Genomic DNA, 113156 nt, shown 5'->3' on the forward strand with positions numbered 1-113156 from the left:
CTGAGGGTCTTTGCGCTGGCTGTGCTGGCTCGTGGCGGCGATCAAGCGGCGAGCGGGGACCGGGTCCTTGGCGCCCTTGACGTACACCATCTCCGGATCTGAAAGGGTCGCGGCGTCGTCGACCAGCCGCGCGGTCGACTCGCTGAGCATCACCCCGCCCGGCGGCGCCACCGACTCCATGCGCTGCGCCATGCCCACCTGCTCGCCGATGGCCGTGTAACCCAGGGCGCCGGATCCGATCTCGCCGGCGATCACCTGACCCGAATTCAGGCCCACCCGTAGCTGCAGCTCGACCTTGTCCCTGCGCGCGACTTCGCCAGCCACCAGCGCGGCCTCAGCCTGGATCCCCAGGGCTGCCAGACAGGCGCGAAAAGCGTGGTCCTCCAAGGCGATCGGCGCACCGAACACCGCCATGATGCCGTCGCCGGTGAACTTGTCCACCCTGCCGCCGAACCTCTGTACCACCGTCGCCGCGCGCTCGACGAGTTCGCCCATGATCTCGCGGAGCCGTTCCGGACCCACCGCGGCGGCGATATCCATCGAGTGCACGACGTCGGCGAACAGCACGGTCACCTGCTTGTACTCCGCAGCCGCCGGACTGGCCGTGAGCTGCGATCCGCACTCGTCGCAGAACTTGGCGGTGGCGCGCAGTTGAGCGCTGCATGACGGGCAAGCCAGGTTCGACGTCGTCACCGAGCACCACCCATCCAGGTCGTACCACCCCGGCTGTTAACAATAGGGGGCTTGGCGGTGCGAAACCCGGCTATCGGCGCTTTGCTGTAAGCGCCGCGCTACGCCGCGACTAGGGGTCTGGCACCGGATGGTGCGGGTGACCGCTGTGCCGGATGGCCGTGCCGACGAACGGCGCCTTGATGGTGGCGGCCAGGTGATGGCGATAGCGGATCAGCGCGGCGACCGCCACCACGGTGTAGACGGCACAGAGCAGCAGCCGGCCGTGCGTCGAGGCGATCGGGAACTGCACGACGAACAGGCCCAGTAGCGTGCACGCCGCGGCGCGCTGGAAGCGCAGCGCCAACAGCAGCGCGACGCCCATCATGGTTTGGGTGGCGGTCAGCAGCACTTCCTCCACCTGACGCGGGTCGAGCTGCAGCGAGAACCCACCGCCGCCCAGCAGGTGGGCGATCGGTAGCGACCCGATCAGCAGCGTCCACTGGTTGACCTTGGAGGAGATCAGGGTGGCGATGGCCGCGGTGCCCTTGCCCCGGGCGGCGAAGATGGTGGCCACGATGAACTCCGGGGCCTCGGACGCGAGCGGGGCGAGCCACTGGACCAGCAGGAAACGGTCGACGCCCAGCTCGGTGCCCGCGGCGACCAAGTTGTCGGCGAACGGCTTGGCGCATAGCAGGATCACCGCGCCGGACGCCAGGAAGAGGCCGACGACGACGATGCGCCGCCCGCGATCGGGCAGCTCGCCGAGGGCGGCGGCCGTCCCGATCAGATCGGGCTCCTCCACGTCGCCGTGGCTGACCTTGTACAGGTAGAAACCGAACCAGGCCAGCAGCGCCAGCCCCAGGCCGAAATGGATCTGGCCGCTCGCCGGAATCGCGAAGGCGATGACCCCGGCGATCAGCAGGAAGCCGAGTTCGACGCGATTGGTCGGTTGCAGCGCCAGACCTTTGCTGTCCTTGGCACCGGCCTTGCGGGCCACCATGATGCTGACCAACACCACCACCGGCCAACCCAGCCCCATCAGCAACCGGTTCGAGCCCGTCATGTTGGCCGCGGCGTATTGCGTGTACTCGGCGTTGTGGCCGGAGACGTACGCGTAGTACAGGTCGACGGCGTATTCGGGCAGCACCGCGATCAACGCCAGGATCGCGGTCGCCAGCCCACCCGAGACGTCGATCTGCGCGGTCTCCGCCGCCCAGGCCAGCAGGAAGCTCGCCGACACGACGGCGGCCCCATAGATCAACAGGGCAACGACCGGGTCCGGGTGCAGTCCGACGATGCGGATGATCAGCGCGGGGGCGACAAACGCGGCGGTGATCAGCCCCGACCGGGTCAGGGTGCGATGCCGCGACCGCGCTGCCGTCGCGGTGGCGACCGCGGCCCTGTCGCTGGCGAGCATCGTCATCCTTCGATCGGGAGGGGTGGCGAATTGGAACGGCTACTCCGGCTGGATTAGCCGTGCCTAACGCCTTCCCAAACTACCCGCCGAGCGCGTGGCCAGCAACGCCGTCGATCAGGCGGGCGTGGACGCAACCGGACGCATCTTTGCTGGCCAGAAGCGCAGCATTGGAAAGTTAGGCGGTCCTGATTTCGAAGTTTGGCAAACCTTTCGGACCGAAAACCGCCCCTACCCAGTGCGACGCGCCGCGAGCGAGCAGCTTCGCCCTACTTGTCCGGGCCCATCGCCGCCGCCGCGGCCTGTGCGAACAGTTCGACCGCTTGGTTGCGGGTGAGCGACGCCAGCATCTGTTCGGCGGCGCGCATCATGTCGCCGACCATCAGGGTCGGCCCGTTGCCCAGGTTCTCGAACGCTTCCGCGATGACGTCCGGCACGGCCGCCGCGCCCGGCGGCACCTCGTCGAGCGAAGCGATCTGGCCGCGGCTGTGCTCGAGCTGCCGCAGGGCGGGCGTATCGGTCTTGCCCAGGATCAGGCCGAGGACGTCGACGCCCTGGCCGTGCAACTCGGCCCACAGTGCCTCGGCGAAGACCATGTCGAACGCCTTCGTCGCGCCGTAGGCGACCATGTTCGCCCCACCGGCCAGGCCGGCGCCGGAGCCGAACAACACGATCCCGCCCCGCCCGCGCTCCACCATGCCGGCGGCGAAGTGGTGGCACAGCTGCATCGGCACCATGCAGTTGCGCTGAACCATCGCCTCGGCAACTTCGATCGGATTGGCCAGGAACGGTTCGAAGTTCGGGTCGGCGCCCGCGCAGTACACCAGGATGCCGATCTCCAGGTCGGCGGTCGCCGCCGCGATCTCCGCCGCCGCGCCGGGTGCGGCCAGATCGATGGCGAGGGTGCGGGTGCCCGCCGAGGTGTCTTTCTCGATCGCGGCCGCGACTTCGTCGAGTACGGCTTGCCGACGGGCGAGGAGCACCACGTTGACGCCACGCTCGGCGAGCCCGCGGGCGAAGGCCGCGCCCACCCCATCCGAGGCGCCGGCCACCAGCGCCCACGGCCCGTACTTGGTTGCGAACGCCATCTACGGGCTCCCTACTGCGCTCACGCGCACGATGGTGAAGCGTCGCCGTGCGATGCGCCAACCGTCGGCGGTGCGGACGATGTCGTCGTCGTAATAGCCGATCCCGTTGGCGCCGGATTGGTTGTCGGCGAACATGATCAAGGCATCGACGTAGGTGCGCGCCGTCGCCTTATCGCCGTTTACCGTGATGACCTGGTTGGTCAACCGGTGCAGCGTATGGCCCGCCGGGGCATGCGTCTTGTCCATGAAGTCTGTGACGGCGTCGACGCCGCTCCACGCGCCGATCTCGCCGTAGTCGAGTTCGCAGTCCTCGGTGAACACCGTTCGAAACAGCGGCCAGTCACGCCGGTCGATCCCGGTCGCGTAGCGAACGAGCAGATCCGAAATTTGTTGGCGGTCGTCGTTTTCGCTCACGAGACGTCTCCATTCGGGTGGCCGGCCGTTTCACAGCACCACCCCCGCGCAAACGGGTTACTTTCTCGAATAATCGATATAGGATCTCGAATGTTCGCCTAACTCTAAATCGTGCGGTGATGGAGTCAAGCCATTCGCGGATCGACGTCTGCCCCCACTGCCCGGGTACTCGACGTCGTCGAGCTGCTGGCCCGGTCCGGAAACGCGCGGTTGCGGTTCTCCGACATCGTGCGGGAGCTCGATCTCACGCAGGCGACGGCGCACGCCATCCTGAAGACGCTGTGCGACCGGGGGTGGGCCAGCCGCGATCCGGTCGCCAAGACGTTCACCCTCGGCCCCGCGCTGGCCGTCGTCGCGGCGCGAACCGACACCGCTCGGCCGTTGGCGCACGCGGCCCGCGCGGCGGCGCTTCGCCTGTCCCGCGAGGTCGGCTACGCGTGTTCGGTGGTCGAGCGATTCGGGGATTCGCTGGTGCTCACCGCGGTTGAGGGCGAGCCCGCGACCCAGCCCTCCGGGATCCCGGGCGATCGAATCCCGTACGCCCCGCCGTTCGGCGTCGCGCTCGCCGCCTGGGACGACGAGGAGGAACAACGCGCGTGGATCCGCCGCGGTGCGGGCACCAACCCCGACCGCGCCCGGCGACTCGAGCAGGTGTTGCAACACACGCGCGAGCGGGGCTTCGACGTCGACTGGACGACGCCCGCGCTGGCCCAGGCCGCGCAGCTGGTCGGCACGCTGGATAGCGACGAGATGCCGACGCCGGTGCGCCACATCATGGACCAGTTGCTCGTCGAGTTCACCACCATCGGTTTCCTGTCCGACGACAACCCGGGCCGCCGCAAGCAACCCGTGGTGACCATCGCCGCGCCGGTTTTCGATGAACGACACGTTGCCCTGATGGTGGCCGTGCATCCGCTGTGTCCGTTGTCCGCGCGGCAGATTCGGCTCATCGGCGAGAAGCTCACCGCCGAAACGGCGGCGATCACGCAATCGCAACAGAAGGCGGTTAATCGCGCCGGCTAGGTAGTGATACGGATACGGGTTGTCATCACCAAAACCCCTGCGGCACAGCGAGCCTCATCGACGCAGGTCTGCCGACGAGCCGATGCAATCCGGCCGGATGAGGCGCTATGCCTCCTCGCGGCTGGGGACTCCCGCGTCGAAGGCGTTGAGCGTGACGGCAACCATGGAGAAGCAGCCCACCAGAAAGACGATCTCGGCGGCGCCTTGCTCGCCGAACCGCGCGACGGCCCCTCGATAGGTGGTCTCGGGCAGGACACCGCCGCGGTTGAGCGCCGCCGCCATGTCGTACGCGACGCGTTCGTCGTCGGTCAGGTCGGCGGGGCGCTCACCGGCGGCGATGGTGGCGATCTTGTCGTCGGACAGCCCCGCGCGGCGTGCGAAATACTCATGCCCGTAGATCTCGTAGCGCGCCCCGAACTTCGCGGCGGTGACCAGAATGACCAACTGATGGACGTTGCCGGGCAGTACGGCGTGCTCCCATAACGACCTGTTGAGAGCCCAAGCCGGCGAACCAAATTGGGGAAAGTGCAGCCAACCGTTGAACGGCCCGATCAGCGCGCCGTCGCCGCGGTATGCAACGAGTTCGCCGAAGCCGCTGTCGATTACGGCACGCATGTCGGCATAGAGGTCTTGCTGCGCGGCGGTCAAACCGCTCGGCGGCAACAGCGGAAGTCGCACCGGACCTCCTCACGTGATCGCGGTTGTTTCAACCCAGCCAATCCCCCGAATGCCGGCGCGTCCACGACGGGCTTTCGACCAGTGCTAGGTCACGCTTCCTACCGCAGGTAGGGCCGCTTAAGCTCGTCTGATGGAACTGCGGCAGCTGGGCTACTTCGTGGCGGTTGCCGAGGAGTTGCACTTCGGTCGAGCCGCCAGGCGGAAACACATTTCGGGACCGGCTCTCTCCCAACAGATCATCGCCCTCGAACGCGAGTTGGGGGCCGAGCTGTTCGCGCGAGACCGGCGCAGCGTCCGGCTGACCGAAGCCGGACGCACCCTGCTGCCGGACGCGCGGAGGATATTGGCCCTGGCCGACGACGCCAAGCACCGACTGCAGCTGGCGGCGGCCGAGAGCACGCCGGTGCGGCTGGGTTACGTCAGCTGGCTGCCCGACGACATCACCAGCCTGGTTGGGCCCGAGGTGGCGCTGCGGGTCGACGAATGGGTGCTGCCGTCGCACGCGCAGGCCGACCGCGTGGCGGAGGGAACGCTCGATATCGCGCTGGCGTGGGTGACCGCCGAGCAGGTCAAGCAGCGCGGACTGACGGCATACCTGCTACGTGCCGAACCCCTGCAAGCCGTGCTTCCCGGCGTGGGATCACCGGAACCGATTGCCGCGCAACGGGTCAAGGTCCTGGTCGACGCCGACGAGTCGGCATGGTCGTCGTGGAATCGGTTCGCCGAGGAGTTCGCGGCCCACACGGGTGCGCGGATAGTCAGGATCGACGACGGCGGCGTCACCGGTGACGCCTTCTACGCCCACGTGCGCAGGATCGGCGCACCTGTGCTGGCCTCACCGAAGCGACATACCGCGGTGATTCCACCCAGCCTGGGCCAGCGACCCGTCGCCGCGCCGACACCCCTGTGGACGTGGTCGTTGTTGCACCGCCAAGACGACGACCGTTCCGGTGTGCGGGGGCTGGTGGACGCGCTGCTGACGACGGCGCGCGCCCGCGGTTGGCTCGCCCCGCCCACCGACCGGTGGTGGGCTCCTGCCGACGACCCGCACCGCGACGCCCTCGCCTCGGGCGCCGAACTGCGGTAGGAACTCCGGTCGAGCACTGGTAAGAGATCGGTCCTGGACTCCCGTGTCGTTGCCGCGCTTCAGTGGAGGCAACGACGGGAGGACCAAACCCCATGACACAGAACTACGTTGTCGACGATCTTGCCGGCTTCGTCGTCGGCGCCCGCCAAGAGGACCTGAGCGGACAACCCCGGGCCTTGCTGAAACGCAACGTGCTGGACAGCGTCGCCTGCGCCGTCGGCTCGCTGGACGGTGAGCTGATCGCCACGATCCGCGAACACACCGACCAGTTCAGCGGCGTCCCCACCGCGACGCTCGTCGGCGGCGGCCGGGCCTCGGTCGATCAGGCGGCGTTCTTCAACGCGGTCCTGGTGCGCTACCCGGACCTGCTCGACACCTATCTGACGGTGGGCGGACTGTGCCATCCGGCCGACAACTTCGGGGCGATCCTGGCGGTGGCCGAGCACGTCAACGCCACCGGGGCGGATTTCCTACTGGCCCTGGCGGTCGCCTACGAGATCCAATGCCGGTTCAGTGCCCAGGTTCCCGTGATGGCGCGCGGGCTCAATCACGCCCTGCAACTGGCGATGTCGGTCGCGGCGGGATCGGCCAAACTGATGGGGCTCGACGCGGAGCAAACCGCCAACGCGATTGCCGCCGCAACCGCCGACAACGTGTCACTCGCGGCCGTGCACGCCGAGCCGGTCTCGAACTGGAAAGGCATCTCACCGGCGATCACCGGCATGCGCGCGGTGTACACGACGATGTTGGCCGCCCGCGGCGTCACCGGGCCCAAGGCCCTGTTCGAAGGCCCGCACGGCCTGGTGCGGCTCTTCGACCAGCCCATCGACTTTCACACCGACGACCGCACGCTCGCCTGCGTGGAGCAGACCTACCTCAAGCAGTACTGCTCACTTATCCACGGGCAGGCCATCATTGACGCGGTCTTGGCGATCCGCGGCGAAAACGACCTGCGCGGAGAGGACGTCGCGCGGGTGACCGTCGAGGTCTTCCAGGGCGCCTACGACTTCGCCGGCGGGGGCGAGTACGGCGCCAAGGATCACCCGCTGACCAAGGAGCAGGCCGACTACAACCTGAAATATCTCAGCGCGGTGGCGCTGCTGGACGGGGGCGTCGGTCCCGCGCAGATCGAGTCGGATCGCCTGTTGCGCGGCGACGTTCAGGACTTGCTATCCCGGGTCGACGTCAAGCCCGCGCCCGACCTGACCGCGGCCTACCCGCAACGCACCGCGGCCCGCGTGCACGTGGTAATGCGTGACGGGCGGGAATTCAGCCGCGAGCAGAGCGATTACGAGGGGTCGCCCACCCGGCCCATGACGTGGGAGCGCGTCGTCGACAAGTTCGGTTGGCTGGCCGAGCCGTTCTGTGGCGAGACGCTGCGCGACGACATCGTCGCGGCCGTCGATCACCTGGACGAGATCCCCGTCGCGGAGTTCGCCGCGTTGCTCGGCGCGGTCAGCCCAAGCGCCGAACGTCGGCGCAGCAGGGTGCGCTTCTGACCCCGCCCCCTTGCGTGGTGCGCCACGGGCGTTGAATGATCGGCCATGCGCAAAGATCGTGGCATCAATCGGTGGGAGCTGGTCACCTGCGCGATCGCGGGGCACGCCACCTATGCGCCCGAGGAACAGGACCTCGCCGCCCGGTTGAGCGGCACCACCGGACTCGGCGAGGTGTGGCGCTGCCTGCGCTGCGGTGAATTCACCGTGGGCGAGCCGCACGGCCGGGGACGCGCCGAGGATGCGCCGATGATCATGCGCGGCAAGGCTTTACGCCAGGCCATCATCATCCGGACCCTCGCCGTGGAACGCCTGTTCCGGGCGGTGGTGATCGCGCTCGCCGCGTACGCGGTGTGGAAGTTCCGCGGCGCGCGGGGGGCCATTCAGGCGACCCTGGACCGAGACCTGCCGATCTTCCGCGCGGCCGGGTTCAAGGTCGACCAGATGACGATCGTGCACGAGCTGGAAAAGGCGCTGGCGGCAAAGCCATCCACGCTGGCCCTGCTCACCTTGATGCTGGCCGGGTACGCGCTGATCGAGGTCATCGAAGCCGTCGGCCTGTGGTTGCTGAAGCGCTGGGGCGAGTACTTCGCGGTGATCGCCACCTCGGTCTTCCTGCCTCTGGAAATCCACGACCTCGCCAAGGGCATCACGATGACCCGGGTGGTCACCTTCGCCATCAACGTGGCCGCCGTGGTCTACCTGCTGTTCTCGAAACGCCTGTTCGGCCTGCGTGGCGGCCGCGCGGCCTACGACGAGGAACGCCGGGGCGAACAGCTTCTCGACGTCGAAAAGGCCGCGGCGAGCGCCTGACGAGGAAACAACGATGGGCACTTATGCGATCACCGGATCGGCTTCCGGGATGGGCCAGGAGACCGCGCGGCGGCTGAGGGCAGACGGGCACAACGTGATCGGTGTCGACATCAAAGACGCCGACATCGTCGCCGACCTGTCGACGCCGCACGGACGTCAAGGGGCCGCCGACGGCGTTCTGGCGGCCGCGGGCGGCAAACTCGACGGCGCCGTGCTGGCCGCCGGCCTGGGGCCCAGCCCCGGCCGGGACCGGATACGCCAGATCGCCCAGGTCAATTACTTCGGCGTCGTCGAGCCGCTGCTCGCCTGGCGCCCGGCGTTGGTCGCGGCTGAACGCGCGAAAGTGGTGGTCGTGGCGAGCAACTCGTCGACGACCGTGCCCCTCGTCCCGCGCCGAGCGGTCAAGGCGTTGCTCGCACACGACGCTGACAAGGCCCTGCGGTCGGTGCGGCCGTACGGACCGGGCGCGCCGACGATGATCTACGCGGCGTCGAAAATCGCCGTCAGCCGGTGGGTGCGGCGACACGCGGTGCTGCCGGAGTGGGCGGGTTCGGGCGTCCGGCTGAACGCCCTGGCGCCCGGAGCCATCATGACGCCGTTGCTGCAGGAACAACTCGCGAATCCAAGGCAGGCCAAAGCCGTTCGGTCCTTCCCGGTCCCGATCGGGGGCTTCGGCGAGGCGCGGCACATGGCCGACTGGATGTGTTTCATGCTCTCCGATTCCGCCGAATTCCTCTGCGGGAGCGTCGTGTTCGTCGATGGCGGGACCGACGCGTATTTCCGTGCCGACGATTGGCCGAAAGCCCTACCCGTGCGCGCGTTGCCGGGCTACCTGCGCCGCTTCAGGCGTTCGTGACACCCGTCGGGTGTGGGCCTCGCCACAATGCGGCTTTTCGTGGCGTTAACCCCGGCGCGGCGCATGCGTAAAGCGACCCCGGTGGAATTCAATGGATCGGCGCACAGGCCGAACAGACGAAGGATCGAAACCGTGGCGACACTGCCGTCTTGGATCAGCCAGCACCCGCCCCGTCTCGCCGTGGTGACGCCGCTGAAGGCGCGCGCCTGTCACGCGTTGCACGCGGTGCTGCGCAGCGAATCACCCCGCCCCGGCGTGACCCTCATGCGGCGGGGCGCCGAGCGCTGCTGACGCCGCCGCCTACCGCGGCGCATCGGCTGAACCCGTCGCGCGCTCGCGTTCCCGTCGACGCGCCCGCGAGGCGCGCAGATTGGCGGCGTTGCCGCACGTCTTGACGTCGTGCCACACCCCGCTGTTGTTCTTTGAGCGGTCGTAGAACGTCGACGCGCAGCGGTGGTTGTGGCACTGCTTTAGCCGCCGCCAGGTATCGGCGTGCTGGCTGAGCAGAATCTCGGCCCACAGCGCCGAGGCGAGCCAACGCCAGCCGGTGCCGGCGGGGTCCAGCCGCACCTCGCCGGCGTCGGATATCCGCAGGGATGCGGGAACCGGGCCGCCATCGCGTCCGCTCGCGGGCTCACCCGCGACCAGTGAGCCGATCCTGGACCGCAACGCGCGCAGCCTGGCCAGGTCCGTCTCGCCCAGCACGGGCGGGGGCAGCTCCACGCCGCGCGCGGCCGACCAGGCGCGCACCGCGCCCGCCACCCAGTCGCGGGCGAGCGTGGGGTCGGCGAGCAGGTCCGGCCCGTATCCCGCGATGTCCCTCGTGTTGAGGAAGTCGTGCACCAGGGCCAGCCCGCCCGGCGCCGGGGCTATGCCGTAGCGCTGTGACGCAGACCATGAAATAGACATAACTAAAAGATACTTGCATATGTCATCGCCGGCAACTACGGTGACAGAATCAAAGTCGCTACACATACGTCAAGGAGTGCGGATCATGGTAAACATCAAGGGGTCGACGGTTGTGGTCACCGGCGGGCAGCGCGGGCTCGGCAAGGCCATCGTGGACGAGTTCTTGCGGCGCGGCGCGGCCAAGGTGTACGCGACGGCGCGGGCGCCGAAGCGCAGTGATGACCCCCGCGTGGTCAGCCTGGAGTTGGACGTGACCAGGCCGGAGTCCGTTGCGGCCCTGGCTATCTCGGCGCCGGACGCCGAGATCGTGATCAACAACGCGGGCGTGCTCAGCGGGCGCAAGCTGCTCGACAGCGACATCGAGGACGTGCGCGCGGTGTTCGAGACCAACTACTTCGGTGCGCTTCGGGTCGCCAAGGCGTTCGCGCCGATCCTGGCCCGCAACGGTGGTGGCGCCCTGGTCGACATCGCCTCGATCCTGTCCTGGATGCCCGGCTCCGGCGCCTACGGTGACTCCAAGGCGGCTCTGTGGTCGACGACGAACTCGCTGCGCATCGAACTCGAGAAGCAGGGCACCCTGGTCGTCGCCGCGCACCTCAGCTTCACCGACACCGACATGGCCGCCGGCTTCGACGCGCCCAAGAACGACCCGCGTGAGGTCGCGCGCGCCATCGTGGACGGCATCGAACGCGACGAGGCCGAGGTGCTGGCCGACGACGACACCCGCTACGTCAAGGCCGCGCTGTCCGGACCGGTCGAGGCACTGCCCCGGATGCCCTGACCTGCCGGACGCATGAAGGTCTGCCCGAAGGCAGATCCCCGTCTTAAGACGGTGGGTCAATCAGGCCCTTGCGGATGGCCTCGCCCAAAAATGGGCTTGCTGCACTTCGGGCAGACCACCGGGTTACCCGGCACCCACCACGCTCGCACCGGTCCGGCGGCGCTTCGACGGCCGAAGGTCCTCAATCCTTCGGTCGAAGGTCACAATCCATCGGGGCGCCGCGGCCGGTCGACGTGTTTGGATAGCGATATGTCCGACATGGAAGCCGAACGCATCGTGAGCGCCACCCGCGTGATCGCGGCCAACGCCGCCCGGATCTTCGAGCTGATCGCCGATCCCGCTCGCCAGCCCAGCTGGGACGGCAACGACAACCTCGCCTCGTCGGCCCCCGGACAACGCGTCCGTGGCGTAGGCGACGTGTTCAAGACGACGCTGACCAACGGCGCCGTGCGCGAGAACCACGTGGTGGAATTCGTCGAGGGCAGCAAAATCGCTTGGCGCCCCGCGGAACCCAGGAAGGAACCGCCCGGTCACCTCTGGCGTTGGGAGCTCAGCCCGGTGAACGCCGAACTCACCACGGTGACCCACACCTACGACTGGACGGCGCTGACCGATGCCACCCGCATGGAGCGCGCTCGCGCGACGACGCCGGACATGTTGCGCGAATCCATCGACCGGCTCGCGGTTGTCGCGCAAACCCCCGATGCGGGAGGGCAAGCCTGACATGGCCCTCCCCCCACCGGGCGACGACCGCGCGGCCATCATCACCGGCGCTTCGTCGGGCATCGGCGAACAGTTCGCTCAAATCCTCGCCCGGCGCGGCCACCACGTCGTGCTGGTCGCCCGCAGCGCCGACCGACTCGAGGCGCTCGCCGGGCGGCTGGGCGAGCGAGCGCACCCCCTACCGGCCGACCTGTCCGACCGAACGGAACGAGCCGCCCTGCCCGACCGCATCTCGGCCCTCGGGCTGGTGCCCGACATCCTGGTCAACAACGCCGGGTTCTCCACCCTGGGCGTCGTGGCGAAATCCGTTCCCGCACAAGAGGTCAACCTGGTCGAGGTCGACGTGGCGGCCGTCGTGGACCTGTGCAGCCGGTTCCTGCCGGGCATGGTGGACCGCCGTCGAGGCGCCGTGCTGAATGTGGCGTCGGTGGCCGGCTTCGGGCCGCTGCCCGGCCAAGCGGCGTATGGCGCCGCCAAGGCGTTCGTGCTGTCCTACACGCACAGCCTGCGCGGTGAGCTGCGCGGCACCGGAGTCGGCGCGACGGCGCTGTGCCCGGGGCCGGTGGACACCGGGTTCGGGGAGGCGGCCGGCTTCTCCAAGGAGGAAGCCGAGGCCGCCCTGCCGCGGGTGATGTGGGTGCCCGCCGACCAGGTGGCGCAGGCCGGGATCGACGGGCTGGCGGCCGGCAAGGCGGTCGTCGTTCCGGGTCGGGTGAACCGCGTGGCGGCGGCCCTGTTCCGGGTCACGCCGCCCGAACTGCTGTTGCCGCTGCTGACGCGGGGTCACCCCGCGATGAAAAAGCAATGAGGCGAGCCTGATTCAGCCCTTCTTGCCGCGCACCCATTGAACCGTGCCGTAGTTCTTCACCCGCACGCTGACGAATCCGTGGTCTTCCAAGATGTCGCCGATCTCGTCGTCGTCGAAGACGTGCGCGCCGACGTTCGGCAGCTTCTGGAACAGCCGCGCGGCCGGGCCGACGGTGGGCACCATCACGGCCAGCCTGCCGCCCGGCCGCAGCACTCGCGCCATCTCGCCGAGCGCTATCGCGGGGTGCGGGATCAGTTGCAACACGGCGGTGGAGATGACCGCGTCGACCGTGTCGTCGCGCAGCGGAAGTCGTTGCGCGTCAGCCTTGATGAAGCCGACCTGGGGCCCCGCTTCGTTGCGGACGGCGCGCGCGAGCATGGGCTCGGAGATGTCGATGCCCAGGGCCAGCCCGTCGGGGCCGGCCGCGCGTGCCAGCGACGCGGTCACGTTGCCGGGCCCGGATCCGACGTCCAGCGCGATGCCGCCCGGCGGGATGTTCAGCCACTCGAGCGGGGTCTGCCAGGCGCTGATCAGCCGCCGCGACAGGGCCTGGGCGTTGTCGTAGAGCATCGACCCGATCGGTGACGCCCACGCCGCCTGGATCGGCCCGGTGTTCCTCGCGACGCCGTCGGCCTCGGCGGATTCGGCGCCCAACAGATCGAGGTAGCCCTTGCTCACGTCGGGATCCGCCGGTGGTTCGGCGAGCAGTTCCAGCGCTCGCCGCAGGGCGGGCGGCAGCGAGATGTGCACGTCGGTCATGCGTACTCCTTCGGCGAAAAGCCAAGCTGTAGGCCGGAATCGAGGCCCACCGGCAGCCTACGCCGAGCCGCGCTTGGTCACCGCCCTGACGATCGCGTGCTCGCGCACCAGGGAGTACAGCCGCCACTGGCCGGGCACGCCCTTGAGCGCGCTCTCGCCGCGATCATCGAAGCGGTGTCGCGATCCGGTGACGATGTCGCGCAGCGTGGAGGACACCAGCACTTCGCTGGGGCCGGCGAGCGCGGCGACCCGCGCGCCGATGTGCACGGCCATGCCGGCGACGTCGTTGCCGCGCACCTCGACTTCGCCGGCGTGGATGCCCACCCGCACCTCGATGCCCAGCACTCGGACCGCGTCGACGATGGCGTCGGCGCACGCGATCGCGGCGCTCGGGCTGCTGAACGTGGCGACGAATCCGTCTCCGGCCGTGTTGACTTCGCGCCCGGCGAACCGCTGCAGCTCGTGGCGCACCAGGGTGTCGTGGTTGTCCAGCAGGTCGCGCCAGCGGTGGTCGCCGAGGATCGCGGCCCGCTCGGTGGAGCCGACGATGTCGGTGAACACGATCGTGGTGAGCAGGCGCTCGGCATCGGAACCGCCGCGCACGCCGGTGATGAACTCCTCGATCTCGTCGAGCATGGGCGCGGTGTCGCCGACCCAGTACAGGGTGTCCCCGCCGGGGCACTCGACGAGGCGCGCGCCGGGGATGTGCTCGGCGAGGTAGTGCGCGTGCTCGACCGGGCTGAAGTCGGGGTTGTCGCGATGCAGGATCAGGGTCGGCACGGCGATGCGGGGCAACCGGTCGCGGACGTCGCCCTCCCTGACCTTGTTGATGAACGCGCGGGCCATGCTGGGTGACGCGGCCCGGTTGCCGGCCATGTCCCACCACGCGCGGAACGCGTCGTCGCCCGCCACGGACGGGGCGATGATGCCCAGCATGTCGAAGCCCTGCTCGACGGCGTCGGGCTCCATCCCGACGGTCGTGAATTGATCCGCGTCCGCGAGTTCCGCACCGATCGGGTAATCGGGGCCACGCAGCGTGCGGGCCGCGCCGTTGGCGATGACCAGGCTGGTCACCCGCTCGGGATGGTCGGCCGCCAGCACGATCCCGGCCAGCGAGGTGAAGCCCGGGGCGAAGATCGTCGCCCGCTCGCATCCCACCGCGTTCATCACCGCTATCGCGTCCTGCGCCCACGACTCCGGGCCCAGCATGTCGGACGGGACCCGCGACGACAGGCCGATGCCGCGCTGGTCGAACCGGATCACCCGGCAGAACGAGGCGAGCCGGCGATGAAAGCGGTACATCGACGGCTCGAGGTCGACGCAGTCGATCGGGATCAGCGGGCCCGGCAGCACGAGCAGGTCGATCGGACCATCGCCGAAGACCTGGTAGGCGATGTCGATCTCGCCGCAAGTGGCGTACCGGGTCCGCGGAGCCGCGGAACTCCCAGCCACGCATTCAAGGCTAGTGCAGGCCACCGACAGGCCGGAACCGGTCAGCGGCGGATGACCGGCACCAGATAGCGGGCGGCGTACTCCCGGACGGCCGCGGGATCCGCCGTGTCGAGCCGGTCGGTGGGGAAGACGATGATGCCGAGCGCGACGCGCAGCAGGATGTCCGCGATGTCGGCCAGGTCGCGGTCGGGAATGGCGGACCCGCACCGGCGCAGGGTGTGGGCGATGCCGTCGGCGAACTGGCCGATGGGGAAGGCCTGCGAGCGGGAGAACATGCCGAGCAACTCGGGCTCGCTCTCGGCGATCCGCGAGTACAGCGGCGAGTCGTGGACCAGGCGGACGCCGAGCGCGAACGCCTCGACGACGGCCTGCTGCGGGTCGCAGCCGGCGGTGGCCCGGTCCAGCGTGGTGAAGAACGCCTCGGCCTCGCGCCGCACGACGTGCCCGAACAGGACGTCCTTGGTGGGGAAGCGCCGGTACACGGTGCTGCGGCTGACTCCGGCCCGGGCGGCCACGTCTTCGATGTTGGCCCGGCGCACGCCGTAGGTCTCGAAGACGGTGCGGGCGGTGTCCAAAATCGCGCGCTCGAGCTCGGAGGCTTCGGCGAGGTTGCCGTCAAGGCTGTGGCTCCGCATGGCCTGACGACCCCCATGGCAATCTCGACACCAGATTTGACACAAAGATACGCATTTGTTTCTCTGGTTCACAACTTGGGTGCGGGGGCGAGGAGTCGGGATGACAGCGCAGCGGGACTTCGACACCGGCGTGCGGGAGGCGTTGCCGATGCCGGTCGACGACACCGACGACGTTGCGCGGCTGGGGCCCGAGTCGCTGATCTGGAAGTTCTACGGGGACAACCGCACCCAGTTCTTCGGATTCCAGCGCACCGCCGGTGTGGAGAACTGCATCGAACAGCTCGCCCAAGGCGTGCTCGACCACTCGGTGGTCTTCAGTGACACGCTGGGGCGGGCCAAGCGGACCGCGCCGCCGCTGATGAAGACCGTCTACTCCGACGAACCCCGCGAGTGGGGACGCAAGGTCCGCGACTTCCACACCACGATCAAGGGGACCATCGCCGACGGCTCGAGGTACCACGCGCTCAACCCCGAACTGTTCTACTGGGCGCACGCCAGCTTCGTCGACCAGGTCATCTACAACACCGACACGTTCATCCGCCGCCTCTCGGATGCGGAGAAGGAGCGAATCTTCAACGAGGGCAAGGTGTGGTACGGCCTCTACGGGGTCAGCGACCGCGCCCAACCGCAGACTTACGACGAGTTCCTCGCCTATTGGGACGAGATGCTCGAGCGGTTCGTCCCGCACAAGACCGTCTTGTACGGCACCGGTTACATCCGGAAGGGCATCCCCGGCCCGCGCTGGCTGCCGAAGCCGGTTTGGAAGGTGTTGTCCGCCCCGCTCAACGCCTACACCCGCCTGGTCTTGGTGGGGACCATGCCGCCGCAGATGCGCGAGGTCTGCCAGCTGGAGTGGAATGCGAAGAAGGAGAAGCGGTTCCAGCGGTTCGCCGCCGCCATGCGCGCGCTCAACCCACTGATCAACCGGCTGCCCGTCGGCGCGATCTACACGCCGTGGGCCGCCGAGGCGTGGCGACGGGCGGGCGTCGACCCGCGCCGACTGCACAACCGCGCCGCCTAACCGATGCGCAGCAGCCGTTCGGCGTTGCCGTGCGCGATCTTCTCCCGATCGGCGGCCGGCAGCGTCGTCCGCTCGAACCCGTCGACCGCCTCGCGGGACGACTCGTAGGGGTAGTCGACCGAGAACATCAACGCGTCGGCCCCCACTTCCAGCACCGCTCCCAGCATGACGGCCGGCGAGAAGACCCCGCTGTTGGTGAAGACGATGTTGGTGCCGAGGTAGGCCGACGGCGCGCGCGCCAGCGTGGTGGTCGTCGCGACCGTCGCATACCGGGAGTCCAGCCGGCTGCGCTGAAACGGCAGGAACTCGCCCATGTGGCCCAGGATCAGCGTCGCGCCGGGATGCCGATCGAAGACGCCGCCGAAGAGGATGCGCAACGCGTGCCCGCTCACCTCGGCCGCCCAACTCCAGGTCGCGCCGTACAGTTCCGGACGGCCATCGATGACCCGCCAGCGATCCGCGGGCGGCGCGCCCGGGTGTAGATAGAGCGGCACGCCAAGGGATTCCACCGCCGACCACAGTTCGTCGTAGGCGGGCGCGTCCAAATAGCGCCCGCCCGGCCCGCTGATGCAGTCGTTGACCAGCGCCCCGCAGAACCCGTCCTGGGTGACGGCGCGCTCCAGCTCGGCCGCCGCGGCGGCGGGGTCCTGCAGCGGTAGGGCCGCGAACCCGCGGAACCGATCGGGATGCTGGGCAACGACTTTCGCGAGGTAGTCGTTGGCGAACCGCGCGTCCCCGCGGGCCCGCTCGGCATCGAGGTCGACCTGCAGGCCCGGCGACGTCAGGGACAACACCTGGATGTCGATGCCCGCGTCGTCCATCTCCGGCAGGCGGTATTCGGTGAAGTCGGACAGCCGGCGCTCGTACTCCTCACCGATCCCGGGGCGCAGCAACCGCATCAACTGCTCATGGGCCGGCCGCAGCTCGGCCAGCTCGGGAATGAAGAAGGCCTCTTCCAGGGCGATGTACCGCATCGGTCCCCTTGCTCTCGCGGGTGGCACCACAGTCTATTTGCGCCGGCGCACCGGGTGCGAGTGGCCGTGCGCTGAACACGGGGTGCACACGGTTGAAACTCGCTGTGAAGTAAGCGAATAGGCGCACCGGTGCTTGGCGAGCCGGTGCGGATGGGCGAGGATCGGTGGCATGGCCGCTGTCGATTTCTCGCTGCTGGACGTGCCGCGATCCCGGCCCGTCGAGGATCCCGAGGCCTACCTGCGCGCGGCGATCGCCTGGCACTTCGGTGAAGACACCGGTTCCCCGTTCTGGTTGCGGGCCGCGGCGACGCTGGACTTCGACCCGATCGCCGACGTGCGCGACTTCGCCGATCTGCGACTTTTTCCCAACCTGGTCAACGAATTGCGCGACGCGCCGGTGGAGGACCTCATCCCGCGCGGCTACGGCGACCCGCCGCCGGTGCCCCTGATCTTCGAATCCGGCGGCACCACGGGCGCCCCGAAACGGACTGCGCAGCTTCCGGATTGGGTTGAGCAGGTGGTGCGCTGGCAGACCGAGGACTTCGCCGCCGGCGGGTTCCAGCGCGGCCGCGGCTTCCTGTGCCTGATGCCGAGCGGGCCGCATGGGGTGGGCTATTTCTCGCGGTTGGTCGCCGAGCGGCTCGGCGCAATCTTTCACGCGATCGACATCGATCCGCGCTGGGTCAAGAAGATCGCCGCCCGCGGCGCGGCATCCGAAGTCGCCGCCTACATCGACCATGTCGTCGAGCAGGCCGTGTTCGTGTTGCGGACGCAGAACGTCGCGAACCTGCACACCACCCCGCCGTTGCTCGAGGCCATGGCCCGCGACGACCGCGTGGTCGACCTGCTGAACGACAAGATCCGCTACCTGTTGCTCAGCGGCGCGCACGTGGACGCCGACACTCTCGACCTGTTGCGCGGCATCTTCCCGGCCACCACGATCACCATTGCCTTCGGCAGCACGATGGTGCTCTCCCAAGCGGTGACCCGGACGGCCGACGACGACGCGTTCGTCTTCGACCCGCGGACACCGTACGTGGTGTTCTGGGTGGTCGACCCCGACACGGGGGACCGGGTGCCCTACGGTCAGACCGGCCAGGTGGTGATGAACCACATCAGCAAGGGCATGTTCATCCCCAACAACCTCGAACGCGACCTGGCGGTCCGCATGCCCGGGCCGGCGGGGGAGCTCAGCGACTCGGTCGCAGCGGTGCGGCCGGCGAGCACCTTCGAGGGCGAGCCCGTCATCGAAGGCGTGTACTGAGCATGGCGGGCGAACGGACCGGCGTCGCAGCCGATTTGGTGTCGATCGACGCGCTCGGCCCCGGCGGGGAATACCGGACCCGCCGCCGCGAGGTCATCACCAGTACCGCCGGCGCCGCCGTCGCCGAGCTGAGCCTGGTGCCCCCGCTGTACGTCGCGCGGACCCTGGCCGCCCAGCGCAAGGCGCTGCCCCTCCCGGTCGCGCGGCGCGCGGCGGCACTGTCACGCGCCGCCGCCATCTTCGCGGACGGGGTGATCGCCGGCCTGGACTTCGAGGCGTATGTCGGCCTCGCCAGCCGGATTTCGGGGCTGCCCGTCGCGGTGGCCCGCGCCGGGGCGCGCGGGGTGGCCGACGCCGTCGGCGGTGCCTTCGACGCGGTCCGCCCGGCCCGGCCGGTGGGCGCCGCGCTCGATTGGCGCGAGGAGGACGCCCGCCGCGGCGGCGCGGTATGGGCGCGACGCGGGGAGGTGTTCGCGGTGCAGGCCGCCGGAAACGGTCCCGGTGTGCACGGGCTGTGGCCGCAGGCGCTCGCCCTCGGCTACCGGGTGGCGGTGCGTCCGTCCCGCCGCGAACCGCTGACCGCGCACCGGCTGGTGCATGCGTTGCGGCGGACGGGTTTTCGGCCCGAGGACGCCGTGTACCTGCCGACCGACCATGCCGGCGCCGATGAGCTCATCCGGTCGGCCGACCTCGCGATGGTGTACGGGGGTCAGCCCGTGGTCGACAAGTACGCCGACGACCCGGCGGTGATCGTGAACGGGCCGGGACGCGCAAAGATTCTGATCACCGCCGACCGCGATTGGCGCGACCACATCGACGTCGTCGTCGACTCGATCGCCGGCCTCGGGGGCATGGCGTGTGTGAACACCACCGCCGTGCTGTACGAGGGCGATCCCACGCCGCTGGCTGCGGCCATCGCCCGGCGGCTGGCGGCGATCGAGCCGCTTCCCGCCGACGACGAGCGCGCGATCCTGCCCACCCAGCCCCTCGAACAAGCCCGGGCCCTGGCGGACTACCTGGCGGCCCGGGCCGAAGGATCGACGCCGCTCTTGGGCGCCGACCAGGTGGTCGCCGACCTCGGCGACGGCCACGCCGCGCTGCGACCGGCCGTGCACCTATTGCCCGAACCGGCGGACGCGCTCAACGTCGAGCTGCCCTTCCCGTGCGTCTGGGTGGCGCCGTGGTCGCGGGGCGCCGGGCCGGAACCGTTGCGGCACTCACTGGTGGTCACCGCGATCACCGGCGACGACAGCCTGGTCGACGAGCTGCTCGCCGAGCCGACCATCGCCAACGTGTACGTCGGGCCCCACCCCACTTGGCACGCGGCGCCCGGAATCCCGCACGACGGGTTCCTGGCGGACGCCCTGATGCGCACCAAGGGGGTCATCGGGGACTAGCCGGGGCTCAGCTTCCGAAGCCGCCCCTACCGTTGGCGACCGAAGCGGCCCCGCTGGTGCCCGCGTCGAGGTGGCTGGACGCAAAGGCGACGCCCTTGTCGATCGTGGCGCCGTCGTCGGCGTAGGTGTTGTGCGCGGAGAAGTTCATCCCGTCGGAGCAGACGGGGTCTTCGGTGGCGCAGACCTTGATCGTCTTGTCCTGGAACGTCGGTCCGATCACGACGGGGGGCTCGCCGAGGAAGTTCATCGCGCGGACGTTGGGCATGCCGAACAACACGACCGAGGAGACGTGGCTCGCGATTGACGGGTCGAGGGGCTTGGGCACGGTGTTGGGGTCGATGCCGTCGGGGACGCTGGGCGAGGTGACGAAGCCCATCACGGCCGCGCCCTGGGAGTAGCCGCCGAGCACCATCTTGGTGTTGGGGCACTCGTGGGCCATCGAAACGACATGCGCGCCCGCATCTCTGACACCGTCGATGCCGGTGTCCCACTGGTCGCTGGCGGGGTAGTTGACGGGGTAGACGTCGAAGGACTTTGACCCGACCCGCGAGTGCAGGGCGTCGACGAAGGCCTGCCCGGTGGGGCCGACGCCGGGGGCTTCACCCGTGCCGCGGGCGAATACCACCTGAACGTCCGGACATTGGGCGGCGGCGCTGGGGATGACGGAACCGGCGAGGGCCGAGGCGCCGAGGGCGGACGCCGCGGCCACCGCCGGAGAAAGGAAACGAGCTATTTGACGTGCGATCATGCCGCAATTGTGCCCATCCGATCCCACGGCTAAACAGGAGAAAGCCTGGAAATTACTGGGAATTCACACAAGCCCGTCGAACTCGGGTGACGCGGGCCGAGAAGCGTTGCGCGCGACCCTCATCCGCGGCTTCGACGGCCGCCGCTGCGGCGCCCGGGCCGAGCGGGACGCAGAACGCCGGGGCGGGGTGTGCACCGGGACGGCGATGTGGTCTGCTAATTGTGACGAGTCGAGCGCACGGTGAAGCCATCCGCCGGTCCTCGACACGAGTGAATGCGGCGGCAGAGTTGAACGCAATAGTGCAGGCCCTCAACGCGGTCACGGACCACGTGGCCAATCCGGCGCGGGTATCGGATCCCGACAGGCTGCGCCGAGCGGTCAGCGGCAAGACCGCCCTGGTGACCGGCGCCTCCTACGGAATCGGCGAGGCGACCGCCCGCAGGCTGGCCGCCGCCGGGGCCACCGTGCTGGCGGTGGCCCGCTCCGAGGACCGGCTGGGCGACCTCGCGGCGTCGATCAACGCCGCCGGCGGCCGGGCCGTCGCCTACCCGACCGACCTCACCGACGAGGCGGCCATCAACGCGCTGACCAAGGAGATCACCGAGGAGCACGGCGCGCTCGACATCGTGGTGAGCAACGCCGGCAAGTCGTTGCGCCGGTCGCTGCATCACCAGTACGACCGGCCGCACGACTTTCAGCGCACCATCGACATCAACTACCTCGGTCCCATCTGGCTGCTGCTGGGACTGCTGCCGGCCATGCGCGAAAGCGGCGGCGGGCACATCGTGAACGTCTCCAGCGTCGGCGTGCGCGTCGTGCCGGGGCCGCAGTGGGGCGCTTACCAGGCGTCGAAGGGGGCGTTCGACCGGTGGCTGCGCAGCGTGGCGCCGGAACTGCACGCCGACGGCGTGGAGGTCACCTCCGTCTACTTCGCCCTCGTCCGCACCCGGATGATCGCGCCCACACCCCTGTTGGGCCGGCTGCCCGGCCTGTCGGCCGACCAGGCCGCCGACGCGATCGCCAAGGCGGTCATCGAGCGGCCCCGCAGCAACGAACCCTCGTGGATGTTGCCCGCCGAGCTGGCCTCGGTGCTGTTGGCCGGGCCGGCCGAACGCGCGGCCCGGCTGTGGTACCGCCGCTTCTTCTCGGATTCCGGGGCCGGCGAGGCCGGGCGATGAGCGGGGAAGGCCTGGCCGGCACCGCGGCCCGCGCACTGCTGCGGTCGCGGCTGCTGACCCCGCCGTCGCCGCTGGCCACCCTGCGGCTGATCGGTGAGGCGCGCCGGGGCGGCACCAACCCCTACACGCTGCTGGCCGTGACCGCGACGCGCTGGCCCGACCGCGCCGCGATCGTCGACGACGACGGCGTCTGGGACTATCGCGAGCTGCGCTCGGCCACCGATGCGCTCGCGCGCCGGTTGACCGGCGCCGGTGTGGGACCCGGCGACGCGGTGGGCGTGATGTGCCGCAACGGACGGGGGTTCATCGCCGGGGTCTTCGCGGTCGCCCTGGCGGGCGCCGACGTGGTTCTGGTCAACACCGACTTTCGCAGCGACGCACTGGCGTCCGCGATGAGCGCCCACCGGATCACCACGATGATCGCCGACGACGAATTCGGCGAACGCGCCCGCGCCGCGGACGAATCGGTGGTCCTGATCGACCCGGCGACGGTCACCGCCGAGGAGGGTGGCCCGCGGCCCGACGTGGCCGCGCCCGGCCGGATCGTCCTGCTCACGTCGGGCACCACCGGAACACCCAAGGGGGTGCCGCGCTCCCCGCAGCTGCGTTCCGCGGTCGGCGTGTGGGTGACCATCCTCGACCGCACCGGCCTGCGCACCGGGTCGCGAATCTCGGTGGCAATGCCCATGTTCCACGGGCTCGGGCTGGGCATGCTGATGCTCACCGTGGCCCTGGGCGGCACGGTGCTCACCCAGCGCCAGTTCGACGCCGAAGCCGCGCTCGCGCAGGCGTCGCTGCATCGCGCCGACGCGTTCACGGCGGTGCCGATCGTGCTCGCCCGCATCCTCGACCTGCCCGAGCGGGTGCGGGCCCGCAACCCGGTGCCCTATCTGCGGGTGGTGATGTCGAGCGGGGACCGGCTCGACCCCACCCTGGGGCAGCGGTTCATGGACGCCTATGGCGACATCCTCTACAACGGTTACGGTTCCACCGAGGTCGGCATCGGGGCGCTGGCCACCCCGGCGGAGCTCCGCGACGCGCCCGAGACCGTCGGGAGGCCGGTGGCCGGCTGCCCGGTGCGCATCCTCGACAAGAACGGCAGGCCGGTCGGCCCGCGCGTCACCGGGCGCATCTTCGTCGGCGGCGAGCTGGCGAGCGAGGGCTACACCGGCGGCGGCGCCAAGGACGTCGTCGACGGCATGACCAGCACCGGCGACATGGGCTACCTCGACGACGCGGGCCGGCTGTACATCGTCGGACGCGAGGACGACATGATCATCTCCGGCGGCGAGAACGTCTATCCCCGCGCGGTCGAGAACGCGCTGTCCCAGCACCCCGCCATCGCCGACAACGCGGTCATCGGCGTTCCCGACGAGAAGTTCGGTCATCGGCTGGTCGCCTTCGTGGTGCTGCAGCCGGGCAGCGGCACCGACCCGGCCGAATTGCGGGAGTACCTCAAGGGCAGGGTCTCCCGCTTCGAGCAGCCCCGGGACATCACCGTCGTCGACAGCATCCCGCGCAATCCCGCGGGCAAGGTCGTGCGCAGGGAGTTGTCGGGCTAGCCGCCCCGAAAGCCTCAGTCCCGCTTGGGTTCCAGGGCCGTGACCTGCTTGGCCAGCCAATTGGGCGCCAGCACCGAGATGACGGTGGCGCCCGCGGTGGCGCCGATGACGCCGCTCCAGGCGACGGGGCCCAGCGGCGTGCAGCCGAAGAACTGGCTGACGCCCGGGGTCTGCACGATCGCGACCAGCACCCCCGCGCTGCCGAGCGCCGTGCCCAGCACGAGCGGGCTGTGGCGCCGGGTCAGCAGGGTCTGCGCGAGCTGCGTGCTCACCAGCGCGGTGAGTCCCATCGTCGACGTGCGGCGCTGCGTGCCCGGCGTCCAGCGGCCGATGGCCCAGGCGGCGGTGGCGCCGGCGGCGGTGACGGCGCCCCGGGTGACGATCTGGCGCATCAGCGGCGCGTCGAGGGAGGGCGAGGGCCCGGAGAGCGTCGCCAGCTGGAAGGCGCGATGCAGCTCCTCGGCGTCGCGGTCCACCCCGTCCTCGGTCTCCTCCGGCTCGGGGTATTGCGGGGTGACGGCGACCGCGAGCGCGGGGAACATGTCGGTGAGCAGGTTGACCAGCAGCAGCTGGCGGGTGCCCACCGGCGCGCGGCCGGTGCCCAGCGCGGTGCCGATCAGGGTGAACAGCACTTCGCCCACGTTGCCGCCGACCAGGATGCTGACCGCGTCCCGGACGCCGCCCCACATCCCGCGGCCCTCGACCAGCGCGTCGAGCAGCACGCCGAGGTCGTCGTCGGTGAGCACGATGTCGGCCGCCCCGCGCGCGGCGGAGGAGCCGCGGCCGCTGACGCCGACGCCGACGTCGGCCATCCGGATGGCGGCGGCGTCGTTGGCCCCGTCGCCCACCATCGCGACCGCCTGCCCGGAGGCCTGCAGCGCCGCAACGATCTGCACCTTCTGCTCCGGGCTGACCCGCGCGAAGACCTGCACGTCGGCGGCGACCTTCGCGCGCTCCTCCTCCCCGAAGGCGGCGAGTTCCGCGCCGGTGATTTCGCGCGCGTCCGCGGGCAGCCCCAGTTGCCGGGCGATGGCGCGCGCGGTGATCGGGTGGTCGCCGGTGATCAGCACCACCCGCCGGCCGGCCTCCACCAGCGTCTCGATCAGCGGCCGCGCGGACGGGCGGGCGGTGTCGGCCAGCCCGACGAAGCCGATCAGCTCGAGCTCACGCGCGGCGGCATCGACGGCGTCGGCGTCGGTTTCCTCCTCGCCGGTGCCCAGCTCCCAGCGGCGCCGCGCGACCGCCAGCACCCGCAGGCCCTGCTCGGCGAGCCGCATCACCAACGCCTCCGCGTGGTCGGCGTCGGCGGCCGAATCGGCGAAGCGGCAGCGCGGCAGGACTTCTTCGGGGGCGCCCTTGACCATGAGCATCGGCCCGCCGTCGCCGGTCGTCGCGCCGATCGCGGCGGAGTAACCGCGGCTGGACTCGAACGGCACCTCCGCGACCACGGTCCAATTCGAGGCCCATTGGGCGTCAACGGAATTCGCGGCCGTGAGGATCGCCTCGTCGGTGGCGTGCGCGTGGCCGCCGCCGTTGTGGGGCTGGGTGCTGCTGCGCGCGGCGGCCCGCAACACGGCCGCGGAGGCCGGGTCGTTCACGTCGGGGAACTCCGCATCGGGGTCGGTTTCGTGTGGGACCCCGTGGACGACGCGCAGGCGGTTTTCGGTCAGCGTGCCGGTCTTGTCGAAGCACACCGTCTGGACCCGGCCCAGCGCTTCGACGGCCCGCGGCGTGCGCACCAGCACCCCGTGCCGTGACAACCGCTGGGCGGCCGCCAGCTGGGCCAGGGTGGCCACCAGGGGCAGGCCCTCGGGCACGGCGGCGACGGCGATGGCGACCCCGTCGGCGACCGCCTGGCGCAGCGATCCCTGATGCAGCAGGGCCAGGCCGGTCACCGCCGCGCCACCGGCCAGGGTCAGCGGCAGCACCTTGCTGGTCAACTCGCGCAGCCGGGCCTGCACCCCGGCCGCCGACTCGACATCGGCGATCGCCGAGATCGCGCGCTGCGCGGCGGTTCCCGCTCCGGTCGCGACGACGATCGCGCGGGCGTGCCCGGCGACGATGGTGCTGCCCTCGAACAGCATGCTGGCGCGGTCGGAGTCGGCGACCGCGACGGGTTCGACCTGCTTGTCCACCGGCAGCGACTCGCCGGTGAGGAACGACTCGTCCACTTCCAGGTCCTCGGCCACCAGCAGGCGGGCATCCGCCGGCACCACCTCGGGGGCGGCCAGGTCGATGATGTCGCCGGGGCGCAGCGATTTGGCGTTCACCGAGACGGTCCGTTCGACGGTGCGGGCCGCCTCCAGCCGGCGGTGGGCCGTGGCCACCGCGGGCAGAACCACCCGCCGCGCGTACTGGTCCTGCTCGGCGAACAACTCGGCGACCGCGGCCTCGGCGCGCAGCCGTTGCACGCCGCCGGCGACCGCGTTGGCGGTCATCACGCCGGCCACCAGCAGCGCGTCGATGCTGCTGCCGACGATCGCCGAGGCCGCCGCCCCGACCGCCAGGATGGGCGTCAGCGGATCGGCGAGCTCCGCCCGCGTCGCGGTCAGCAGCCGTCCCACCCGGCTCGCCGGCCCGCGCAGCGGAGCGACCACCGGGTTGTAGGACAGGTCGTCGAGGAGCTGCCGCCACGGCGCGGTGCCGGGCTCGACGGCCAACGGCCGGGTGCGGCTGGCCAGCCGGGAGTAGACGATCTCGGGGTCCAGGGCGTGCCAGGCGGTCAGCGGCTGCGGGGTCGGGTCGGGCAGCCGGAGCACGCGCGAGGCCGCGAAGGTGCCCTGCATCAACGCGGCCGCGGCGGCGGCGTTGACCGGGTTGAGCCAGCGCTGCACCGCGAACGGGCTCAGGGTGCGCGGGTCGCCGGTGACCAGCAACAGCCCCGCCAGGGTGCTGCCGCCCTTCGCCAGGCGCACCGCCGACTCGGTCGCCTCCCGGGCCACCGGCAGCGCCGACAGGATGCGCACCGCGGCGGCCAGGTCCGTCCCGGTGATGATGTCCGCGGTCCACGGCGTCGCCGCCTGCGGATCGTCCAGCGCGACCCCGACGTCGGCGACGGCCAACGCGGCCAGCGTGTCGGTGGACGCGAAGTCGCGGTGCAGCGCGGTGATCAGCAGCACCGGCCCGCGGTCGGTGCGCAGGTCGCGCACCAACTGCAGCAGCGGCGTGCCGGGTGGGTGGCTCACGGCGACGCTGGCGGACAGGTCCTCGGTGCCGGCGACGTGCCGCAACACCACTCGTGAGCTGGTCCGGTTCGCGATCTGCAGCAGCGGGACGGCGAACGGGTCGACCTCCCAGCCGACGTCGACGCTGCCCACCCGCTCGCCGTCGACCACCAGGTCGGCGTGCTCCAGGCCCTGCGCCGGCGTCGCGGACGACCCTTGCGCGCGGACCCACCGCAGGCGGGCGCCCGTGGCCGGCAGCTCGTCGGGGTCCGGCTCGGGGGCCTCCTCGCCGTGCAGCAACGCGTCGGCGACCTCGTAGACGCGGTCCTCGTCCCACCCGGGCACGTCCCCGCGCGCCTGCAGCACGGCCCGGTTGTCACCCCGCAGCGCGGCCCCGTCGACGACGATCACCTTGACCCGGTCCAGGCGCCGCAGGGCGCCCGGGTCGAGGATCAGCTGCCCGGCGTTGGCCAGCCCGCGGCCCAGCACGGCGGCGAACGCCTGCCGGCCCACGTGCGCCGCCCTGGGCACGCCCGCCAGCAACGCGCCGGCCGCGTCCTCGGTGCCGCCGCCGGCCAGCAGCGCACCCGCCGCGGCCACCAGCGAGGCGTTGGCGGCCTGGTCGGCGTACTCCTCCACCGGCCCGGCCATCGAACCCTTCGCGGTGTCGATCGCGGCGTCGATGGCCCCGCCCACCACGACGTGCGAGGCCTCTCCCGCGGCGGCGGCCGCCCAATTATGGCGCGGCGCTTGCGATTTGGGCCCGGCCGACGAGATGACCGGCACCACCGGGGCCTGCGGCCGCTTGGGCGAGGCCAGCTCCGGTTCCCGGTCGCGCCACCGCTGGCGGTGCGCCGTGGCCTCGGAGACCTGCAGGCTGCGCTGCGCCAAATCCAGCAGCGGCGTGCCGACGGCCTGCGTCAGCCCGTTGGCCAGGGCGGTCGACGCGCTGAGCGCGATATCGGTGCCGACGCGACCCAGCCGCGACTCCAGCACGGCAACCACCCGCGGCTGGTGGTTGAGCAGCGCCGCGGCGGCGCGGGCGCTGCGCGGCGCGACGGGAAGCCGGCCCAGCCAACCGGTCACGGCGGCGCCGATGGCCGCCGCGTCCATTGCGGCGGCGCTGAACGGGACGAGGATCGCCAGCGGATTTCCCGGGTCGGCGAACGGCGCGGTCCGGGTCGCCCCTTTGGGGGCGACCAACGTCAGGTCCGCCGCCACGCCGCACACCGTTTCGCGCACCCGATCCAGGGCGGCGTCGACGTCGGCTTCGTTGCCGAACTCGACCACCAACCGGCCGAGTGCGCCCTCGACGTGCGCCGAGGCCACGCCCGGAATCCGGCGGACCGGCTCTTCCACCGCCGGCGCGTGCTCGTGCCATCCCGGGAACGGGAGCAACGGATCCAGGTCCAGATGCACCCGCCGCCCGCTCTGCCACCGAACCGGCGGAGTGACCCTGGGTCCGGATCCATTGGCGGAACCGGTCAATCCGATCGCCCGGCCCGTCGTGTGCGCCATCGACTGGGCGACCGGGACCGCCAGTTCGGCGACCGGGCTGGCCAGCGACTGCAGGGCGTCCGCGGCGCCGGCGGCGGTGGACACCCCGGCCCGCACCAGCTGCGCGGCTCCGTCGGTCACGCCGGCGACCACGCTGGCAACGCCCGGAATCCTCACTCGGTCACCCTTCGATTACGACTACCGCGCCTAATGATCCTGGGGGGCTGGGGACCTGTCCACACTTGCGCCGGTGGACCGCGGGACGGCACCGATGACTACGGAGGGTCGGGCCTTCCTTGGGTGACCGGTGGTGCAGTCGCTTGCCCCTTCGGACAGGTTACCGGCTCGGCGGAAACCCAAACTTGCCGAACAGGCTTGGGTCGAGGAAGACGGTGATCGTGGCGATCCCGTCGGCGCCGGTGGTGAGGACGTGCAGGGAATGCGCCCGCAACTGCCCGTCCGCCCCGCGGCGGTACTCGGCAACCGCGGGTTGGGTGTTCGCGGCGGTCGGGATCATCGCGACGTCACCGGCCTTGGCGAACGCACGCGCGGCAAGGAACCGCAGCACGGGGTCGCGGCCGGCGAACCAGACAGGCAGCGGCGGCATTTCGAGTTTCACATCCGCCTGCAGCAGCGCGGTGAGGGCCGCCATGTCCGCGTTCTCGAACGCCGCGCAGTAGCGGTCGAGCAACGCGCGGCGCTCGGCGTCGTCGGGCTCGGACAGGGCCTCCTCTTCCGGGGACAGCTCGGCGAGGCGGGCCCGCGCCCGCTGCAGCGAGCTGTTGACCGCGGCCGGTGTGGTCTCGAGCAGCTCGGCGACCTCGCCGGCGCTGAATTGCACGACATCGCGCAGGATGAGCACCGCCCGCTGCCGGGCGGGGAGCTCTTGCAGGGCCGTCATCACCGCCAGTCGCAGGCTTTGCCGCGCGGTGACGTCGTCCTCCGGTGTGGGGAACGTCAGCGCGTCGGGGATGGGCTCCAGCCACTCGTGCGTGCCGGCCGCGTCGAGCGCGGCGTCCGGGTCGGTCGATCCGTCGCCCAGCCCGGCAGGCAGCACCCGGCGGGCACGGTTCTGCAGGGCCCGCAGGCAGGCGGTCGTCGCGATCCGGTACAGCCACGTCCGCAGCGCCGCGCGTTCCTCGAACGCCTCGTAACCGCGCCAGCCGTTGAGATAGGTCTCCTGGACCAGGTCCTCGGCGTCGTGCACCGACCCGAGCATGCGGTAACAGTGCGCGATCAGCTCGGCGCGGAAGGGCGCCGCCTGCGCGATGAAGTCCTCTCTCGCCGGCACGGCTTCTCCTCGCCTCGGCTGCATCCGAACGCTACTCAAGTACAGAGACAGCGGGCCGCGGGAATTCATCGGTCCGCCGGCGATGAATTCGCGCGCCGCGCCGCATCTCAATTAGTGAACGCCTTACCTACCGAGAGCGAGGACGTAATGAACGAGCCCCTGACGAACCTGTCCGGCGCCCCGGCGATCGTGACCGGGGCCAGCCGCGGATTCGGCCGCGCCATCGCCGGCGCACTGGCGGCGGCCGGTGCGGCGGTGGTCGGAGTGGCGCGCGGCCGGGCCGGCCTCGACGAGGTGCGCGACGAGTTGGGCGGCGGCTTCACCCCGGTGGTCGCCGACGCCGCGGATCCCGAGACGGCGCACCGGCTCATCGACGAATACCGGCCGCGGATCCTGGTCCTGAGCGCCGGGGCGGCCCCGCACATGGCACCGCTGCAGGAGCAGAGCTGGCACACCTTCAGTCAGAATTGGAATGTGGATGTGGCACAAGCGTTTCACTGGACCCGCTACGCGCTGCGCCGCCCGCTGGCGCCGGGCAGCTCGGTGATCGTCATGTCCAGCGGTGCCGCCCTGGCCGGGTCGCCGCTCAGTGGCGGCTACGCGGGCGCCAAGGCGGCGGTCCGGTTCATTACCGGCTACGCCGCCGCCGAATCGCAGCGGGCCGGGCTGGGGATCCGTTTCGTGTCGGTCCTGCCCCGATTGACGCCCGCCACCGAACTCGGCGCCAAGGCCGTCGCGGCATACGCCGATCGGCAGGGGGTCGATGTCGAGGCGTTCGTGCGGGCCGGTGGGCCCCCGCTCACCGCCGAGCAGGTGGGCCGATCGATCCTGACGATCCTTACCGCCGACTCCGGCCGCGAGGACGCGTACCTGCTCACCTCGGCCGGCCTGTCCGCGGTGGCCTGAGAACGCCGAATTGATAAGGAGGACAACGCCAATGAACACACCCCCCGTCGTCTCGGCCCAGGATTGGGCGGCGGCGCGCGCGCAGTTGCTGGTGCGGGAGAAGGAAGTGCTGCGCGCCCACGACGCCCTGGCGGCGGCGCGTCGGCGGATGCCCTGGCTGGCCGTCGAAAACCAGTACGCGTTCGACGGGCCCGAGGGCCGGGTGGGCCTGCGGGAGCTGTTCGCGGGCCGGCGTCAGCTCGTCGTATACCGGGCCTTCTTCGAGCCGGGCGTGGACGGCTGGCCCGTCCATGCCTGCCGCGGCTGCTCGATGATCGCCGACCACGTCGGGCACCTGGCCCACCTGAACGCTCGCGACACCACGCTGGTGTTCGTGTCGCGGGCGCCCCAGCGCGAGATCGCGCGGTTGAAGGCGCGGATGGGTTGGCGGATGCCGTGGTACTCGCTCACCGACGGATTCGACGCCGACTTCGACGTCGATCAATGGCACGGCACCAACGCGTTCATCCATGACGGCGAGCGCGTCTTCCGGACCTACTTCATCAACAACCGCGGCGACGAGGCGCTGGGCAACACCTGGAGCTACCTCGACATGACCGCCCTCGGACGCCAGGAGAACTGGGAGGACTCCCCTGACGGGTACCCGCAAACCGCGCCGTACGAGTGGTGGGAATGGCACGACGCCTACGGCGAGAGCGCGCCGGCACGGTGGTTCGGCGATCCGGATCCCGACGATCCCAACGATCCGCGCCCGGCCTGCGACGGCTGAATTTCGATTCCCGATAAACACGAATGCGCGGTAGCCGTCCAACGGCTACGCGCGCAATATTCAGCTGAGTTGTTTGGGCTATAAAATGCGGTGGTTCGCCCTGTTGACGTGGTATCCCGCCGGAAACGACTTCTCGATGACCTGCAGCTGGTGGTCCACCCTGGACTCGAGTTCGAGGACCACGCAGCTGTCGCCGACGGCCTTCGATTCGAGGACTATGTACCGTTGGCCGCAATCCATGATGGGATCACCTGAGTGCAATGTTTCGACGGGCACCAATTCCGGGGTTCCGTTTGATTCCACCCGTCACACGCTAGGTCAATTTCACGAGTGAGGGAATAGTTTGCCCGCGCCGCGGGCGATTCACTGCGCGCCGGGCTGTTTGAAGAACACGCTGACACGAGAGATCAGCCCGTCGTCGCCGCGCTCGAACAGCAGGCATTCCGGCCACCGCTTGGTGGCCCCGTCCATCTCGAACGCCTCGGTCAGCTCGACGTAGGACAGGTGGCTGTCCACGTGCGAAACCCGCTGCACGTCGAGCCGGTGGCCGTCGAGGTTGGTGAGGACCTTGCGCAGGTAGGCGACGTAGTGCCGCTTGCCCTCGACGACATCGCAGAACGGGCCCTCGCGGACCAACCCGTCGTCGGTGATCGTCGCGGCGAGGCCGTCCCAGTCGTGCGCTGCCAGACACTCCAGGTAGCGCTCGACGATCCCCGGCTCGGTCACGTCGCCTCCACGCACAACACAGTAGGCGAACGGGAGGGGGAGAGGACAGGTTCGTTCAAGCACCGCACCGGGCCCGCCGGTGCGGGCCAGAATAGGGCGATGAGCGCACCCATGGCTCCGGATTCGCCGCCCGCGGTTCCCAGTTGCTATCGGCATCCGGGCCGCCCGACGTACGTCCGCTGCAACCGTTGCGAGCGCTACATCTGCGGGGACTGCATGCGCAACGCCGCCGTGGGCCATCAATGCGTCGAGTGTGTCCGGGAGGGCGCGCGCACGGTCCGTCAGCCACGAACCCGGTTCGGCGGCCGGCAGCGCTCGGCCACACCGGTGCTCACTTACGCCCTGATCGCGATCAACGTGGTCGCGTTCGTGATTCAGATGGCCTCGGGGAATCTGGAAAAGCAGCTGACGCTCTGGCCGCCGGCGGTGGCCGGCGGGGAGTTCTACCGGCTGGCGACGGCGGCGTTCCTGCACTACGGGGCGGCGCATCTGCTGCTCAACATGTGGGCGCTCTACGTGGTGGGTCCGCCGCTCGAAATGTGGCTGGGCCGACTGCGATTCGGCGCGCTGTACGCGCTCAGCGGGCTGGGCGGTTCGGTGCTGGTCTACCTGCTCTCGCCGCTGGACACCGCGACGGCGGGCGCGTCGGGCGCGATCTTCGGGCTGTTCGGCGCCATGTTCGTGGTCGGCAAGCGGGTGTCCGTCGACGTCCGTGGGGTGGTCGCGGTCATCGCGATCAACCTGCTTTTCACCTTCCTTGCGCCGCTGATCAGCTCGCAGCGCATCAGCTGGCAGGCGCACGTGGGCGGGCTGGTCACGGGCGCGCTCGTGGCCGCGGCCTACGTTTACCCGCCGAGGGAGCGCCGGACCATGATCCAGGCCGTCGTGACCGTCGCCGTGCTGGCGGTGTTCGCCGCGCTGATCTGGTGGCGCACGGCGCAACTGCTCGCGGAGTTCTCCGCATGAGCTGGTGGATCACCCACGCGGAACGCACGCTGACCGAGGACGTGCCCGCGCCGCCGCATCGGGTTCGCGACTTCTACGTGGACCTGGACAACATCAAGCTGGTCCACCCGTTGATCGTGTCGGTGGAACCGTTGTCGCGCAGCGAAACCGCGGACGGCTATCAGCAGACATATCGGGTCGTCGACCGAATCCCATTGGGGCCGTTCACCTTGCGGACCGCCTACCGGGCGCGGCTGCGGGTGCCCGCGGCGGGCGACGTGCTGACCGAGGCGGATCAGCCGCCGGGGGTTCACCTGCGGGGCGTGGTGAGTTTCGAGCCGGTCGACGGCGGCACCCGGGTCACCGAGCGAATCCGGATAGCCGCGCCGCGGCCGCTGGCCGGCGTGACCGTCCGCGAGGGCGTCAAGGCACACATCAAGATGCTGGCCGGCATCCGGAGTCACTTCGAATCGGGAACAGCGAGGAGGTCGCTATGAAATGTCGTGGCGCTGTGATCCGGGGGGTCGGACAGGACTGGGAGATTCGCGAGGTGCGGCTCGACCCGCCCCACGCCGGTGAGGTTCTGGTGCGAATGGCCGTCGCCGGCATCTGCCACTCCGACGACCACCTCGTCACCGGCGACGTGTTGCCCACCCCGGAGGTCCGCGCCTCAACCGGCATACCCGAGCCGGATTGGTACCCGATGCTCGGCGGGCACGAGGGCGCCGGTGTGGTCGAAGAGGTCGGGCCGGGCGTGACGACCCTGCGGCCGGGGGACCACGTGGCGATGTCCTTCATCCCCGCATGCGGCAGCTGCCGGTTTTGCGTGAACGGTCAGAGCTACATCTGTGACGCCGGCGCCAGCTTGTTTTCCAGGGAGATGCCCACCGACGGAACCTGCCGGCGGCACCTCGGCGACGAAAACCTCATGGCCTATGGCCAACTCGGCACCTTCGCCGAATACGCGGTGCTGACGGAGAAGTCCGTCATCAAGATCGACGACCCGATCCCCTTCCATGCCGCCTCGCTGGTGTCGTGCGGTGTCAGCACCGGCTGGGGCTCCGCGACGGTTACGGCGGGCACCGAGCCCGGCGACACCGTCGTCGTCATCGGCACCGGCGGGGTCGGGATGAACGCCGTGCAAGGCGCGCGCGCGGCCGGCGCGACCTACGTCGTCGGGGTGGATCCCGTTGAATCCAAGCGGGATTCGGCCAAAATCTTCGGGGCCACGCACACCGCCGCGTCCGCGCAGGAGGCGATCCCGCTGGTCACCGACATCACCGCGGGCGTGATGGCCGACCGCGTCATCCTGACGCCCGGCGTTTTGCACGTGGAGTTAATCCCGTTGGGAATGCGGCTGCTGCGCAAGGGCGGGACGTGCGTGGTCACCGGCATCACCCCCTACACCGAGCCGGTGGTCCCGCTCATCCTGCAGGAGATGGTGCTGTCGTCCAAACAACTCAAGGGTGCGCTCTACGGCGGGATGAATCCGCGCACCAGCGTGCCGCTGCTGTTGTCGATGTATCGGGCGGGCGCACTGAAGCTCGACGAATTGGTGACCCGGCATTACCGGCTCGATCAGATCAACGAGGCGTTCGCCGATCTGCGCGAGGGCCGCAACATTCGGGGCATCATCGATTTCGCGGGCGGGTGAGTCAACTCAGCGCTCGATCCACTGCGACGTCAACGCGAACTCCGACAGGTACTTCGTCGCGCTCCAGCCGCCGTCGACGACGATCGTCTGGCCGTTGATGAAGCTTCCGCCCGGCGAACACAAGAAGGCGACGGTGCTGGCGATGTCGTCGACGCGGCCCAACCGCTGATGCGGCGTCATCTCGGTGTTGATCCGGCGGAATCGCTCGTCCGCCAACCGTTTTTCGACCATCGGCGTCACCGTCACGCCCGGCGCGACGGCGTTGCAGCGGATGCCGGCCGCGCCGTACTGGCAGGCGATGTGGGTGGTGAGCGCGGTCAGCCCGCCCTTGGCCGCGGAGTAAGCGCCGCCGCGCAGGCCGCCGACGACCGCGAAGGTCGACGTCACGTTGATGATCGCCGACCCGGGCGCCATGTGCGGCAACACCTCGCGAGCGAGCCGAAACGGCGCCCGCAGCATCAAACCCAGGGAATAGTCCAGGGTTTCGTCGTCGGTTTCGTGCAGCGGCTTGGGCCCGCCCACCCCGGCGTTGTTGATCAGGAAGTCGATGTGACCCCAGCGGCTGACCGCGGTGTCCACGATGCGCCGCGGCGCGTCGTCGGCGGTCAGGTCGACGGCCACCGTCGCGACGCGATCCGGATCGCCGATCGCCCCCTCGAGCTCGGCCAGGCGACCGGAGTCGCGACCCGTCCCGACCACGGCCATGCCCATCTCGGCGAGCTTGATCGCACAACCCAGGCCGATGCCGCTGCTTGCTCCCGTGACGATCGCGACCTGCATCTCAGCCATCCTCAGTCTCCGCGCGCATCAGCGCGGCTCGGATCCGATGTTTGAGTATCTTCCCCGCGTCATTCTTCGGCAGGGCATCGGTGATCACGACCTGTTCCGGGGCCTTGAATTTGGCGACTCCCTTGCTCACCAACAGCTCCAGCAGGCTCGCGACGTCCGGCTGCGCCCCGTCCGCGGGCACGATCACCGCGCAAGCCCGCTCCCCGGTGCGCGCATCGGGCAGGCCGACGACCGCGATTTCCGCGATGCCGGGATGGTCGGCGAGCAGGTCCTCGACCTCCTTGGCCGAGATGTTCTCGCCGCTGCGGATGATGACGTCCTTGGCCCGGCCGGTCACGACGAGGTACGTCTCGTCGACCCAGCGCCCGAGATCGCCGGTGCGGAAAAAGCCGGCGGCGTCGAACGATTCGTCGTCGGAATGGCGGTAACCCGCCATCATCTGCGGGCCGCGCACGCAGATCTCTCCGTCCCCGGCGGGGGCGGCTTCGTGCGCGACGAGCTTGATCTCGGCGATGCCGGGCCTGCCGTCGGTGTCGGCCGCGGGTCCGCTTTCGTCCGGCAGGGGCGCGCCGACCGTCGCGACGGGAACTTCGGTGCAGCCGTACACCCGGGTGACCACCGCCCGCTCGAAATAGGCGGCGGCGCGGCGGATCAGCGACGGGGGCACGGAGGCGCCGCCGCAGATGAACACCTTCAGATCGGGCAGCCGGGTCTCGGCGCGCTCGGCCGCGGACAACAGTTGCTGCAGGAACGGCGTGGCGCCCGCCATGTGCGTGCAGCGTTCGGACTTCATCAGCGCCACCGCCTCGGCCGGATCCCATCGGTCCATCAGCACCGCGCTGGTGCCCAGCAGTAGCGGGCATTCGAACGCGTATATCGAGCCGCCGATGTGCGCCACCGGTGACGGGACCAGGAACGTGTCGCCCGGATCGATCATCCAATGGTCGCGGATCTGGCAGATCAGGGCGTGCATCGAATTGTGGCTGTGCAAAACCCCTTTGGGCCGGCCGCTAGTGCCGGAGGTGTAGAGGATCATCCGCACGTCGTCGGGATTCAGCGCCGGAAGCGCGGCGTCATCGAGGGGCTGCTCCAGCAGGGCCCGGTACGGGGTGTGCGGGCCCGCGGGCCCGGTTTCGGGGCCGCGCACCACCACCACCTCCGGCGCCGGGACCAGCTCGGCGGCCACGCGTTCGAGCATCGTCGCGTAGTCGTGGCCGCCGTATCGGTGTGGCACGAAAATCAAGGCTGCGCCGGCGTCTTCGAGGATGAAGCGCAGGTCGTGTTCGCGCAGCGAGGGCAGGATCGGGTTCACCACCATGCCGGCCAGTGTGGCGGCCAGATAGATGACGGCGGCCTCGTGCCAGTTCGGCAGCATGAACGACACCACGCTGCCCGCCGGTATGCGCGCCGACAGCGCGGTGGCCAGCGCGCCGGCCTGCGCATGTAGCATGGCGCAGTCGAGTCGAACATCCTTGTCCACCAGCGCCGTTCGCCGGGGCGATTCGATCGCGGCGGTCCGCAGCGAATCGGCCAGCGTGGTGTGCACCCACAAGCCGCGCCGATATGCCGCCGACGCGTGCGCGGCGTCCCACGAGGTCGAGGGGAGCACGTCAACCGCCCTGGCCGCTGACGCGGCGCATGGTCATCGCGTAGCGAAACCTCGACGACAGGTGGGTGTTGATCGTCACCTGGGCCACCTCGCCGTCGGAGGTGGTGTAGGTGCGCCGCATCTGCAGCGCGGCCGTTCCCGCTTCGACGCCGAGGCCGTCGGCGAGTTCGGGCGACAGCAGTACGGCCGCGATCTCTTGGTGCAACTGGGCGACGCTCACCCCGAACAGGTCCTCGATCAACGGAAAGATCGGGCCGGCATGGCGTTGCAGCAGCCTGCCGACCGCGGCGAAGCTCCGGTTGATGTAGTACTCCGTGCGGCAGACCGGCACCGACGCACCGTCGGCCCGCCGGTAGCCGCGCACCGACAGCCACTGGGTGCCCACCTCGAGCCCGGTCCGAGCGGCCAGTTCCTCGTCGATCGTGACCATCGCGTTGGATTCGATCGTCAGCTGCGCGCCGGCCGCGAAGGCGAGGAGATCGTTGATCGACATCGCGTCCTGGGCATAGGAACTGGACGCCGGGCGCGGCACCACTCGGGTGCCCGCGCGCGGCCGGGACGCGACCAGGTTGTCCTCCCGCAGCCGGCGAAGCGCTTCGCGCACGGTGTAGCGGCTCACCGCGAAGCGCTCGCACAGTTGCTGCTCGGTCGGCAGCTGCGAGCCCACCGGATAAACCCCGTCGACGATCTCCTTGCGCAGCGTCCGCGCGATCTGCAGGTAGCGGTGATCACCGGCGACGGCCTGGGGCATCAGCGGCCGCCCGTCGGGCGCAACGCCAGCACGCTGCCGTCGCCGTCGGCCGAGATGTAAAGCGTCCCGTCGGCCGCGGCCGCGATACCGGCGAACGGCCCCTGCGGCCCGGAGAACGGCGGCATCCCGCGCAGCGGCTTGGGCGTGACACCCGGCGGGGGACCGACCGGCAGGCCCGACGCGATGGTCTGGCGCGCGTGGCTGGTCAAGTCGAACTGGATCACCGCCTTGGCACCGGCGTCGACGACGTAGAGCAGGCCGTCACGCACCAGGATGCCTTGCGGCCGTTCTAGATCGGCGACGACGGTGTCGACGCTCGACCCGGTGACACGGACCACCCGCCCGGCCCCGGCCTCCGCCACCAGGCACGCCCCGTCGGCGTCGACCGCGACACCGACGGGCTCGCGCAAATCGCTCGCCAGCACCTCGATCCCACCCGACCGCAGCGACAGCACGCGCCCGGTGCCCAACTCCGCGAACACCACCCCGCCGGGAGCCGTGGCCACGCCGTAAAGCTGGTCGAAACCGTCTGCCAGTACCTCGGTTTCGCTGGCCTGCGGGCGGTAGCGGCTGACCTGGCCACCGGACGTGGTGACGACGAACTCGCCGGGGCCGCTCGCCGCCACGCCGCGCAGAAACCCCGGATACCCGGGGCTGAACAACATGCCCGCGGTGTGCAACGAGCCGTCGGGCCGGGCGACGTAGAAGTATGTGCCGTCGGCGACGTAGAGCAAGCCGTCGTCACCCACCGCCAGGTCCATCGGCCAGTTCAGCCCACCCGCCAACACGGACTGCGTTGTGCCGTCGGGCGATATCTCGGTGATCTCGCCGGTGAAGTTGGACACGAACAGCCGGTCGCCGACGAAGGTGCAGTTGTCCAGCCCCGGATTCAGCTGGGCGAGCAGCCGCCGCTCGCCGGTGCGGGGATCGATGCGCAACACTTGCCCGCTGGCCACCTGGGTCGAGACGAGGTGGCCCTGCCCGTCGAACTTGACCGAGTCCGGCACGCCGAGATCGCCCGCGACGCGCTGCGGCTCGCCGCCGTCGGGGTCGACGCGCCAGATCTCGTTGGCGCCCATCACCGGGAAGTACAGCAGGCCGTCCGGGCCCACCTCCATGGCGTTCGGCGAGGGCACGTTCTCGAGAAGGACCCGCGGCGGCCCGCCCGCCAAATCGAACTCCAGCAGCCGCCCGCCCGCACGGCACTCACCGACGAACAGGCGACCGCGGTGGAAGGTGATGCCATTGGCCGACGGAACGTCGTCGCGCAGCACCCGCGTTCGCCCGCTGGTGTCCCGCACGCTGACCCGGCCGTCCATCACCTCGGTCGCGTACATGTTGCCGCTCGCGTCGAACGCGACATCGTCGGGCGCCACGATGTCGCCGCCCTTGGGGCTGGCGGTCGTCACCTCGCCGGTGCGGTGATCCAGCGCGCTGATCTGACTGCCGGTCACCTGGGCGATGTAGATGCGCCCGTCGGGCCCCGTGCGCAAGCCGTTGGCACCGTACAGCCGGCTCGGGGCGGTGACCCGCTCGACGCCCCAGCCCTCGGCGACTTCGACCGGATCCGGCGCCGCATACCGCGAGGGCCGCGAGGAGATGGCCCGCGAAATGGTCATGCTCGCCGAGGTCCTTCCGTCCGCCGTTTGGGCTGGACGTTATCAACTCCGCTTAGTCCAGACAATAGCCGCGAAACGGCGCCGGCGCGGCCTTGACAGCAAAGTCCGCCGATCGGAATAGTGTTCTCCATCGGGCAGAATGCCATATTTTGTCCGGACAAAAATGGGCACGGAAAACCCGCTCCGCACGCTTGGCGGGAGGCGAAAGCAGGTCATGGACGATCACGGGCGCGGTCTGGGGCTCGACGGTCGCATCGTGGTGGTCTCCGGCGCCGGCGGGGGCGGCATCGGCACGACCGTCACCGCCATGACCGCCCGGGCCGGGGCCACCGTGATCGCGGTGAGCCGGTCGAAGGAAAACCTCGACGAGCACGTCGCCCCGCTCGCGCAACAGGGGCTGGCCGTGGTGCCGGTCGCGGCCGACGCGTCGACCGACGACGGCATCGCCACCGTGATCGATCAGGCCCGCCGCGCCGACGGCACCCTGTACGGATTGGTCAATGTCGCCGGCGGCGCCGAGCCGTCGACGTGGATGTCCTCGACCCGGGTGACGCGCGGCGACTGGCGCAAGATCTTCGCCGACAATCTCGAAACCGCGTTCTTCATGAGCCAGGCCGTGGCGAAAGAACTCGTCGCGCACGGGCAGCCGGGCTCGATCGTGTCGATCTCCTCGATCAGCGGCATGAACACCGCGCCGTTTCACATCGCCTACGGCACCGCCAAGGCCGCGATCGCGGCGATGACCCGCACGATGGCCCTCGAACTGGCGGCCGCGGGAATCCGGGTGAACGCCGTGGCGCCCGGCGTCACCGAGACCGCGGCCTCGCGCACGTACGTCGACGAGGACCCCGAGCGGGACCGGCGGGCGATCGCGATGGGCCGGCGCGGGCGACCCGAGGAGCAGGCCGGCGCCATCCTCTTCCTGCTCTCACAGATGTCGAGCTACATCACCGGCCAGACGCTGCTCGTCGACGGCGGGCTGGGCCTCAAGTGGAGCCATCTCGACGCCGACAACACGTCGCTGTTCTTGCACGACGAGTCCTTCCGCGCGGCGATCAGGAGGATGTGATGACCGACCCCGCCAACGGCGCGAATTCCGCGGCGGCCGAAGAACTGTCGAGGCCGATGACCATCGGGGTCGAGGCGTACATCTGTCAGGACTACGCGCGCGCCGAACGCGACAAGCTCTGGCGCAGGGTCTGGCAACAGGTCGGCCGCGTCGAGGAGCTGCCCGAGGTGGGCAGCTACCTGACCTACGACATTCTCGACGACTCGATCATCGTGGTGCGCACCGGCGAACGAGAATTTCGTGCCCACCACAACGTCTGCATGCACCGGGGCCGCCGGCTGATCGACACCCCCGAGGGCGCCAAGAACGCCTGTGGCAGAACGCGGAAATCGTTCGTGTGCGGCTTCCACGGCTGGACCTACGGGCTGGACGGCGCGTGCACTCACATTCGCGAACAACAGGACTGGCAGGGCGCGCTCACGCCCGGCGACACTCACCTTCGACCGGTCCGGGTCGATACCTGGGGCGGCTGGCTGTGGATCAACATGGACCCCGACTGTGAACCGCTGGCCGACTATCTGTTTCCCGCCGCCAAGATTCTCGACCCGTTCGGCCTGGAAAACATGCGCTACAAATGGCGCAAGTGGGTGTCGTTCGACTGCAACTGGAAAGTGGCGCTGGAGGCCTTCAACGAGACCTACCACGTCTACACCACCCATCCCGAGTTCAATAAGTTCGGCGAATTCAAGGGGTGGGCCAAAGCGCAAGGGCGGCACAGCAATATCGGCTACGACGCGCCTAAGGATCTCGAGGCCACCAAGTCCAAGATCCGCCTGGGCACCGGCGCCGACCCGCGGGTGTCGACCGCCGAGATGCAGGTGTACACCATGGAGGAGACCAACGCCACCACCACCCGGACGCTGGTGAACGCCGCCAAGCGGCTGGTCGACGAATTGCCCGAAGGCACACCGGCCGACAAGGTCCTCGAGCACTGGCTGGCCTCGGCCCGCCGCGACGACGAGGCCCGCGGGGTGATCTGGCCGACGATCCCGCCGGACATCCTCGGGCAGGCCGGCACCGCCTGGCAGATCTTCCCGAACTTCCAGATCGGGCAGGGTCTGACCAGCGCGCTGTGCTACGGCGCCCGCCCGCACCCCAGCTACAACCCCGACAAATGCATTTTCGAGGTCTCGGTGTTCGAGCTGTTCCCGAAAGGCGAAGAGCCGCAGACACAGTGGGAGTACACGCCCGTCGGCGACCCTAGGTGGCGGTCCGTGCTGCCACAGGACTTCTCCAACATGGCCGCCGTGCAGCGGGGCATGAAGTCGCTCGGCTTCGGCGGCACCAAACCGAACCCGTACCGCGAACGCAGCACCGTTAACCTGCACTACCAACTGGCTAAGTACATGGGCACCGGCGAACCTCAGGAGCTTTGAGATAGATGACCACCGCCTACACGCCGTGCGGACCCACCGACGTACCGCAGGACGTCGACATCGACGCGATGCGGGCGAAGTACGCTCAGGAGCGCGAGAAGCGCCTGCGCAAGGATGGCGGCGCGCAGTACCTCGAACTGGAAGGTGACCTGGCCGACCTCTACGAGGTAGACCCATACACGCCGGTGGCCGACCGCCCCCCGATCCGCGACGACATCGAGGTGGTAGTCCTCGGCGGCGGCTTCGCCGGATTGTTGTCGGGCGCCTACCTGAAAAAGGCTGGTGTGCAGGATGTTCGGATCATCGACATGGCCGGGGACTTCGGGGGAGTGTGGTACTGGAACCGCTTCCCGGGCATCCAGTGCGACAACGACGCCTACTGTTACATCCCGATGCTCGAGGAACTCGGCTTCGTGCCGAGCAAGAAGTTCGCCGACGGAGCCGAGATCTTCGCGCACTGCCAGGCCATGGGTAAACACTTCGACCTCTACGACGGCGCGATCTTCTCGACCCAGGTCGAGGCCATGCGCTGGGACGACAACACTAAGCGCTGGCGGCTGACCACGAACCGTGGTGACGACATTCGCGCGCGGTTCGTCGTGATGGCGCAGGGCTCCTACAACAAGCCCAAGCTGCCCGGCATCCCCGGCATCAAAGAATATTTGGCCGCCGGCGGCCACGCATTCCATTCCGCGCGCTGGGACTACGACTACACCGGCGGCGATGCCAACGGCGGCCTACACAAGCTGGCCGACAAGCGGGTCGCACTCGTCGGCACCGGGGCCACCGGCGTGCAGCTGGTACCGCATCTCGGTCGGGACGCCAAACAGCTCTTCGTGTTCCAGCGCACCCCGTCGTCGGTGGACATGCGCGCAAACACGCCCACCGACCCGGCCTGGGCCGCGGCCCTGCAGCCCGGTTGGCAGGAGGAGCGCAAGCGCAACTTCCACAACTGGTCACCGTTTGTAGGGGTGGTCTTCGGCGAACCGGATCTGGTGTGCGACTTCTGGACCGAATTGGGCCGCAACATGAGCGCCCGGATTGCCGCCAGCCCGGATCCCGCCTCGCTGGGGATCGAGGAGATCATGGCGATCCGGGAGGAAGAGGACTACAAGATCATGGAGCGGCTGCGGCGCCGCGTGGCCGCACTGGTCGACGACCCCGACACCGCCGAGGCGCTCAAGCCGTACTACCGCTTCATGTGCAAGCGGCCGTGCTCGAGCGAGACATACCTGCCGGCGTTCAACCTGCCCAACGTGACGCTGGTGGACGTGTCGGAAGCCAAGGGCGTGCAACGCCTGACGGAGAAGGGCATTGTCGCCAACGGCGTTGAGTACGAAGTCGATTGCGTCGTGTTCGCCAGCGGATTCGAGATCTCCACGGAGATCAGCCGGCGCTTCGCGGTCGACGTCATCGAGGGTCGAGACGGGCTGTCGCTGTTCGACTACTGGCACGACAAATACCGGACGCTGCACGGGATGACCGCCCGCGGATTCCCCAACCAGTTCTTTACGGGCTTCATCCAGGGCGGCGTCTCGGCCAACACCACCGCGATGTTCGAGCAGCAGGCCGAGCACATTGCCTACATCATCGCCGAGGCGCAGAAACGCGGCGCGAGGACCGTCGAGCCCAGCCAGGAGGGCCAGGATGGCTGGGTCAGGACGGTCGCCGAACTCGCGATCGACAACTCGGCATTCGAGATGTCTTGTACCCCCGGCTATTACAACAACGAGGGGCAGGGCGGCGCCAAAGACAATGGTGCGTTCCTCGGTGACTTCTACGCGCCGGGCTTCTACGCTTTCGGCGACCTGATCGCCGAGTGGCGTGCCCGGGGCGACTTGGCAGGTCTGGTCTTGGGCGCATGACGGTCGCAAGGTTTGACAATCGCGTCGCCGTGGTGACCGGCGCCGGGCGTGGGCTGGGCCGCGAGTACGCGCTACTCCTCGCCTCCCGCGGGGCCAGGGTGGTCGTCAACGACATCGGCGGCCGGGTCGACGGCGAGGGGCTCGACGCGGGCCCGGCGGAGCGGGTGGTCGAGGAGATCGCCGGGGCCGGCGGTCACGCCGTCGCATCAACGGCATCGGTGGCGACCCGCGAAGGCGGCGAGGCCGTCATCGCGACCGCGCTCGAGCGCTACGGCCGTATCGACATCCTGATCCACAACGCCGGCAACGTCCGGCGCGGCTCGCTGAAGCAGATGACCTACGAGGACTTCGACGCGGTGCTCGACGTGCATCTGCGCGGCGCGTTCAACGTGGTCCGGCCGGCGTTTCCGGTCATGTGCGCGGCGGGCTACGGCCGCATCGTGCTGACGTCGTCGATCGGCGGCCTGTACGGAAACCACAACGTGGCCAACTACGCGGCCGCCAAGGCGGGCGTGGTCGGTCTGTCCAACGTCGCGGCGCTCGAAGGCGCCGCCGAGGGGGTGCGGTGCAACGTGATCGTGCCGGCCGCGGTGACGCGCATGGCGGATGGCATCGACACCTCGTCCTACCCCCCGATGGGCCCGGAACTGGTTGCGCCCGTGGTGGGTTGGCTCGCGCACGAATCCTGCTCGGTGACCGGTGAGGTGTTCATCGCGCTGGCGGGCCGCGTCGCGCGGGCGGTCGTCGCGGAGACCCCCGGGGTCTGCCGGCCGGCGTGGACGATCGAGGATGTCGGCGGCCATCTGGATGCGATCCGATACGCCGACGCGCCATTGATCTTCCCCGTCGTCCCGGACGGACACGACCGGCACATCCGTTACAGCTTCGAGCTGGCTGGCCGCTCGACGGATCACGGAGCGCTGCATGGGTAGCCCGGCGGGCCCGTTGGCCGGGGTGCGCGTGATCGACCTCACCGCGATGGTGATGGGACCGTACTGCACGCAGATCATGGCCGACCTGGGCGCGGACGTGATCAAAGTCGAACCCCCGCAGGGGGATAACACCCGCTACATCTCCGTCGGCCCGGCGCCGGGCATGAGCGGGGTGTTCGTCAACGTCAACCGCGGCAAGCGCAGCGTCGTGCTGGACTTGCGGACCGACGCCGGAACGCGCGCGTTGCGCGGTCTCGTCGAAACCGCCGATGTGTTCATCCACTCGATGCGCGCCAAGGCGATCGCCAAGCTCGGCTTCGGCTACGACGACGTCGCCGCGCTGAATCCCGCGATCATCTACACCAATTGCTACGGGTACTCCCGCCGCGGACCCGATCGCGACCGCCCCGCGTACGACGACACGATCCAGGCCGAGTGCGGGCTGCCCGCGGTGCAGCAGCAGTTGACCGGCGAGGCCGATTACGTCGGCACCATCATGGCCGACAAGATCGCCGGGCTGACGGCGCTGTACGCGACGATGATGGCGCTGTTTCACCGCGAGCGCACCGGACAGGGACAAGAGGTCGAGGTCGCCATGTTCGAAACCATGGCCTCCTTCATGCTCGTCGAACATGCCAACGGCGCCCTGTTCGACCCCCCGCTGGGGCCGGCGGTGTATCCGCGCACCGTGGCGCCCAACCGCCGCCCGTACCGCACCAGCGACGGCTACCTCGCCGCGTTGATCTACAACGACAAACACTGGGACGCCTTCATGAAGGCCGTGCAGCCACCGTGGGCCAGCGAGCTGTACTCGACGCTGGAACAGCGCGCCCGCGAGATCGACACCGTGTACGGACTGGTGGCCGAGACGATGAAAGAACGGTCCACCGAACAGTGGTTGGCGCTCCTGCGCGAATTGGAGATACCGGCCGCGCCGCTGAACACGCCCGGCGCACTGTTCGACGATCCGCACCTCAACGCGGTCGGCATGTTCGAGACGGTGGACACCCCCCACGGGCCGGTGCGCTTCCCCGGCGTACCCACCTGGTTCTCCCAGACGCCGGGCCGCGTCGCGGGGCCGGCGCCGGAGCTCGGCGCCCACACCGAAGAAGTGCTCGCCGAGCTCGGGTCGAGACAACGCCGAAAAGCCGTGCCGGAGGGCGAATTCGCCGCGGCCCGCGACGGAAAGGAACTCTAGCCATGGGCGTGCCCGTCTACAAGCGCGTGCTCGACCTGTTCGAGGCCGAGGGGGTGAACACGCTCTTCGGAATCCCGGACCCGAACTTCGTGCACATGTTCGCCGAGGCCGACGCCCGCGGTTGGTCGGTGGTCGCTCCGCATCACGAACTGAGCGCGGGATTCATGGCCGAGGCGGCGTCGCGGATGACGGGCAGACCCGGCCTCTGCATCGGCACGCTGGGGCCGGGCATGGCCAACATGGCCGGGGCGATCCAGTGCGCGCTGGTGGAGAACTCGCCGGTGATCTTCCTCGGCGGCCAGCGCGCCCGCGTCACCGAACGCCGGGTGCGGCGCGGGCGCATCCAATTCGTCCGCCAGGAGCCACTTTTCGCGGCGTCCGTCAAGTACAGCGCGTCCATCGAATACGCCGACCAGACCGACGAGATCGTCCGCGAGGCGCTCCGCCGGGCCATGTCCGGCACGCCCGGCCCGGCCTACATCGAGTACCCGTCGCACGTCATCCTCTCCGAACTGGATGTGCCGGATCCGCTGCCGCCGCACCGCTACCGGCTCGTCAACCAGACCGCCGGTGAGCGCGAGGTGGCCGAGGCGGCGAAGCTGATCCGTGCCGCCCAGAGTCCGATCCTGTTGGTCGGGCACGCGGTGCACACCTCGCGCACCGGTGCGGCGGTCAGGCAGCTGGCCGATCTGATGGCCTGCCCGGTGATCCAAACCTCCGGCGGCACCTCGTTCATCGAGGGCCTCGAGGACCGCACCTTCGCCTACGGCTTCTCGCCGGCGGCCGTCGAGGCGGTGGTGAAGTCCGACCTGTGCGTCGCGCTGGGCACCGAGCTCGGTGAACCGAGCCACTACGGCAGGACCCGGCACTGGGCACCGAACGACGCAACGCGCAAATGGGTTCTGGTCGAGCAGGATCCGGTCGCCGTTGGCGTCAACCGGCCCATCGACGTGCCCCTGGTCGGCGACCTGCGCGGGGTGGTGCCCCAGCTGGTGGACGCGCTGCGGGGCAGCCCGCGGAAGGCATCGGTCGATCTGGACCGGTGGATCTCCGAGGACGCGGCCGAGCTGGCGCAGCTCGCCGAGAACGCCCCGACCGGCCGGACGCCCGTCCACCCGGCGCGCTTCGTCGTCGAGGCGACCAAGGCGTTCCCGAAGGACGGCATCCTGGTCCGCGATGGGGGAGCCACCGTCATCTTCCAGTGGACCTATTCGCAGGCCAAGCCGCACGACGTCATCTGGAACCAGAACTTCGGCCACCTCGGCACCGGCTTGCCCTACGCTATCGGCGCCTCGGTCGCCGAGGGTGGGAAGCGCCCGGTGATGCTGCTGACCAGCGACTCGGCCTTCCTCTTTCACATCGCCGAGCTGGAAACGGCCGCGCGCCAGCAACTTCCGCTGGTGTGCGTGGTGGGTGTCGACCACCAGTGGGGCCTCGAGGTGGGCGTCTACAAGCGCACCTTCCCGCAACCGTCGCCGCAACCCGGCGTGCACTGGAGCAAAGACGTGCGCCTCGACAAGGTGGCCGAGGGCTTCGGCTGCCACGGCGAGTACGTCGAGAAGGAGGAGGAGATCGGCCCGGCGATCGCGCGGGCCTACGCGAGCGGCAAGACGGCCGTCGTCCACGTCTGCATCGATCCGAAGGCCAATTCCGAGGAGATGCCCAAGTACGACGAGTTCCGCACCTGGTACGCCGAGGGCACCCAATAAGACAAGGAGCAGTCATGCGCGAATACCTCAAGTTCTACATCGACGGCCGGTGGGTCGATCCGGTGCGCCCCAACACATTCGATGTCGAGAACCCGGCCACCGAGCAGGTCTCGGGGAGGATCTCGCTCGGTTCGGCCGCCGACGTCGACGTGGCGGTCACCGCCGCGCGGCGCGCGTTCGCCGGCTGGTCACAAACCAGTCGCGACCAGCGCCTCGATCTGCTGGAGGCCATTCTCGCCGAATACGGCAAACGCGCGGGCGATCTCGCCGACGCGGTCACCGAGGAAATGGGCGCCCCACCCTCACTGGCCGCGGGCCCCCAGGTGCAACTCGGGCTCGGGCACCTGGTGACCGCGATCGACGTGCTGAAAAACTTCGAGTTCTCCGAGCAGCACGGCGCCACGCTGATCTCCAAGGAGCCGATCGGCGTCTGCGGGTTGATCACGCCGTGGAACTGGCCGCTCAACCAGATCGCGGTGAAGGTGTATCCGGCGCTCGCGACGGGCTGCACGATGATCCTGAAACCGTCTGAGGTCGCGCCGTATTCGGCCTACATCTTCACCGAGATTCTCGACGCGGCGGGCGTGCCGGCCGGTGTCTACAACCTGGTCAATGGCGACGGTCCCGGGGTCGGCGTGGCCCTGTCGAGCCACGAGGGAGTCGACATGGTGTCGTTCACCGGCTCCACGCGCGCCGGCGTCGAGGTGGCACGCAACGCCGCAACGACGGTCAAGCGGGTGACCCAGGAACTCGGCGGCAAGAGCCCCAACATCGTCCTCGACGACGCGGGCTTCGCCGACAGCGTCCGTGCCGGCGTGCTCAACATGATGCCCAATTCCGGGCAGAGCTGTAACGCGCCGTCGCGCATGCTGGTCCCGAACTCGCGGATGGCCGAGGCCAGCACCATCGCGCGGGAAGTTGCCGAACAGGTGAAGGTGGGCGACCCCGCCGACAAGACCGCGATCGGTCCGGTGGCGTCGCAGGCGCAGTTCGAGAAGGTCCAGCGGCTGATCCAGCAGGGCATCGACGAGGGCGCGACCGTCGTCGCCGGCGGTCCGGGACGGCCCGAGGGGCTGCAGACGGGCTACTACGTCAAGCCGACGGTCTTCGCGAACGTCACCAACGACATGACGATCGCCCGCGAGGAAATCTTCGGGCCGGTGCTCTGCATCCTGGGCTATGACGACATAGATCAGGCCGTCGAAATCGCCAACGACACCGACTACGGCCTGGCGGGCTATGTCTCGGGCGCCGACGTCGACCGGGCGCGCGAGGTGGCCCACCGGATCCGCGCCGGATGGGTGACGATCAATCACGCCTTCGACATGAACGCGGCCTTCGGCGGCTACAAGCACAGCGGCAACGGGCGCGAATGGAGCGAATTCGGCTTCCACGAGTACCTGGAAGTCAAGAGCACGCTTGGCTACGCGCCGGACAAGGCCGCCCACTGACGCCGTTGCGTGTCCTCCACTGAATCCGGCGCCCCCGCCCTTAAGCTGGCTCCGATCAAGAGGAGGGGCAGCGACGTATCGGCATCAACTGTGGCGCCGGGCGACACGAAGGTCAGGGCGCGCTAACCGCGAGCGCTGAGCCGGGCGGGACTCATCCCGCGCCGGCGCGTCGTGCTCCGCGGCCCCGGTGGGTCGCGCCCGTGCGCAGAGTCGGTCGCCTGGCGATCTGGGATAAACCCGAGCGGCGCAGCGGAATTCCCGCACTCGACGGATTACGCGCGATAGCCGTCGCGCTGGTGCTGGTCGGGCACGGCGGCATCCCCGGGGTGAGCGGCGGATTCATCGGCGTCGACGTCTTCTTCGTGCTCAGCGGCTTCCTGATCACCTCGCTGCTCCTGGACGAACTCGGGCGCACCGGCCGTATCGAGCTGACCGGCTTCTGGATTCGCCGCGCGCGCCGGCTGCTGCCCGCCCTGGTGTTGATGGTGCTCACGGTCGCCGCGGCCCGCCAGCTGCTTCCCGACCGGTCCCTCACCGGCCTGCGCGACGACGCGATCGCGGCGTTCCTGTGGATGGCGAACTGGCGGTTCGTCGCCCAGAAGACCGACTACTTCACGCAGGGCGCCCCGCCGTCACCGCTGCAGCACACCTGGTCGCTCGGGGTGGAGGAGCAGTACTACTTCGTCTGGCCGGTGCTGCTGATCGCGGTGACGCTGGCGTTGGCCGCGCGGGCCAGGCGCCGCTTCACCCGGGCCACCGTCGGCGGCGTCCGCTTCACCGCGTTCCTCATCGCCACCGTCGGCGCGCTGGCTTCGGCGGCGGTCGCCATGGTGATGGTGTCCGACAACGCCCGCGACCGCGTCTATTTCGGCACCGACACCCGAGCGCAGGCGTTGCTCACCGGCGCTGCGGCGGCGGCCCTGCTGGTGCGCGACTGGCCCTCACTCAACCGCGGCTGGTGCCTGATCCGGACCCGGTGGGCCCGGCGCGTCGCCCGCATCCTGCCGCTCGCCGGCCTGGCGGGACTCGCGGCGGCGACCCATTACGCCACCGGCAGCAGCGGCGAGTTCCGCCACGGCCTGCTCATCGGGGTCGCCATCGCGTCCGTCTTCGTGGTGGCGCCGGTGGCGTTGGAGCAGCGCGGGGCGGTCGCCCGCCTCCTGGCCGCGCCGCCGCTGGTGTGGCTGGGCACCATCTCCTACGGGGTCTACCTCTGGCACTGGCCAATCTTCTTGGTGCTCAACGGCGAACGCACCGGATGGACCGGGCTGCCACTGTTCGCCGCCCGGTGCGGCGCGACGGTGGCGCTGGCCGCGTTGTCCTACTGGCTGATCGAACAACCCATCCGGCGCTGGCGGCCCGCGCGCGTGCCGCTGTTGCCGCTGGCGGCGGCGACGGTGGCCAGCGCGGCGGCGGTGACACTGCTGGTGGTACCGGTGGGGACCGGGCCCGGCTTGCGCGAGGTCGGGCTGCCGCCCGGCGTCTCGGCGGTCGCCGCGGTGTCCCCGTCTCCGCCGGGTGCTGGCCACCCGGCCGGTCCGCGCGATCCCAACCGGCCGTTCACCGTCTCGGTGTTCGGAGATTCCATCGGGTGGACGTGGATGCATTACCTGCCGCCCACACCGGGATTCGCGTTCCTCGACCACACGGTCATCGGCTGCAGCCTGGTGCGCGGCACACCGTACCGCTACATCGGTCAAACCCTGGAGCAGCGACCGGAATGCGACGGCTGGCCGATCCGGTGGTCGACGCAGGTCGGTCAGGACCAGCCGGACGTCGCGCTGCTGATCATCGGCCGTTGGGAAACGGTGGACCGCGTCAACGAGGGCCAATGGACCCACATCGGTGATCCCACCTTCGACGCGTACCTCAACGGCGAGCTGGAGCGAGCGCTGAACATCGTGAGCTCCACCGGCGTTCGCGTGGTGGTGGCCACCGTGCCGTACAGCAGGGGCGGCGAAAAGCCGGACGGCCGGCTGTATCCGGAGGACCAGCCCGACCGGGTCAACCTGTGGAACACCATGCTGCGCAAGACAGTCAGCCACCATCCGAACGTGCAGATCCTGGATCTGAACAAAAAGCTCTGCCCGGATGGCGTTTACACCGCCAAGGTCGACGGCATCAAAGTGCGCAGCGACGGCGTCCACCTCACGCCCGAAGGGGTGAAGTGGTTGACGCCGTGGCTCGAGGAATCCCTGCGCTAAGCCCCGGTGCGGCAGCTGATTTCCATGCTGTCGCTGTCCCGCACCGCGAAGTTGAAACTCACGTAACCGTTTGCGGGATCGCGCACGCGGTCGAGATACGGCTGGGTGTCCGCGGCGCTGGTGTTGTCGGCGACCACCAGTGCGCCGGTCGACAACCGCGGCTCGAGCAGCTCGATCACCGGCAAATACAGGTCCTTCCAACCGTCCAGCAACACGAAGTCGACCGGTTGATCCAGGCCGGCCAGCGTGGCCAACGCGTCCCCTTCGAGGATGGTGATCACGTCGTCCAGACCGGTTTGCTCGAATGTCTGTCGCGCGGCGGCGATCTTGGTGTCATTGAGCTCGGTCGTCACTACCCGGCCGGCACCGTTGTCGCGCACCGCGGACGCCAGGTGGACCGCGGAGATGCCGAACGACATCCCGAATTCGACGACCGTCGCCGGCCGGGTCGCGCGCACCAGGGCGTACAGCAGCCGGCCGGCTTCGGGCGTGACCGGGATGTAGAACTCGCTCATCGCGTCGGCGCGCTCCCGCGCGGTCATCGGCCGGTCGAAGTCACCACGCCTCTCCCGCAGCAGCGACATCTGCTCCTTCGCCTCGGTGTACATGCGGTCGAGCACGGTCGCGACCTTCGAATCCTGCAAAGTATTGGGCATGTCCTCGAGGGTAGGCGTCGGCGTCCGCGCGCAGGTAGGAGCGGCCCGACCCGCCCCAACGACCTCGCGAATGGGTTTGACGGGCAACGGGACGCGGTGTACAAAGGTTTCGCAAGCACCTCGGTAGGTGAGGCGTCTGCATGGACACAGGCCACTGACCCCGAACGTCGAGAGACGCCCCGGGTCAGGACAGCTCTTCCCGGACCCAAGGGTTGAGCCCAAGTGGCTTCCGGGCCCATCGGCTCCGGATACGCCGTGCAGTGCCGAAGCTCCGACGAGAGGGGTGCGACCGGCGGCGCGCCGCCGGCATTCGCTGCCCTCCCGTTTCAGGTGACATGTGAGGACACCCGCGTGTGTCGTGGCCGTGAGGAGGTGAGGGCGAGATGAGTCCGGGCGATAGTCCACATCCGAAATCCGTTTTGTCCCGAACCGGTTCCGGCCGTCCTTCCGCCGCCTGAGCCTCGGCGTCGCCGGCGACTCACCAGGAGTTTGCGGGCTGTCGCTCATGCGCGAGCGCTTTTGGCCGGGCCGATCGGGCCTCCTCAAAAGGAGAAGATCATGGCTTTTGTTGTCACACAACGCGTTACCGGTCGCACCCGCGGGCGTGGGCGGGCGTTGCTCCGGTCGGCGCGGCTGCTGGCCACCAAGCTGCACGCGCGCAGCGCCCTGACTCCGCAGGAGCGGGCCAACCTGTACGTGTCGCGGATGCCCATCGCGGTGGTGACCGCGTCGCTGGGTGGGCACCCGTCGACCGGCACGGGTTCCACGAGAACACGATGACGGTCTCGCCCGAGGCGGTCGTCGTGGGCCCGGCCGCCTCGCTGTGAGGCGTATCTTCGAATGGGTCTGTCCGGCGGACGCGGAAGGAAAGCCCATGGAGGTCGCCAGCATCGGTGTCGCCCGCGTTGCACTCGCGACCGTCCTGGCCGGCGCGGCCCTCGCCGGGTGCGGCGGCAGCAACAACGCATCGCCGACGTCGTCCTCGCGTTCGGCCGCCCCCTTGACCAGTTCCAGCGTGGCCAGCCCGGCACCGGGACAACCCACCGATTACAGCGCTTTGCTGATCAAGGTGACCGATATCGGCGGGGACCTGACCACCCCGCAGCCCCCGGTGCTGAACCCCAACAACGCACCGGGGGTGGCGCAGTTGTTCGCGAGCGCCGACAACAGCCGGCGGATCGGTGACACCATCCTGATCGTCGCCGACCCCGCGACGGCGGCCGCCGGAATCGACAACACCAAGACCAATTACGGCGGCAAGGTCAGCGGCACGTGGCAACCGGTCGACGTCGGCTCCAACGGGACGATGATCTCGGGTACATCGCCCGACAACGCCCAAGCGGTGACGGTGCTGCTGTTCAGCGAGGGCAGGGCGCTGGTCAACCTCGAATTCGACAGCGCGGCAGGCGATCCGATCGATCCCGCGGTTGCCACCGATATCGGGCGTAAGCAGGACGCCGCCATCAGGAAGGGCCTGCCCGGCTAGCCGAACGCCGGGACGGATTTGAGTAGTTTTGCGGATTCGGTCCGCCGGTACGCCGCGCATGCTGGGTGGCATGACCATTCCAAACAGCATGTCCAAGACAACCGCCGCCTTCTTCGTGCAAGCCGCGGCCGCCTTCGGTATCAGCTTCATCGCGGCCCTGGCCGGCATCTACTTCCTTCCCCTTGATGCTTGGCAACGGCTGTTTCTCGGCATCACCTTCCTGTTCCTGGTGTCGAGCGCGTTCACCCTGGCCAAGGTGATCCGCGACCAGCACGAAGCCGCGACAGTTCGGGTGCGTCTCGACGAAGCGCGCATCGAGAAACTGCTGGCCGACTACGACCCCCTCAACACCGCGACCTGAGTAGTACTACTCACGCACTACGCGTAGAACCGCTCGGGCGCGGGCGCACCCGAGCCGTGATGCTTAGTTCATGCTCCCGCGCACCGACGAACACCGTTTGGCGCCAACAATATTTGAGAAAGGTAGGTCTGTGCTCCATGCCCGCGCTGGCAAGATTCCCCGACGTCGCCGAGGTTGCGGCCGCCACCCCGGCCGACCGCGATCGCGTCCTGGACGTCATTCGCATCACCTCGCTGATCGGTGTGGTCCTCGGCCACACCGTGATGGCCATCAGCATCATTCGCAATCACGTGTTGATCTGGGACAACCTGCTGACCACGTCGGCTTGGTTTCAGGCGGCGACCTGGATCCTGCAGATCATGCCGCTGTTCTTCTTCGCCGGCGCCGCGGCCTGCGCATCGTCGTGGTCACCCGGGACCAATTGGGGTGACTGGCTGCTGAAACGCTGCACGCGCCTGTTTCGGCCCGTGTTCTACTACCTGGCCTTCTGGGCCGTGGTGTTGACGGTGCTTTACCACCTTGTGCCGCAGCATGTTTACCAGCCGGTCGCGGGTGTGAGCACCCAGCTGTTGTGGTTCCTGGGCGCCTACGTGCTGGTGCTGGCCGCGATGCCGCTGTTGTACCGCATCACCACCGCCGGGCGCCTGGCCGCGGGGGCGGCCGCCGTCTACGTGACGATCGCGGTCATCGATGCCTGCCGGTTGCACTGGCCGGCGCTGATGCCCCTGGGCTACCTCAACCTGGCCGTGTGGCTGATCCCGGCCATGTTCGGCATCGCCTACCGCCGTGGCCTGCTCACCGGCCGCGCCGCACTGGCCGTGGCAGCCACCTTCTTCGCCGTCGACGTCGCCCTCGTGCAGTGCGGGCCGTACCAGATCAGCATGGTGGGCACCGGTGATCACCAGCTGTCCAACACCAGCCCGCCTTCGCTGCTGCTGGCCGGGCACGCAATCATCCTGAGCGCCTTGGCGATCGCCGCCGCGCCGGCGATCTCTCGCTGGGCCCAGCGACCGCGGGTGTGGTGGTGGACCGCGATCGGCAACTCCGGCGCGATGACGCTGTACTTGTGGCACATGCCCGTGCTGCTGGGCGTGCACCTGGCCTTCGACTACCTCGGTTGGCCTCGTTACCCGGGGGCGCACGATTTCCTCGCCGTGAGCCTGGCTCAGGTGCTCATCGTGGTCGGGGTGGTGGCGGTGCTGTTCGTCGCGCTGCGGCCGCTGGAGAACAACCCGCTGTCCGGTTGGGACGGCGCCCCCACGGTCACCGCCCGCGGGCGGGGGACGGTCATCGGTGTGCTGTTGTGCGTGGCGGGCGTCGCGATCCTGGCCGCCATCAGGTGGGGTCTCAAAGACGACGGCCTGGTCTGCATGGCGGTGATGGTGACCGCGCTGGTTGCCGCCCGCGCGGTTACCGCGGCACCGGCGCAGCGCCGCAGCACAATTGGTGGATAGGCGAGGGATCCGATGACCCGCGGGGCAGTCGGGCGGCCGCCGCGCGGGTCACGGCTCCTCGTCGAGGCCATGCTCGATGGCGTACCGGGCCAGCTCCACCCGGTTGGCAACCTGCAGCTTGCGAAAGGTCGCCTGGACGTGGTTTTCCACCGTGCGGTGGCTGAGCGAGAGCCGCTGGGCGATCTGCTTGGCGGACAACCCCTTTGCGACGAAACGCAACACCTCGGTCTCGCGTGCGGTGAGGGCGGGCCGAGCGGGACCGTCATCCTTACTCTGGGCGATCCGGCGGTACTCACCCAGCACCAGCCCGGCCAGGCTGGGGGTGAACACGGCGCGGCCCTCGGCCGTGGCCGTCACCGCCTGTGTCAGTTCGGCTTTGGATGCGCTCTTGACGAGGTATCCGGTCGCGCCGGCTTTGACGGCCTCCAAGACATCCTCGCGCTCGTCGGATGCCGACAGCACCAGCACCCTGGACGACGGGGAGACCGCCAACACCGCGGCGGTCGCCTGTGCGCCGTCGCCGTCGGGCAGTTGCATATCCATCACGACCACGTCGGGCTTGACCACGCTCGCCCGCCGCTGGGCGGCGGCCACACCGTCGGCGGTGGCGACCACGGTGAAACCCTCGTCGGCCAGGTCGCGGGCGACCGCGTCGCGCCAGATCGGATGGTCGTCGACGACCATCACCGTCGTGGTCACCGCACCGGTCATCGGGTCCCTCTGCGCGGCACGCACAGCTCCCACTCGGCGCCCTCCCCGGGTTCGCTGTGCAGTTGGGCGGTGCCGCCCAGCGAGTCCAGCCGGCCCACGATGGATTGGGAAATGCCAAGGCGCCCTTGGTCGGCCGCCTCCGCGAGTCGGCCAGGGGCGATTCCCACCCCGTCGTCGCGGACGCTCACCAGCACCGAATCGCCGAGGTCTTCGACGAGCACGAACGCGCGGGCGCCGGGGCCGGCGTGGGCGCGCACGTTGTCCAGCGCGTTGCCCACGGCCGCGTCGAGCTCGGTACCCACGAAGCGCGGCAAGGGCACCGGCGTCGGGGGCAGGCTCAACGACACCCGGTCGGACTCCCGGCGGCGCAGCAGGCTGCTCAGGTCGATCGTGGCGTCGTCGGCGTCCGGGTCGATGTCCGTGCAGGCGAGCCAGCGCCGCAGGGCGCGTTCCTGCTCGCTGGCAAGGTCGGCCAGTTCGGCTGTGGCGCCGCCGATTTCGTGACCCCTCTTGGCCACCAGGGCCAGCACCTGGATAGCACCGTCGTGAACTTCGCGGGACAAGCGGTCCCGTTCCTGCACGGCGGCGGTCAATCGGGCCGCCCGTTGCAGCTCGTCGTGGGCGCGCCGCGCGGTCTGAGCGGCCATACCGATCGCCATCCCGATGGCGAGTTCGATTATGGCGGTGGCGTTATGACCCAGGTTGAGGGCGAGGTAGTTCTTGACCGCGAAGTTGGTGGCCATCACCACCAATCCCGTCAACATCCCTCCCGCGGGGCCGAACTGGATGGCGGCGGAAATCGTGGGGTTGCTGGCCCACAACGTCGTCGGCCACGTTTGGTTCTCGGCCGCCCAGTGCGGGTCGGCGACAATGGTGTTCGACGACATGAGCAGCACGACGATCACGATCTCGGCGAGCACCCAGGAGGGCCTGCGCCCGAACCCGCGCAAGTAGGCCACCGCGCAGGCCGCGCTCCATCCGATCAGCACCGCGAACAGCACCCACCCCAGCGCGGGCCGGCGCAGATCGGGATTGACGGCTATCTGAAATCCGGTCGCGTAGATACAGCTCAGCAGCCGAAACACCTGTGCCGCACGCCAAAGCGGGGTAGTGGGATCCAGGCCGTTTCTCGCCATCACGGAAGGCCGGGAGTCCGCCGGGCCGGTGTCAGGCGACGACTTGGATCGGATCGCCGACGTTCACCTGGTTGAAGTACCAGGCGGCGTTGTCCGGGCTGAGATTGATACAGCCGTGGCTCACGTTGGCGTAGCCCTGGGAGTCAACCGACCAGGGCGCCGAATGCACGTAGACACCGCTCCAGGTGACCCGGACGGCGTATTGGGCGGTGATCTTGTATCCCTCGGGCGAACTCAGCGGGATGCCGATGGTCCGCGAATCCATCACCACCGAGCGCTCCTTCTCCAGGGCGGTGAAGTTGCCGATCGGGGTGGGCCGGCTCGGCTTGCCCATCGAGGCGGGCATGGTGCGCAGTACTTCGCCGTTGCGGCTGACGGTGAAGGTGTGCCCGGACAGGCTGGCGACTCCGAGTAGCGCATCTCCGGTGTCAAAACCCGTCGTCAGGGCCTGGATGCCGACCGAGACGTGGGTGTGGGTGGGCCAGTACTGGTTCGGCACCCACTGCACCACGTTGTTCTCGACCCACTCGAAGTGTCCGGGCGTGTTGCTGGGCGAAGTGACGTGGATCGACCGCTCCGCGGCGGCACGATCGCTGACCGGCGCACTGAACCGCACGACGACCGGGTGCGCCACACCCACGGTCGCGCCGTTAGCCGGCAAAACCGAGGCAACGACGGGCGCGGGCTGCGGTACCGGCATCGACGCGTGGCTGCGGCCGGGCGATGCGACCAGACCCATTGCTGTGATCGCGACCATAACAAATAGATAACGAACACCTCGACGCATAGCGCCCGCCCTTCGAGATGGTGCGATTGACACGACTGTATTCTACCGGTTGTTCCCCCGTTACCGCTTTCAGCAAACTTTTTTGGCTTCGCCAGGTCAAGTTCGGCGCGATCACCGTGGCCTCCCGGGGGTTCCGTGCAGCACGGGCGCTTTGGCAACCGAGCGGGCCGCCGGACTGGCTGGCGCGCCGCCGACCCGCTAGCCTCAGCAAAATCCCGGAGCCCGAGGAGGTGCGGGTGCTCTTCCGTCAGCTGGAGTACTTCGTCGCGGTCGCCCAGGAGCGCCACTTCGCGCGGGCCGCCGAGAAGTGCTTCGTGTCGCAACCCGCGCTGTCCGCCGCGATCGCGAAGCTGGAACGGGAACTGAACGTCACGCTGATCAATCGTGGGCACAGCTTCGAGGGCCTGACGCCCGAAGGCGAGCGGTTGGTGGTGTGGGCCAGGCGGATTCTCGCCGAGCACGACGCCTTCAAGGCCGAGGTGCACGCGGTGCGGTCGGGCATCACCGGCATGTTGCGGCTGGGCACGGTCCCCACCGCGTCGACGACGGCCTCGTTGGTGCTGTCGGCGTTCTGCTCGACGCACCCATTGGCGAAGGTGCACATCCTTTCCCGACTGGCGGGCAGCGAACTGTACCGGCGGCTGCGGGAATTCGAACTGGACGCCGCGATCGTGCACGCCGCGCCCGACGAGGCTCACGACGTTAATTTCGTGCCGCTGTACACGGAGCACTATGTGCTGTTGTCGCCGGCGGACATGTTGGGGTCCGCCGCCCCTACGATGACCTGGCCCGAGGCCGCACAGTTACCGCTGGCGTTGCTCGCGCCCGAGATGCGGGACCGCCAGATCATCGACAAGGCCTTCGCCGACCACGCCATCGAAGTTGCTCCGCAGGTCGAAACCGATTCCGTCGCTTCGCTTTTCGCTCAGGTCGCCGCGGGGAACTGGGCATGCATCGTTCCGCATACCTGGTTGTGGAGCTCGCCGCTGGGCCCGGAGGTCCGCGCGGTGCGGATGGTGGATCCGGTGCTCACCGCCGACGTCGCCCTGGCCACCAACGCCGCCGGACCCGGATCGCCGGTCGCCCGCGCGCTCGCCGCATGCGCCGCGGGGCTATCGCTGGACGAGTTCTTCGACGCGCAGCTATCGCGCATCACCCATCGACTTTGACCGTCACCCGGCCGACGCCTTGCTGGTGGGGTTCAGGCTCGCCAGGTGGCCGCTTTCCACCCCGGCCGCCGGGTCGAGCTCGCAGTCGATGATCGACGGCGCGCGCGCCGCGATCGCCTCGGACAACGCCGACCGCAACTCCGCCGGGGTCCTGACGTGATAACCCTTGCCGCCGAAGGCCTCCGCGATCAGCTCGTGACGCGCCCGCGCGTTCAGCACGGTGGGCGCCGGGTCGGCTCCGTTGGGGGCTTCATCGCCGCGATAGACGCCGCCGTTGTTGAGAATGACGACGGTCACCGGCAGCCGGTAGCGGCAGATGGTCTCGATTTCCATGCCGCTGAAACCGAATGCGCTGTCACCCTCGATCGCGACCACGGGTTCACCGGTCTCCACGGCGGCGGCGATGGCGTACCCCATGCCGATGCCCATCACGCCCCAGGTCCCCGTGTCCAGCCGGTGCCGCGGCAGCTCCATGCCGATGACGTTGCGGGCCAGGTCCAGCGCGTTGGCGCCCTCGTTGACGACATAAACGTCCGGGTTCTCCTGCAGCACCGCGCGAATGGCGCCCAGCGCGTTGTAAAAGCGCATGGGATGGGGATCTTCGGCCAACCGCTCGCGCATCTTCGCGTCGTTGCGGGAGGTGCGCTCGGTCAGCTCTTCGGTCCAATCCGCCGGCACCGCGATGCGATGGGTGGCCAGGCCGTCGCGCAGCGCCGACATCACCGAGCCGATGTCGCCGACCAGGGGAGCCGCGATCGGCTGATTGCTGTCGAATTCGGACGGGGCGATATCGACTTGCAGGAATTTGGCGTCGGCGGACCATTGCGGCGAATCCCCGTGGCCGAGTAGCCAGTTCAACCGCGCGCCGACCAGCAACACCACGTCCGCGCGTGCGACCGCCAGCGAGCGCGCCGCCGCCGCGGACTGCGGGTGGGAATCCGGCAGCAGCCCCTTGGCCATCGACATCGGCAGGAACGGAATTCCGCTCACCTCGACGAAATCGCGAATCACGTTGTCGGCCTGGGCGTATGCCGCGCCCTTGCCGAGCACGATCAGCGGCCGGTGGGCTTGCGCCAGCACCTGCAGGGCGCGCTCGACCGCCTCGGGTGCCGGTGGCTGCCGGGGCGCCGGGTCGACGATCCGCCACACCGTGTGCGCCCCGGCTGCCGCGTCCATGGCCTGCCCCAACACCTCACCGGGAATGTCGAGGTACACCCCGCCGGGCCGGCCGGAGATCGCGGTGCGGACGGCGCGCGCCACGCCGCGCCCGATGTCCTCGATCCGGCTGATGCGATAGGCCGCCTTCGCGAACGGCCGCGCGGCGTTGAGCTGGTCGAGGTCCTGGTAGTCACCGCGCTGCAAGTCGACCAGCGCGCGATTGCTGGAGCCCGAGAGCTGAATCATCGGAAAGCAGTTCGCGGTGGCGTTGGCGAGCGCCGGCAACCCGTTGAGGAAACCGGGCCCGGACGTGGTGAGGCAGACCCCCGGCCGGCGGGTCAGGAATCCGGCCGCGGCCGCGGCGTTACCGGCCGAGGTCTCCTGCCGGAAGCCGATGTAGCGGATCCCGGACGCCTGCGCGACGCGGGCGAGGTCGGTGATCGGGATGCCGACGATCCCGTAGATGGTGTCCACGTCGTTGGCCTTGAGCGCCTCCACCACCAGGTGGAAGCCGTCGATCAAACGCGCGGACTCGGGCGCCTGGTCGGGAGATGCCGAAACTGCGGTCATGGTGGCGGCTCCTCGCGTGTGGTCTTCAGGTGAAGTGAGCGTCGGCCCTTACTCTGACGCGCCCGCCCGGCCGGTGTCCAAGACCGCGCCGCTATGCAGCGATTCATCCCATCTATCGGCGCTGTTCAGTGCGGTTACGGGCCGTCGATCGCCGGCGGTTATCGGTCGTGAGTGAATCGATATTGGACGCGCCGCCACGCCGCCCGGCATGGTTCGAGCAGATGATGGTGACGACGGAGAAGGAGCGCGGCGATGGGGACTGAGACGATCACCGGCGGCGACGGGGCGAGGCAGATCGCGGGACCCCGCATCGCCGACCTTGTCCAGGACGCGGCACGCCGATACCCGGAGGCGCCCGCGCTTATCGTCAGCGCCGATCGGATCCCGGTCAGCTATCGCGAGCTACTCCGATTGGTGGAGGACCTGGCCGGGCAGCTGATGCGGGGCGGCCTACTGCCGGGTGACCGCGTCGCGCTGCGCTTCGCAAGCAACGCCGAATTCGTCGTTGGGCTGCTGGCGGCTTCGCGGGCCGACCTGGTCGCGGTCCCGCTGGATCCGGCCCTGCCGGTCGGGGAGCAGCTCGCCCGCAGCGAGGCGGTGGGTGCCCGGGCGGTGCTGATCGACGGTGACGCGCCCGACGACGAAGGGGCCCTGCCGTGGTGGCCGCTCGCGGTGACGGTCGGTGGCCCGACGGTGCGGGTGGACGTGAACGCCGCTCCCGCGCAAGATTTTTCGACACCCGAGGGCCTGCGTGACGACGACGCGATGATCATGTTCACCGGCGGCACCACCGGGGTGCCGAAGATGGTGCCCTGGACCCGCGGCAACCTCGCGGCCTCGGTGCGGGCCATCATCGCCGGATACGGGCTCGGGCCCGCGGACGCCACCGTTGCCGTGATGCCGCTCTACCACGGCCACGGGCTGCTGGCCGCGCTGCTCGCGACCCTGGCCTCCGGGGGCGCGGTGCTGCTGCCGGTGCGCGGACGGTTCTCCGCGCACACCTTCTGGGACGACATCGGCGCGGTCGGCGCCACCTGGTACACGGCCGTCCCGACCATCCACCAGATCTTGTTGGAGCGGGCCGAAACCGACCGACCCGGCAACGCGGCATTGCGGTTCATCCGCAGTTGCAGCGCGCCCCTGACGGCCGAGACGGCGCAGGCGCTGCAGGGCACCTTCTCGGCCCCGGTGGTGTGCGCCTTCGGCATGACCGAAGCCACCCACCAGGTCGCGACGACCGAGGTCGGCCACACCGAAAACCCGGCTGCCACACCGGGTCTCGTCGGCCGCTCGACCGGACCGGAGATTCGGATCGTCGGTCCCGACGGCCGCCCGGTGCCGGCGGGCGAGGTCGGGGAGGTCTGGCTGCACGGACCGAGCGTGGTCCGCGGCTACCTCGGCGACCCGGCGATCACCGCGGCCAACTTCACCGACGGCTGGCTGCGCACCGGCGACCTCGGAACGCTCTCGGCGGCGGGCGAACTCGTCATCCGCGGCCGGATCAAGGAACTCATCAACCGGGGCGGGGAGAAGATTTCCCCGGAACGCGTGGAGGGCGCGCTGGGCAGCCACCCCGACGTGCTGGAGGTGGCCGTCTTCGGCGTGCCGGACAAGCTGTACGGCGAGGCGGTGGCGGCGGTGATCGTGCCGCGGGGTTCCGCCGCGCCGACCGCGGAGGAACTCGCGGCGTTCGCCGGCGACCGGCTGGCCCCCTTCGAGGTGCCGGCCAGCTTCCAGCAGGCTACGGAGCTACCGCACACCGCGAAGGGCTCGCTGGACCGTCGCGCCGTCGCGCAGCGATTCGGCGGCGGGGCGTAACGCCTCAGACACCGGCCTTCACGCGGGTGGCCGCGGCCTCCGGCATGGGTTCGTAGCGGGCGAAGCCACGAGTGAACGACGCGGCCCCGTGGGCCAGTGACCGCAAGTCGATCGCGTAGCGCGTCAACTCCACCTGGGGCACCTCGGCTTTGACCAGCGTGCGTTCGTTGCCCGCGGTCTCGGTGCCCAGCACGCGACCGCGGCGACCCGACAGGTCGCCCATAACCGCGCCGACGAAGTCGTCGGGCACCAGCACCGAGATCTCGTCGATGGGCTCGAGCAGGCTCACCTTCGTCGCCGCGGCGGCCTCCCGCAGCGCCAGCGCGCCCGCCGCCTGGAACGCGAAGTCCGACGAATCCACGCTGTGCGCCTTGCCGTCGAGCAGGGTCACCCGGATGTCGACGACGGGATAGCCGGCGTGCACGCCCTTTTCCATCTGCGCGCGCACACCCTTCTCCACGCTTGGGATGAATTGCCGGGGCACCGCGCCGCCGACCACCTTGTCGAGGAACTCGAATCCCGAGCCCTCCGGCAGCGGCTCCACTTCGATGTCGCACACCGCGTATTGACCATGCCCGCCGGATTGCTTGACATGGCGGCCGTGCCCCTTTGCCTTGCCGCCGAACGTCTCTCGCAGCGGCACCCGAAGTTCCACGGTGTCGACGGTGACGCCGTACCGGTTGGCCAGCGCGTCGAGGACCACGCCGGCGTGGGCCTCGCCCATGCACCACAACACGATCTGGTGGGTTTCCTGATTCTGCTCGATCCGCAGCGTCGGGTCCTCGGCGGCCAGCCGGCCCAGCCCCACCGACAGCTTGTCCTCGTCGGTCTTGGCGTGCGCCTGGATGGCCACCGGGAGCAGGGGCTCGGGCATCGTCCACGGTCTCAGCACGAGCGGCTCGGCCTTGTCGGAAAGGGTGTCCCCGGTCTCGGCCCGGCTGAGCTTGCCGATCGCGCAGATGTCGCCCGCGACCACGGCCTGGGCGGGGCGTTGCTGCTTGCCGAGCGGGAAGGACAGCACTCCGACGCGTTCGTCTTCGTCGTGGTCGGGATGCGTGTGGCCGTTCCCGTTGACCGCGCCGAAGAACGACGCGAAATGGCCCGACACATGAACCGTCGTGTCGGGCCTGATGGTCCCGGAGAAGATCCGGACCAGGCTGAGCCGTCCGACGTAGGGGTCCGACGTCGTCTTCACCACCTCGGCCAGCAGCGGCGCGTCGGGGTCACAGGTCAGGGTCGCGTGGGTGGCGCCCTGCGGCGTAAACACCTCCGGCAGCGGGTGTTCCATCGGCGACGGGAATCCGCGGGTGGCGACCTCCAGCAATTCCAGGGTGCCGACGCCGGTGCTGCTGCAGACCGGGATCACCGGGAAGAACGACCCGCGGGCGACAGCCCGCTCCAGGTCCTCGATGAGCACCGCCTCGTCGATGGATTCACCGCCGAGGTAGCGATCCATCAGCGACTCGTCCTCCGATTCCTCGATGATGCCCTCGATCAGGGTGCCGCGGGCCTCCTCGATCCGATCGGCGTCGGACACCTCGGGCGGTTGCATGGTCCGCTTGCCGCCGGCGTATTGGTAGCGGGTCTGCGACAGCAACCCGATCAGGCCTTCACAGGACGGTAGGTGAGTCGGCAGGTACAGCGGTAACACCTTGTCGCCGAACGCATTCTGCGCGGCGGCCAGCGCCTCGGAATAGTTGGCGCGGGTGTGGTCGAGCTTGGTGATCACCACGGCGCGCGGCATGCCGACCTGATCGCATTCCTGCCACAGCGATTTGGTGGGCTCGTCGACGCCCTCGTTGGCGGCGATCACGAACAGCGCGCAATCCGCGGCGCGCAGGCCGGCCCGCAGCTCGCCGACGAAATCCGCGTACCCGGGGGTGTCCACCAGGTTGATCTTGATGCCGTCGTGCGCCAGCGAGGCGACGGCCAGCCCGACGGATCGCTGTTGGCGGATCTCGGCGTCGTCGTAGTCGCACACCGTGCTGCCGTCGGTGACGGAGCCCGCCCTGGTGAGCACCCCGCCGGCGACCAACAGCGCCTCGACCAGGGTGGTCTTGCCGCCGCCCGAGGGCCCGACCAGGACGATGTTGCGCACATCGCCGGGACCGTTCGCGGTGGGAGCGGCCGCTGCGCCCTGGGAAGCATTCGCCTTGTCCGCCATGCCGTTCCTCCAGTTCTCCGCCATCGCCCGTGCGCCGGCGCGGTGTGCGCTAGCTCACAGGGCCACAAGCAACTTTTCCCCCAACCGCGGCCCAACACAAGGCCACGGGACGGCCACAATTGCGCCGGCTGTCAGGCGTGCCAGCTCGACCAGCGGCGCACCGCGATCGCGATCACCGGCCCGTCCAGCGGAACAGTTTGGTACTGCGGGTATTTGGCGCGCAGCAGCCGATATGCGGCCGCCACCGCCGCCCCGCCGGTGTGGATGGTGGCCGCACCGTCGGCCCGAACCCACCACAACCGCGTCCAGTCATCGGCGTAGTGGTCGACCAGGAGGCTCACGTGCGGGTTCTCTTCGATGTTGGCCAGCCGGCGCAGCCGCCGCGTCGTCTTGGGTTTGGCGTCGACGGCGGTGTACACCACCTCGGGGTGATCCCCGGCTACCGCGAATACCACCGGCACCAGGTGGGGGAGACCGTCGGGCGTGATCGTGCCCAGCCGGGCCACCGGGGATTGGCTGAACCTGGCCTGGGGGTCGAATTCGCCCACCGTGTCAGCCTAGGCGCAGAACGCAACCTACCCACTGCCATGAATAGCTACCTGCATTACGGTTATATACAGACAATTGTGCCGCCCAGAATCGCACGGCCGGGGCAGCTTGGTGTTACCGCGACGCAGGAAGGGTGACGGGATGAGCAAATCGCACCACCGCTCGGTCCGGTGGTCATGGTTGGTCAGCGTGTTGGCGGCGGTCGGACTGGGCCTCGGTTTGGCCACCGTACCGGCGGCCGCGTCGCCGTTCACCGCGCCGCAGGCGCCCCTCGACCCGGCGGCATTGGCCGGCCAGGTGGGGCCGCAGGTGGTCAACATCAACACCAAGTTCGGCTACAACAACGCGGTGGGCGCCGGCACCGGCATCGTCATCGACCCCAACGGCGTCGTGCTGACCAACAACCACGTCATCTCCGGGGCGACGGACATCAGCGCGTTCGACGTCGGCAACGGGCAGACGTACGCCGTCGACGTGGTCGGCTACGACCGCAGTCAGGACATCGCGGTGCTGCAGCTTCGCGGGGCCGCCGGGCTGCCTACCGCCGCGATCGGTGGCGGGGTCTCGGTGGGCGAGCCGGTGGTCGCGATGGGCAACGCCGGCGGCCAGGGCGGAACGCCCAGCGCCGTGTCCGGCAAGGTCATCGCGCTCAACCAGTCCGTCTCGGCGACCGACACCCTGACCGGCGCGAACGAGTCGTTGGGCGGGCTGATCCAGGCCGACACGCCGATCCGGCCCGGGGACTCGGGCGGCCCGCTGGTGAACAACGCCGGCCAGGTCGTCGGCGTGAACACCGCCGCCACCGACAACTACAAGATGTCGGGCGGCGGGCAGGGCTTCGCCATCCCGATCGGCCGGGCGATGGGCGTGGCCGGCCAGATCCGGTCGGGCGCCGGCTCGAACACCGTGCACATCGGCCCCACCGCCTTCCTCGGCCTGGGCGTGACCGACAGCAACGGCAGCGGCGCGCGCGTCGAGCGGGTGGTCACCGGCGGCCCCGCCGCGTCGGCCGGGATCTCACCCGGTGACGTCATCACCGGCGTCGACAACGTCGCGATCACCGGGGCCACGTCGATGACGGACGTGCTGGTCCCGCACCACCCCGGGGACAACATCGCGGTCCACTACCGCTCCGCCGGTGGCGGCGACCGCACCACGAATGTGACGCTGGCGGACGGACCTCCGGCCTGACACCCGCGCCGATAACCCCCGGCTGGCGGCCAAATGGCTTGCCAGCGGGCGTTTTTCGCGACATGTTCGTTGGCGTGATTTCGAATGTCGCGCCTCGGGTACCCGTGGCATCGTGGATTTGATGAACGACGCAAGAGAAGCTGTCGAGCACCATCCCGCGGGGGGCAGTCACGTTCAGGACGGCGTGGTCGAGCACCCCGACTCCGATGACTTCGACAACGCCGCCGCCCTGCCCACCGACCCGACGTGGTTCAAGCACGCCGTGTTCTACGAGGTGTTGGTCCGGGCGTTCTTCGACGCCAACGCCGACGGCTCGGGTGACCTGCGGGGGTTGCTCTCGCGCCTGGACTACCTGCAGTGGCTGGGCATCGACTGCATCTGGCTGCCGCCGTTCTATGACTCGCCGCTGCGCGACGGCGGTTACGACATCCGGGACTTCTACAAGGTGCTGCCCGAGTTCGGCACGGTCGAGGATTTCGTCGCGCTGCTCAACGCCGCGCACGAGCGGGGCATCCGCGTCATCACCGATTTGGTGATGAATCACACGTCGGAGTCGCACCCCTGGTTTCAGGAGTCGCGGCACGACCCGGACGGCCCGTACGGCGACTTCTACGTCTGGAGCGACACCAGCGAGCGCTACACCGACGCCCGGATCATCTTCGTCGACACCGAGGAGTCCAACTGGACCTTCGATCCGGTGCGCCGCCAGTTCTACTGGCACCGGTTCTTCTCGCATCAGCCGGATCTGAACTACGACAACCCGGCCGTGCAGGAAGCCATGATCGACGTGCTTCGCTTCTGGCTGGGCCTGGGCATCGACGGGTTCCGGCTGGACGCCGTGCCCTACCTGTTCGAGCGCGAAGGCACCAACTGCGAGAACCTGCCCGAGACGCACGCCTTCCTCAAGCGCGTCCGCAAGGTGATCGACGACGAATTCCCGGGCCGGGTGCTGCTTGCCGAGGCCAATCAGTGGCCGGCCGACGTCGTCGAGTACTTCGGCGACACCAGCACCGGCGGCGACGAATGCCACATGGCGTTTCACTTCCCGCTGATGCCGCGCATCTTCATGGCGGTTCGCCGGGAATCGCGCATTCCGATCTCGGAGATCCTGGCGCAGACGCCGGAGATCCCCGACATGGCGCAATGGGGAATCTTCCTGCGCAACCACGACGAGCTGACGCTCGAGATGGTCACCGACGAAGAGCGCGACTACATGTACTCCGAGTACGCCAAGGATCCGCGGATGAAGGCGAACGTCGGAATCCGGCGCCGGCTGGCGCCGCTGCTGGACAACGACCGCAACCAGATCGAGCTGTTCACCGCGCTGCTGCTGTCGCTGCCCGGCTCGCCGGTGCTGTACTACGGCGACGAGATCGGCATGGGCGACGTGATCTGGCTGGGGGATCGCGACGGTGTGCGCACCCCGATGCAGTGGACGCCGGACCGTAACGCCGGGTTCTCGAAGGCCAACCCGGGCCGGCTCTACCTGCCCGCCAGCCAGGACTCGGTCTACGGCTACCAGGCGGTCAACGTGGAGGCCCAGCGGGACACCTCCACGTCGCTGCTGAACTTCACCCGCATGATGCTGGCCGTGCGGCGCCGCCACGAGGCCTTCGCGATCGGCTCATTCGAGGAGTTGGGCGGCTCCAACCCGTCGGTGCTGGCGTTCGTGCGGCAGGTGCGCGACGGCGGCGACACGGTGCTGTGCGTCAACAACCTGTCGCGCTTCCCGCAGCCGATCGAACTCAATCTGCAGCACTGGAGCGGTTGCACGCCGGTGGAACTGACCGGCCACGTCGAGTTTCCGCGGATCGGGCACCTGCCCTACCTGCTGACCTTGCCGGGGCACGGGTTCTATTGGTTCCAGCTGACCGCATGTGAGGAGGACTCGCGTGACTGACCCAGCCAAACTGCCGTGGTCGGACTGGCTCCCACAGCAACGGTGGTACGCCGGACGCAACCGGGAGCTGACCTCAGCCGAAGCCGCCGTGATCGTCCCACTCCGGGACGACCTCGACCTGGTTCTGGTCGACGTCCAGTACGCCGACGGTTCGTCCGAGCGCTACCAGGTGATCGTGCGTTGGGATGCCGCGCCGGTATCCGAGTACAGCACCGTGGCCACCATCGGCGCAGCCGGCGACCGCACCGGCTTCGACGCCCTGTACGACACCGATGCGCCGAAATTCCTGCTGTCGTTGATCGACGAATCGGCCGTCCGCGGTTCGTCGGGCGCCGAGGTGCGGTTCGTCAAGGAACCCGACGTCGGCCTGCCACTGGAGGCCATGCCGCACGTCTCCGACGCCGAGCAGAGCAACACCAGCGTCATCTTCGACCGGGACGCGATCTTCAAGGCGTTTCGCCGGGTCAGCAGCGGCATCAACCCCGACATCGAACTGAATCGGGTGTTGGGCCGGGCCGGCAACCCGCATGTGGCCCGGCTGCTGGGTACCTACGAGATGCCCGGCTCGGCGGGCACCCCCGACGCGGCGTGGCCGCTGGGCATGGTGACCGAGTTCGCGGCCAACGCCGCGGAGGGCTGGGCGATGGCCACCGCCAGCGTCCGCGACCTGTTCGCCGAGGCCGACCTCTACGCGTACGAAGTCGGTGGCGACTTCGCCGGCGAGTCCTACCGGCTGGGCGAGGCCGTGGCGTCGGTGCACGCCACCCTGGCCGAATCCCTGGGAACGGCGCAGTCGGCCTTCCCGGTCGACACCGTGCTGGCGCGGCTGTCGGCGACCGCGGCGAAGGTCACCGAGCTGCAGGAGTACGCGACCACCATCGAGGAGCGGTTCGCCAAGCTCGCGGGCGAGGCCATCACCGTCCAGCGGGTGCACGGCGACTTGCACCTCGGTCAGGTGCTGCGCACCCCCGAGAGCTGGCTGCTGATCGACTTCGAGGGCGAACCGGGGTCGCCGCTCGACGAGCGCCGGGCGCCGGATTCGCCGCTGCGCGACGTGGCCGGCGTGCTGCGGTCCTTCGAGTACGCCGCGTACGGGCCGCTGGTGGACCAGGCGGCCGACAAGCAACTGGCCGCCCGCGCCCGGGAGTGGGTCGAGCGCAACCGGACCGCGTTCTGCGAGGGCTACGCCGCCGCCTCCGGGACGGACCCGCGGGATTCGGCGGAGTTGCTGGCCGCCTACGAACTCGACAAGGCGGTGTACGAAGCCGGTTACGAGGCGCGCCACCGGCCCGGCTGGTTGCCGATTCCGCTGCGCTCCATCGCCCGACTCACCAGCACATAGGCGCAGCATAGGAATTCCCTATGCGTCCCCTGCGCGGTCGGCGAGCGTCTGAAAGCATGTCAGCGTGGCAAGCGAAACCTTCAATAGCGAGGCGCGACTGTCGTGGGTGCTGGCGGGCCTGGCCGGTGTGGTGGGCGCGATCTCGTTCACCCACTCCGCGGGCTACTTCGTGGTTTTCATCACCGGCAACGCCCAACGGGCCGTCCTCGGTTATTTCACCGGTGATGGGTGGCTGGCCGTAAGTGCCGGGCTCCTCATCGCGGTGTTCGTCGCCGGCGTGGTCGTCGCGTCGCTGTGCCGGCGATTTTTCTGGGTGGACCATCCGCACGGCCCGACGGTGCTGACCACCTTCAGTTTGGCGGCCGCCACCGTGGTCGACGTGCTCGACGAGGGATGGGAGGAGAATCTCGTCGATTTCTTGCCGATGATGCTGCTGGCGTTTGGTACCGGGGCGTTGAACACCTCTTTTGTCAAAGATGGCGAGGTTTCGGTGCCGTTGAGCTATGTGACCGGCACGACCGTCAAGATGGGCCAGGGCATCGAGCGCCACATCGCTGGTGGTGGAAGCGTCTCGGACTGGCTCGGTTACTTTCTGCTGTTCGCCAGCTTCGTCGTGGGCGCGACCGTCGGCGGCTTCATCAGCGTCGTCGTCAACGGGACCTGGATGCTGGTGATGGCCACGTCCCTATGCGCGGTGACGACCGGGTACACGTACTTCCACCAGGACCGGCGCGCTCTGTTGATGGAACGGTCCGAGAAAAAGCATCGGCAGTAGCGCTGACCGGTGCGCTACTGCCGATGCTGCTCGGGGGTCAGGCGGCCGGCTGAGCCGGTTGCGCCGGTTGCGCCGGTTGCGCCGTGGTGTTGCTGGCCAGCAGCACCTGCTGGATGTCGGGCTTCATCGCGACCAACTGCTGGTTCCAGTACGGCCACGAGTGCGTGCCGTTGGCCGGGAAGTTGAACGTCCCGTTGCGCCCGCCGGCGGCCGCGTAGCTGTTCTGGAACTGCTGGTTGGTGCGCAGCGTGAGACCTTCCAGGAACTTGGCCGGCATGTTGTCGCCGCCCAGGTCACTGGGTGTCCCGTTGCCGCAGTACACCCAGATCCGGGTGTTGTTGGCGACCAGCCGCGGAATCTGCAGCATCGGGTCGTTGCGCTTCCACGCCGGGTCGGTGGACGGTCCCCACATGCTGTTGGCGTTGTAGCCACCCGAGTCGTTCATCGCCAGCCCGATCAGCGTCGGCCACCAGCCCTCGGACGGGTTGAGGAAGCCCGAAAGCGAAGCGGCGTAAGGGAATTGCTGCGGGTAGTAGGCGGCCAGGATCAGGGCGGAGCCGCCGGACATCGACAGGCCCACCGCGGCGTTGCCGGTCGGTGAGATCTGCTTGTTGGCCTGCAGCCACAGCGGCATCTCCTGGGTCAGGAACGTCTCCCACTTGTAGGTGTAGTTCTGCCCGTTACCCGACGACGGCTGGTACCAGTTGCTGTAGAAGCTGGACTGGCCGCCGACCGGCATCACCACCGACAGGCCGGACTGGTAGAACTCCTCGAAGGCGGGGGTGTTGATGTCCCAGCCGTTGTAGTCGTCCTGGGCCCGCAGCCCGTCGAGCAGGTACACCGCGTGCGGTCCGCCGCCTTCGAACTGGACCTTGATGTTGCGGCCCATCGACGGCGACGGCACGTCCAGGTACTCCACCGGCAGACCCGGCTTCGAGAACGCCCCCGCGGTGGCCGATACGCCGGCGGCGGTGACGAGGCCGGACATCAGGGCAGCCCCCATAGCCGCGACCGCCAGTTGGCGCGGCATGGATGCCGCGGCGCCACGCAACTTTCCGAAGAACTTCATAGCTCTCTACCCATCCCAACTTTCATCTGCCGCGTGCCGCGGTCGAATCCGTTCGCTGGGCAGTCAAACACGGGGAGAGGGCGCAAATCGCTTGTCAGGGCCGCAGCTTCACATCGCGGTTGGCTAACGATTAGGCGTCGGCCGGAAATCGTTGCCGATCGGTCACGATCGGCTATCGAGGCGATAACTAGGCGACGAGCCGGCGCAATAGCGTTGACGCCGAGGCGATTCCGAGCACGGCGGCCACCAGCAGCACCACGATGTCCATCGGATCGAAGGGCGTGCCGATGAGCAGTCCCCGCAGCGCGTTGACCTCGTAGCTGAGCGGGTTCACCCTGCTCAGCACGTGCAGCCAGGCCGGCATCACGTCCACGGGATACAGCGCGTTGGAGGCGAAGAACAACGGCATCGTGATCGCCTGCCCGATTCCCATCAGGCGGTCGCGGTTGCGCACCAGGCCCGCCAGGGTCATCGACAGGCAGGCGAAGAACGCGGCGCCGAGCATGACCACGGCCATCGCCGCCACGATCCGCAGCGGGTTGACGGTCAGGCCGACGTTCATCAGGTACGCCAGCGCCATCACACCGACCACCTGGGCGACCGAGCGCACGCCGGCCGCGAACGCCTTGCCGGTGATCAGCGCCGACGCGGGTGCCGGCGTCACCATCAGCTTGGCCAGGACCCCGGCGTCGCGGTCCCAAATGATCTGTATGCCATAGAAAATGGAGATGAACAGCGCCGACTGGGCGATGATGCCCGGCGCCAGGAAGGCCAGGTACGACACCGATCCGGTCTGGATGACGTGCAGGTGGCTGAACGTGGTCCCGAAGATCAGCAGCCACAGCGCCGGCTGCACCATCCGGGTGACCAGTTCGGTCCGGTCGTGCTGCAGCTTCTGCATCTCGACGATGGCGAACGCACCGATCCGGCTGAACAAGGCGCCGACCCGTTGCCACCCATGGGGTGCGCGGACCAGCGGTGTGGGCATCACGCTATCAACCGACACGACGCGCAACCTTTCTCGCGGAACGGATTTCGCCGAACGAACCCGCCGAGTCCGACGACGCCTGCTCATCCGCCAAGCCGGAGGCCGCGTAGTGGCGGAAGACGTCCTCGAGGGTCGCGCGCGGCGACACCGTCGACTTCAACTTGGCCGGTGTGCCCACCGCCCGCAACTCACCCCGGTGCATCAGAGCCACGCGATCGCACAACGCGTCGGCCTCTTCCATGTAGTGGGTGGTCAGCAGCACGGTCATGCCGAACTGCGCCTGCATCTTTTGCACCTGCGTCCAGACGCCGTCACGCGCGATCGGGTCGAGTCCCACGGTGGGTTCGTCCAGGACGAGCAGCGACGGGCGGTTCACCAGCGCCTGCGCCACCTCGAGGCGGCGGACCATGCCACCGGAGTAGGCGGCGGCCACCCGGTCGGCCACGTCGAGCAGGTCCATGGCCGCCAGCGCCTGCTCGACGCGATCGGACCGCGCGGCCCGCGGCACGCCGTAGAGCCGCGCGAACCACTCGACGTTCTGCCGGCCCGTCAGCGCGGGCTCGATCGAGAGTTGTTGCGGCACATAGCCGATGTTGCTGCGAATGTCCGTGGTCTGGTGACGGGCGTCCAGCCCGAAGACGCGCAGTTCGCCCTGTTGCACCGGTGCCAGCGTGGTGAGCATGCGGACCATCGTCGTTTTCCCGGCTCCGTTCGGGCCGAGCAGGCCCATGGTCTCGCCGGGCCGCACCTGCAACGTCACGTCGTTGACGGCGGTGAACTGGCCATACCGGTAGCTCAGGTGCCTGGCGTCGATCGCCATCGGCAGTTGTGCGCTCATGATTGCCGCTCCTGCAGTGTCCTGGTCATCGTCTCGATGACCTCCAATCCCCTTGTCAAAGACTCGATTTGCTCGTCGTCGAGCTCGGCGAGCACCTCCGCCAGCACGGCGCGGCGCGCGGCTCGCGACGCGTCGACGATCTGCTGGGCGGGCTCGGCGAGGTGTAACCGCCCGACCCGGCGGTCCGGGTCGCCGACGGTGCGCAGCAGCAACCCGCCCGCGACCAACTTGGAGACCAGGGTGGAGGCGGTGTTGGGCGCCAGCCCGAGCTCGGCGGCCGCGGCGTTGACCGAGATCCCCGGTTGCCGGCCCACCAGCCACAACAGCTCGGACTGGGACTCGGTGAGCCGTGACGAGTCGAAGCCGCGGCCGGCCGACCGACGCAGTTGCCGGCGGAATCGGCCGACGACGCGAAACACGTCGGTGACCACATCAGTACTCGCCTTCACTTTTTCCATAATACCTCTGTAGCCGAGCTATTTATGTGCGCAAGCTGTGCAGAAGGTATGTACCCGCTACTTCGGGAGGCGATGCAGGACCACGTCGGACAGGGCGCCGTCGTCGACGCGGGCGGTCATGTAGGTGCAGAACGGCTGCCGACGGCGGTCGGTGGGCGAACCCGGGTTGAGCAGGTGCAATCCGGTGGCGGTGGTGGTGTCCCAGGGGATGTGGCTGTGCCCGAACACCAGCACCTGGCTGTCGGGATACAGCCGGGACATCCTGTTTTCTCGCCCGGTTGCCGCGCCGGTCTCGTGCACCACCGTGAAACGCACCCCGGCCAGCGTGACGTCCGCGCGCTCCGGGAGCCGGGCCCGCAGCGCCGGGCCGTCGTTGTTTCCCCAGCAGGCGACGAGCCGGGCCGACCGGCCGTCGAGTTCGTCGAGCAGTTCGGGCACCACCCAGTCGCCCGCGTGCACGACGACGTCGGCCGCGGCGACTTCATCCCATACCCGTGCGGGCAGGTCGCGGGCGCGGTTGGGGACGTGGGTGTCGGATATCAGCAGCAGCCGCACAGTCCCATCTTGCGCGGTGGTCAGACCCCGGCCGTGTGGAGCCGGGGGGCGGGCGCATCGGCGGCCTCACCCAGTAGCAGGGACCGCACGACGCTGCGCGGACCGAACGGCCGCAGCATGGAGCTGGCCGGGCGGGGCCGCACGCGCAGTGGCCACCAGAACCACCGGCCCAGCAGCGCCGCGATCGACGGCGTCATGAACGAGCGCACGATCAACGTGTCGAACAGCAGGCCGAGGCCGATCGTGCTGCCGGCCTGACCGATCGAACGCAGGTCGCTGGCGACCATCGACATCATGGTGAAGGCGAAGACCAGGCCAGCCGAGGTGACCACGCCGCCCGTCTCGCCCATGGAGCGGATGATGCCGGTTTTCAACCCCGCGCCGATCTCCTCCTGGAACCGCGACACCAGCAGCAGGTTGTAGTCGGAACCGACGGCCAGCAGGATGATCAACCCGAACACCGGCGCGATCCAGTTCAACTCCAGCCCGAAGAGGTGCTGCCACACCAACACCGAGAGCCCGAAGGCGGCACCCAACGACAGCAGCACCGTGCCGACGATCACGGTTGCCGCGACCAGAGCGCGCGTGATGATCAGCATGACGACGAAGATCAGCGTCAGCGCCGCGAGACCGACGATCAACAGGTCGTAGTGGGAGCCGGACTGGATGTCGCGATAGATGGCGGCCGTGCCGGCGAGGTAGAACTTGGCTCCGGTCAGGGTGGTCCCCTTCACCGCTTGATGTGCGGCCGTCAGCTCCGGCATGACCGCCGAGATGCCGGCGGGCGTCGCCGGGTCCGCCTCGTGGGTGATGATGAATCGCGCGGCCTTGCCGTCCGGCGAGAGGAAAAGCTGCAGACCGCGCTGAAAGTCGGGATTCTGGAACGCTTCCGGCGGGAGATAGAAGTAGTCACCGCTGCGCGAGGCGTCGAAGGCCTGACCCATCGCGCTCGCCGTGTCGGTCATCTGGGTGATCTGTGTGACCAGGCCGGAGAAGCTGCTGTGCATCGTGAGCAGCGTCCCCTGCATCGAGGTGGCGACGGCGATAATGGGCGGGAACTCGGCGAGCATCTGGGGCAAGATCGCGTCGACGTTGTTCATCTCCTTGATCAGCGTGCTCATGTTCTCGCTGAACTTGTCGACGCCGTCGATCGCCTCGAACACCGACCTCGACGCCCAGCACACCGGGATGTTGAAACAATGCTGTTCCCAATACAGATAGCTGCGGAACGGCCGGGCGAAATCGTCGAAATCCGCTAGGTGGTCGCGCATCTCGTCCAGCGTGGTTTGCATCTCGTGCATATCGCCGGTCATGCGGTGGGTCGCGTCGCCCATCTGCCCGAGCAGGCCCTGCATCCGCCGCATCGAGGCGATCATGGCGCCCAGGTCGTCGCTCATCTTGAGCATGTCGTCGGTGCGGTCCTTCATGAACTGGATGTTCTGCCGGATCGGAATCGACTGGGCACTGATCTGGAACGGTATGGACGTGTGCTCGATGGGACCGCCCAACGGCCGGGTGATGCTCTGCACCATCGCGATGCCGGGTGAGTTGAAGACGTTCTTGGCGATCCGGTCCAGGATGATCATGTCGCCGCTGTTGCGCATGTCATGATCGCTTTCGATCATCAGGATGTCGGGATTCATGGTGGCGGCACTGAAATGGCGCTCCGCGGCGGCATATCCGACGTTCGAGGGCAGGCCGCGCGGTATATAGAAGCGGTCGTTGTAGCTGACCTTCATGCTGGGCATGATGAGGATGCCGACGATCGCGATGACCAGTGAGGCCGCGAACACCGCGCCGGGCCAGCGCACGCTGGCGGTGCCGATTCGCCGCCACCCGCGGGTCTTGATCATCCGTCTCGGGTCGAGCAGTCCGAACCTGGTGGCCACCGCGACGACGGCGGGCCCGGCGGTCATTGCCCCGGCCACCACGACCAGCAGGCCCAGCGCCGACGGAATGCCCAGCGCCTTGAAATAGGACAGGCGCGCCAAGTGGAGGCAGAAGGTGGCCCCCGCGATCGTCAAACCCGAGCCCAGGATGATGTGGGAAGTTCCGCGGAACATGGTGTAGTAGGCGGTTTCTCGGTCCTGACCGGCTTGACGCGCCTCCTGGTAGCGCCCGATGAGAAAGATCGCGTAGTCGGTGCCCGCCGCGATCGCCAGCGAGGACAGCATGGCGACGACGAACGTCGAGAATCCCAACAGTTCGTAGTTGCCGAGAAGCGCGACAAGTCCTCTGGCGGTGCCCATTTCGAAGCCGACCATGACCAGGACCAGCAGCACCGTGCTGACGGATCGATAGGCGATGAACAGCATGATCATGATGACCACCCCCGTCACGCCCATCATCTTGAACATGCTCTTGTCGGCGGCTTCGTTCATGTCGGTCGTCAGCGGTGCCGGACCGGTCACGTACACCTTCAGCCCCTGGGGCGGCGCCGACTTGTCGACGATTCTCCGTACGGCGTCGACGGATTCATTGCCCTGGGTGCTGCCCTGGTTGCCGGCCAGGTTGAGTTGGACGTAGGCGGCCTTGCCGTCCTTGCTTTGGACTCCTGCGGCGGTAAGCGGGTCGCCCCACACGTTCTGGACATGCTGCACGTGCTTGGGGTCTGACTGCAGTTTCTGCACCAGGCCGTCGTAATAGCGGTGCGCCTCGTCGCCGAGTTGTTTATCGCTCTCCAGAACGATCATCGCGATGCTGTCGGAATCCGACTCGTGGAACGTTGCGCCCATGCGCTTGGCGGCGATCATCGCGGGCGCGTCCTGGGGCGACATCGTCACCGCGTGCTTACGCGCGACCGACTCGATCGGCGGCACAAGAACATTCAGGGCGACGGTGAGCAGCAGCCAGCCGATGATGATCGGCCACGCGAACCTGCGGACGAACCGCATGAATCTCGGCCGGGCGTCGCTATCGGTATTCATCCGGCTTTCACCAGACAGGAGGTTTGGGCGTGGCGCCCGGCCGAGGACCGCTCGTCCTTGATCTCCCCGTCGACGGTGATGCGGCAGCCGATATCGTCGCTATTGCCTTGTGCCACAACGCTCGCGATCACGGCGGGCACGGTTGTCGTGACCGTGAAGGTCCAGGGCAGGCCGGTGAAGTCCACCTGTTGGGGGTCCGAGTTCTTGTCCAAGTAGCTCAGCGTTCCCGACGTGCCGCCGGGGCCGTAGACCTCGTAGGTCACCCGCTTGACGTGTGACGGGTCGAGCGGTGCGGCGCTGCTGCCCGTCGCGGTGAAGATCGCGTCGGAGCCGAAAACGCCGCGCAACCGCTCGACGGCGATGCCGCCGAGGGCAACTGCCGCCACGACGACGAGCGGCACCCAAGCCCGCTTGAGAAACGTGGACATCGACGATTCCTTTCATGGCATGGGCCCGCGGTGGCCACCTTTGTCATACCCCTGGGGGTATTGCGCACAATCTAGCATATACCCCCCTGGGTATGGTAGGAAGGAGACATGACAAACGAAGTTCGCGGCGGTTCACACCTTGAAGCCGGCGTCGCCGGCCACGATGCCGCCGACATGGACGCGGTGCTCGCCCGGCTGCGTCGCGCGCACGGTCAGCTCGGCGGGGTGATCGGGATGATCGAACAAGGCCGCAGCTGCAAAGACGTGGTCACCCAGCTGGCCGCGGTGTCGCGGGCGCTGGACCGCGCCGGCTTCAAGATCATCGCCTCGGGCCTGCGCGACTGCATCACCCGGCCGGCGGATGGTCGCACCGACGGGCCGGCCGTGTCGATCGACGAGCTGGAAAAACTGTTCCTCAGCCTGGCCTGACGGTCCGGAGCCTAAGAAAGGGTCAAGCGATGAACCCCGCCGACGATGGTCGCTCGAAGGTGACGCTGTGGCTGGACCCGGTGTGCCCGTTCTCCTGGAACACAGCCCGGTGGCTGCGCGCCGTCGCCGAGAAGACCGGCATGGTTGTCGATTGGCAGCAGATGAGCCTGGCGGTTCTGAACGAGGGACGCGAACTCTCACCCGCGCACCAGGCCCGGATGCGCGACTCGCTGGAAGTGGGCCGGCTGATGGCCGCGGTCGCCCGCGAACGGGGCGCCGCCGGGTGGACTGCCGCCTACTTCGCCTTCGGCGAGCGATACTTCGACCGCTCCGAGCCGCTCGGCGAAGACCTGGTCGCCCACGTGCTGACCGCGGCCGGCGTCACCCACGCCACGGCCGGGGCCATGGCGGACGGATCCCTGGACGAACTCGTCCGGCGTGGGCACCAGGCCGGACAGGATGCGCTCGGCGAGACCGGCGGCAGCCCGATCCTGCGGATCGACGGGCGTGCCTTCTTCGGGCCCGTCCTGACCGCGTTGCCCGAAGCGCACGAGGCCGTCGCTCTGTTCGACGCCGTCGCCACGCTCGCCGCGGTTCCACAATTCAGCCAGCTGCAACGCCCACGCGCCGCGGCCTAGCAGAACCAGACAGAGGAGGAAAAATGACAACCGGGTTGAGCACCACTTTGCACACCTCGTTCGAGGACGCGGTGAAACGGACGACGGACGCTCTCGCCGAGCAGGGTTTCGGCGTGTTGACCACCATCGACGTCAAAGCCACGCTGAAGCAGAAGCTCGGGGAGGAGATGGAGGACTACCTGATCCTGGGGGCGTGCAACCCGACGTTGGCGCATCGCGCCCTGGGCATCCATCGCCAGATCGGGCAGCTGCTGCCGTGCAACGTCGTGGTGCGAACCGACCCCGACAGCGCGGACGGCTCGGTCCTCGTCGAGGCGATGGATCCCCAGCTCATGGTCAAGGTGACCGCCGAGCCGGGGGCCCTGCAGGACGTGGCGGACCAGGCCACCGCCAAACTGCAAGCCGCGATCGGCGCGCTCGGCTAGCCCTGTTGGCTCCGCGCCTCGGCGCCCGTCTCGCCGGCGTCGAAGGTGTCGTCGGAACCGGCGGCCCCCACGTAAGAGCCGTCGTCCTCGCCGGCTGCGTCCCGCGACCGCGACTCGTGCGCCTCGGGCTCGACGTCGTCCTCGGTCTTGTGGCCCTTGTGGTCTGACATATTTACCTTCCTTGCCGCTCAGGCGTTCGGGTAGGCATTCCCCCACCGGCGGCCGTGAAACACGCGCTATCGTTACCACCCGGAGTGAAGGAGAACCTCAATGCGCACCTTCGAATCGGTAGCCGATCTCGCGGCCGCCACCGGCGAAACCATCGGGCATAGCGACTGGGTGACCATCACCCAGGAGGACGTCAACCTGTTCGCCGACGCGACCGGTGATCACCAGTGGATCCACGTCGACCCCGAGCGCGCGGCCGCCGGCCCGTTCGGTGGGACGATCGCCCACGGTTTCATGACCCTGGCGCTGCTGCCGCGGCTACAGCACCAGATCTACACCGTCAACGGCATCAAGTTGGCAATCAACTACGGCCTCAACAAGGTTCGCTTTCCCGCCCCGGTGCCGGTCGGCTCCCGGGTGCGCGCGGAGACATCGCTGGTGAGCCTCGACGACGTCGGAAACGGCGCCGTGCAGGCGACCATGTCGACGACGGTGGAGATCGAGGGCTCGGCCAAGCCCGCATGTGTGGCCGAAAGCATCGTCCGCTACATCACCTGAAACTTGGCTCGGCGCTAGAACTCCGCGACGGAATGCTCCAGCCGCTCGGCCAGCCGGGCCTGCGCCTCCGCGCGTCGGGTGGGAATGTGCGCAGACGGGAATGGCGTTGTCACGGGCTGGTATTCACGCAACGTCCGCCGCGCGACCGTCATCTTGTGCAGTTCGGTGGCGCCGTCGGCGATGCCCAGTGATTCGGCGGCCACCATCATCTTGACGAAGGGCATCTCGTCGGAGACGCCGAGCGCGCCGTGCAAGTGCATGGCCCGCTGCACGACGTCGTGCAGGACTTGGGGCATGGCTACCTTCACCGCCGCGATGTCGCGGCGCACCTTCTGGTAGTCGTGGTGCTTGTCGATCAGCCACGCCGTGCGTAACACCAGGAGCCGGAACTGCTCGATCTGAATCCAGCTGTCGGCGATCTTCTCCTGGGTCATCTGGAAATCCGACAGCCGCCCGTGCCGCGTCTTGCGGGACACCGCACGCTCACACATCATGTCAAAAGCGCTGCGCGCCAACGCGATCGTGCGCATCGCATGGTGGATGCGGCCGCCGCCGAGGCGGGTTTGCGCGATCATGAACGCCTGCCCCTCACCGCCGAGTACGTGGTCGGCGGGCACGCGGACATCGGTGTAGCGGACGTAGCCGTGGCTGGCCCGCGCCGAGGACTCGGCGCCCACGCCGACGTTGCGCACGATCTCGATGCCCGGTGTCTCGGCCGGCACGATGAACAGCGACATCTTGTCGTAGGTGCGGGCTTCGGCGTTGGTGACGGCCATCACGATGAAGAACGACGCATGCTTGGCGTTGGTGGAGAACCACTTCTCGCCGTTGATCACCCAGTAGTCGCCGTCGCGGGTCGCGGCGGTGACGAATTGTCCGGGGTCGGAACCACCTTGGGGTTCGGTCATCGAGTAGCAGGAGGTGATGTCGCCGTCGAGCAGCGGCTGCAGGTAGCGGGCCTTCTGTTCGTCGGTGCCGAACATCGCCAGGATCTCGGCGTTACCCGAATCCGGCGCCTGGCAGCCGAACACCGACGGCGCCCAGCGGGAGCGGCCGAGAATCTCGTTGAGCAGCGCGAGCTTGACCTGACCGAAGCCCTGCCCGCCAAGCTCCGGCCGTAGGTGCGCCGCCCACAGCCCCTGGTCCTTCACCTGCTGCTGCAACGGCCGCAGGATCGACATCATCTCGGCGTTGCGCTTGTCATAGGGGTCGAGCGCCACCAGGTCGAGCGGTTCGAGCTCGTCGACCATGAACTTCTCGACCCAGTCGAGCTTGGCCTGATATTCCGGGTCCGTTTCGAAATCCCACACGGTGACCACCCGTTCCCCGGCGCAACGTCGCGCCGGACTCGTCGATGAAGCCACCCCATCGTAGATGGCGCCGGCGGCAGATCAATCGTCGCTGCGGGTGTCGATCACGCCCTGCGCGATGTCGATGAGCTTGACCTGACTCTCCTGGGACAGGCGGCGCAACAGGTCGAACGCGCGCAGTTCGTCCACGCCGTAGCGCTCCATGATGATGCCCTTGGCCTGGCCGATCCGGTCCCGCGTCGACAGGGCCGACTGCATCTGCTGCCCGTGGCGCCCGGCCATGATCGCCGAGGCGGCGTGCGCGGCGAAGACCGTGCCGATGGTTTCGGCTTCGGTGTCCCACACGTTGGCCTTGAAGCTGAACAGGTTCAGCGCGCCGGCGGTACGTTCCGCGGTGTACAGCTTGAAAGAAAGGCTGCTCAACACACCGCGTTCCACGGCCGCCGGCGCGTAGCGCGGCCACCGTGGTTCGTCACGCAGGTCGTCGGTGCGCACGATGGTTTGTTTGAGGGCGGCGTCGTGGCAGGGGCCCTCATCGAAGTCGTGCTGTAGCTGATCGAGCTCAGCGGCCAGGCCGTCGGTGTCCGCGACGGATTCGAAGTCTCCGCCACCCTTGATCAGCAGCACCCCCGCGACGTCGGCGGCCGGTATCAGCTCGACGGCGGCGGCGGTCACGTCGGTGAGGACGTCTTCGAGCGTTCGCGGCGCTGCGATGTCGCGGGCAAGCTCGGCCATTCGCACGGCGAGCGAATGCCCGGCGTTCGGGTTCGAAGAGTCCATAAGACGCGATTGTCCACGATCGGCCCGGACCCGTCACCCGCGCACCGTTTGTCCGCAAAGGCCGGGGGTATCCGGCGACACCAGAGCCATTCTCGTCAAAAGCCTAGGAGACCCAATGTTCGTTCATAACAAAGATCTTCAATTCGAGGTCCGCGTCGACCGGCCCGACCCGCGGTTCGCGACGCTGCTGCAGGAGCAGTTCGGTGGCGCCAACGGTGAACTCAAGGCCGCCATGCAGTACTTCACGCAGGCGTTCGTCCTGCGCGACAAGAATCCCAAGATGTACGACCTGTTCATGGACATCGCCACCGAGGAACTCAGCCACCTCGAGATGGTCGGCTCGATGATCACGATGCTGCTCGACGGCCTCAACGACAATCTGAAGGTTGCCAACGAGAAGTGCGATTGGATGCCCGCGGTGGCTAGTGGGGACGGTCGCGACCAGATCATTCACCAAGCTGCGGTCAACCCGCTGTATCTGGCGCTGAACGGTGGCGGTCCGGACGTGAGTAACTCCCAGGGGGTGCCCTGGATGGGCTCGTACGTCACCGCCAACGGCGACCCCACGGTGGACCTGCGCAGTAACCTGGCCGCCGAGTCCCGCGCGAAAATCGTCTACGAGTACCTGAAGCAGTACACCGACGATCCAGGTGTGCAGGACACGCTCACCTTCCTGATGACGCGGGAAGTGACGCACTTCCAGCAGTTCACCGCGGCGCTCAACGAGCTCCCGGTCAACTTCCCGCCGGGGCAGTTGCCGGGTGACCCGCGTTTCCAGAACGTCGCGTTCAACATGTCCAATGGTGGCGGCGAATCGATCCGGGGGCCGTGGAACCAGGGTCAGGGTCCGTGGCCGAAGGGCATGGAGTGGGAGTACGTCGAAAAGCCCGAACAGCAATGGCTGGGCGGCAGCACGCGCCAGAACCAGGGTGCGCAGCAGAACCCGCAGGGTTCACCCGCCATCACCGCCGAGAAGCCGTTCACGCACGAACAGCACACGCCCACAAGCTAATTGAAGACACGGAGACCGGGCGCTGAGGATCCAGCGCCCGGTCTTCGAAATGACTATTTCACCTGCGGGTCCGGCGGGTTGTCCTCGGCGCGACCGGTCAAGGCGTCGCGCACGTGGTCCACGACCGCCGCGCCCATGCCCATCGTCTTGAGCACCGCCGGGTGGGGCGGGGTGTCCGGGTGGGGCCGGGTCGGGGCGATTTTCTTTGCCTGCTCCAGCTTTTCGCCGATCTTCTCCAACTCTTCCCGGTCGATCGCCATCTCGACCTGCGGCCACACCACATCCTGTTCGTAGGCGATGTGTTCGCGCCCCGCCTTGATGAACTCCTGCAGCGCTTCGTGATAGTCCGGCTCGCCCGGCTTGCCGTCCTCGAGCCGCTGCAACAACTTCTTGCCGGCCTGCTCCTGTTCGATGGCCTTGTCGACGATCCCGTCGCCGATCGCCTTGCGCACCGCCGGCCAAAAGAACTGCTCCTCAATGGCTTCGTGCTGCGACTCGGCGATGACGAGATTGTTCACCACGGTTTCCAGGCCGCTCGCCTCGGCGCCCGAGCCCGACGGCGCCCCGTCGAGCGACTCGAACAAACCGAGCACGCTTTTGTGATCGTGGCGAAGAAAAGTGATTGCGTCCATGCCTTGCCTTCCAGTCGGGCTTGTCACTCGAAGTGGCCTGCGGATACCCGGGGCCGGGCCGTTGAAACCGGGAGTCCGCTTCTGACGACTTCGAATGTGGTTGGGGGAAAACGTCGATCGCATTCGCGCGACCGTCGGGCTAGCGCAACTTAGGCAGGACGTTGGCGCCGTAGAACTCGATGGCCGTCAGCGGATTGCCTTGGGGGAAATGCAGAAACGGCACCGCGCCGGCGTCGAGGACCGCCTGCGCCGTCTTGATGTGCGGGGCGGGGTCGGTGCCCACGGTCCAGTTGGCCAGCACCTTGTCGATGGGGTTGACCTGCGCGGCGCGCTCGATCTCGACCGGATTCGGCTGGTCGACCGCGCCCGCGGTGAAGCGCCAGAGGCCGGCGGCGGCGGTGGCCTCGGCGTTGTCGCCGACCACCGCGAACAACTCGGCGCGCTTGCCCAGGGTCTCCGCGTCGCGGCCGGCGGCCCGCGCACCGGCACCGAACGCGGCCAGCAGCGCGGGGTTCGTGACGTCGCGGGCCTGACCGATCCAGCCGTCGCCGTATTGCCCGGCCAGCGTTGCGCTCTTGGGTCCGCTGGCGGCCACGAAGATCGGTGGCGGCGTGGGCGGCGCGTCGTAGAGCTTCAACGCGTTGGTCTGAAAGTAGCGGCCCGCGAACGAGGTTCGTGTTCCGCTCCACAACTGGCGAATCAGGCCAATGGCCTCGACCAGCCGGTCGTGACGCTCGGCGTACTTGCCGAAGGCGTTGGTGGTCGCCTGTTCGTTGAGCCGTTCGCCGGTGCCGACCCCCAGGAACACCCGCCCGGGATACAGGATCGCCAGGGAGGCAAAGGCCTGCGCCACGACGGCCGGGTGGTAGCGGTAGGTGGGGCAGGTCACGCCCGTCCCGAACGAGAGCCGGCTGGTGGCGTTGCCCACCAGCGCCAGCGTCAGCCACGGAAACATCGAATGGCCCTCGTTGTCCTGCCACGGTTGGATGTGGTCGCTGGCCCATGCGTATTGAAAGCCGGCCTGTTCGGCCGCCCGCGCGTGCGCCACCAGCTGATCGGTGCGGAATTGCTCGTGCGAGAGCACCACACCGACCCCCTTGCGCGTTGGCGGCGGCGCGGCGGGCGTGGCGTGGTCGTCCGCCGGACGCCCGCACGCGGTGGGGAGCCCAGCGGCGCCCAGCACGCCCGCACCCGCGGCCATCCGCCCCAACGCGCGACGCGAGACGCCGGTCACCAAAGTGAGGTACCCGCCGCTTGGGCAACGACACCCTCGCTCAGCGGCTAGCCTGACTCGGGTGAGTCCCCAGGCGCGCCCGGCGCGGAAGGCCGACGTCCGCGAGCTGTCCCGCACGCTGGCCCGGGCGTTTTACGACGACCCGGTGATGACGTGGCTGCTGCCCGACGCGCGGGCGCGAAAGGCGAACCTGTACCGGGTGTTCGCGACGATGACCCGCCACCACCATCTGCGCTGCGGCGGCGTCGAGGTGGCGTGCGACGGCCCGGGCATCGGCGCGGCGGCGCTGTGGGATCCGCCGAATCAGTGGCGCGAGACGCGCCTGGGCGAGCTCGCGATGACCCCGACGTTCCTGCGGGTGTTCGGCCTGCGCGCCGCGAGGGCGCGCGGCGTGCAGGAGCTGATGAAGCGCACGCATCCCGAAGAGCCGCACTGGTATCTGGCCGCGATCGGAAGCGACCCTTCGGTCCGTGGCAGGGGTTTCGGCCAGGCGCTGATGAGGTCGCGGCTGGAGCGTTGCGACGCCGAATATTGCCCGGCCTACCTCGAGTCGAGCAAGCCCGAAAACGTGCCGTACTACGAACGTTTCGGTTTCACGGTGACCCGCGAGCTGGTGTTGCCCGACGGCGGCCCGACCATGTGGGCGATGTGGCGCTCGCCGCGCTAGCGTTTAGCCCCCCAATTCGGCGGGCAACCGTTTCCGCATGAGCGAAAACCCCCAGGGCGAAGTCGACCCCGCGGACTTTCCCGAGGAAGGCGGGCCCGGTGACACCCTGAACGCGAGCGAAGGCACCGATTCCGACGAACTCCTCAACGACGACGGCGACATCGTCGTCGACCCGCCGGAGGACTGGAGCGAAGCCAACCGCTTCGGCATGACCGCGCGGGAAGAGCGCGAGGGCGAATCCCTTGATGCCCGGCTCGCCGAGGAGGAACCGGACGTCTCTCCCGATGCGCTGGGCGACGGGGCGGCCCCGGTCGCCGACGGTCCGCCCGGGCGCGCTCATCGCGGCCAGATCGACGGGGCGCCCGAAGACGGCGAGTCGCTCTATGAGGTCGTCGACGAGAACGGGGCGCCGGACTTCACCCGGACGACGGAGTGAGGGCGCCAGTGTTCGACTGTTCACTGCACGCGTGGGCGGCGCGCGTAGCTAGGGGCTGCTCTTCCAGCCGGCGATGCCGATCGCGATCATCCGCAACTGCTTGACCGCGATCCGCCGAATGTCTTCCAGCGCCTCGGTGCTCTGGGCATCCTCGATGGCCTCGGCGATGACGATCATCGCGTTGACGAACAGCGTCGCCAGCACGTTGAGGTCCTCGGTGCTCCACTCGTGCAGCCGCGGAAAGCGCGCGAGGTCGGTGGCCAACTCGGAGGTGATCAGACGGATCTCGGTGCGGATGGCATAGCGCAGCACGCTTAGGCCGCTGTTGCGCTCGCGCGCGATGAATCGCCAATGCTCCCGCCGCTGTGCGACGCTCGCGACCAGGATTTCCACGGACGACTCGATCACCCGGTTCGGGTCTAGCTTGCCGGCCCGCGCGTCGCGCAAGGTGTCGCGCAAGCTGCGGAACGACTCGTCGATCAAAACCAGGCCCAGGGCCTCCATCGACTCGAAGTGGCGGTAGAAGGCCGCCGGGACGATGCCGACCTCCCGCGTCACCTCGCGCAGGCTCAGGCTGGAAAAGCTGCGATCCTGCAGCAACTTGAGCGCCGCGGCGATGATGGCGCGCCGGGTCGCCTCCTTGCGCTCCTCGCGAGACCGGCTTTCGCGTGAGCGTTCGCGACCAGAACCGCGCACCCGTGAGCTAGGAGTACGGCTGTTCACTATGTGAACCCTACCACAGACCAGCAGTAAAGCCTTGACTGACCGGGTGGTGCGGCCCCACGGTATACATATGTTCACTCAAACGACTTCTGGTCGGGCCCTCGCTCGGAGTCTTCGGAAGCGAGTCTTGGGTTCAGACCTCCTCGACCTCCTCACCGGCCCGCACGGCGTCGACCGGTACACCGAGCTGGTGGCGCCGACCTGGACGCTGGACGAGGCCCGCGCCAAGGTGATCGACGTGCGGCGCACCACCGCCCGCAGCGTCACCCTCACGCTCGCCCCGAACGACAGCTTCACGTCCGCTTGGACCGTCAAGGCCGGCCAATACGTCAACCTGGCCGTGGAAATCGACGGCCGCCGGCACACCCGCTGCTACTCGCCGGCCAACGCCGAAGGTGCCGCCAACCTCGAGCTGACGATCGGTCGGCACGACGGCGGGCTGGTGTCCAACTACCTCTACGAGCGCGCCCACCGCGGCATGGTGGTCGGCCTGGCGGGTGTCGGCGGCGACTTCGTGCTGCCGGCGCGGGGATCCCAGAGACCTCGGCGGATCCTGTTCGTCTCCGGCGGAAGCGGCATCACCCCGGTGCTGGCGATGCTGCGCACCCTGGTGGCCCAGGACCACCCGGGCGAGGTCGCGTTCATCCACTACGCCCGCACCCCTGCCGAGGCGTGCTACCGCGACGAGCTGGCGACGCTGCCCGGCGTTCGCGTGCTGCACGGCTACACCCGGGCCGACGGAGGCGACCTCACCGGTCGATTCGGTGCGGCGCACCTGCAAGCGGCGATGCCCGAACCCGATGCGGTGTTCGTCTGCGGCCCAAAGCCTTTGGTTGAGTCCGTGCGAGACCACTGCGACAACGTCCACACCGAAAGCTTCGTGCCGCCGTCGTTCGAGGCGCCGGCCAACCCGTCGGGCGGACGAATCACCTTCGCCGACAGCGGGGTCGACGTCGTCGACGACGGACGCCCCCTGCTGGAACAGGCCGAATCGGCCGGCCTGTCACCCGAAAACGGCTGCCGGATGGGCATCTGCCACACCTGCACCCGGCGCAAGACCACCGGCACGGTGCGCAACCTGATCACCGGCGCGGTCTCGACCGCTCCGGACGAGGATGTGCAGATCTGTGTGTCCGTCCCGGTCGGTGACGTCGGTCTATCGCTGTGACCAAATTGGAGGAAAAGCCATGACACAGAACAAGATCACCCTGACCCCCGAGCAGGCTGACGCGTTCGGCCGCGAGCTGGACGCCATCCGGGAGCGCGTGATGGCCAGCCTGGGCGCGGAAGACGCCGACTACATTCGCCGCGTCATCAAGGCCCAGCGCACGCTGGAAGTCGGCGGGCGTGCGTTGCTGTTCCTGCCGCCCGCCTGGCTGCTGGGCACCACGATGCTGGGCTTGTCGAAAATCCTGGACAACATGGAGATCGGCCACAACATCATGCACGGCCAGTACGACTGGATGCGTGACCCGACGATCTCCGGGCGGTCCTTCGAGTGGGACACCGCGTGCCCGGCGGACCAATGGCGCCACTCGCACAACTACATGCATCACACCCACACCAACATCGTGGGGATGGACCGCGACATCGGCTACGGCATCCTGCGGATGAGCGAGGACCAGCGTTGGCAGCCCTACTTCCTGGGCAACCCGCTCTACGCCTTCCTGCTGATGGTGCTGTTCCAGTACGGCGTCGCGCTGCACGAGCTGGAAACCGAGCGCATCCGCGCCGGTGAGATCGAACTCGCCGACAAGCGCGACGTGCTGCGGCAGATCTGGAAGAAGACCCGCCGGCAGACGCTCAAGGACTACGTGGCCTTCCCGTTGCTGGCCGGGCCGTTCGCGCCGTTCGTCTTCGCGGGCAACCTGTCCGCCAACCTGATGCGCAACGTGTGGTCGTACATGATCATCTTCTGTGGCCACTTCCCGGACGGCACCCAGGAATTCACGGTCGAGGAGACCCAGAACGAGTCCCGCGGCATGTGGTACTTCCGCCAGGTCCTCGGTTCGGCAAACCTGACCGGCGGCAAGCTGTTTCACTTGCTCTCCGGCAACCTGTCCCACCAGATCGAGCACCACCTCTTCCCGGACATGCCCGCGCGCCGCTACGCCGAGATCGCGCCCGAGGTGCAGGAGATCTGCGAGCGCTACGGCATCCCCTACAACCGCGGACCGCTGCCGCGGCAGTTCGGCACCGTCGTCCGCAAGATCGTTCGGCTGACCTTCCCGGACTCGATCCGGCGGAAAGAACCCACCGGCCGGCCGGCCGACTCAGAGCCCGTCGCGGCCTGAGGCGTCGCCCACGTCCCCCGCGCGCCGGGCATTGCGCGCGGGGGACAATGGGCTGCGTGGAGTGGACCGGCGCGCGCTACGCGGACAAACCGACGGTGGAGGCATCGACGTGGATCGATGCCGATCCGTCGCGGGTGTGGGGCCTGGTTTCCGACATCAAGCTGATGCCGACGCTCAGCAACGAGCTGCAAGCCGTGGAATGGGCCGAGGGTGCCGACGCCCCGCGGGTGGGCGCCCGGTTCGTCGGGCACAACGAGCACGACGCGTTCGGGCGGTGGAGCACCACGTCGCAGATCGTCGCGTGCGACGAGCCACGCGAATTCGCCTGGGCCGTCGGTGAACCCGACCATCCCGCCGCGATGTGGCGGTTCCGGCTGACGCCCCGCGATGGCGGCACCGCGCTGAGCTACTGGATGCAGATGGGCCCGGGGCGCTCGGGGTTGTCGGTGGCCATCGAATCGATGCCCGACAAGGAGCAGAAGATCGTCTTCGTGCGGATGCGCGAATTCGAGGCCGCGATCGGCAAGACGCTCGCGGCGATCAAGAGGCTGGCCGAGCACGGGGTGCGCTGATGCGCACCGCGACGACGGTCGAGCTGTCGAGCGCCGCCCGGGAAACCGCGGACTTCGTCGTCGAGGCGGAGAAGCTGGGCCTCGACGTGTGCTGGGTCGCCGAGGCCTGGGGTTCGGACGCGCCGTCCGCGCTGGGCTACCTCGCGGCCCGCACCGGGCGGATCCTGCTGGGCTCGGGCGTGCTGCAGGTCGGCGTGCGCTCGCCCGTCATGGTGGCCCAGACCGCCATCACGCTGTCCAACCTGTCCGGCGGCCGGTTCCTGCTCGGGCTGGGCGCGTCGGGTCCGCAGGTGATCGAGGGCCTGCACGGCCTCTCGTTCAGCCGGCCGCTCGCGCGCATCGCCGAAACCGTCGACATCGTGCGGCAGGTGTGCGCCGGAGGCAAAATCTCGTACGCGGGCAAGCAGTTTCAGATTCCGTTGCCCGACGGCGAAGGGGTGCCGATGCGGTTGTCGACCCGGCCTGAGCACCCTATCCCGATCTACCTGGCCGCGCTGTCACCGGCGATGCTGCGGTTGACCGGTCGGATCGCCGACGGCTGGCTGGGCACCAGCTTCGTACCGGAGGGCGCCGGCGAGGCGTACTTCTCGCACCTCGACGAGGGGCTGACCGCCGCCGGCCGCACGCGCGCCGACGTCGACATCTGCCAGGGCGCCGAAGTCGCCTTCGCGTCCGACGAACACGAGCTGCGCGACATGGTCGCCGCGCGCAAGAAGGAGCTCGCCTTCAGCCTCGGCGGGATGGGCTCGTCGAGCACGAACTACTACAACCAGGCCTACAGCAGGCAGGGTTGGGCCGACGTCGCCGCCGAGGTGCGCGAGCGCTGGCAGCGGGGCGACCGCGACGGCGCGGCGGCGCTGGTCACCGACGACATGGTGCTGGCCACCACGTTGATCGGCACCGAGGAGATGGTCCGCGCCCGGCTGGTGGTGTGGCGGGAGGCCGGCGTGAACACCGTGCGGCTGTATCCCGCCGGCGACACCCTGGACGCCAAGCTTTCGACGCTCGGGCGGGCCATCGAGTTGGTCGCCGAGGTCTAGGCCACGCCGGTCGGCGCCTGCGAGGCCTTTACCACTTTCACCTCCGGGCGTTGCGGCACCCCGTGCGCCAGGAACCACCGGAAGGCGAGGTTGCCGCGCGGATAACCCAGCGTGGTCAGCGAATTGGGGTGCGCGGTCAGCGCGCGGGACAACACGATCGTGACGGAGCCGTCGCTGTTGAGCACGGCGCTGTGCCCGTTGACCGAGCAGCGCGCATCGGAGGCGCCGAAGGTGGCCATGAATTGGTTCCACACCACCAGGTTCCAGAACCTGCACTCCGGCGGCCGGTGCGTGATCACCAGCGCCTCATCGTCGTCGAGCACGAAGCTGCCGTAGGAGTAGCAGGCGTCGCGTGCCGACCAGCCGAAGTTGGCGTCGGGCACCTGATAGGGATCGGCGAATTCGTTTGCGGCATGCGCGGTTTCGTGGCCGAGCGCGTGCTCGTCGTCCGCGCGGGTGCCGACCGCCAGCGGGACGATGGCGAACATGGTGCGCAGCCAGGCGGTCGCCGCCCGCAGGCTCGCCGCGGTCTCGGCGTCGCCGTGCCGGATCGGGTCCGGCTCGTCGAGCGCCTCGATGCGCCAGACGACGGGGCGCCCCGTCAGCGGATCGGCCTGGTAGTCGCGGGTCATCAGCACGGCGGCGTCGGGGATGGGGCCGAGCTCGAAGGCGAAGTCACCGTCGGCGTCGATGTCGAGATCGCTGTCGCGGACGATCGCGACGACCCGGTCGGACCACGCGCCTGGAGACGGTTCGTTGTACGCGGTCACTGAAAAGTACACGCTGTCACCGCGATTGCCGCTGATGCGGTAACGACGCCGCGGATCCACCGGGCACATGAAGTAATAGGCGTCGGTGTTGTCGCCGCCCCACCGGCGGTCCCGGCGGAACGGCGTGTTCACCGCGACGAACTGCGGGCGGCCGGGCTCGGGGAACAGGTAGGCGTCCAGGGCGACGCCCAGCGCCGTGGCCAGGGCGCGGTAGCCGTCGGCGATGTGGCGCTCGTCGGTCACCGCCCGCTCGCCCTCCAGGAACGACCGGTCCAGGGTGCCGAGGGTGCCGAGCAACTCCTGCCATGCGGCCGTCGTTTCGTGCGTCATGCGCTGATTCCCTTCAGGAGCAACGTGGTGGTGCGGTCCACCCAGGCGTCGTCGAGCTCGGTGACGCGGGTGAGCAAACCCATGAGGGTGATGCCGGCGATGGCCTCCGTCAGTTCGGTGGCGCTCACCTCCGGCCGGACCTCGCCGCGGCCCGCGGCGCGCTTCAGCAGCTCGGCCAGGCCGCCGCCGATGATGCCCGCGAACCGCTCCAGCAGCGCCGAGTGCAAGGTCGGATCCGCGGCCATCTCGCCCACCAGCCCGGGCAGGGCCGCCCGGGCCGCCGGCGTGGTCAGGAAAGCCATTGAGCGACAAATCATTTCGCGCAGATCCTCGGCCAGCGACCCGGTGTCGGGCAACGCGGTCCCGGCACCGATGGGGAACACGGCCTCGTGCACCAGGTGCGCCTTGCTCGGCCAGCGCCGGTAGATCGCGGGCTTGGAAGTACCGGCGCGCTCGGCGATCGCGGACACCAGCAGCCCGGCGTAGCCGGTCTCGGCGAGCAGCTCGACGGTCGCGCTCAACACGGCGCCGTCGATGCGAGGGTCACGGGGTCGGCCAAAATCCACTACCATTACGAAACTCAGAGTAACATAAGTCGGCGTGACCGATGCCGTTCGCCTCGATGACCTCGCCCAGCCCCGGTTCAGCGCCGAGGCGCAGCAACTGCTCGACATGATGGCCTCGCTGGCGCCGGACTGCCCGCTGGACGCGGACGCGCTGCACGCCAGGGCCGCCGCCGACACCGGCTTGGCCGATTTCGGCGCGCCGGACTATCGCGAGCGGCTCGGGGTCTACCTGGCCGCGCTGCGCGATATCGACGGACGCCACGACGCGGGGACCGTCAACTTCTACGGGCAGCTGCTGCAGTTGCTCAAGAACCGCCTGCTGCTGACCGACCTGCTGCGCCGGCATCCCGAGATCGACGACATCGAGCTGGAGCCGCCGGTGGTGATCGCCGGCCTGCCCCGCACCGGCACCACCCACCTGCACAACCTGCTGGCGGCGCCGCCCACCTTCCGCACCATGCCGTACTGGGAGAGCGTCGAGCCGTTCCCGTTGCCAGCCGAGGCCGGGATCGAGCCGGATCCCCGGCGGGCGCGCATGGACGTCGCGGTCGGGCTGATCAACACCGTGATGCCGCACTTCCCGCTGATGCACGAGATGACCACCGAGCACGTCCACGAGGAAATCCAGCTGCTCGCCAACGACTTCTCGACCATGCTCTTCGAGACGCTGGCGCACGTGCCCCGCTGGCGCGACTACTACCAGGCCCACGACCAGACGCCGCATTATGAATACCTGGCCCGGCAACTCAAGGCGATGCAGTTCCTGCGTGGCGGTCGGCGCTGGCTGCTCAAGTCGCCCCAGCATCTCGAGCAGGTTCCGGTACTCAACCGCGTATTCCCCAGCGCCATCGTGGTTTTCACCCACCGCGATCCCGTGCCGGTGGCGCTCTCGATGATCGCGATGATCACCTACTCCGCGCGCATGCACCGCTCGCCGGTGCCGGTGGAAGAGATCGCGGCGTCGTGGATCGATCGGCTCGAACAGATGCTGACCGCGCTCGTCCGCGATCGCGACGTCATCGGTCCGGAGCGGTCGATCGACATCCGGTTCGACGACTTCATGGCGAACGAGACCGGGGTGGCCGAGCGGGTGTACGCCCTGGCGGGCGAGCCGTTCACCGCCGAAGCGCGAACGGCGATCGACGATTACCTGGCGGCCCACCGTCGCGGCCGGTTGGGCAACGTCGCGACGTCCTGCGAGATGTTCGGGTTGGACGAGGCCGACCTGCGCGGCCGCTTCGCGCCGTATGTGGAACGGTTCCTGGCCTAACCCACCGTGGGCCGCTACCTTCTCAACTCATGGTCACTATGCCCGCGCTGGAGGGTGTCGAACACAGGTATGTGGAGCTCGGACCCGAGGTGACGATCCACGTCGCGGATGCGGGCCCGGCCGAAGGGCCGGCGGTCATGCTGACGCACGGCTTCCCGCAGAATTGGTGGGAATGGCACAACCTGATCGGGCCGCTGGCCGCCGACGGCTATCGCGTGCTGTGCCCCGACCTGCGTGGCGCCGGCTGGAGCTCGGCGCCTCGCTCGAGTTACACCAAGGCCGAGATGGCCGACGATTTGGCGGCCGTCCTGGATCGGCTCGGCGTTGCGACGGTCAAGTTCGTCGCCCACGACTGGGGCGGACCGGCCGCGTTCATCATGATGCTGCGCCACCCGGAAAAGGTGAGCGGGTTCTTCGGGATCAACACGGTGGCGCCCTGGGTGAAGCGCGATCTGCGGGCGGTGCGAAACATCTGGCGGCTGTGGTATCAGATCCCGATCTCGTTGCCGGTCGTCGGCCCGCGAATGATCGGCAATCTCAACTCGCGGTCGAGCCGCCTGCTCGGGTCATGGGTGGGCGGCGGTTTCGCGTTGCCGGAGGACGACCTGCGCATCTACGCCGAGTGCATGCGCCAGCCCGGCCACGCGGAGGCGGGCTCGCGCTGGTATCGCAGCTTCCAGGGCGGCGAGATGCTGCGCTGGATGCGCGGTGAGTACGACGACGCCCGGGTGGGCGTCCCCGTCCGGTGGCTGACGGGCACCGAGGACCCGGTGATCACCCCCGACCTCACCGACGGATATGCCGATCACATCAGCGATTTCGAGGTGGAGCTGGTCGACGGCGTCGGGCACTGGATCATCGACCAGCGCCCGGAGCTGGTGCTCGACCGGGTGCGGAGCTTCCTGCGCGCCGAAAAGTAGGCCCCCGCAAGGTTACTCGACGCCGATGGTGACTTCCGTGGACTTGATGAACACGGTCGCGGGTTGGCCGACCTCGAGCCCGAGATCCGTGGCGGCGTCCTTGGTGACGGAGGATGTGACGATCTGGTCGCCGCCGTCCAGCTTGACCTTCACGATCGCCATCACGGTGCCGAGGTTGACCTCGGTGATGGTTCCTTTGAGCTGGTTTCGCGTCGATAGCCGCATCGCGAGGTCCTCCGTCTCGTTGAGGGTCTGCGATCGAGCCTAGCCCGCTCAGTGCCGCGGGCCGAGCAGGGCTATCGAGGCGTCGACGGCCGGTTCGACTATGCCCCGCACCGGTTTTCCGTCTTCGACGGCCAGGGCGGTCAATTCGCGCAGGCCGCCCAGCAGGATGACGGCCAGCGGGGCGGTCAGCGGGGGCAGCTCGGCGCGCTGGAATCCGGGGCTGGCGCTGAGGTCGATCAGCAGGCTGGACAGCAGCTGCAGCCCGCGGCGCTGCATGGGGCGGGCGGCGGCGCCCAGCGACGGGAGCTCGCGGATCATGCTCAAGGTGATGGCCGGGCGGGCCTCCATGTGTGCGACGTAGGCCTCGACGGCCTGACGAATCTGTTTGTGCCAGTCGGCCTCGGGGTCGACCGCGGCGGCGATGCTCTCGCCGAGTTCCTCGATGTCGGCGCGCAACAGCTCCAGGAAGCACTCTTCCTTGCTGGCGAACTGGTCGTAGAAGGTGCGCTTGGAGGTGCGGGCGTTGCGCACGATGTCGGCGACCGTGCTGGCGCGGTAACCGCGCTCGGCGATCGAGGCGGCCAGGCCGTCGAGCAACCGCAGCCGAAACGGATCGCCCCGAACCACCTCGTCAGGCGTTGCCGTCGCCGCTGGGGTCACGCCGGCGCCCCTTTCGGTAGGGAGAGCACCCTTGTCAGGTGTGGTACCACAGAGTACCGTATTCCGAAAGGATTTGGTACACCGCGGTACCAGCCCGGATCCGGGTCAGATACGGGGAGCAGCCCGCCATGAGTGAAGTCGTCACCGCCCCAGCGTCGGCCGCCGCCGTCCGGATGCCGCCGGCAACCCGGCTGCCAAAGGTGTTGCAGGGACTGGGTTTTGCCGTGTCACGGCGGGGGATGATCAAGCGGCTGGCCCGCCGTCACGGCGACGTCTTCACGCTGAACCTGCCCATCTATGGCCGGGTCGTGGTGGTCGCCGACCCGCAGCTGGCCAAACAGATCTTCACCACCAGCCCCGACGAGCTCGGCAACATCCAGCCCAACCTGAGCCGGTTGTTCGGCTCCGGCTCGGTGTTCGCGCTCGACCGGGAGGACCATCGCCGCCGGCGGCGGTTGCTGGCCCCGCCGTTTCACGGCAAGAGCATGAAGAAGTACGAGGCGATCATCGAAGAGGAGACGTTGCGGGAGACCGCCACCTGGCCCGAGGGCGAGCCTTTCGCGACGCTGCCGTCGATGATGCACATCACGCTCAACGCGATCCTGCGTGCCGTGTTCGGGGCCGAAGGCGCCGAACTCGACGAGCTGCGCCGGCTCATTCCGCCGTGGGTCACGCTGGGCTCGCGGATGGCGACGATGCCCAAACCACAACGCAGTTACGGCCGCTTCACGCCGTGGGGCCGGCTGGATGAGTGGCGCCGCCAGTACGACGGCGTCATCGACAGGCTGATCGAATCCGAGCGGGCCGACCCGCACTTCGACGAGCGCAGCGACGTGCTCGCGTTGATGCTGCGCAGTACCTACGAAGACGGTTCGGCCATGTCCCGCAAGGACATCGGCGACGAATTGCTCACGCTGCTGGCGGCCGGCCACGAGACGACGGCCTCCACGCTGGGCTGGGCGTTCGAGCGGCTGACGCGGCATCCGGATGTGCTGGCGGCGCTGGTCGCGGAGGCCGACGAGGGCGGCCAGGAGCTGCGCCAGGCGGCCATCCTGGAAGTCCAACGGGCGCGGACGGTCATCGATTTCGCCGCCCGGCGGGTCTACCCGCCGCGCTACCAACTCGGCGAGTGGGTCATTCCCCGCGGTGAGTCAATCCTGGTGAGCATCGCCCAGATTCACGAAAACCCGTACGTCTTCGAAGATCCGGAGCGATTCGACCCGCAACGCTACGTCGGGACCAAGCCGTCGGCCTTCGCGTGGATACCCTTCGGCGGCGGCACCCGCCGCTGCGTGGGAGCGGCGTTCGCCAACATGGAGATGGACGTCGTGCTGCGAACGGTGTTGCGCGAGTTCACCATTGAGGCCACGACGGCGCCCGGTGAGCGGTGGCACGGCCGGGGCGTGGCCTACACGCCCAAGGACGGCGGGCGGATCGTGGTGCACCGGCGCTGAGCCGGTAGGCCTACTGGTCCGCGGTGGCCCGGCGCGGCAGTTTCCAACCCGGACGGATGTAGTGGCAGGTGTACCCGTTCGGGTAGTGCTGCAGGTAGTCCTGGTGCTCGGGTTCGGCCTCCCAGAAATCTCCGGCGGGGCTGACCTCGGTCACCACCTTGCCGGGCCACAGCCCGGACGCCTCGACGTCGGCGATGGTGTCCAGTGCGATTCGCTTCTGCTCCTCGTCGAGGTAGAAGATGGCCGACCGGTAACTGGGTCCACGGTCGTTGCCCTGGCGGTCCTTGGTCGTCGGATCGTGAATCTGGAAAAAGAATTCCAGGATGGTCCGATAGTCGGTGACCGCCGGGTCGTAGACGATCTCGACGGCCTCGGCGTGCGTGCCGTGATTGCGGTAGGTCGCGTTCGGGACGTCTCCCCCGCTGTAGCCGACCCGGGTCGAGACGACGCCCGGCTGCTTGCGGATGAGTTCTTGCATCCCCCAGAAACAGCCGCCGGCAAGTATCGCCTTTTGGGTTGCCATCGCTCGTCCTCCTCACCCGCCTCGGTGCCGCCCAGGCTACACTCCGCCGATGAGCCGCAACGTCGCGACGATTTCGGGAAGTGGCACACCATGACCACCCCTTCGTTCTCCCGCAGTGAACTGTCCGCCGCCTTCGAAAAATTCGAGGCAACGGTGGCCCGGGCCGCCGAAACCCGGGACTGGGACGCCTGGGTCGAGCAGTACACCCCGGACGTCGAATACGTGGAGCACGCGGCAGGCACGATGCGGGGTCGCGACGAAGTCCGCGAGTGGATCAAGCAGACGATGACGACGTTCCCGGGCAGCCACATGGTCGCCTTCCCGACGCTGTGGTCGGTCATCGACGAGCCCACCGGGCGGGTCATCCTCGAACTGGACAACCCGATGCGCGACCCCGGCGACGGCAGCGTCATCAGCGCCACCAACATCACGATCATCACCTACGCGGGCGACGGCCAGTGGAGCCGTGAAGAAGACATCTACAACCCGCTGCGCTTCATGCGCGCGGGGATGAAGTGGTGCCGCAAGGCGCAGGTGCTGGGCACGCTCGACGAGGACGCCGAGCGCTGGATGCGGCAATACGGAGGATCGTAAGTGAGCACCAAACCCAAGCTGGTCATCGGCGCCAACGGCTTTCTGGGTTCCCACGTCACCCGCCAGCTCGTCGCCGACGGCGCGCAGGTGCGGGCCATGGTGCGCCCCAACGCCAACACCCGCTCCATCGACGACCTCGAGCTGACCCGTTTCCTCGGCGACGTTTTCGACGACGCCACCCTGCGCGAGGCGATGGACGGTGTCGACGACGTCTATTACTGCGTCGTGGACACCCGCGCCTGGTTGCGCGACCCGGCGCCACTGTTTCGCACCAACGTCGACGGCCTGCGCAACGTCCTCGATGTCGCCGTCAACCAACCCCAGCTGCGCAGGTTCGTCTTCACGAGCACCTACGCGACGGTGGGCCGTCGGCACGGGCACGTCGCGACCGAAGAGGACGTGATCCGGTCCCGCGAGCTGACCCCCTACGTCCAATCGCGGGTGCAGGCCGAGAATCTGGTGATGCGCTACGTCGCCGAGGCCGGGTTGCCCGCCGTCGCGATGTGCGTGTCGACCACATACGGCAGCGGTGACTGGGGCGGCACCCCGCACGGCGCCTTCATCGCCGGTGCCGTGTTCGGCAAGCTGCCCTTTTTGATGAACGGCATCCAGCTGGAGGTCGTCGGCGTCGACGACGCCGCGCGGGCCATGATCCTGGCAGCCGAGCACGGGCGAATCGGTGAGCGATACCTGGTGTCCGATCGGATGATCGCGCTGAACGACGTCGTGCGCATCGCGGCCGACGAGGCGGGAACTCCGCCGCCGCAACGGTCGATCTCCGTACCGATGCTCTACGCCCTGGCCGCGGCCGGCACCCTCAAGGCGCGGCTCACCGGCAAGGACGCCGAACTCAGCCTGACGTCGGTGCGGATGATGCGCGCCGAGGCCGAGGTCGACAGCAGCAAGGCGAAGCGCGAATTGGGCTGGCAGCCGCGCCCGGTCGAGGAATCGATTCGCGAGGCGGCCCGGTTCTGGGCCGCCATGCGCACCCCGCGAAAGGCCAGCCCGGCCGCGCAACCCGAATAAGGCCGATCGGGAAGTCTCGGGCGCCGGCCCGCGTTGAAAACGTCATTGGCGTCTAGGAGGAGATCATGAGCCACCCCGAAATCAAGGAACCCAACGCCGGCCACCCGATCACCATCGAGCCGACCAGGGGCCGGGTCCAGGTGCGCGTCAACGGCGAGCTGGTCGCCGACACGACGGCCGCCCTGGAACTGCGCGAAGCCACTTTGCCTGCGGTGCAATACATTCCGATGAGCGACGTGGCCCAGGACCGGTTGACCCGCACCGACACCAGCACGCACTGCCCCTTCAAGGGCGACGCCAGCTACTACAGCGTGACCAGCTCGGCAGGCGACACCGTCTCCGACGTGATCTGGACCTACGAGCAGCCCTATCCCGCGGTCGCCGAGATCGCCGGGCATGTCGCGTTCTACCCGAACAAGGCCGAAATCAGCGTGTCGCCGTCCTAGCAGGTCCACCCGGGCAGCGCGGCCTCGTGCGCCTGGGTGTCGCTGTACACCCGCATCGAGACGATCAGCCCGTCGCGGGTGTCGAAGATGCAGACGAACGGGCTGTCGTACTCGACGCCGCCGGTGGTGGTGCCGGTGGCCTGCGCCTCGACGACCACCGTCTCGCCCTCGTTGACGCAGCGCACCAGGTCGATGGTCAGCTCGAGCTCGCGTTTGCGTCGCTCGATCGCACGGCGGAAGGTTTGCTTGTCGCAGGAGGTGCGCGTCAACAGCGTCCAATAGGTGAAGTCGTCACTGAGCAGCGTGAAGCCCTCGTCCAGGTCGCCGCCATCGCTCGTACTCTGTAGGAACATCCAAGCCAGTTCGCCCTGCGGGTCATCGAACGGCGTCATCACATCGCAATATTGACTTGGCACATCGTTAACGGTCAATCGGAGAGTTGGTCGGTGGAGAGCGAGCGCACGGTCACGTTCCCCGGGGCGGTCAGTTTCGGGCACACGTTGGCGCCGCTTCGCCGCGGGTCGGGTGACCCCTGCTTCCAGGCGTCCGGCGACGGCACGATCTGGCGAACCAGCCTGCTGCAGAGCGGGCCCGTCACCGCCCGGATCAGCCGCGCCGCCGCAAACGCCGCCCATTGCGTGGCGTGGGGCGGCGGCGCGCAGGAGTTCGTCGAGCGGCTTCCCGCGCTGCTGGGCCTCGAGGACGACGCGTCGGATTTCGTGCCGTCGGACCCCACCGTCGCCGCGGCGCACCGGCGCGTCCCGCACCTGCGCCTGGGCCGCACCGGGCAGGTGCTGGAGGCGCTGATCCCCGCGATCATCGAGCAGCGGGTGCCCGGCGCCGACGCGTTCCGGTCGTGGCGCGTGCTGGTGTCCAAGTACGGCTCACCGGCGCCGGGACCGGCGCCCGCGCGGATGCGGGTGCCGCCATCGGCCGAGGTGTGGCGGCACATTCCCTCGTGGGAGTTCCACCGCGCCAATGTCGACCCGGGGCGCGCGCGGACCGTGGTGACCGTCGCGCGGCGGGCCGGCTCGTTGGAACGGCTGGCGTCCCGCCCGCCCGCGCGGGCGCGCGAGGCGTTGATGTCGTTGCCCGGGGTGGGGGAGTGGACCGCCGCCGAAACGGCGCAGCGGGCGTTCGGGGACGCCGACGCCCTGTCGGTGGGTGACTACCACGTTCCCAAGATGATCGGCTGGACGCTGGTCGGCCGCCCCGTCGACGACGCCGGCATGCTCGAGCTGCTCGAGCCCATGCGGCCGCACCGCCACCGGGTGGTGCGGTTGCTGGAGGCCAGCGGGCTGGCGTACGAACCGCGCCGCGGCGCCCGGCTACCGGTGCAACACATCAGCGAGCTCTAAACGTGGTCATGGCCTCGCCGGGGCCGCGTTTTCAGCAACGGCCATCGGGTAACCACTGTCGAAGACGTGACCGTGTTTGAAACGGAGGAAATCGATGACACAGTTCACCATCCCGGGGCTCACCGACAAACAGGGAGCGCGGCTGACCGAACTGCTGCAGAAACAACTGAGCACTTACAACGATCTTCACCTGACGCTGAAGCATGTGCACTGGAATGTGGTGGGGCCCAACTTCATTGGTGTTCACGAGATGATCGACCCGCAGGTGGAGGCGGTTCGCGGTTTCGCCGACGACGTCGCCGAACGCATCGCGGCCCTCGGCGGATCACCGCAGGGCACGCCCGGGGCGATCATCAAAGACCGCACCTGGGACGACTATTCGGTCGGCCGCGACACCGTCCAGGCCCATCTGGCCGCGTTGGACCTCGTCTACACCGGCGTGATCGAGGACATCCGCAAGTACATCGAGGAGACCGAGGAGCTCGACCCCGTCACCCAGGACCTGTTGATCGATCAGGCCGGGAACCTGGAGAAGTTCCAGTGGTTCGTCCGGGCGCACCTGGAGAGCGCGGGCGGGAAGCTGACCCACCAGGGCTCGAGCACCGAGAAGGACGCCGCCAGCAGCGCCCGCGAGTCCTAGCGGCCGTCCTCGACCCGGCCTTCGCGCTCGGCCGCGGCGGTCTCGCGGTTCAGGCGCTGCGCCTCGTAGATCGTGACGTTGGTGCGCGACATCAACAACGCCGCGATGCCGACGGACAGAATCGCCCCGGGCACCACCGAGAACGAACCGGTCATCTCGGCGACCATGATCATGATGGCGAGCGGCGCCCGGGCGACGCTGCCGAAGCACGTCATCATCCCGACGACGACGAACACGCCCGGCTCGTGCGGCACGCCCGGCAGCGCCAGACCCTCGCCGAGCCGCCACACGGCCGCCCCGACGAAGGCGCCGATCACGATCCCGGGCCCGAACAGCCCGCCGGATCCACCGGTGCCGATCGACAGCGACGTGGCGACGATCTTCGCGATCGGCAGCACGACGACGATCCACAACGGGATGGCCAGCAGGGACCGGCGGTCGGCCGCCAGCTGCGCCCAGCCGTAGCCGCTGCTGAGGATCTGGGGGATCAGCAGGCCCAGGAGTCCGACCAGCAGTCCGCCGATCGCCGGTTTGAGCACCGGGCCGCCCGGCAGCCGCCGGGTGAGCCGCACCGCGGCGTGGAAGGTGCGGGCGTAAAGGTAGCCGACCGCGAAGGCGGCCAGGCCGATGACCACGAACCACAGCAGCGGCCACGCCCGCTCGAAGCGGTACTCGGCGTCGATGTAGCCGAACAGCGGATCGAAACCGAGGAAGGCGCCGAGTACGGCGTAGGCCGTGCCGGACGTGATGAACCCGGGCAACAGGCAGCGATAGTCGAAGTCGTCGCGGTAGGTGATCGACGCCGCCAGTACCGCCCCGCCGAGCGGCGCCGCGAAGATCGCCCCGATGCCGGCGCCGATGCCCAGCGCCACCGCGATCCGGCCGTCCTCGTCGGACAGGTGGAGCCGCCGCGCGAGCAAGGAGCAGAAGCCGGCCGAGATCTGGGCCGTCGGCCCCTCGCGGCCGGCCGAACCGCCCGACCCGATGGTCAGGGCGCTGGCCACCATCTTCACCAGCACCGCCCGGAAGCGGATGGCACGCGGATCGCCGTGCACGGCCTCGATGGCTTGGTCCGTGCCGTGGCCCGTGGCCTCGGGGGCGAACTTGGCGACCAAGAACGCCGAGAGCAACGCCCCTCCCGTCGTCACCAACGGGATCGCCCACGCGCGGTGAAACCCGGGGTCACCCCGGCCGCCGCCCTCGCCCACGGGTGTCGGGATGTGGTAGCCGCCCAGGTAGCCGAGCAGAAACTCGCCGGTGTACTTGAGGCCCAGGTAGAAGACGACGGCTCCCAGGCCGGCGACGAAACCGATCGTGACGCCCAGCAGCAACCACTTCTGCAGATAGCCGGACTTCCTGATCGACGCCCCGAATCGGCCGCCCGCCCCGGGAGCCGATGCCACCGGCGCCTCGGTGGGCTGTGGTTCGCCATCCGCTTGTTCGGTCACAGCGCGGGTTCCGCAAGCACCAAGTCATCTTATGCAGCGCCACGGCGGCGCCGCGGGGGAATAACTGGACCGCGGTCCGGTTATACGGGTAGTTCAAACTCACGGAGGTCACATGCCCGCCATCACCGCAAACACGCTGACATTGCCACGCGTCGGCGCCGCCGGCCCCACCGAGACCGAACGCCCCGTGCGGTCGATCACCACCGGGCCGCGAGGCTACGAGGGCGAGGGCTTTCCCGTCGTCCGCGCCTTCGCCGGGGTGAGCGCCGCGGCCCTGGATCCCTTCGTGCACATGGATCAGATGGGTGAGGTGGACTACGAGCCGGGCGAGCCGAGGGGCACGGACTGGCACCCGCACCGCGGGTTCGAGACGGTCACCTACATGATCGACGGCAAGTTCGCCCACCAGGACTCCCACGGTGGTGGCGGCCTGATCACCGACGGTGCGACCCAGTGGATGACCGCCGGGTCCGGGATCCTGCACATCGAGACGCCGCCCGCCGAACTGGTCGAAAGCGGGGGCCTGTTTCACGGCATCCAGCTGTGGGTGAACCTGCCCAAGCGAGACAAGTTCGCACCGCCCCGTTATCAGGCCATCGAGGGCACCGACGCGAGGCTGATCGCCTCCGACGACGGCGGGGCGCTGGTCCGCATCATCGCCGGCGAGGTCGACGGCCATCGGGGTCCGGGCATCACCCACACGCCGATCACGCTCGCGCACGCCACGATTGAAAACGGCGGGCGGCTCAGCCTGCCGTGGCGCCGCGATTTCAACGCGTTGGTCTACGTGTTGTCCGGCGGCGGATACGTCGGCCCGGTCGCTCACCCGATTCGCGCGGGCCAATTGGCGGTGCTCGGCCCCGGTGACCGAATCACCCTGGGCGCCAATCGAGTGCAGGAATCGTCGCGGACGACGGCGATGGACGTGCTGCTGCTGGGCGGCCAACCCATTCGCGAGCCCGTATTCCATTACGGGCCTTTCGTGATGAACTCGCGGGCGGAATTGGTCGAGGCGGTGCAGGACTATCAGGCCGGCAAATTCGGGAGCATTCCGCCAAATGCGCTAATGCCGCACCGGGGCGATGGCACACTTTAACGATGTCGTCAGGGGTGAGCCGCAGGCCAGGACGCCCCCCTGCCGCGAAAGCGGACGAGACGCGACAGCGAATCATGCAGGCCGCCCGCCTGGTGTTCAGCGAACGTGGCTACGACGGCGCGACCTTCCAGGCGATCGCGGCCCGCGCCGATCTGACCCGGCCGGCTATCAACCATTACTTCTCGAGCAAGCGCGCCCTGTATCGCGAAGTACTGGACCAGACCAACGAAGCCGTCATCGGTGTCGGCATAAAAGAGGCGGACCGGGAAACGACGCTGGCCGGCCAGCTGACGGCATTCATCACCTCCGCGGTGCGCGCCAATAACGAGAATCCCGCCGGGTCGGCCCTGATCATCACCGGCGTGCTCGAGTCGCAGCGCCACCCGGAATGGAACACCACCGAAAACGACTCCGTGCGAATCGCGCGGGACTTTCTCACCCGGGTCACCAAGGATGCCATCGAGCGCGGCGAGATCGCCCCCGACGTCGATGCGACGGCGCTGACCGAGGCGCTACTCGTCCTGATGTGCGGGGTGGGTTTGTACGCGGGCTACGTCCAGAGCCCCGAGGCCCTGCTCGCCATCACCGGAGTGTTGCGCCGGCTCGTCGAAGGAGCGCTTCAAAGTCCCGAGTCGCAGCCGGACGTGCAGTGAAGTTGCGCACAAAGCGTATAGGCTAACTAACTTATCCCGGTAACATGGTCGGGTCATGACTGATCTGGACGCGTCGTTACCGCCCTCCTTGAGATCCGCCGGCGACAGCTGGGCCATCACCGAACTCGTCGGTGCCACCGCCCTGGGCGTCGCGGCGGCACGCGCGGCCGAGACCGCCGGGAGCGACCCGCTGATCCGCGACGAGTTCGCGCCGATATTGGTCGCGTCGGCCGGTCCGGCCTGGGCCCGCCTCGCCGACCCCGAACTGGGCTGGCTCGAGGGCGACGACCACGGGCGGCGCGCGCATCGCATCGGCATCGACTACCAGGCCGTGCGCACCCACTTCTTCGACGAGTACTTCGACAGCGCCGCCCGGGCCGGCATCCGGCAGGTGGTCATCCTGGCCGCCGGCCTGGACTCGAGGGCCTACCGTCTCGACTGGCCGGCCGGCACCGCGGTGTATGAGATCGACCAGCCCAAGGTGCTCGAGTACAAGGCGGGCGTCCTGCAGCAGCATGGGGCGGCCCCGAGCGCCCACCGCCGCCCGGTTCCGGTCGACCTGCGCGACGACTGGCCAGCGGCCCTGGCCGCCGCGGGATTCGACCGCGCGCAACCGACCGCCTGGCTGGCCGAGGGCTTGCTGCCCTACCTGCCGAGCGACGCGCAGGACCGGCTGTTCGAGATGTTCACCGCGCTCAGCGCCCCGGGCAGCCAGGTGGCCATCGAGGCGTTCGGCATGAACTCGCGCAGCAATTCGGCGCGCTGGCAGCGGATGCGCGAGCGGCTCGGCCTGGACGTCAACGTCCAGGCGCTGACGTATCACGAGCCGGACCGTTCCGACGCGGACCAATGGCTGACCGACCACGGCTGGCAGGTGCAGATCGTGGACAACCGCGAGGAGATGGCCCGGCTGGGCCGCCCGGTACCCGAAGACCTCACCGAGGAAGCGGTGCGCAGCGTGCTGCTGCGGGCGCGTCTCGGGGAGCCGACCGACTGACTTCCACACCCAAGGAGCAACCCGATGAGCTCATTGCGCACGCACGATGACACCTGGGACATCAAGACCAGTGTCGGCAGCACCGCGGTGATGGTGGCCGCCGCCCGGGCGGTGGAAACCGAGCGGCCCGACGCCCTCATCCGCGATCCGTACGCCAAACTGCTGGTCACCAACGCCGGCGCCGGGGTGTTGTGGGAGCACATGCTCGACCCCGAGGTGGCGGCCAAGATCGAGGCCCTCGACGCCGACTCCGCGGCGCACCTCGAGCACATGCGCAGCTATCAGGCGGTGCGCACGCACTTCTTCGACAATTACTTCAAAGACGCCGTCGCCGCCGGGATCCGGCAGGTGGTGATCCTGGCCTCGGGCCTGGACTCGCGCGCCTACCGCCTGGATTGGCCGGCCGGCACCACGGTGTACGAGCTGGACCAGCCCGAGGTGCTGGCGTACAAGGCCACCACCCTGGCCGAAAACGGCGCGACCCCGTCGGCGGAGCGCCGCGAGGTGGCCATCGACCTGCGGCAGGACTGGCCGGCCGCGCTGCGCGACGCGGGCTTCGACCCGACGGCCCGGACGGCCTGGCTGGCCGAGGGGCTGCTGATGTACCTGCCGGCCGAGGCGCAGGACCGGCTTTTCACCCTGATCGGCGAGCTGAGCCCGGCCGGCAGCCGGGTTTCGGCCGAAACCGCACCCAACCACGCCGACGAGCGCCGGCAGCAGATGCGCGAGCGGTTCCGGAAGGTCGCCGAGGAGCTCGGCATCGAACAGACCGTCGACGTCGGGGAGCTGATGTACCGCGACGACCACCGCGCCGACGTCGCGAAGTGGCTCGACGAACACGGCTGGCGCGCGACGGCCGAGCATTCGATCGACGCGATGCGCCGGCTGGGTCGCCTGATCGAGAACATCCCGATGGCCGACGACACGGACGCGTTCTCCGACTTCGTCATCGCCGAGCGGCTGTAATGCCGCGCGCGCTGGACGATTCCTGGGACATCGCCACCAGCGTCGGAGCGACCGCCGTGATGGTCGCCCTGGCCCGCGCCGCCGAGACCGCCAGCGACCAACCACTCATCCGCGACCCGTTCGCCGAGCCGCTGGTCTCCACACCCGAACTGGCCGGAGTCCGCGAGCAGGTGGCCGCGTGGTGGACGGAACCGGACGGCGATGACTACCCGGGAGACGGGGACTACTCGGTCCGCGCCCAGAACATGATCGACTCGCAGGCGGTGCGGACCCATTTCTTCGATGCGTACTTCGCCGCCGCCGCCCAGGCCGGCATCCGGCAGGTGGTGCTGCTGGCCGCCGGGCTCGATTCCCGCGCCTACCGGCTGGATTGGCCGGCCGGCACCGTCGTGTACGAGATCGATCTGCCCAAGGTGCTCGAGTACAAGACCGAGACGCTCGCCGACTGCGGCGCCACGCCGGCCGCCGACCTGCGGCCGGTACCCGCCGACTTGCGCCACGACTGGCCACGGGCGTTGCGCGACAAGGGTTTTGACGCCGGCCAGCCGACGGCGTGGCTGGCCGAAGGGTTGTTGCCGTTCCTGCCGGCCGCGGCGCAAGAACGCCTGTTCGTCGCGATCGACGGGCTGAGCGCGCCGGGCAGCCGCGTCTCGGTCGAGAACTTCGGCATCGACCCGGCCAAGCGCCGCGAAGCCGAGGCGAGGTTCGCCGAACTGCGCGCCAAGCGCGAGGCACGCGGCCAAGACATCTCGTTCAACCCGTTCGACCTGTGGTTCGAGGACGGGGAGCGGCCCGACTGCGCGGACTGGTTCACGGCCCACGGCTGGAGCACCGGGGTGGTCGACGGGCACGAAGAGGCGCTCCGGCTGGGACGCGACCCGCAGCCCGAGGGCCGGCCGTTTGTGGTCACCTATGTGACCGCTACCAAACCCTGAGCTGCCGCAGCCAGAGCCTTTCTACTGCTCTCCCAACCGGATGGTTAGGATCGCGGTTATCACCCATGAGCGCTTGCGCGGCCAGCGGCGGGCGCCCCTCGGGATGACCGAAGCAGGGGAAGGACAACGATGACCACCGAATCGGTTACACCCAAGACATCCGTCACCAATGGCGCGCCGACCGCGCAGCAGGTCGACGTTCCCGCCACGGTGGCCCGGCTCCGCAAGACCTTCGCCACCGGGCGCACCCGCGACATCGAGTGGCGCAAGCGGCAACTGCTGCAACTGGCCAAGCTGATGGAGGAGAACGAGGCGGCCATCGCCGACGCTCTCGCCGAGGACCTGGACCGCAGCCCGTTCGAGGCGTTCATCGCCGACATCGCCACCACCGCCGGCGAGGCGAAGTACGCGGCCAAGCGGGTGCGCCGGTGGACGCGCCGCCGCTACCAGCTGCTCGAGGTGCCGCAGCTGCCGGGCCGCGGCTGGATCGAATACGAGCCGTACGGCACCGTGCTGATCATCGGCGCGTGGAACTACCCGTTCTACCTGACCCTGGGCCCCGCCGTCGGCGCCATCGCGGCGGGCAACGCCGTGATCCTCAAGCCCTCGGAGATCGCCGCGGCGTCCGCGCACCTGATGGCCGAGCTGGTGCCCAAGTACCTCGACAGCGACGCGATCGCGGTGGTCGAGGGCGACGGTTCGGTCAGCCAGGAGCTGATCGCGCAGGGGCTGGACCGCCTGCTGTTCACCGGTGGCACCGAGATCGGTCGCAAGGTCTACGAGGGCGCCGCGCCCCACCTGACCCCGTGCACGCTCGAGCTCGGCGGCAAGAGCCCGGTGATCGTGGCGGCCGACGCCGACGTGGACGTGGCGGCCAAGCGCATCGCCTGGATGAAGCTGCTGAACGCCGGGCAGACCTGCGTGGCCCCCGATTATGTGTTGGCGGACGCCAAGATTCGCGACGAACTGGTGAGCAAGATCGGCGCCGCCATCACGAAGTTCACCTCGGACAAGCCCAACGGGATGCGGATCGTCAACCAGCGTCAATTCGACCGGATCAGCGGCTACCTCGCCAGCGGGGACGGCAAGGTGGCCGTCGGCGGGGCGTGCGACGCGGCGAGCCTACGCATCCAGCCCGCCGTCGTCGTCGACCCCGACCCGAACGGCCCGCTGATGCAGAACGAGATCTTCGGGCCGGTGCTGCCAGTGGTGACGGTCCAATCCCTGGATGACGCAATACGTTTCATCAACGCGCGACCCAAGCCGCTATCGGCCTACCTGTTCACCAAGACGCGGGAAACCCGCGAGCGGGTGATCAAGGAGGTGCCGGCCGGCGGCATGCTGGTCAACCACTTGGCTTTCCAGGTGTCGACGGCCAAGCTGCCGTTCGGCGGTGTGGGTGCGTCGGGGATGGGCGCCTACCACGGCCGGTACGGCTTCGAGGAGTTCAGCCACCGCAAGTCGGTGCTCACCAAGCCCACCCGGCCCGACCTGTCCAGCTTCATCTACCCGCCGTACACCGAGCGCGCCATGAAGATGGCCCGCAGGATGTTCTGATCATTCGAATCACCTGCTAGGCAGTACTTTTCACACTTAGAGAGGAACCTTATGCCCGGAGTACAGGATCGCGTCATCGTCGTCACCGGAGCCGGCGGAGGGCTGGGCCGCGAATACGCCCTCACCCTCGCCGCCGAAGGCGCCAGCGTCATCGTGAACGACCTCGGCGGTGCGCGTGACGGTACCGGTGCCGGCCACAACATGGCCGACGAGGTGGTCAAGGAGATCAAGGACGCGGGTGGCCGGGCGGCCGCCAACTACGACAGCGTCGCCGACCCCGAGGGCGCCGAGAACATCATCAAGACGGCGCTCGACGAATTCGGCGCCGTGCACGGCGTGGTGAGCAACGCGGGCATCCTGCGCGACGGCACCTTCCACAAGATGACCTACGAGAACTGGGACGCCGTGCTCAAGGTGCACCTGTACGGCGGGTACAACGTGCTGCGCGCCGCGTGGCCGCACTTCCGCGAGCAGAGCTACGGCCGGGTCGTCGTCGCCACCTCCACCAGCGGCCTGTTCGGCAACTTCGGGCAGACCAACTACGGCGCCGCCAAGCTCGGCCTGGTCGGCATGATCAACACGCTGGCGCAGGAGGGCGCGAAGTACAACATCCACGCCAACGCCGTCGCCCCGATCGCGGCCACCCGGATGACCGAGGACATCCTGCCCAAGGAGGTGCTCGAGAAGCTGACGCCCGAGTACGTCGCGCCGGTGGTGGCCTACCTGTGCACCGAGGAAAACCCCAACACCGCTTCGGTTTTCGTGGTCGGCGGCGGAAAGGTGCAGCGGGTGGCGCTGTTCCAGAACGAGGGCGCCAACTTCGACAAGCCGCCCACGGTCGAGGACGTCGCCTCGCACTGGTCGCAGATCGACGACCTCTCGGCGGCCCAGCCGGCCAACTTCAAGCTCGGGTAGCGGTTAGGCAAGCAGTTCGTTGCGCAGGCGGTCCACATCCGCCTGCGCAATGCCCGCGTCCCGCAGGTACGCGTCGAGCGAGCCGTGCGCCTCGTCGATCGCTTGGCGCGCGGCGGCCAGATACTCCGGGCGCACGCCGAGCACACCGTCGGCGAGCCGCGCCTTGGTGAACGTGACGACCTCCGGCGTCAGTTCGACGTCGGAACGCTGCTGGATCATCTCGTAGATGTGGTCCCGCAGCTGGGGTACCGCGGCGTTGCTGCGCAGGTAGTCGGCGACGATGGTGTCGCGATCGACGCCGACCGTTTCCAGCACCGTGGCGATCACGAAACCGGTGCGGTCCTTGCCCGCGAAGCAGTGGGTGAGCACCGGACGCCCGGCCGCCAGCAACGAAAAGACATGCTGCACTGCGCGTTGCGCCCCGTTGCGAAACGGGAATTGCCGGTATTCGTCGATCATGTGCCGGACGGCGGCCTCGTTGACGGCTTCGTCGGATTGGTCGGGATCGTTCTCGAACAGCCGCCGAAACGCGGTTTCGTGTGGCGCCTCGTCCTCACTCGGCTCCTCGTCGCCCAGGTCGGGAAAGGGCAACAAGTGGATCTGGACGCCGTCGGGAACCAGGCCGGGGCCGCGGCGGGCCACCTCGCGTGCGGCGCGCAGGTCGGCGACGTCGGTGATACCCAACTCGCGCAGCGTCGCGCGGCCCTCGTCGTCGAGGCGGCTCAGCTCACCGGACCGGAACAGCCGGCCGGGCCGAAGCCCCGGCGTCTCGTCGGCGACATCGCGAAAGTTCCACGCGCCGGACAGCTCCCGCAGGGTTTCAGTCATGTGCGGTGACCGCCGCGGCGAGCGGGGACTTCTCCCGGCCGATCTCGGCGCGCGCGATGGTCCGCATGTGCACCTCGTCGGGGCCGTCGAACAGGCGCATGGCCCGATGCCAGCCGTAGGACCGGGCCAGCACGGTGTCCTCGCTGACGCCGGCGGCGCCGTGCACCTGGATCGCGCGGTCGATGACATCGCAGGCCACCTGGGGCGCCACCGCCTTGATCTGCGAGACCAGCAAGTGAGCGGCGCGGTTGCCGTGCTGGTCGATGGTCCACGCCGCCTTCTCGCACAGCAGCCGGGCCTGGTCGATCTCGTTGCGCGACTTGGCGATTGCCTCACGCACCACACCTTGCTCGGCCAGCGGCCGGCCGAACGCCACCCGGTTACGGGCGCGGTCCACCATCAGGGCCAGCGCGCGTTCGGCGCCGCCGAGGGCGCGCATGCAGTGGTGGATCCGGCCGGGACCGAGCCGGGCCTGGGCGATCGCGAAACCCCCGCCCTCTTCGCCGAGCAGGTTGGTGACCGGTACCCGGACGTTGTCGTAGATGATCTCGCAGTGCCCGGGCTGGTCCTGGTAGCCGAAGACCGTCGTCGACCGAACCACGTTCACGCCCGGGGTGTCGATGGGCACCAGCACCATCGACTGTTGCTGGTGGCTGGCCGCCTCGGGGTTGGTGCGGCCCATCACGATCAGGATCTTGCAGCGGGGGTCCGCCGCGCCCGAGGTCCACCACTTGCGCCCGTTGATCACGTAGTCGCCGCCGTCGCGCACGATGGAGGTCTCGATGTTGCGCGCGTCGCTGCTGGCGACCGCCGGCTCGGTCATGGAGAAGGCGCTGCGAATCTCGCCGTTCAGCAACGGCTCCAGCCACTGCTTGCGCTGCTCCTCGGTGGCGAACAGGTGCAACGTCTCCATGTTGCCGGTGTCGGGCGCCGCGCAATTGAGCGCCTCGGGCGCGATCTCCAGGCTCCAGCCGGTGAGCTCGGCCAGCGGTGCGTACTCGAGGTTGGTCAGGCCGGACTCGGCGGGCAGGAACAGGTTCCACAGGCCTTGCTCTTTGGCCTTGGCCTTCAGCCGCTCGATGACCGGCGGGACGGTGTGATCGCTGGGGCCGGCCTCGTGCCGGTACTTGTCGTATTCGGCCTCGGCCGGAAAGACGTACTCGGTCATGAAGTCGGACAGTCGCTTGTGGTAGTCGTTGGCTTTGGCCGACATCGCGAAGTCCATGACCGTCACGATAGGACACGTGTCAGGACGGCCCACATGGCGAGCCTCAATGGTTCAACTTCGCGACACTGAAACCTCGCACACGAAACGCCGTGAAGGGTGTGCGTGGTTTCAGTCTCGCGGTGTGGCGGGCGGTCGCGATTCCCGTCGCGCACCATGGAAGCCATGAGTGAATCCCGCCCGCCGTTCCCCCCGTTCACCCGCGAGACGGCGCTGCAGAAGGTGCAGGCCGCCGAGGACGCCTGGAACACCCGCGACCCGCACCAGGTGAGCCTGGCGTACACGCCCGACTCCCAATGGCGCAACCGCGACGAACACGTCGTCGGGCGCGAGGAGATCGTCGCGTTTCTGACCCGCAAATGGCAGCGCGAGCTCGACTACGCGTTGCGAAAAAGCTTGTGGGACTTCCACGACAACCGCATCGCCGTGCGCTTTCAATACGAATGCCGCGATAAGGCCGGACAGTGGTACCGCAGCTACGGCAACGAGCTGTGGGAGTTCACCCCGTCGGGCTTGATGGCCCGCCGCGAGGCCAGCATCAACGACGTGCGGATCGACGAGTCCGAGCGCCGCTACTTCGGGCCCCGCCCGCCGGCGGAGCACGGCCGGGACATCCCGCTCTGGTAGCGGGACGGCCACAACGCCGGCGTGTGACTCCACAACTCGGCGGGCGGTACTGCGCGCGCCGCGGGTAGCGAACCATCGATGAGTTGAACGGCCGCGCCGGGGTATCGGGCCCCGGTCCATCGCACGGCCGGGCCGAAATCCGGCAGGCGTTAAGGTAGCGAAGCGTGCGGCCAGCCAGCGGCACAGTCAAACGGCAGGAAAGTGCGGGAAAGCAGATGTACGCGCCATGACAGATGCGCAGACGACGGTAGGGGTGGTCGCCGAGTCCGCGGCCGACGAACGGCGCGTCGCGCTGGTGCCCAAGGCGGTCGCGTCGCTGATCAGCAGCGGAGTCGCGGTGGTGGTCGAATCGGGAGCGGGCGAAGGCGCGTTGCTTCCCGACCAGCTCTACACCGAGGCCGGCGCCAGCATCGGGGACGCCTGGTCGGCGGACATCGTCGTGA

113 protein-coding genes and 1 riboswitch (1 of these 114 running past the window's edge) are annotated in these 113156 nt (G+C 68.8%); of the genes, 65 read left to right on the top strand and 48 right to left on the bottom strand.

Annotated elements, in window-relative coordinates:
• The 4 genes from A5680_RS19990 to A5680_RS20005 form a co-directional block, all read right to left on the bottom strand.
• On the bottom strand, window positions 1-693 hold a 693-nt coding region (locus A5680_RS19990), incomplete at its 3' end, for an adenylate/guanylate cyclase domain-containing protein (protein WP_304442370.1).
• A 109-nt stretch (window positions 694-802) separates the two neighbouring features.
• Entirely contained in the window at window positions 803-2089 is a 1287-nt protein-coding gene (locus A5680_RS19995; RefSeq protein ID WP_369827689.1) for a sodium:proton exchanger, read from the bottom strand.
• Window positions 2090-2355: 266 nt separating this feature from the next.
• Complete coding sequence (locus A5680_RS20000) at window positions 2356-3174, bottom strand: SDR family NAD(P)-dependent oxidoreductase (protein WP_067822430.1); 819 nt, start codon at window positions 3172-3174, stop codon at window positions 2356-2358.
• The gene (locus A5680_RS20005) at window positions 3175-3588 is read right to left on the bottom strand and encodes a nuclear transport factor 2 family protein (protein WP_055404915.1); all 414 of its coding nucleotides are present in this window, start codon (window positions 3586-3588) and stop codon (window positions 3175-3177) included.
• Window positions 3589-3720: 132 nt separating this feature from the next.
• On the opposite strand from A5680_RS20005, the gene A5680_RS20010 reads away from it, so the two are divergent.
• Window positions 3721-4611, top strand: a complete 891-nt coding sequence (locus A5680_RS20010; RefSeq protein ID WP_067822433.1) for a helix-turn-helix domain-containing protein — start codon at window positions 3721-3723, stop codon at window positions 4609-4611.
• Window positions 4612-4716: 105 nt separating this feature from the next.
• Here the strand turns inward: A5680_RS20010 and A5680_RS20015 are convergent, their stop codons facing one another.
• Window positions 4717-5289 carry a carboxymuconolactone decarboxylase family protein gene (locus tag A5680_RS20015; RefSeq protein ID WP_055404914.1) on the bottom strand — a complete coding sequence of 191 codons (573 nt, stop codon included), beginning with the start codon at window positions 5287-5289 and terminating at the stop codon, window positions 4717-4719.
• A gap of 130 nt (window positions 5290-5419) precedes the next feature.
• Here A5680_RS20015 and A5680_RS26490 point away from each other — a divergent pair, with 130 nt between their 5' ends.
• The 5 genes from A5680_RS26490 to A5680_RS26090 all read left to right on the top strand — a co-directional run bounded on the left by A5680_RS26490 (window position 5420) and on the right by A5680_RS26090 (window position 9832).
• Window positions 5420-6376, top strand: coding sequence for a LysR family transcriptional regulator (locus A5680_RS26490; RefSeq protein ID WP_055404913.1), 957 nt, complete (start codon window positions 5420-5422; stop codon window positions 6374-6376).
• A gap of 92 nt (window positions 6377-6468) precedes the next feature.
• Window positions 6469-7875: an MmgE/PrpD family protein gene (locus tag A5680_RS20025; RefSeq protein WP_067822436.1), complete on the top strand. Its 1407-nt coding sequence runs from the start codon at window positions 6469-6471 to the stop codon at window positions 7873-7875.
• Window positions 7876-7920: 45 nt separating this feature from the next.
• A complete protein-coding gene (locus A5680_RS20030) occupies window positions 7921-8685 on the top strand; it encodes a DUF2127 domain-containing protein (RefSeq protein WP_055404911.1) in 765 nt (254 codons plus the stop codon).
• A 13-nt stretch (window positions 8686-8698) separates the two neighbouring features.
• Window positions 8699-9541, top strand: a complete 843-nt coding sequence (locus A5680_RS20035; RefSeq protein WP_067822439.1) for an SDR family oxidoreductase — start codon at window positions 8699-8701, stop codon at window positions 9539-9541.
• A gap of 132 nt (window positions 9542-9673) precedes the next feature.
• Window positions 9674-9832, top strand: coding sequence for a hypothetical protein (locus tag A5680_RS26090; protein ID WP_197281310.1), 159 nt, complete (start codon window positions 9674-9676; stop codon window positions 9830-9832).
• Between the two features lie 9 nt (window positions 9833-9841).
• Here the strand turns inward: A5680_RS26090 and A5680_RS20040 are convergent, their stop codons facing one another.
• Window positions 9842-10450, bottom strand: a complete 609-nt coding sequence (locus A5680_RS20040; RefSeq protein ID WP_231633872.1) for a CGNR zinc finger domain-containing protein — start codon at window positions 10448-10450, stop codon at window positions 9842-9844.
• Between the two features lie 85 nt (window positions 10451-10535).
• Between A5680_RS20040 and A5680_RS20045 the strand changes: the two genes are divergently transcribed.
• The 3 genes from A5680_RS20045 to A5680_RS20055 all read left to right on the top strand — a co-directional run bounded on the left by A5680_RS20045 (window position 10536) and on the right by A5680_RS20055 (window position 12762).
• On the top strand, window positions 10536-11231 hold the full coding sequence (locus A5680_RS20045) for an SDR family oxidoreductase (RefSeq protein ID WP_055404919.1): 696 nt from the start codon (window positions 10536-10538) through the stop codon (window positions 11229-11231).
• Between the two features lie 249 nt (window positions 11232-11480).
• A complete protein-coding gene (locus A5680_RS20050; RefSeq protein WP_055404909.1) occupies window positions 11481-11954 on the top strand; it encodes an SRPBCC family protein in 474 nt (157 codons plus the stop codon).
• Window position 11955: 1 nt separating this feature from the next.
• A complete protein-coding gene (locus tag A5680_RS20055; RefSeq protein ID WP_055404918.1) occupies window positions 11956-12762 on the top strand; it encodes an SDR family oxidoreductase in 807 nt (268 codons plus the stop codon).
• Between the two features lie 12 nt (window positions 12763-12774).
• Here A5680_RS20055 and A5680_RS20060 read toward each other — a convergent pair whose 3' ends face one another.
• The 3 genes from A5680_RS20060 to A5680_RS20070 are packed head-to-tail and all read right to left on the bottom strand — an operon-like array spanning window position 12775 to window position 15608.
• Window positions 12775-13521, bottom strand: coding sequence for a methyltransferase domain-containing protein (locus tag A5680_RS20060; protein WP_055404908.1), 747 nt, complete (start codon window positions 13519-13521; stop codon window positions 12775-12777).
• A 57-nt stretch (window positions 13522-13578) separates the two neighbouring features.
• The gene (locus A5680_RS20065; protein ID WP_055404907.1) at window positions 13579-14973 is read right to left on the bottom strand and encodes an adenylate/guanylate cyclase domain-containing protein; all 1395 of its coding nucleotides are present in this window, start codon (window positions 14971-14973) and stop codon (window positions 13579-13581) included.
• 41 nt (window positions 14974-15014) lie between these two features.
• Window positions 15015-15608: a TetR/AcrR family transcriptional regulator gene (locus A5680_RS20070; RefSeq protein ID WP_067822442.1), complete on the bottom strand. Its 594-nt coding sequence runs from the start codon at window positions 15606-15608 to the stop codon at window positions 15015-15017.
• A 100-nt stretch (window positions 15609-15708) separates the two neighbouring features.
• On the opposite strand from A5680_RS20070, the gene A5680_RS20075 reads away from it, so the two are divergent.
• Window positions 15709-16629, top strand: a complete 921-nt coding sequence (locus A5680_RS20075) for an oxygenase MpaB family protein (protein WP_067822445.1) — start codon at window positions 15709-15711, stop codon at window positions 16627-16629.
• Here A5680_RS20075 and A5680_RS20080 read toward each other — a convergent pair.
• On the bottom strand, window positions 16626-17603 hold the full coding sequence (locus A5680_RS20080) for an amidohydrolase family protein (RefSeq protein ID WP_067822448.1): 978 nt from the start codon (window positions 17601-17603) through the stop codon (window positions 16626-16628). The genes A5680_RS20075 and A5680_RS20080 overlap by 4 nt on opposite strands.
• Window positions 17604-17772: 169 nt before the next feature.
• On the opposite strand from A5680_RS20080, the gene A5680_RS20085 reads away from it, so the two are divergent.
• Both A5680_RS20085 and A5680_RS20090 read left to right on the top strand, forming a co-directional pair.
• Window positions 17773-18867: an AMP-binding protein gene (locus A5680_RS20085; RefSeq protein ID WP_067822451.1), complete on the top strand. Its 1095-nt coding sequence runs from the start codon at window positions 17773-17775 to the stop codon at window positions 18865-18867.
• A 35-nt stretch (window positions 18868-18902) separates the two neighbouring features.
• Complete coding sequence (locus A5680_RS20090) at window positions 18903-20264, top strand: aldehyde dehydrogenase family protein (protein WP_067822657.1); 1362 nt, start codon at window positions 18903-18905, stop codon at window positions 20262-20264.
• Between the two features lie 7 nt (window positions 20265-20271).
• Here the strand turns inward: A5680_RS20090 and A5680_RS20095 are convergent, their stop codons facing one another.
• On the bottom strand, window positions 20272-21012 hold the full coding sequence (locus A5680_RS20095; RefSeq protein ID WP_067822454.1) for a cutinase family protein: 741 nt from the start codon (window positions 21010-21012) through the stop codon (window positions 20272-20274).
• A gap of 287 nt (window positions 21013-21299) precedes the next feature.
• Here A5680_RS20095 and A5680_RS20100 point away from each other — a divergent pair, with 287 nt between their 5' ends.
• Complete coding sequence (locus A5680_RS20100; protein ID WP_197499823.1) at window positions 21300-22190, top strand: SDR family NAD(P)-dependent oxidoreductase; 891 nt, start codon at window positions 21300-21302, stop codon at window positions 22188-22190.
• Window positions 22187-23752, top strand: a complete 1566-nt coding sequence (locus A5680_RS20105) for an AMP-binding protein (RefSeq protein ID WP_055404714.1) — start codon at window positions 22187-22189, stop codon at window positions 23750-23752. Before A5680_RS20100 ends, A5680_RS20105 begins: the two co-directional genes overlap by 4 nt.
• 14 nt (window positions 23753-23766) lie before the next feature.
• On the opposite strand, the gene A5680_RS20110 is transcribed toward A5680_RS20105, so the two are convergent.
• The gene (locus A5680_RS20110; protein ID WP_055404713.1) at window positions 23767-28590 is read right to left on the bottom strand and encodes a cation-translocating P-type ATPase; all 4824 of its coding nucleotides are present in this window, start codon (window positions 28588-28590) and stop codon (window positions 23767-23769) included.
• A gap of 160 nt (window positions 28591-28750) precedes the next feature.
• The gene (locus A5680_RS20115) at window positions 28751-29728 is read right to left on the bottom strand and encodes a sigma-70 family RNA polymerase sigma factor (RefSeq protein WP_082955965.1); all 978 of its coding nucleotides are present in this window, start codon (window positions 29726-29728) and stop codon (window positions 28751-28753) included.
• Window positions 29729-29851: 123 nt separating this feature from the next.
• Here A5680_RS20115 and A5680_RS20120 point away from each other — a divergent pair, with 123 nt between their 5' ends.
• Window positions 29852-30610, top strand: coding sequence for an SDR family oxidoreductase (locus A5680_RS20120; RefSeq protein WP_067822462.1), 759 nt, complete (start codon window positions 29852-29854; stop codon window positions 30608-30610).
• A 31-nt stretch (window positions 30611-30641) separates the two neighbouring features.
• Window positions 30642-31379, top strand: a complete 738-nt coding sequence (locus A5680_RS20125; RefSeq protein WP_067822464.1) for a DUF899 domain-containing protein — start codon at window positions 30642-30644, stop codon at window positions 31377-31379.
• Window positions 31380-31457: 78 nt separating this feature from the next.
• Here A5680_RS20125 and A5680_RS20130 read toward each other — a convergent pair whose 3' ends face one another.
• Both A5680_RS20130 and A5680_RS20135 read right to left on the bottom strand, forming a co-directional pair.
• On the bottom strand, window positions 31458-31682 hold the full coding sequence (locus A5680_RS20130) for a hypothetical protein (protein WP_055404709.1): 225 nt from the start codon (window positions 31680-31682) through the stop codon (window positions 31458-31460).
• Window positions 31683-31742: 60 nt separating this feature from the next.
• On the bottom strand, window positions 31743-32105 hold the full coding sequence (locus A5680_RS20135; protein WP_067822467.1) for a nuclear transport factor 2 family protein: 363 nt from the start codon (window positions 32103-32105) through the stop codon (window positions 31743-31745).
• 99 nt (window positions 32106-32204) lie between these two features.
• Here A5680_RS20135 and A5680_RS20140 point away from each other — a divergent pair, with 99 nt between their 5' ends.
• Genes A5680_RS20140 through A5680_RS20150 form a run of 3 tightly spaced genes read left to right on the top strand, consistent with a single transcriptional unit; the run spans window position 32205 to window position 34704 of the window.
• Window positions 32205-33071 (top strand): rhomboid family intramembrane serine protease, encoded by an 867-nt coding sequence (locus A5680_RS20140; protein WP_067822469.1) that lies wholly within the window; start codon window positions 32205-32207, stop codon window positions 33069-33071.
• Window positions 33068-33547, top strand: coding sequence for an SRPBCC family protein (locus A5680_RS20145; protein ID WP_055404706.1), 480 nt, complete (start codon window positions 33068-33070; stop codon window positions 33545-33547). The genes A5680_RS20140 and A5680_RS20145 overlap by 4 nt, the downstream gene beginning before the upstream one ends.
• The gene (locus A5680_RS20150) at window positions 33544-34704 is read left to right on the top strand and encodes an NDMA-dependent alcohol dehydrogenase (RefSeq protein WP_255353605.1); all 1161 of its coding nucleotides are present in this window, start codon (window positions 33544-33546) and stop codon (window positions 34702-34704) included. Before A5680_RS20145 ends, A5680_RS20150 begins: the two co-directional genes overlap by 4 nt.
• Window positions 34705-34710: 6 nt before the next feature.
• On the opposite strand, the gene A5680_RS20155 is transcribed toward A5680_RS20150, so the two are convergent.
• From A5680_RS20155 to A5680_RS20170, 4 genes are read right to left on the bottom strand one after another with little or no spacing between them, the layout of a single operon-like run.
• Window positions 34711-35493: an SDR family NAD(P)-dependent oxidoreductase gene (locus tag A5680_RS20155; RefSeq protein ID WP_082459942.1), complete on the bottom strand. Its 783-nt coding sequence runs from the start codon at window positions 35491-35493 to the stop codon at window positions 34711-34713.
• Window positions 35486-37102, bottom strand: coding sequence for an AMP-binding protein (locus A5680_RS20160; protein ID WP_055404704.1), 1617 nt, complete (start codon window positions 37100-37102; stop codon window positions 35486-35488). Before A5680_RS20160 ends, A5680_RS20155 begins: the two co-directional genes overlap by 8 nt.
• Before the next feature lies 1 nt (window position 37103).
• The gene (locus tag A5680_RS20165) at window positions 37104-37853 is read right to left on the bottom strand and encodes a GntR family transcriptional regulator (RefSeq protein ID WP_055404703.1); all 750 of its coding nucleotides are present in this window, start codon (window positions 37851-37853) and stop codon (window positions 37104-37106) included.
• The gene (locus A5680_RS20170; protein WP_067822472.1) at window positions 37853-39472 is read right to left on the bottom strand and encodes an SMP-30/gluconolactonase/LRE family protein; all 1620 of its coding nucleotides are present in this window, start codon (window positions 39470-39472) and stop codon (window positions 37853-37855) included. The genes A5680_RS20165 and A5680_RS20170 overlap by 1 nt, the downstream gene beginning before the upstream one ends.
• 214 nt (window positions 39473-39686) lie before the next feature.
• Between A5680_RS20170 and A5680_RS20175 the strand changes: the two genes are divergently transcribed.
• From A5680_RS20175 to A5680_RS20210, 8 genes are all read left to right on the top strand, one after another.
• Window positions 39687-40541, top strand: a complete 855-nt coding sequence (locus A5680_RS20175) for an SDR family NAD(P)-dependent oxidoreductase (RefSeq protein ID WP_067822475.1) — start codon at window positions 39687-39689, stop codon at window positions 40539-40541.
• Window positions 40541-41917 carry an SRPBCC family protein gene (locus A5680_RS20180; RefSeq protein ID WP_067822479.1) on the top strand — a complete coding sequence of 459 codons (1377 nt, stop codon included), beginning with the start codon at window positions 40541-40543 and terminating at the stop codon, window positions 41915-41917. Before A5680_RS20175 ends, A5680_RS20180 begins: the two co-directional genes overlap by 1 nt.
• A gap of 5 nt (window positions 41918-41922) precedes the next feature.
• On the top strand, window positions 41923-43782 hold the full coding sequence (locus A5680_RS20185; RefSeq protein WP_067822481.1) for an NAD(P)/FAD-dependent oxidoreductase: 1860 nt from the start codon (window positions 41923-41925) through the stop codon (window positions 43780-43782).
• Window positions 43779-44714 carry an SDR family NAD(P)-dependent oxidoreductase gene (locus A5680_RS20190; protein ID WP_055403891.1) on the top strand — a complete coding sequence of 312 codons (936 nt, stop codon included), beginning with the start codon at window positions 43779-43781 and terminating at the stop codon, window positions 44712-44714. Before A5680_RS20185 ends, A5680_RS20190 begins: the two co-directional genes overlap by 4 nt.
• 13 nt (window positions 44715-44727) lie before the next feature.
• Window positions 44728-45912, top strand: coding sequence for a CaiB/BaiF CoA-transferase family protein (locus A5680_RS20195; RefSeq protein WP_055403897.1), 1185 nt, complete (start codon window positions 44728-44730; stop codon window positions 45910-45912).
• 2 nt (window positions 45913-45914) lie between these two features.
• Window positions 45915-47621: a thiamine pyrophosphate-binding protein gene (locus A5680_RS20200; protein WP_067822484.1), complete on the top strand. Its 1707-nt coding sequence runs from the start codon at window positions 45915-45917 to the stop codon at window positions 47619-47621.
• A gap of 14 nt (window positions 47622-47635) precedes the next feature.
• Window positions 47636-49072: an aldehyde dehydrogenase family protein gene (locus tag A5680_RS20205; protein WP_067822487.1), complete on the top strand. Its 1437-nt coding sequence runs from the start codon at window positions 47636-47638 to the stop codon at window positions 49070-49072.
• Between the two features lie 200 nt (window positions 49073-49272).
• Window positions 49273-51276 (top strand): acyltransferase family protein, encoded by a 2004-nt coding sequence (locus A5680_RS20210; RefSeq protein WP_067822489.1) that lies wholly within the window; start codon window positions 49273-49275, stop codon window positions 51274-51276.
• On the opposite strand, the gene A5680_RS20215 is transcribed toward A5680_RS20210, so the two are convergent.
• Window positions 51273-51932: an O-methyltransferase gene (locus A5680_RS20215; protein WP_067822491.1), complete on the bottom strand. Its 660-nt coding sequence runs from the start codon at window positions 51930-51932 to the stop codon at window positions 51273-51275. The two genes, A5680_RS20210 and A5680_RS20215, sit on opposite strands and share 4 nt — an antisense overlap.
• Before the next feature lie 112 nt (window positions 51933-52044).
• A riboswitch (M-box (ykoK) riboswitch) is annotated at window positions 52045-52222 on the top strand.
• A gap of 268 nt (window positions 52223-52490) precedes the next feature.
• On the opposite strand from A5680_RS20215, the gene A5680_RS25900 reads away from it, so the two are divergent.
• The 4 genes from A5680_RS25900 to A5680_RS20230 all read left to right on the top strand — a co-directional run bounded on the left by A5680_RS25900 (window position 52491) and on the right by A5680_RS20230 (window position 55233).
• Window positions 52491-52712: a hypothetical protein gene (locus A5680_RS25900; protein ID WP_156349594.1), complete on the top strand. Its 222-nt coding sequence runs from the start codon at window positions 52491-52493 to the stop codon at window positions 52710-52712.
• Between the two features lie 94 nt (window positions 52713-52806).
• Window positions 52807-53418 (top strand): hypothetical protein, encoded by a 612-nt coding sequence (locus tag A5680_RS20220; RefSeq protein ID WP_055403886.1) that lies wholly within the window; start codon window positions 52807-52809, stop codon window positions 53416-53418.
• A gap of 70 nt (window positions 53419-53488) precedes the next feature.
• On the top strand, window positions 53489-53779 hold the full coding sequence (locus tag A5680_RS20225) for a YiaA/YiaB family inner membrane protein (RefSeq protein WP_055403896.1): 291 nt from the start codon (window positions 53489-53491) through the stop codon (window positions 53777-53779).
• Window positions 53780-53916: 137 nt separating this feature from the next.
• A complete protein-coding gene (locus tag A5680_RS20230; RefSeq protein ID WP_067822494.1) occupies window positions 53917-55233 on the top strand; it encodes an acyltransferase in 1317 nt (438 codons plus the stop codon).
• A 48-nt stretch (window positions 55234-55281) separates the two neighbouring features.
• On the opposite strand, the gene A5680_RS20235 is transcribed toward A5680_RS20230, so the two are convergent.
• From A5680_RS20235 to A5680_RS20245, 3 genes are read right to left on the bottom strand one after another with little or no spacing between them, the layout of a single operon-like run.
• A complete protein-coding gene (locus tag A5680_RS20235) occupies window positions 55282-55944 on the bottom strand; it encodes a response regulator transcription factor (protein ID WP_067822496.1) in 663 nt (220 codons plus the stop codon).
• Window positions 55941-57080: a MacS family sensor histidine kinase gene (gene macS, locus A5680_RS20240; protein ID WP_067822499.1), complete on the bottom strand. Its 1140-nt coding sequence runs from the start codon at window positions 57078-57080 to the stop codon at window positions 55941-55943. The genes A5680_RS20235 and macS overlap by 4 nt, the downstream gene beginning before the upstream one ends.
• Before the next feature lie 31 nt (window positions 57081-57111).
• Complete coding sequence (locus A5680_RS20245; protein ID WP_055403882.1) at window positions 57112-57867, bottom strand: L,D-transpeptidase family protein; 756 nt, start codon at window positions 57865-57867, stop codon at window positions 57112-57114.
• A gap of 236 nt (window positions 57868-58103) precedes the next feature.
• Here A5680_RS20245 and A5680_RS20250 point away from each other — a divergent pair, with 236 nt between their 5' ends.
• On the top strand, window positions 58104-59036 hold the full coding sequence (locus A5680_RS20250) for a LysR family transcriptional regulator (RefSeq protein ID WP_067822660.1): 933 nt from the start codon (window positions 58104-58106) through the stop codon (window positions 59034-59036).
• A 3-nt stretch (window positions 59037-59039) separates the two neighbouring features.
• On the opposite strand, the gene oxc is transcribed toward A5680_RS20250, so the two are convergent.
• Window positions 59040-60764: an oxalyl-CoA decarboxylase gene (gene oxc, locus A5680_RS20255; protein ID WP_067822501.1), complete on the bottom strand. Its 1725-nt coding sequence runs from the start codon at window positions 60762-60764 to the stop codon at window positions 59040-59042.
• A gap of 252 nt (window positions 60765-61016) precedes the next feature.
• On the opposite strand from oxc, the gene A5680_RS20260 reads away from it, so the two are divergent.
• Window positions 61017-62582: a FadD7 family fatty acid--CoA ligase gene (locus A5680_RS20260; RefSeq protein WP_067822504.1), complete on the top strand. Its 1566-nt coding sequence runs from the start codon at window positions 61017-61019 to the stop codon at window positions 62580-62582.
• Window positions 62583-62586: 4 nt separating this feature from the next.
• On the opposite strand, the gene A5680_RS20265 is transcribed toward A5680_RS20260, so the two are convergent.
• The gene (locus A5680_RS20265) at window positions 62587-64746 is read right to left on the bottom strand and encodes an elongation factor G-like protein EF-G2 (RefSeq protein WP_067822507.1); all 2160 of its coding nucleotides are present in this window, start codon (window positions 64744-64746) and stop codon (window positions 62587-62589) included.
• Window positions 64747-64877: 131 nt separating this feature from the next.
• Window positions 64878-65294, bottom strand: a complete 417-nt coding sequence (locus tag A5680_RS20270; RefSeq protein WP_055403878.1) for a TIGR03668 family PPOX class F420-dependent oxidoreductase — start codon at window positions 65292-65294, stop codon at window positions 64878-64880.
• A 142-nt stretch (window positions 65295-65436) separates the two neighbouring features.
• Between A5680_RS20270 and A5680_RS20275 the strand changes: the two genes are divergently transcribed.
• From A5680_RS20275 to A5680_RS20290, 4 genes are all read left to right on the top strand, one after another.
• Window positions 65437-66486: a S1C family serine protease gene (locus A5680_RS20275; RefSeq protein ID WP_067822510.1), complete on the top strand. Its 1050-nt coding sequence runs from the start codon at window positions 65437-65439 to the stop codon at window positions 66484-66486.
• A gap of 121 nt (window positions 66487-66607) precedes the next feature.
• The gene (gene treS, locus A5680_RS20280) at window positions 66608-68386 is read left to right on the top strand and encodes a maltose alpha-D-glucosyltransferase (RefSeq protein ID WP_055403894.1); all 1779 of its coding nucleotides are present in this window, start codon (window positions 66608-66610) and stop codon (window positions 68384-68386) included.
• Entirely contained in the window at window positions 68379-69728 is a 1350-nt protein-coding gene (locus tag A5680_RS20285) for a maltokinase (protein ID WP_067822513.1), read from the top strand. Before treS ends, A5680_RS20285 begins: the two co-directional genes overlap by 8 nt.
• A 64-nt stretch (window positions 69729-69792) precedes the next feature.
• Window positions 69793-70503, top strand: coding sequence for a YoaK family protein (locus tag A5680_RS20290; protein ID WP_055405651.1), 711 nt, complete (start codon window positions 69793-69795; stop codon window positions 70501-70503).
• Between the two features lie 37 nt (window positions 70504-70540).
• Here the strand turns inward: A5680_RS20290 and ag85C are convergent, their stop codons facing one another.
• The 7 genes from ag85C to A5680_RS20325 all read right to left on the bottom strand — a co-directional run bounded on the left by ag85C (window position 70541) and on the right by A5680_RS20325 (window position 77766).
• Complete coding sequence (ag85C, locus tag A5680_RS20295) at window positions 70541-71572, bottom strand: diacylglycerol acyltransferase/mycolyltransferase Ag85C (RefSeq protein WP_055405650.1); 1032 nt, start codon at window positions 71570-71572, stop codon at window positions 70541-70543.
• 187 nt (window positions 71573-71759) lie between these two features.
• On the bottom strand, window positions 71760-72560 hold the full coding sequence (locus A5680_RS20300) for an ABC transporter permease (protein WP_156675184.1): 801 nt from the start codon (window positions 72558-72560) through the stop codon (window positions 71760-71762).
• A gap of 7 nt (window positions 72561-72567) precedes the next feature.
• Window positions 72568-73398, bottom strand: coding sequence for an ATP-binding cassette domain-containing protein (locus A5680_RS20305; RefSeq protein ID WP_067822516.1), 831 nt, complete (start codon window positions 73396-73398; stop codon window positions 72568-72570).
• Window positions 73395-73856, bottom strand: coding sequence for a MarR family winged helix-turn-helix transcriptional regulator (locus A5680_RS20310; protein ID WP_067822519.1), 462 nt, complete (start codon window positions 73854-73856; stop codon window positions 73395-73397). Before A5680_RS20310 ends, A5680_RS20305 begins: the two co-directional genes overlap by 4 nt.
• A 57-nt stretch (window positions 73857-73913) precedes the next feature.
• Window positions 73914-74411 (bottom strand): metallophosphoesterase, encoded by a 498-nt coding sequence (locus A5680_RS20315; RefSeq protein ID WP_067822523.1) that lies wholly within the window; start codon window positions 74409-74411, stop codon window positions 73914-73916.
• A gap of 20 nt (window positions 74412-74431) precedes the next feature.
• On the bottom strand, window positions 74432-77338 hold the full coding sequence (locus tag A5680_RS20320; protein WP_067822526.1) for an RND family transporter: 2907 nt from the start codon (window positions 77336-77338) through the stop codon (window positions 74432-74434).
• On the bottom strand, window positions 77335-77766 hold the full coding sequence (locus tag A5680_RS20325; RefSeq protein WP_067822529.1) for an MmpS family transport accessory protein: 432 nt from the start codon (window positions 77764-77766) through the stop codon (window positions 77335-77337). The genes A5680_RS20320 and A5680_RS20325 overlap by 4 nt, the downstream gene beginning before the upstream one ends.
• A 108-nt stretch (window positions 77767-77874) precedes the next feature.
• Here A5680_RS20325 and A5680_RS20330 point away from each other — a divergent pair, with 108 nt between their 5' ends.
• Genes A5680_RS20330 through A5680_RS20340 form a run of 3 tightly spaced genes read left to right on the top strand, consistent with a single transcriptional unit; the run spans window position 77875 to window position 79258 of the window.
• On the top strand, window positions 77875-78195 hold the full coding sequence (locus A5680_RS20330) for a metal-sensitive transcriptional regulator (protein WP_067822531.1): 321 nt from the start codon (window positions 77875-77877) through the stop codon (window positions 78193-78195).
• Between the two features lie 29 nt (window positions 78196-78224).
• Window positions 78225-78833, top strand: a complete 609-nt coding sequence (locus A5680_RS20335; RefSeq protein ID WP_067822534.1) for a DsbA family protein — start codon at window positions 78225-78227, stop codon at window positions 78831-78833.
• Between the two features lie 23 nt (window positions 78834-78856).
• Window positions 78857-79258 carry a DUF302 domain-containing protein gene (locus tag A5680_RS20340; protein WP_055405279.1) on the top strand — a complete coding sequence of 134 codons (402 nt, stop codon included), beginning with the start codon at window positions 78857-78859 and terminating at the stop codon, window positions 79256-79258.
• Here the strand turns inward: A5680_RS20340 and A5680_RS26095 are convergent.
• Entirely contained in the window at window positions 79255-79428 is a 174-nt protein-coding gene (locus A5680_RS26095) for a hypothetical protein (protein ID WP_197281327.1), read from the bottom strand. The two genes, A5680_RS20340 and A5680_RS26095, sit on opposite strands and share 4 nt — an antisense overlap.
• 100 nt (window positions 79429-79528) lie before the next feature.
• Here A5680_RS26095 and A5680_RS20345 point away from each other — a divergent pair, with 100 nt between their 5' ends.
• Window positions 79529-79984, top strand: a complete 456-nt coding sequence (locus A5680_RS20345) for a MaoC family dehydratase (RefSeq protein WP_067822537.1) — start codon at window positions 79529-79531, stop codon at window positions 79982-79984.
• A gap of 14 nt (window positions 79985-79998) precedes the next feature.
• Here A5680_RS20345 and A5680_RS20350 read toward each other — a convergent pair whose 3' ends face one another.
• Entirely contained in the window at window positions 79999-81294 is a 1296-nt protein-coding gene (locus A5680_RS20350; RefSeq protein ID WP_055405287.1) for an acyl-CoA dehydrogenase family protein, read from the bottom strand.
• A gap of 81 nt (window positions 81295-81375) precedes the next feature.
• Window positions 81376-82074, bottom strand: a complete 699-nt coding sequence (locus A5680_RS20355) for a GAF and ANTAR domain-containing protein (protein WP_067822540.1) — start codon at window positions 82072-82074, stop codon at window positions 81376-81378.
• A 115-nt stretch (window positions 82075-82189) separates the two neighbouring features.
• Between A5680_RS20355 and A5680_RS20360 the strand changes: the two genes are divergently transcribed.
• Entirely contained in the window at window positions 82190-83086 is an 897-nt protein-coding gene (locus A5680_RS20360; RefSeq protein WP_067822543.1) for a manganese catalase family protein, read from the top strand.
• Between the two features lie 53 nt (window positions 83087-83139).
• Here the strand turns inward: A5680_RS20360 and A5680_RS20365 are convergent, their stop codons facing one another.
• Both A5680_RS20365 and A5680_RS20370 read right to left on the bottom strand, forming a co-directional pair.
• Window positions 83140-83718, bottom strand: coding sequence for a hemerythrin domain-containing protein (locus A5680_RS20365; RefSeq protein ID WP_055405275.1), 579 nt, complete (start codon window positions 83716-83718; stop codon window positions 83140-83142).
• 139 nt (window positions 83719-83857) lie between these two features.
• On the bottom strand, window positions 83858-84952 hold the full coding sequence (locus tag A5680_RS20370) for a F420-dependent hydroxymycolic acid dehydrogenase (RefSeq protein WP_067822546.1): 1095 nt from the start codon (window positions 84950-84952) through the stop codon (window positions 83858-83860).
• 61 nt (window positions 84953-85013) lie between these two features.
• Here A5680_RS20370 and A5680_RS20375 point away from each other — a divergent pair, with 61 nt between their 5' ends.
• A complete protein-coding gene (locus A5680_RS20375) occupies window positions 85014-85619 on the top strand; it encodes a GNAT family N-acetyltransferase (RefSeq protein ID WP_067822549.1) in 606 nt (201 codons plus the stop codon).
• Window positions 85620-85656: 37 nt separating this feature from the next.
• Window positions 85657-86055 (top strand): hypothetical protein, encoded by a 399-nt coding sequence (locus A5680_RS20380; RefSeq protein WP_067822552.1) that lies wholly within the window; start codon window positions 85657-85659, stop codon window positions 86053-86055.
• 48 nt (window positions 86056-86103) lie between these two features.
• Here A5680_RS20380 and A5680_RS20385 read toward each other — a convergent pair whose 3' ends face one another.
• Window positions 86104-86751 (bottom strand): TetR family transcriptional regulator, encoded by a 648-nt coding sequence (locus tag A5680_RS20385; protein ID WP_197499824.1) that lies wholly within the window; start codon window positions 86749-86751, stop codon window positions 86104-86106.
• A 97-nt stretch (window positions 86752-86848) separates the two neighbouring features.
• Here A5680_RS20385 and A5680_RS20390 point away from each other — a divergent pair, with 97 nt between their 5' ends.
• The 4 genes from A5680_RS20390 to A5680_RS20405 are packed head-to-tail and all read left to right on the top strand — an operon-like array spanning window position 86849 to window position 90684.
• Complete coding sequence (locus tag A5680_RS20390; RefSeq protein ID WP_067822558.1) at window positions 86849-87946, top strand: ferredoxin reductase; 1098 nt, start codon at window positions 86849-86851, stop codon at window positions 87944-87946.
• Between the two features lie 19 nt (window positions 87947-87965).
• The gene (locus A5680_RS20395; protein ID WP_067822561.1) at window positions 87966-89072 is read left to right on the top strand and encodes an acyl-CoA desaturase; all 1107 of its coding nucleotides are present in this window, start codon (window positions 87966-87968) and stop codon (window positions 89070-89072) included.
• Between the two features lie 47 nt (window positions 89073-89119).
• Window positions 89120-89644: an SRPBCC family protein gene (locus A5680_RS20400; protein ID WP_197281295.1), complete on the top strand. Its 525-nt coding sequence runs from the start codon at window positions 89120-89122 to the stop codon at window positions 89642-89644.
• Window positions 89644-90684 (top strand): LLM class flavin-dependent oxidoreductase, encoded by a 1041-nt coding sequence (locus A5680_RS20405; protein WP_067822564.1) that lies wholly within the window; start codon window positions 89644-89646, stop codon window positions 90682-90684. The genes A5680_RS20400 and A5680_RS20405 overlap by 1 nt, the downstream gene beginning before the upstream one ends.
• On the opposite strand, the gene A5680_RS20410 is transcribed toward A5680_RS20405, so the two are convergent.
• Both A5680_RS20410 and A5680_RS20415 read right to left on the bottom strand, forming a co-directional pair.
• Entirely contained in the window at window positions 90681-91784 is a 1104-nt protein-coding gene (locus tag A5680_RS20410) for a DUF1214 domain-containing protein (protein WP_067822567.1), read from the bottom strand. The two genes, A5680_RS20405 and A5680_RS20410, sit on opposite strands and share 4 nt — an antisense overlap.
• A complete protein-coding gene (locus A5680_RS20415; protein ID WP_067822570.1) occupies window positions 91781-92356 on the bottom strand; it encodes a TetR/AcrR family transcriptional regulator in 576 nt (191 codons plus the stop codon). Before A5680_RS20415 ends, A5680_RS20410 begins: the two co-directional genes overlap by 4 nt.
• Before the next feature lie 28 nt (window positions 92357-92384).
• Here A5680_RS20415 and A5680_RS20420 point away from each other — a divergent pair, with 28 nt between their 5' ends.
• Window positions 92385-93620, top strand: a complete 1236-nt coding sequence (locus A5680_RS20420) for a sulfotransferase (protein WP_055404628.1) — start codon at window positions 92385-92387, stop codon at window positions 93618-93620.
• A 29-nt stretch (window positions 93621-93649) separates the two neighbouring features.
• Window positions 93650-94540: an alpha/beta fold hydrolase gene (locus A5680_RS20425; RefSeq protein WP_067822573.1), complete on the top strand. Its 891-nt coding sequence runs from the start codon at window positions 93650-93652 to the stop codon at window positions 94538-94540.
• A gap of 12 nt (window positions 94541-94552) precedes the next feature.
• On the opposite strand, the gene A5680_RS20430 is transcribed toward A5680_RS20425, so the two are convergent.
• Window positions 94553-94765, bottom strand: a complete 213-nt coding sequence (locus tag A5680_RS20430; protein WP_055404630.1) for a molybdopterin-binding protein — start codon at window positions 94763-94765, stop codon at window positions 94553-94555.
• Window positions 94766-94813: 48 nt separating this feature from the next.
• Entirely contained in the window at window positions 94814-95392 is a 579-nt protein-coding gene (locus tag A5680_RS20435) for a TetR/AcrR family transcriptional regulator (RefSeq protein ID WP_156349660.1), read from the bottom strand.
• A gap of 161 nt (window positions 95393-95553) precedes the next feature.
• Here A5680_RS20435 and A5680_RS20440 point away from each other — a divergent pair, with 161 nt between their 5' ends.
• Window positions 95554-96879: a cytochrome P450 gene (locus A5680_RS20440; protein WP_067822576.1), complete on the top strand. Its 1326-nt coding sequence runs from the start codon at window positions 95554-95556 to the stop codon at window positions 96877-96879.
• 10 nt (window positions 96880-96889) lie between these two features.
• Here the strand turns inward: A5680_RS20440 and msrA are convergent, their stop codons facing one another.
• Window positions 96890-97402 (bottom strand): peptide-methionine (S)-S-oxide reductase MsrA, encoded by a 513-nt coding sequence (gene msrA / locus A5680_RS20445; protein WP_055404633.1) that lies wholly within the window; start codon window positions 97400-97402, stop codon window positions 96890-96892.
• Window positions 97403-97492: 90 nt separating this feature from the next.
• On the opposite strand from msrA, the gene A5680_RS20450 reads away from it, so the two are divergent.
• From A5680_RS20450 to A5680_RS20460, 3 genes are all read left to right on the top strand, one after another.
• Complete coding sequence (locus tag A5680_RS20450; RefSeq protein WP_067822579.1) at window positions 97493-97996, top strand: nuclear transport factor 2 family protein; 504 nt, start codon at window positions 97493-97495, stop codon at window positions 97994-97996.
• Window positions 97997-99022, top strand: coding sequence for an NAD-dependent epimerase/dehydratase family protein (locus tag A5680_RS20455; protein ID WP_067822582.1), 1026 nt, complete (start codon window positions 97997-97999; stop codon window positions 99020-99022).
• A gap of 65 nt (window positions 99023-99087) precedes the next feature.
• Window positions 99088-99468, top strand: coding sequence for a DUF427 domain-containing protein (locus tag A5680_RS20460; protein ID WP_055404636.1), 381 nt, complete (start codon window positions 99088-99090; stop codon window positions 99466-99468).
• Here the strand turns inward: A5680_RS20460 and A5680_RS20465 are convergent.
• Complete coding sequence (locus A5680_RS20465; RefSeq protein ID WP_055404637.1) at window positions 99465-99863, bottom strand: nuclear transport factor 2 family protein; 399 nt, start codon at window positions 99861-99863, stop codon at window positions 99465-99467. The genes A5680_RS20460 and A5680_RS20465 overlap by 4 nt on opposite strands.
• A 51-nt stretch (window positions 99864-99914) precedes the next feature.
• On the opposite strand from A5680_RS20465, the gene A5680_RS20470 reads away from it, so the two are divergent.
• Together A5680_RS20470 and dps are read left to right on the top strand one after the other, a co-directional pair.
• Window positions 99915-100826: a DNA-3-methyladenine glycosylase gene (locus A5680_RS20470; protein WP_055404638.1), complete on the top strand. Its 912-nt coding sequence runs from the start codon at window positions 99915-99917 to the stop codon at window positions 100824-100826.
• Window positions 100827-100920: 94 nt separating this feature from the next.
• Window positions 100921-101466: a DNA starvation/stationary phase protection protein Dps gene (dps, locus tag A5680_RS20475; protein WP_055404639.1), complete on the top strand. Its 546-nt coding sequence runs from the start codon at window positions 100921-100923 to the stop codon at window positions 101464-101466.
• Here dps and A5680_RS20480 read toward each other — a convergent pair.
• Window positions 101463-102914 carry a chloride channel protein gene (locus tag A5680_RS20480; protein ID WP_156669728.1) on the bottom strand — a complete coding sequence of 484 codons (1452 nt, stop codon included), beginning with the start codon at window positions 102912-102914 and terminating at the stop codon, window positions 101463-101465. The genes dps and A5680_RS20480 overlap by 4 nt on opposite strands.
• Before the next feature lie 112 nt (window positions 102915-103026).
• On the opposite strand from A5680_RS20480, the gene A5680_RS20485 reads away from it, so the two are divergent.
• The 7 genes from A5680_RS20485 to A5680_RS20515 all read left to right on the top strand — a co-directional run bounded on the left by A5680_RS20485 (window position 103027) and on the right by A5680_RS20515 (window position 110033).
• Window positions 103027-104010 (top strand): pirin family protein, encoded by a 984-nt coding sequence (locus tag A5680_RS20485; protein ID WP_067822585.1) that lies wholly within the window; start codon window positions 103027-103029, stop codon window positions 104008-104010.
• A gap of 2 nt (window positions 104011-104012) precedes the next feature.
• Window positions 104013-104663, top strand: a complete 651-nt coding sequence (locus A5680_RS20490; RefSeq protein ID WP_067822588.1) for a TetR/AcrR family transcriptional regulator — start codon at window positions 104013-104015, stop codon at window positions 104661-104663.
• A 55-nt stretch (window positions 104664-104718) separates the two neighbouring features.
• A complete protein-coding gene (locus A5680_RS20495) occupies window positions 104719-105660 on the top strand; it encodes a class I SAM-dependent methyltransferase (protein ID WP_067822591.1) in 942 nt (313 codons plus the stop codon).
• 33 nt (window positions 105661-105693) lie between these two features.
• Window positions 105694-106626 (top strand): class I SAM-dependent methyltransferase, encoded by a 933-nt coding sequence (locus A5680_RS20500; protein ID WP_156675185.1) that lies wholly within the window; start codon window positions 105694-105696, stop codon window positions 106624-106626.
• Window positions 106626-107561, top strand: a complete 936-nt coding sequence (locus tag A5680_RS20505) for an SAM-dependent methyltransferase (RefSeq protein WP_067822596.1) — start codon at window positions 106626-106628, stop codon at window positions 107559-107561. The genes A5680_RS20500 and A5680_RS20505 overlap by 1 nt, the downstream gene beginning before the upstream one ends.
• A 129-nt stretch (window positions 107562-107690) precedes the next feature.
• The gene (locus A5680_RS20510) at window positions 107691-109118 is read left to right on the top strand and encodes an aldehyde dehydrogenase family protein (RefSeq protein ID WP_055405139.1); all 1428 of its coding nucleotides are present in this window, start codon (window positions 107691-107693) and stop codon (window positions 109116-109118) included.
• 51 nt (window positions 109119-109169) lie between these two features.
• Window positions 109170-110033: an SDR family oxidoreductase gene (locus A5680_RS20515; RefSeq protein WP_067822599.1), complete on the top strand. Its 864-nt coding sequence runs from the start codon at window positions 109170-109172 to the stop codon at window positions 110031-110033.
• A 3-nt stretch (window positions 110034-110036) separates the two neighbouring features.
• Here the strand turns inward: A5680_RS20515 and A5680_RS20520 are convergent, their stop codons facing one another.
• Both A5680_RS20520 and A5680_RS20525 read right to left on the bottom strand, forming a co-directional pair.
• Entirely contained in the window at window positions 110037-110861 is an 825-nt protein-coding gene (locus A5680_RS20520) for a tyrosine-protein phosphatase (protein ID WP_055405137.1), read from the bottom strand.
• A complete protein-coding gene (locus A5680_RS20525) occupies window positions 110854-112074 on the bottom strand; it encodes an acyl-CoA dehydrogenase family protein (RefSeq protein ID WP_055405143.1) in 1221 nt (406 codons plus the stop codon). Before A5680_RS20525 ends, A5680_RS20520 begins: the two co-directional genes overlap by 8 nt.
• A 177-nt stretch (window positions 112075-112251) precedes the next feature.
• On the opposite strand from A5680_RS20525, the gene A5680_RS20530 reads away from it, so the two are divergent.
• Together A5680_RS20530 and A5680_RS20535 are read left to right on the top strand one after the other, a co-directional pair.
• Window positions 112252-112713 (top strand): nuclear transport factor 2 family protein, encoded by a 462-nt coding sequence (locus A5680_RS20530; protein ID WP_067822669.1) that lies wholly within the window; start codon window positions 112252-112254, stop codon window positions 112711-112713.
• A gap of 226 nt (window positions 112714-112939) precedes the next feature.
• Window positions 112940-113156, top strand: partial view of a Re/Si-specific NAD(P)(+) transhydrogenase subunit alpha gene (locus tag A5680_RS20535; protein WP_055405135.1) — the start only. Its footprint extends 872 nt past the window's final position; the window shows 217 of its 1089 coding nt (coding positions 1-217); its start codon is at window positions 112940-112942; its stop codon lies beyond the right edge, outside the window.

Origin of the sequence: Mycobacterium sp. E2989 (genome assembly GCF_001667595.1) — a bacterium.
In the GTDB taxonomy this organism is placed as follows: domain Bacteria; phylum Actinomycetota; class Actinomycetes; order Mycobacteriales; family Mycobacteriaceae; genus Mycobacterium.

Coding starts and splice junctions, on each gene's coding strand:
- A5680_RS19995 (WP_369827689.1), bottom strand. CDS start 2,089: ATGCTCGCCAGCGACAGGGCCGCGGTCGCCACCGCGACGGCAGCGCGG.
- A5680_RS20000 (WP_067822430.1), bottom strand. CDS start 3,174: ATGGCGTTCGCAACCAAGTACGGGCCGTGGGCGCTGGTGGCCGGCGCC.
- A5680_RS26490 (WP_055404913.1), top strand. CDS start 5,420: ATGGAACTGCGGCAGCTGGGCTACTTCGTGGCGGTTGCCGAGGAGTTG.
- A5680_RS20025 (WP_067822436.1), top strand. CDS start 6,469: ATGACACAGAACTACGTTGTCGACGATCTTGCCGGCTTCGTCGTCGGC.
- A5680_RS20030 (WP_055404911.1), top strand. CDS start 7,921: ATGCGCAAAGATCGTGGCATCAATCGGTGGGAGCTGGTCACCTGCGCG.
- A5680_RS20035 (WP_067822439.1), top strand. CDS start 8,699: ATGGGCACTTATGCGATCACCGGATCGGCTTCCGGGATGGGCCAGGAG.
- A5680_RS20040 (WP_231633872.1), bottom strand. CDS start 10,450: ATGTCTATTTCATGGTCTGCGTCACAGCGCTACGGCATAGCCCCGGCG.
- A5680_RS20045 (WP_055404919.1), top strand. CDS start 10,536: ATGGTAAACATCAAGGGGTCGACGGTTGTGGTCACCGGCGGGCAGCGC.
- A5680_RS20050 (WP_055404909.1), top strand. CDS start 11,481: ATGTCCGACATGGAAGCCGAACGCATCGTGAGCGCCACCCGCGTGATC.
- A5680_RS20055 (WP_055404918.1), top strand. CDS start 11,956: ATGGCCCTCCCCCCACCGGGCGACGACCGCGCGGCCATCATCACCGGC.
- A5680_RS20060 (WP_055404908.1), bottom strand. CDS start 13,521: ATGACCGACGTGCACATCTCGCTGCCGCCCGCCCTGCGGCGAGCGCTG.
- A5680_RS20070 (WP_067822442.1), bottom strand. CDS start 15,608: ATGCGGAGCCACAGCCTTGACGGCAACCTCGCCGAAGCCTCCGAGCTC.
- A5680_RS20075 (WP_067822445.1), top strand. CDS start 15,709: ATGACAGCGCAGCGGGACTTCGACACCGGCGTGCGGGAGGCGTTGCCG.
- A5680_RS20080 (WP_067822448.1), bottom strand. CDS start 17,603: ATGCGGTACATCGCCCTGGAAGAGGCCTTCTTCATTCCCGAGCTGGCC.
- A5680_RS20085 (WP_067822451.1), top strand. CDS start 17,773: ATGGCCGCTGTCGATTTCTCGCTGCTGGACGTGCCGCGATCCCGGCCC.
- A5680_RS20095 (WP_067822454.1), bottom strand. CDS start 21,012: ATGATCGCACGTCAAATAGCTCGTTTCCTTTCTCCGGCGGTGGCCGCG.
- A5680_RS20105 (WP_055404714.1), top strand. CDS start 22,187: ATGAGCGGGGAAGGCCTGGCCGGCACCGCGGCCCGCGCACTGCTGCGG.
- A5680_RS20115 (WP_082955965.1), bottom strand. CDS start 29,728: ATGCAGCCGAGGCGAGGAGAAGCCGTGCCGGCGAGAGAGGACTTCATC.
- A5680_RS20120 (WP_067822462.1), top strand. CDS start 29,852: ATGAACGAGCCCCTGACGAACCTGTCCGGCGCCCCGGCGATCGTGACC.
- A5680_RS20125 (WP_067822464.1), top strand. CDS start 30,642: ATGAACACACCCCCCGTCGTCTCGGCCCAGGATTGGGCGGCGGCGCGC.
- A5680_RS20140 (WP_067822469.1), top strand. CDS start 32,205: ATGAGCGCACCCATGGCTCCGGATTCGCCGCCCGCGGTTCCCAGTTGC.
- A5680_RS20145 (WP_055404706.1), top strand. CDS start 33,068: ATGAGCTGGTGGATCACCCACGCGGAACGCACGCTGACCGAGGACGTG.
- A5680_RS20150 (WP_255353605.1), top strand. CDS start 33,544: ATGAAATGTCGTGGCGCTGTGATCCGGGGGGTCGGACAGGACTGGGAG.
- A5680_RS20155 (WP_082459942.1), bottom strand. CDS start 35,493: ATGGCTGAGATGCAGGTCGCGATCGTCACGGGAGCAAGCAGCGGCATC.
- A5680_RS20165 (WP_055404703.1), bottom strand. CDS start 37,853: ATGCCCCAGGCCGTCGCCGGTGATCACCGCTACCTGCAGATCGCGCGG.
- A5680_RS20170 (WP_067822472.1), bottom strand. CDS start 39,472: ATGACCATTTCGCGGGCCATCTCCTCGCGGCCCTCGCGGTATGCGGCG.
- A5680_RS20175 (WP_067822475.1), top strand. CDS start 39,687: ATGGACGATCACGGGCGCGGTCTGGGGCTCGACGGTCGCATCGTGGTG.
- A5680_RS20180 (WP_067822479.1), top strand. CDS start 40,541: ATGACCGACCCCGCCAACGGCGCGAATTCCGCGGCGGCCGAAGAACTG.
- A5680_RS20185 (WP_067822481.1), top strand. CDS start 41,923: ATGACCACCGCCTACACGCCGTGCGGACCCACCGACGTACCGCAGGAC.
- A5680_RS20190 (WP_055403891.1), top strand. CDS start 43,779: ATGACGGTCGCAAGGTTTGACAATCGCGTCGCCGTGGTGACCGGCGCC.
- A5680_RS20200 (WP_067822484.1), top strand. CDS start 45,915: ATGGGCGTGCCCGTCTACAAGCGCGTGCTCGACCTGTTCGAGGCCGAG.
- A5680_RS20205 (WP_067822487.1), top strand. CDS start 47,636: ATGCGCGAATACCTCAAGTTCTACATCGACGGCCGGTGGGTCGATCCG.
- A5680_RS20215 (WP_067822491.1), bottom strand. CDS start 51,932: ATGCCCAATACTTTGCAGGATTCGAAGGTCGCGACCGTGCTCGACCGC.
- A5680_RS25900 (WP_156349594.1), top strand. CDS start 52,491: ATGGCTTTTGTTGTCACACAACGCGTTACCGGTCGCACCCGCGGGCGT.
- A5680_RS20220 (WP_055403886.1), top strand. CDS start 52,807: ATGGAGGTCGCCAGCATCGGTGTCGCCCGCGTTGCACTCGCGACCGTC.
- A5680_RS20225 (WP_055403896.1), top strand. CDS start 53,489: ATGACCATTCCAAACAGCATGTCCAAGACAACCGCCGCCTTCTTCGTG.
- A5680_RS20230 (WP_067822494.1), top strand. CDS start 53,917: ATGCCCGCGCTGGCAAGATTCCCCGACGTCGCCGAGGTTGCGGCCGCC.
- A5680_RS20235 (WP_067822496.1), bottom strand. CDS start 55,944: ATGACCGGTGCGGTGACCACGACGGTGATGGTCGTCGACGACCATCCG.
- macS (WP_067822499.1), bottom strand. CDS start 57,080: ATGGCGAGAAACGGCCTGGATCCCACTACCCCGCTTTGGCGTGCGGCA.
- A5680_RS20245 (WP_055403882.1), bottom strand. CDS start 57,867: ATGCGTCGAGGTGTTCGTTATCTATTTGTTATGGTCGCGATCACAGCA.
- oxc (WP_067822501.1), bottom strand. CDS start 60,764: ATGACCGCAGTTTCGGCATCTCCCGACCAGGCGCCCGAGTCCGCGCGT.
- A5680_RS20260 (WP_067822504.1), top strand. CDS start 61,017: ATGGGGACTGAGACGATCACCGGCGGCGACGGGGCGAGGCAGATCGCG.
- A5680_RS20265 (WP_067822507.1), bottom strand. CDS start 64,746: ATGGCGGACAAGGCGAATGCTTCCCAGGGCGCAGCGGCCGCTCCCACC.
- A5680_RS20275 (WP_067822510.1), top strand. CDS start 65,437: ATGAGCAAATCGCACCACCGCTCGGTCCGGTGGTCATGGTTGGTCAGC.
- treS (WP_055403894.1), top strand. CDS start 66,608: ATGAACGACGCAAGAGAAGCTGTCGAGCACCATCCCGCGGGGGGCAGT.
- ag85C (WP_055405650.1), bottom strand. CDS start 71,572: ATGAAGTTCTTCGGAAAGTTGCGTGGCGCCGCGGCATCCATGCCGCGC.
- A5680_RS20300 (WP_156675184.1), bottom strand. CDS start 72,560: ATGCCCACACCGCTGGTCCGCGCACCCCATGGGTGGCAACGGGTCGGC.
- A5680_RS20305 (WP_067822516.1), bottom strand. CDS start 73,398: ATGAGCGCACAACTGCCGATGGCGATCGACGCCAGGCACCTGAGCTAC.
- A5680_RS20310 (WP_067822519.1), bottom strand. CDS start 73,856: ATGGAAAAAGTGAAGGCGAGTACTGATGTGGTCACCGACGTGTTTCGC.
- A5680_RS20320 (WP_067822526.1), bottom strand. CDS start 77,338: ATGAATACCGATAGCGACGCCCGGCCGAGATTCATGCGGTTCGTCCGC.
- A5680_RS20325 (WP_067822529.1), bottom strand. CDS start 77,766: ATGTCCACGTTTCTCAAGCGGGCTTGGGTGCCGCTCGTCGTCGTGGCG.
- A5680_RS20330 (WP_067822531.1), top strand. CDS start 77,875: ATGACAAACGAAGTTCGCGGCGGTTCACACCTTGAAGCCGGCGTCGCC.
- A5680_RS20335 (WP_067822534.1), top strand. CDS start 78,225: ATGAACCCCGCCGACGATGGTCGCTCGAAGGTGACGCTGTGGCTGGAC.
- A5680_RS20340 (WP_055405279.1), top strand. CDS start 78,857: ATGACAACCGGGTTGAGCACCACTTTGCACACCTCGTTCGAGGACGCG.
- A5680_RS26095 (WP_197281327.1), bottom strand. CDS start 79,428: ATGTCAGACCACAAGGGCCACAAGACCGAGGACGACGTCGAGCCCGAG.
- A5680_RS20345 (WP_067822537.1), top strand. CDS start 79,529: ATGCGCACCTTCGAATCGGTAGCCGATCTCGCGGCCGCCACCGGCGAA.
- A5680_RS20355 (WP_067822540.1), bottom strand. CDS start 82,074: ATGGACTCTTCGAACCCGAACGCCGGGCATTCGCTCGCCGTGCGAATG.
- A5680_RS20360 (WP_067822543.1), top strand. CDS start 82,190: ATGTTCGTTCATAACAAAGATCTTCAATTCGAGGTCCGCGTCGACCGG.
- A5680_RS20365 (WP_055405275.1), bottom strand. CDS start 83,718: ATGGACGCAATCACTTTTCTTCGCCACGATCACAAAAGCGTGCTCGGT.
- A5680_RS20380 (WP_067822552.1), top strand. CDS start 85,657: ATGAGCGAAAACCCCCAGGGCGAAGTCGACCCCGCGGACTTTCCCGAG.
- A5680_RS20390 (WP_067822558.1), top strand. CDS start 86,849: ATGTTCACTCAAACGACTTCTGGTCGGGCCCTCGCTCGGAGTCTTCGG.
- A5680_RS20395 (WP_067822561.1), top strand. CDS start 87,966: ATGACACAGAACAAGATCACCCTGACCCCCGAGCAGGCTGACGCGTTC.
- A5680_RS20400 (WP_197281295.1), top strand. CDS start 89,120: ATGGGCTGCGTGGAGTGGACCGGCGCGCGCTACGCGGACAAACCGACG.
- A5680_RS20405 (WP_067822564.1), top strand. CDS start 89,644: ATGCGCACCGCGACGACGGTCGAGCTGTCGAGCGCCGCCCGGGAAACC.
- A5680_RS20410 (WP_067822567.1), bottom strand. CDS start 91,784: ATGACGCACGAAACGACGGCCGCATGGCAGGAGTTGCTCGGCACCCTC.
- A5680_RS20415 (WP_067822570.1), bottom strand. CDS start 92,356: ATGGTAGTGGATTTTGGCCGACCCCGTGACCCTCGCATCGACGGCGCC.
- A5680_RS20425 (WP_067822573.1), top strand. CDS start 93,650: ATGGTCACTATGCCCGCGCTGGAGGGTGTCGAACACAGGTATGTGGAG.
- A5680_RS20430 (WP_055404630.1), bottom strand. CDS start 94,765: ATGCGGCTATCGACGCGAAACCAGCTCAAAGGAACCATCACCGAGGTC.
- A5680_RS20440 (WP_067822576.1), top strand. CDS start 95,554: ATGAGTGAAGTCGTCACCGCCCCAGCGTCGGCCGCCGCCGTCCGGATG.
- msrA (WP_055404633.1), bottom strand. CDS start 97,402: ATGGCAACCCAAAAGGCGATACTTGCCGGCGGCTGTTTCTGGGGGATG.
- A5680_RS20450 (WP_067822579.1), top strand. CDS start 97,493: ATGACCACCCCTTCGTTCTCCCGCAGTGAACTGTCCGCCGCCTTCGAA.
- A5680_RS20460 (WP_055404636.1), top strand. CDS start 99,088: ATGAGCCACCCCGAAATCAAGGAACCCAACGCCGGCCACCCGATCACC.
- dps (WP_055404639.1), top strand. CDS start 100,921: ATGACACAGTTCACCATCCCGGGGCTCACCGACAAACAGGGAGCGCGG.
- A5680_RS20485 (WP_067822585.1), top strand. CDS start 103,027: ATGCCCGCCATCACCGCAAACACGCTGACATTGCCACGCGTCGGCGCC.
- A5680_RS20490 (WP_067822588.1), top strand. CDS start 104,013: ATGTCGTCAGGGGTGAGCCGCAGGCCAGGACGCCCCCCTGCCGCGAAA.
- A5680_RS20495 (WP_067822591.1), top strand. CDS start 104,719: ATGACTGATCTGGACGCGTCGTTACCGCCCTCCTTGAGATCCGCCGGC.
- A5680_RS20505 (WP_067822596.1), top strand. CDS start 106,626: ATGCCGCGCGCGCTGGACGATTCCTGGGACATCGCCACCAGCGTCGGA.
- A5680_RS20510 (WP_055405139.1), top strand. CDS start 107,691: ATGACCACCGAATCGGTTACACCCAAGACATCCGTCACCAATGGCGCG.
- A5680_RS20515 (WP_067822599.1), top strand. CDS start 109,170: ATGCCCGGAGTACAGGATCGCGTCATCGTCGTCACCGGAGCCGGCGGA.
- A5680_RS20520 (WP_055405137.1), bottom strand. CDS start 110,861: ATGACTGAAACCCTGCGGGAGCTGTCCGGCGCGTGGAACTTTCGCGAT.
- A5680_RS20525 (WP_055405143.1), bottom strand. CDS start 112,074: ATGTCGGCCAAAGCCAACGACTACCACAAGCGACTGTCCGACTTCATG.
- A5680_RS20530 (WP_067822669.1), top strand. CDS start 112,252: ATGAGTGAATCCCGCCCGCCGTTCCCCCCGTTCACCCGCGAGACGGCG.